The following is a 115,343-nucleotide window of genomic DNA, read 5'->3' on the forward strand; positions in this document are numbered from 1 at the left end:
ACCCAGAACGGGTTCGGCAGGAACCGCGCGTCGGCGATCCCGTCGGCGTCGGTGGGAGCGCCGTACTTGAAACCGAAACTCATCACGGTCACCTGCACTCCCGCGGTGTCGGCGGCCGAGAACCGCTCCTGCACCACGGTGGCGAGCTGGTGGATGTTGAGATCGGAGGTGTCGATCACGATGTCGCTCGACTCGCGGATGGGGCTCAGCCGCGAGCGCTCGGCGCCGATGCCGTCGAGCAGCGTGCCGTTGCCCTGCAGCGGATGGGGGCGCCGCACCTGCTCGAAGCGCCGCACCAGCGCTTGATCGGTGGCCTCGAGGAAGACAACGCGCAACTGGATGCCGCCACGGAGGTCTTTGATGATCTCCTGCAGGTCGGAGAAGAAGTCGCGACCGCGCACATCCACCACGGCGGCGATGCGCGGCAGAGTCGACCCGGCGTGCTCGGCGAGATCGACCAGCGGCCGCAGCATCTGCGGCGGCAGATTGTCGACCACGTACCAGCCGAGGTCTTCGAGGGCGTTGGCGACGGTCGAACGACCCGCACCGGACATGCCCGTGACGATCAGCACTTCCTGTTGCTGGGGTGGTTCCGGGGTCATCGTGCGCTTTCGCTTCGAAATGGGATCGTGTGTCTAGCCTATCGACAGGAGTAGGCCTATCGGCACGGATCGGTCACCGAGACAGGGTCGAACGGATGCTCTCCGCCAGCGTCGGTCCGATTCCCTTGACCTCGGCGATGGCCGCCGAGTCGGCTTTCTTCAACTCCGACACCGAACCGAAGTGCTTCAGCAGCTCGCGCACCCGCGACGGGCCGAGCCCGGGAACCTCGCTCAGCACGCTCGAGATGTCGCGCTTGCGCCTGGCCCGCTGGTGGGTGATGGCGAAGCGGTGCGCTTCGTCTCGGATGCGCTGGATCATGAACAGGGCCTCGCTGCCGCGCGGCAGGATCACCGGGTAATCGGTGTCGGGCAGCCAGACCTCTTCGAGCCGCTTCGCGATGCCGGCCAGGAAGATACCCTGCACCCCGGATTCCTCGAGGGCCCGCGCCGCCGCGTTCACCTGCGGCTGCCCGCCGTCGACGATGAGGAGATTCGGCGGGTAGGCGAACTTCTTCCTCCGCTCCTGCACGACCAGCTCCTCCGCAGTGCTCTCATCGGGGCCTTCGCCCTCGGTGAAGGTCTGGTCGGGAAGCGCCGACGCATCCGTCGCAGCCTCGGCCGGCTGGTCTTTCAGGTAGGCCAGACGCCGCGTGATCACCTGGTAGATCGACTCGGTGTCGTCGGTTGAGTCGGCGATCGAGAAACGGCGGTACTGGTCTTTACGGGCCAGGCCGTCTTCGAACACCACCATCGAGGCGACGATGTTCGTGCCGGCCAGGTGCGAGACGTCGTAGCACTCCATCCGGAGCGGCGCATCCGTCATTCCCAGCGCCTCCTGGATGTCGGTGAGCGCCTGCGACCGCGCCACGAAGTCGGAGGAGCGGCGGGTCTTGTAGAGCATGAGGTTGTTCTTCGCGTTCATCGACGCGGTCTGCATGAGAGCGGCCTTCTCGCCGCGCTGCGCCGTGTGCAGCACGACCTTGCCCTTCGCGCGCCGCTCCCCCAGCCAGGTCTCGAGCTCGGCCGTGTCGTCGGGCAGGGCCGGCACGATGATCTCGCGGGGCGGCACATCGCCCTCGTAGGCCTGCTGCAGGATCGAGTCGACCAGTTCGGCGGTGTCGACGTCGATCTCTTTGTCGACCGTCCACGAACGCTCACCGCGGATGCGCCCACCGCGCACGATGAACTGCTGCACACTGGCGGCCAACTCGTCGTGCTCCACCCCGAAGACGTCGGCGTCGACACCGTCGCGCAGCACGACCGCGCTCTTCGCGAGCACGGCTTCCAGCGCCTGCAACTGGTCGCGGTACTTCGCGGCCGCCTCGTAGTCCTGCCGCTCGGAGGCCTTCTTCATGTTCTTGCGCGCCGCCGTCACGAAGCGGGAGTCGCCGCCCGCCATGAACGCCACGAAGTCGTCGACGATCTCGCGATGCTCCTCGATCGTCACCCGGCCGGAGCACGGGCCGCCGCAGCGACCGATCTGGCCCGGAAAACACGGCCGGCCGGTCTGCATCGCATGCTTGTAGCTCGAATCGGAGCAGGTGCGGATGGGGAACGCCTTGATCATCAAGTCGATGGTGTCTTTCACCGCCCAGATCTTCGGGTAGGGCCCGAAGTAACGGGCGCCCTTGATGCGATGGTTGCGCGTCACCATCACCCGCGGTGCCTCGTCGCCCAGCGTCACCGCCATGAAGGGGTAGGTCTTGTCGTCACGGAATTTGACGTTGAAGGGCGGGTCGAACTCCTTGATCCAGGTGTATTCGAGCTGCAGCGACTCGACATCCGTCGCCACCACCGTCCACTCCACGCCCGCGGCCGTGGTGACCATGCGCCGGGTGCGTTCGTGCAGGCTGCGGAGGGGTGCGAAGTAGTTGCTGAGACGCGCCCGGAGGTTCTTCGCCTTGCCGACGTAGAGCACGCGCCCGGATGCGTCTTTGAAACGATAGACGCCTGGTTGCGTGGGGATCTCCCCCGCTTTCGGGCGGTACGAAACAGTGTTTGCCATGGTTGATCCAATTCTCGCATCCGGCGCCGACATCGAGCGCGTCTACGATCGGTGTGGAGTACGCGATGAGCGGACAGGAAGCAGGTGCGTGATGGGTGTCAAGCGTCGACAACCTCGGCGACCCGTGCGTCGGAGCGCGGCCGGCTCGACGGCGACCGCCACGAAGGCCGTCTTGATCGCCTTCGAGCGCTGGTATGCGCGGCACCTGGTGTCCGTCGGAGACGACCACCTTCCGACCGACCGGACCGTTGCGCTGCTCAGCGATCTCTTCGACCGTAGCCGGGGCGCGCTGCACGCCCCGACCGCCCCGGTGCTTGAGGGCCTGCTCGCCGGCATCGACGACGATCCCGAGCGCGCAGGCGAGCTGCCGGATGTCATCCAGACGCTCGAGCACTACCTCGACTTCGCCGTGGAGACCGGCTCCTGGTCGGGCACCGACGATGAGATCGACGAGAGCGCGGAGCTCCTCGAAGTTGCGTTCGAACTGAGCACGGCGCTGCTCGGGTTCCTCGTGGACTCCCTCGACGAGGTCGAAGACGTTCCGGTGGATCGAGCCCGCGCTGCCCTGGAGACCCTGGCCCCGCCTTTGCGCACGCCTGAAGCGCTGCTCGGGCGTCTGCGGGACGTTCTCGGAGGCGTCGATTCGACCGAACCGGGCGACGTGGCGGTTCAACGCGTCATCGGTCTGCTCTGCGTGGCCGTCGATCCGGGCTTGCTGCCAGAGAGGTCGGAGAAGCGCATCCAGGCGATGCTCGACACCGCAGCCGGTGCCACCGTCGACCAGGCCCGAATGGCCGACGTCGACACGACACGGATGCTGGCCCTCCTCGAGGGGGACGGGCTGATCGAACGGGTCAAGACGTCGGGAATCGACCGCTTCGAGACGCCGGAGGACCTGCGACCGGCACTGGCCGATGCGGTCGTGGAGATCGCCGACGAGTTGGGCCTCCTCGACGACGACGTGATCAATCCGCACCCGGCCGGAACCGCCCTGCAGGTGAAGGTCGCCGTCGTCGGCACGGAGCCGGCCGAATGGCGACGGCTGCTGCTGGCCGCCGAGTCCGATCTCGGAGAGCTGCACCTCGCCGCCCAGCTGAGCCTGGATTGGCCGAACGAGGAGCCCCACGAGTTCACGGTGGCGGGCGAGCCCGACACCGTGTTCACGTCCTTCGGCCGGGTCACGAGCGATGCCTCTGCCGGAGCGGGCGTCGGGGTCGTTGCCGACACGGATGACGCTGAAGACGATCGGATCGACGAGAACGACGTGCAACTCGGCGAGCTGCTCATCGACGTCGGAGACGAGATCGAGTATCGCTACGGTGTCGAACCGCGTCGGCTGGTCATCAGGCTGGAGCGGATCGGAGAACCCGATGGCGGCCCGCTCCCCCGCTGCGTGGGAGCAACGGCCGGCATCGACCTCGTCGAGGCCGACGGACTCCTCGCGTCGCTCCGGCTGCGCTGACCGCGTGCGCTGACCTCGTGCGCTGACCGCGTGAGCAGGCCACTCGCGACGGGTCAGCGTTTGGCCGGCGCCGCCAGAACCTCTTTGAGGAAGCGACCGGTGTGGCTCGCCTCGACCTTCGCGACCTTCTCCGGGGTGCCGGTGGCGATGATGGTTCCGCCGCCCGATCCACCTTCGGGACCGAGGTCGATCAGCCAGTCGGCCGACTTGATCACGTCGAGGTTGTGCTCGATCACGATCACCGTGTTTCCCTTGTCGACCAGACTGTTGAGCACCAGCAAGAGCTTGCGCACGTCTTCGAAGTGCAGACCGGTGGTCGGCTCGTCGAGAACGTAGATGCTACGGCCGTTCGACCGCCGCTGCAGCTCGGTGGCGAGCTTCACGCGTTGCGCCTCGCCGCCGCTCAACGTGGTGGCACTTTGGCCCAGACGCACGTAGCCGAGGCCCACCTCGACCAGGGTGTTCAGGAAGCGGTGGATCGCGGAGATCGGCTCGAAGAACTCGGCCGCCTCGGAGATCGGCATGTCGAGCACCTCGGCGATGTTCTTGCCCTTGTAGTGCACGGCCAGGGTGTCGCGGTTGTAGCGCGCACCACCGCAGACCTCGCACGCCACGTAGACGTCGGGCAGGAAGTTCATCTCGATCTTGATCGTGCCGTCGCCCGAGCAGGCCTCGCAGCGGCCGCCCTTGACGTTGAACGAGAACCGGCCCGGCAGGTAGCCACGGGCTTTGGCCTCCGCGGTCTCGGAGAAGAGGGTGCGGATGCGGTCGAACACGCCCGTGTACGTCGCCGGGTTCGAGCGCGGGGTGCGGCCGATCGGCGCCTGGTCGACGTGCACCACCTTGTCGAGATTGTCGAGCCCAGTGACGCGCTTGTGCTTGCCCGGGAGCTTGCGCGCTCCGTTCAGCTGATTGGCCATCACCCGGTAAAGGATGTCGTTGACGAGACTGGACTTGCCCGATCCGCTCACGCCGGTGACCGCGGTCATCACGCCGAGCGGGAAGTCGGCCGTGACCTTCTTGAGGTTGTTGGCTTCGGCGTCGACGACCGTGATAATCCGCTTCCGGTCGATCGGGCGACGCTTCTTCGGCGTCTCGATCGACTTGCGACCCGAGAGGTAGTCTCCGGTGAGCGAGCGGGTGTTCGCGAGCAATTCGTCGTAGTGACCCGAATGAACGACGGTTCCACCGTTCACACCGGCGCCGGGACCGATGTCGACGATCCAGTCGGCCGTGCGGATGGTGTCTTCGTCGTGCTCCACCACGATCAGCGTGTTGCCGAGGCTCTTCAGTTTCACCAGGGTCTCGATCAGGCGCCGGTTGTCGCGCTGATGCAGACCGATCGACGGTTCGTCGAGCACGTAGAGCACCCCGGTGAGGCCCGAGCCGATCTGAGTGGCAAGACGGATGCGCTGAGCCTCGCCGCCCGAGAGCGACCCGGCCGCGCGCGACAAGCTGAGGTAGTTCAGGCCGACCTCGATCAAGAAGTCGAGACGTGCCTTGATCTCGCGCAGCACCTGGGCGGCGATCATCGCCTCACGGTCGGTCAGGTTCAGCTTGCCCATGAACGACTGGGCTTCGATCAGGCTGAGCTCCGCGACATCCGCGATGCTGTGCGAATCGACGGTGACCGCGAGGACTTCGGGCTTCAGACGCTTGCCGTCGCAGACGGGGCAGGGCACCTCGCGGAGGTATTCGCCCCAGCGCGCACGCTGCGAATCGGAGTCGGCCTGGAGGAACTGGCGCTCGATGTAGGGCATCACTCCCTCGAAGCCCGAGGTGTAGCTCATCTCACGGCCGTAGCGGTTCTTCCACTTGACCTTGACCTCGAAGTTGTCGCCGCGCAGGATCGCCTCCTGCACGTCGGGCTTCAACTTCTTCCACGGCGTGCTCAGCGAGAAGTCGAGATCGCGGGCCAGGCCCTCGAGTAGCTTCTCGTAGTACTGGAAGAGACCCTTGCCCTGCGTGGTCCACGGGATAATCACGCCGTCGTTGATGCTGAGGTCTTCGTCGCCCAGCAGGAGGTCTTGGTCGACCGACATCCGCGTGCCGAGGCCGGAGCATTCCGGGCAGGCGCCGAACGGCGCGTTGAACGAGAAGGTTCGCGGCTCGATCTCGGTGAGCTGAATGGGGTGCTGGTTGGGGCAGGACAGCTTCTCGGAGAAGGTCTGCCATGCCTCGGGGCCGTTCTCGTCGACGTAGTTGATCTGCACCAGCCCGTCGGTGAGCCGCAGAGCGGTCTCGAGGGAGTCGGTGAGCCGCCCGAGGATCTCGGGGCCGGCCACCAGGCGATCGACCACGACCGAGATGTCGTGCTTGATCTGTTTCTTGAGCTTCGGCGGCTCGGTCAGCTGAATGAGGTCACCGTCGACGATCGCCCGGGAGTAGCCGCTCGCGGAGAGCTCTTTGAACAGGTCGACGAACTCGCCCTTCTTCTGCGAGACGACGGGGCTGAGGATCTGGTAGCGGATGCCCGGCTCGAGTTCCATGAGCTGGTCGGCGATCTGCTGCACGGTCTGAGCCGAGATGGTCTCACCGCAGATCGGACAGTGCGGGATGCCGATGCGCGCCCAGAGCAGCCGCATGTAGTCGTAGATCTCGGTGATCGTGCCCACCGTCGACCGCGGGTTGCGGTTCGTGGACTTCTGATCGATCGACACCGCAGGGCTGAGCCCCTCGATGAAGTCGACGTCGGGCCGGTCGACCTGACCGAGGAACTGACGGGCGTAGGCGCTCAGCGACTCGACGTAGCGGCGCTGACCCTCGGCGAAGATGGTGTCGAAGGCGAGGCTCGACTTGCCGGAACCCGACAGCCCGGTGAACACGACGAGGGAGTCGCGTGGGATCTCGATGTCGACGTCGCGCAGGTTGTGCACCCGGGCGCCGTGGACGCTCAGTTTTCCGCTGGAACCATGGCGGAACTCCACCGGCTCGACCGGAACCGGAACGGGACGCGGGGCGATGGAATCAACGGAATCTATGCTCGAAATCGACACCCCGAAAGTCTATGTCGACCCTCCGACACTGGCGTCGGATTACGCTCACGGCAACATCGCCCGCCGCGGATTGGCGGGAATCTCGGCCCCGCGCATCCGGTCGTTTCCCAGCGAAGGGGGTCAGCTGATGTGGCCGGCCTTCTCCATCTGCCGGAGTTCGCGCTTGAGCTCGGAGACCTCGTCGCGCAGTCGCCCGGCCAGCTCGAACTTGAGTTCGGCCGCCGCCTCGAGCATCTGACTGTTCAAGTCGGCGATGATCGACTCGAGATCGTTCGCGCCGGCCGCCGCGATGCCCTCGCGGCGGAGGTTCGGAGTGGGGCTCTTCTTGCCGCGGCCCGAGCGCTCGCGCAGCAGCTCGGCGGTGTCGGCACCCTCGCGGGCCAGCGCCTCCGTGATGTCGGCGATGCGCTTGCGGAGCGGCTGCGGGTCGATGCCGTGCAAGGTGTTGTAGGCCACCTGCTTCTCGCGCCGCCGGTCGGTCTCATCGATCGCCAGCCGCATCGAGTCGGTCATCTTGTCGGCGTAGAGGTGCACCTCGCCGGAGACGTTGCGCGCCGCGCGGCCGATGGTCTGGATGAGGGAGGTCGAGGAGCGCAGGAAGCCCTCCTTGTCGGCGTCGAGGATGGCCACCAGCGACACCTCGGGCAGGTCGAGGCCCTCGCGCAGCAGGTTGATACCGACGAGCACGTCGTACACACCCATCCGCAGTTCGGTGAGCAGCTCGACGCGGCGCAGGGTGTCGACGTCGGAGTGCAGGTAACGCACCCGCACGCCGGCCTCGGTGAGGAAGTCGGTGAGCTCTTCGGCCATCTTCTTGGTGAGGGTGGTGACCAGCACGCGCTCGTCTTTCGCGGCGCGGATGCGGATCTCTTCGAGCAGGTCGTCGATCTGTCCCTTGGAGGGCTTCACGACGAGTGTCGGGTCGATCAGGCCGGTGGGGCGGATGATCTGCTCCACCACCCCGTCGGCGATGCCCATCTCGTACTTGCCGGGCGTGGCCGAAAGGTAGACGGTCTGGCCCACACGGTTCTTGAACTCGTTCCACTTCAGCGGCCGGTTGTCGAGCGCGCTCGGCAGGCGGAAACCGTGGTCGACCAGGGTGCGCTTGCGCGAGGAGTCGCCCTCGTACATTGCGCCGATCTGCGGCACCGTGACGTGGGACTCGTCGATCACCACGAGGAAGTCGTCGGGGAAGTAATCGAGCAGGCAGTGCGGTGCTTCACCAGGCATCCGCCCGTCGATGTGGCGGGAGTAGTTCTCGATGCCCGAGCAGAAGCCGATCTGCTGCATCATCTCGAGATCGAAGGTCGTGCGCATCCGGAGCCGCTGGGCTTCGAGGAGCTTGCCCTCGCGTTCGAGCACGGCCAGGCGGTCGTGCAACTCGGTCTGGATGGTCTCGATGGCGCGATGCATCACGTTGGTGTCGGCAACGTAGTGCGAACCGGGGAACACCGACACGTTGTCGAGTTTGTGCACGATCTCGCCGGTCAGCGGATGCAGGCTGTAGAGACCTTCGATCTCGTCGCCGAACATCTCGATGCGGATGGCGAGCTCTTCGTACATCGGGATGATCTCGATGGTGTCGCCGCGCACCCGGAAGTTGCCGCGCGAGAAGTCGATGTCGTTGCGCTGGTATTGCATCGAGACGAAGCGTCGGATGAGCCAGTCGCGGTCGACCTTCTGGCCGACCTGGAGAGCGATCATCGCGTTGAGGTACTGCTCGGGCGTGCCCAAGCCGTAGATGCAGGAGACGGTCGAGACCACCACGACGTCGCGACGGCTGAGCAGCGAGTTCGTGGTGGAGTGCCGGAGGCGCTCGACTTCGGCGTTGATCGAGGAGTCTTTCTCGATGAAGGTGTCGGTCTGCGGCACGTAGGCCTCTGGCTGGTAGTAGTCGTAGTAGGAGACGAAGTACTCGACCGCGTTGTTCGGCATCAACTCGCGGAACTCATTGGCCAGCTGGGCGGCCAGGGTCTTGTTGTGCGCGAGCACCAGTGTGGGGCGCTGCACCTGTTCGATGAGCCACGCAGTGGTGGCCGACTTGCCCGTTCCCGTGGCGCCGAGGAGCACGACATCCGTCTCACCGGCGTTGATGCGGCCCGCCAACTCGGCGATGGCGGCCGGTTGGTCGCCACTCGGCGTGTAGTCGCTGATGACCTCGAAGGGGTGTACGGAGCGAGTGGGTTCCATGCATTAAGTTTAGGGAGGGCCACCGACATCATGGTCGGTGCTCGCTCTCAGCGTCATGGCGGCGCATCCCCTCACCACCACCTCGAGGCAGACACACATGAGAATCGGCATCCTGACCAGCGGCGGAGACTGTCCTGGACTGAACGCGGTCATCCGTGGAGCAGTGCTCAAAGGCACCGAGATCAACGGGCAGGAGTTCGTCGGCTTCAAAGACGGCTGGCGCGGGGTCGTGAAGGGCGAGATCCTCCCGCTCGAGCGCAGCCACGTGCGCGGCATCGCCAAGCAGGGCGGCACCATTCTCGGAACCTCGCGCACCAACCCGTTCGAAGGCAACGGCGGCCCTGAGCGCATCCAGGAGACCCTCGACCGCCTCGGTATCGACGCCATCATGGCGATCGGGGGCGAAGGCACTCTCGCCGCGGCGAAGCGGCTGACGGATGCCGGACTGAAGATAGTCGGCGTGCCCAAGACCGTCGACAACGACCTCGACGCCACCGACTACACCTTCGGATTCGACACCGCCGTGGAGATCGCGACCGAGGCGATGGACCGCCTGCGCACCACGGGAGACTCGCACAGCCGGTGCATGGTGGCCGAGGTGATGGGGCGCCACGTGGGCTGGATCGCCCTGCACTCCGGCATGGCCGCGGGCGCCCATGCCATTCTGATCCCGGAGCAGAAGACGAGCATGGCGCAGGTGGCCGCATGGGTGCAGAGCGCCAACGACCGGGGTCGCGCGCCGCTGGTGGTCGTGGCGGAGGGGTTCACGCCCGATCACGCCGACGACCCGCACTCCGAGCGCGGCCTCGACGCCTTCGGCCGCCCGCGTCTCGGCGGCATCGGCGAGCGGCTCGCACCCATGATCGAAGAGCTCACCGGAATCGAGACGCGGGCGACCACGCTCGGTCACATCCAGCGCGGCGGTGTGCCGACGGCCTACGACCGGGTGCTCGCCACCCGGCTCGGCATGGCGGCATCCGACATCGTGCAGGATTCGGCCTGGGGGCAGATGGTGGCGCTTCGCGGCACCGATATCGTGACCGTCGGGTTCGAAGAAGCGCTCGGCAAGCTCAAGGTGGTGCCGCAGCACCGCTACGAAGAGGCGGCGATGCTGTTCGGGTGAGCCGCTGCTAGTTTTTACGCAAATAGAGAGGACCGGCGCCCTATATGGGGTCGGTCCTCTCTATTTGCGTAAAAACTAGCAAGCCGCACGAAAACGAAGCACGTCGCCGGGACGCAGCTGGGCCGCGCGGTCCACCGAGGCCGTCGTGAGCACGCCGATCACGGGGTAACCGCCCGTCACGGGGTGGTCGCGCAGGAACACGACCGGCTGCCCGCTCGGCGGAATCTGCACCGCGCCCACGACCATGCCCTCGCTCGGCAGCTCACCGGCGTGATCCGGCGCCCGCTCGACCGCGGCGCCGTCGTCGCCGTCGGCGCCGTCCAGCCGCACACCCACGCGGTTCGAGTCGGTGCCGACCGTCCACCTCGCGTGCAGCAACATCCGCCAGCCCGCCTCGCCGAACCAGTCGTCGCGCGGGCCGCGGGTGATCGAGAGGATGGCCGGCCCGGTTCGCGGAAGCGGTGGCGGAATGAGTGTCGTCTCCGGCCAGTCGCCCGGCGCGCCCCGCTCGTCGCCGGCCAGACCGAGCACGTCACCCTGCTGCAGAGGTGCCGGACCGAGGCTGCTCAAAACGTCGGTGGAGCGGCTGCCGAGCACTCGTTCCCCCGCGAACCCGCCGCGCACCGCGAGGTAGGAGCGGAGACCCTCCTCAGGAGCTCCCAGAGCGATCGTGTCACCGGCGAACACGACGAACGACGTACCGGCCGGGTGCGGGATGCGCGACCTGGCCTCATTCGCGCGGGCGTCGGTCTCTTCGGCGCCGGCAGAGTGACGGCCCTTGCGCGCGAACTCCGTGACGGTGGCCACCGCCGAGGCGCCGGTCAGCGCGACGAGCAGGGTGCGTGATGCGCGCAATTCGAGACCCCCGAACACGGCCTCGATGGCTGCCGCGCCCGGTTCGTTGCCCACGAGGCGATTCGCCGCGGCGTAGGCACTGCGGTCGGCCGCGCCCGAGGTTGTCACGCCGAGGTGCGCGTATCCGGGCCGGCCGGCATCCTGCAGCAGGGCGAGCGGTCCAGTGGCCATCACCTCGAAGGCGGCGGCTGCCCCGCTTGCCTCGGGGGATCCGGCCTCCCACTCCTCAGCGTTCACGAACGAACCTCACCCGCGTGCCCGGCGCGAGCAGCGCAGGATCTGCGCGCTTCACATCCCACAGCACCGCATCCGTGCGCCCGATGAGGTGCCAACCGCCGGGCGACTCCCGCGGATACACCCCGCAATATCCCGCCGCCAACGCCACCGATCCCGCCGGCACCACAGCGCGCGGAGTGTTCCGCCGCGGCACCGTGAGACGGTCGTCTTCACCAGCGAGGTACGCGAACCCGGGGGCGAAACCGATGAACGCCGCCGTCCAGAGCTGGTCGAGGTGCGCCGCGATCACACTGTCGACGGATGCGCCGCTCAGCTCCGCGACGACGGCGAGATCGGGCCCGTCGTATCGCACGGGCAGCTCCACGATCGCGCCAGGGGCGTTCCCGCCCGCGTCGTCCCTTCCGATCCCGCCCGTTGGCGTGCCCGCGACGTCGCTGCGGCCCCTTGCTCCGTCGGCCCCGCGCCCCGCTCCTGCCGGGCGGTCATCGGCAGCGCCGATCGCTGCGGTGGCGGTTGCCGTGCTGGTCGCCCAGGACACGACCGCGCCGCGCGACAGGATTCCCTGGTCAAAGGCGACGAGCACCGTGACCGCCGCCGGCACCAGGTCTGTCACGCCGGCCGGCGTGGTCGCACGCAATCGGAGGTAGAGCTCGACGACGCCCCGCGCATCCGTCGGCTCGATGAGCACGGCCGACGAGCCGAGCGGGAGCACCCGTAGTCCGGCCGCGAACGCAGCAGCATCCGCAGGCCGCGGCGCCGCCCGCCCGGTCATCGCGACGACGACGCGAACGGCGCGATCGACAGACCCGAGGCTTCGAGAGCGTCGCGCACAGCTCGGGCGATGGCGACCGAGCCCGGTGAGTCGCCGTGCACGCAGATGGTCTCGGCCGAGAGGGCGATGTCGGTGCCGTCGATGGCCGTGACGACGCCCTCGGTCGCGAGCCGCAGCATCCGCTCGGCGATCTCGGCGGCATCGTGCAGCACTGCGCCCGCCTCAGTGCGAGACACGAGGGTGCCGTCGGGCCGGTAGGCGCGATCGGCGAACGCCTCGGGCACGAAGCGCAACCCCTCGGCCTCGGCGAGCCGACCCACCTCCGAGTCAGGAAGCCCGACGATCGCGAGCGACGGATCGATCGCGATCACCGCGTCGACCACGGCACCGGCCTGCCGCTCGTCGTGCACGATGCGGTTGTAGAGGGCGCCGTGCGGCTTCACGTAGAGCACGCGGGTTCCGGCGGCGGTCGCGAGACCCTGCAGCGCCCCGATCTGGTAGATGACGTCGGCGGTGAGGTCGGCGGCGGGCAGATCGAGATCGCGTCGCCCGAAGCCACGCAGGTCAGGGTACGACACCTGGGCACCGACCTCGGTGCGGCGAGCGGTGGCGAGCCGCAGCGTGTCCAGGATGCGCGTGGGGTCGCCCGCGTGGAAGCCGCACGCGACGTTCGCGCTCGTCACGAGGTCGAGCATCGCGCGGTCGTCGCCGAGGGTCCAGGCGCCGTACGACTCCCCCAGGTCGGCGTTCAGATCGATCACGGTCATGGCGTCACCCTCTTCTGCACGCTCTCCCACGCGGCGTCGACCTGCTCGAGCGTCTGGTCGAGGGTGCCGCTGGAATCGATGACCGTGTCGGCGATCGCCCGCCGTTCCTCGTCGGTGGCCTGCGACCGGATGCGCCGCTCGGCTTCGTCACGCGACATCCCGCGCAGCTCCACGAGCCGCGAGATCCGCATCTCCGCCGGCGACTCGACCACCACGACGTGCTCGAACAGACCGCCGCGGCGCCCGCCCGACTCCACCATGAGCGGCACGTCGTACACCACGACGGCATCCGGATCGACCGCCCGGGTGGCTTCGAGCCGCTGCTTCAGAAGCCGTGCGACCTCCGGATGCGTGATGCCGTTCAGATCGAGTCGAGCCTGCTCGTCGCCGAACACGACCGCGCCGAGCGCCGGCCGGTCGAGCGTGCCGTCGGCGGCGATCACGGAATCACCGAAGCGGTCACGGATGGCGGCGAGCCCGGGAGTGCCCGGTTCGACGGCCTCGCGCGCCAGCTGATCCGCGTCGAGCACCACGGCGCCGTGCTCCGCGAAGCGGCGCGCCACCGTCGACTTGCCTGCGGCGATACCCCCGGTGAGTCCGATCACGTACACGTGCTCATGCTATCGGGAGGTGCATCCGATCAATCGTCTTTAACGGCCGGATGGCCGCCCCCGAAGGGACGGCCATCCATGCGTGCTGCAGTGTGACTAGTTGTTCGAGCTGAGCTTCTCGCGGAGTGCCGCGAGGGTCTCGTCGTCGGCGAGGGTGCCGGCGCCGGTCGACTCGCTCGAGAACGAGTTCGAGCCCGAGGGGATGTCGCTCGAAGCGGCATCCGCGTTGGACGCGGCGACCTGCTTCTTGTGCGCTTCCCAGCGAGCCTGAGCCTCGGCGTACTCCTGCTCCCACTTCTCGCGCTGAGCGTCGAAGCCCTCTTTCCACTCGTTGGTCTCCGGGTCGAAGCCCTCGGGGTACTTGTAGTTCCCCTGGTCGTCGTACTCGGTGAGCATTCCATAGAGTGCGGGGTCGAACTCGGTGCCCTCGGGGTCGACGCCGTCGTTCGCCTGCTTCAGCGAGAGGCTGATGCGGCGACGCTCGAGGTCGATGTCGATGACCTTGACGAAGACCTCGTCGCCGACCGACACGACCTGCTCGGCGAGCTCGACGTGCTTGCCGGAGAGCTCGGAGATGTGCACCAGACCCTCGATGCCCTCGGCGACGCGGACGAACGCACCGAACGGCACCAGCTTGGTGACCTTTCCGGGCGCGACCTGGCCGATGGCGTGGGTACGGGCGAACACCTGCCACGGGTCTTCCTGAGTGGCCTTGAGCGAGAGCGACACGCGCTCACGGTCGAGGTCGACCTCGAGGATCTCGACGGTGACTTCCTGGCCCACCTCGACGACCTCGGAGGCGTGCTCGATGTGCTTCCAGGAGAGCTCGGAGACGTGAACCAGCCCGTCGACGCCACCCAGATCGACGAACGCACCGAAGTTGACGATCGACGAGACGACGCCCTTGCGGACCTGCCCCTTCTGGAGGTTGTTGAGGAAGGTGGTGCGGCTCTCGGACTGCGTCTGCTCGAGCAGGGCGCGGCGCGACAGAACGACGTTGTTGCGGTTCTTGTCGAGTTCGAGGATCTTCGCCTCGATCTCCTGACCCAGGTACGGGGTCAGGTCGCGCACGCGGCGGAGCTCGATGAGCGAAGCCGGGAGGAAGCCGCGGAGTCCGATGTCGACGATGAGGCCACCCTTGACGACCTCGATGACCGAACCGGTCACCACGCCGTCGGCGTCCTTGATCTTCTCCACGTCGCCCCACGCACGCTCGTACTGAGCACGCTTCTTGGAGAGGATGAGGCGGCCTTCTTTGTCTTCCTTCTGGAGGACGAGGGCCTCGACCAAGTCACCGACCTGAACGACCTCGGTCGGGTCGACATCGTGCTTGATGGAGAGTTCGCGCGAAGGGATGACGCCCTCCGTCTTGTAACCGACGTCGAGGAGAACCTCGTCGCGGTCGATCTTCACGACGGTGCCTTCGATGAGGTCTCCGTCGTTGAAGAATTTCAGAGTCTTTTCGACCGCGGCGAGAAAGTCTTCAGCAGATCCGATGTCATTGATGGCGACCTGCTTGGTTGCCTTTTCGGTCGTTGCGATTGTCATGTAGTAGTTGCTCCGTTATGGACATAGTTCGGGCCGGTTGCGAGATGTTCGATGTGTTGTGCACTCTGGGACGAGCGCAATTCCGCAACTGGCAGGGCGGATGATAGTCACAAGCGTGACGCTTTAGTCTAGCTTCGCGGCGCCGGATGCGGCAAGCCGCGTTCCCAGTGCCGTTTCATACAACACCCGGGAGCCTCCGAGCATTCCGCTCGTTCGATCTGCCGACGATGTCGGCGAGGGCGCCCTCGTGGTCTCGGAAGGCGAACTCGTAGCCGGCCGCCTCGAGTCGTTCGGGAACGACCCAGCGGCTCTTCAGCACCAACTCGGTCTCGGTGCGGATGGCGATCGAGCCGAGTTCGAGCATCCATCGCCAGGTCGGAAGGCCGAACCAGACGCCGACCGCGCGGCGCGCCGATGCCATGAAAGTGCGATTGTCGGTGGGGTTCGGGGCGGCGGCATTGACCGCCCCATCGATCTCGGGATGCGCGTCGAGAAATCGGATGATTCTGACCACGTCGTCGAGATGCACCCAGCTGAACTTCTGCCGCCCCCCGCTCGAGCCTCGCCGGAAGCGGTGATGTGTTCCGGCGGCGCGGCGCCCCGGGGTGGACGGCCAGTGCCCGTCGAACTGCGGCCCTCCGAAACCGGCACGGGCGAGCGCAAGGATCGGGGTGAGCGCACCGCCGTCGCCCAGCACGATCGCCATGCGCAGCGCGACCCGCCGGGTGCCCGGCAGTCCGCCGCGGAGGAACTCCTCTTCCCAACTGGTGGCGACGTTCACTGAGAAGCCCTCGCCGATCTCACCGGTCGACTCGGTCATTGCTCGGTCGTCGGCGTGCCGGTAGATGGTGGCGGTCGACGAGTTGATCCACAGGCGCGGCGGATGCGCGGCCACGGCGATCGCCTCGTGCAGCGCGCGGGTGGTCGCCAGCCGGGAGCGGAAGATCTCGGCGCGGTTCACGGGGCCGTAGCGGCAGTTGACGCTCTTGCCGGCCAGGTTGATCAGGAGGTCGGCGCCGTCGACCAGCGCGGCGATCGCGGCCGGGTCGTTCCACCGTGCATCGGGGCCGGCGCGACCGATCAACGCGACCTCGGCGCCTTCCTCGCGGAACGCATCCGCCAGCCGCGCGCCGATGAAGCCCGAGGCGCCGGCGATGACCACCCGACGGGGATCGGTCATCGGGGGCCCGCGTCGGCGTCTTCGACGTCTTCGGCGTCGTCGACGTCCTCTGCGGCTTCTGCGGTTTCTGCACCCTCCGACGTTTCTGCGGTTTCTACGGCGAAGCCGCTGCCCGCGGCGCCGTCGTCAGCCACCTCGTCGTCGACGCGTGTTTCGACTTCTGCCCGCAACTCGTAGGTGAAGGTGCCCGTGTATTCGTAGATGCGCCCGATCAGTGGGGCGTCGACGGTGACGGAGACGCGCTGGGCGCCCTCTCCCCCGCGAGCCGCATCGTCGAAGCGTTCGACCAGGGTCACGCGCGGGGCGAGCGCGGAGGGCACGGCGTAGTGCTGTCGCCCGATCCGCAGTTCGAGGCTCGTCGAAACGAGGTGGAGCTCACCGCGCACCACGGTGGTGGAGAGCCGCACCCGGAACCGGCGATCGAGGCCGAGATGATCGACCAGACCGTCGGCGCCAGGGTTCTCGGCGGTGATGGCATCGACCATCGTTCGCGCCCCACCCAGGAAGTGGAAGTGGCGCACCGCCACGACTGCGGTTCGCCCGTCGCGGTCGACCAGCGGGCCGTTCACGACGGTGAAGGGAACGTTCTGCTCCCAGACCGGGAAGAGGATTCCCTGTCGCGCCAACAGCGCCAGGGCAGGACGCAGCCAGAGGCGCGGCGTGCCGACGACGTCGAAGACGCCACTGCCGTGGCCACGCATTCCGGCGGGAATCGCACCGAAGTACGTGCGGAGCACCGGATGCAGGTCGTCGAGCGCCGAGCCCGAGGTGAGTTCGTAGGGAGAACGAGGAGACCGCACCACGCCGCAGCTACTTCAGCAGGGCCGAGCGCAGGGTGTCGAGCCCCACGCCGCCGAGGTCGAGAGCCCTGCGGTGGAACTCCTTCGACGAGAAGGCCTCCTTCTCGCGGGCGCGTAGGGTGTCGCGCAACTCTTCCCAGATGCGCTGGCCCACCTTGTACGAAGGAGCCTGGCCGGGCCAACCGAGGTAGCGGTTGACCTCGAAGCGGATGAACGCGTCATTCATGTTCACGTTCTGGCGCATGAACTCGAGGGCATACTCCGCATCCCACACCCCGGAGCCGGTGAGCCGCGGTTTCTGCAAGTGCACGCCGATGTCGAGCACGACGCGGGCGGCGCGCATCCGCTGACCGTCGAGCATGCCAAGGCGGTCGGCCGGGTCGTCGAGGTAGCCCAGCTCTTCCATCAGGCGCTCGGCGTAGAGCGCCCAACCTTCGGCGTGACCACTGGTTCCGGCGAGCTGGCGCCGCCAGGTGTTGAGCTTGGCACGGTTGTAGACGGCCTGGCCGATCTGCAGATGGTGACCGGGAACGCCCTCGTGGTAGACCGTGGTGAGTTCGCGCCAGGTGTCGAACTCGGTGACGCCGTCGGGCACCGACCACCACATGCGGCCGGGGCGCGAGAAGTCGTCGGTGGGGCCGGTGTAGTAGATGCCTCCCTCGTGGGTGGGCGCGATCATGCACTCGAGGGCGCGAATCTCATCAGGGATGTCGAAGTGCGTCTTTCCGAGTTCTTCGACCGCGCGGTCGCTGGTGGCCTGCATCCAGGCCTGCAGCGCATCCGTGCCCTGGAGCTTCCGGCTCGGATCGCTGTCGAGAAAAGCGATGGCCTCGGCGACGGATGCCCCGGGCTTGATCTCCGCGGCGATCGCCTCCTGCTCGCGCACCATGCGGCCGAGCTCCTCGATGCCCCACTCGTAGGTCTCGTCGAGATCGATCGTGGCGCCGAGGAAACGACGCGACTGCAGCGCGTAGAGCTCGCGACCCACCGCATCCTGGGTGCCGGCGACCGGCGCCAGCTCGTTCTCGAGGAACTGGGCGAGCTTCGAATAGGCCGAGGCGGCGGTCTGCGCAGCCCGCTCCAGGTCGGCGCGGAGACTCGCGGGCAGTTCGGTGGGGGCGCCACCCGAACCCGTCTCGGCCTCGATCTCCGTTTCGGCAATCACCCGGGCGCCCTGCGCGAACTCGGTGAAGAAGTTGTCGGGGCCCGAGTTCTTGCGCACCTGTGCGAGCACCTCGACCACCTGGCGGCGAGCCGGGACGGTGTCACGGCGCATGCCCTCGCGGAGAGTCACGATGTAGCCGTCGACCGCCTCCTCGACCGCGGAGAGCCGCTTCGCGACCACCGACCAGTCGTCGACCGTGGCGGTGGGCATGAGGTCGTAGACCTCGCGGAGGTGCTGGCTGGGCGAGTCGATCACATTCAGGTCGCGCAGCTGCAGGCCCGCCTCCGAGCTCGCCACGGCGAGTTCGAGTTCGCTGCGCAGATCGGTCTTGGTGACCTCGTCGACCTCGTCGACCGGCGTTGCAGCGTCGAGTTCGGCGAGCACCGACTTCACGGCGGCGATGTAGCGCTCGTGGCCCGCGGGTGAGAGGTCTCCGTAGCGGTCGTTCACCTCGGACCGGCCGATGTAGGTGCCGAGCACCGGTTCGAGCTCCACCACGGTGTCGACCCAGCGCTCGGCGATCGCATCGATCGCGGTCGGAGGTCGGGTGTCGGCGGGGGTCGGTACTGTCGTGCTGGTCATGTTTCGACCCTAGGGCACGGTGCCGACACCGGGCGATGAGCAGCCGAGGCTGTGGAGAGAATCCGATTCTCCACAGGCCGCATCACCGGATTGACTTATTCGAACATATATTCGAACATGAGGGCATGACGGATGCCGCGCTCACTCTCTCCTCCCCCGCTCCGGCGGGCGAGGAGATCCGTGCGCTCCAGTCGCGCATCCAGCAGATGCAAGCCACCAAGCTCGACACCCGGAGTGTGCGAACGCATCCGGCACTCGAGGCGTTGCTGCCCGGCGGCTCGCTGCGTTCCGGCGCGGCGTACTCGGTCGAGTCCTCCACCGCGCTGGTGATGGCGCTGATGGCCGGGCCCTCGGCCGACGGGGTCTGGTGCGGGGTCGTCGGGCTGCCCGATTTCGGGGTCGAGGCGGCGTCGCGCTTCGGCATCGACCTCGAGCGGCTCGCGCTCGTGCCGCATCCGGGCGAGGAGTGGCTCACCGTCACGGCGGCGATGGCCGACGTCGTGGGGGTGGTGGTGACCCGGGCGCCCAGCCGGGTCACCGATTCGGCCATTGCGCGGCTGCAGGCCCGCATCCGGCAGCGCGGAGTCACGTTGATCGTGCTGGGTGACTGGCCGCAGAGCGAGGCCTCGTTGCGCATAGCGGAGAGCTCATGGGCGGGCATCGGTGTGGGGCACGGGCATCTCGCCGAGCGGCAGGTGCTGGTCACTGCCACGGCACGGGTGGGCTCGGGCCGGCCTCGTCGTGCGCGACTGTGGCTGCCCGACCGGCACGAGTCGTTCCGGCCGGTGCTGGACGCCCGGCCCCGCCTCCTGCAGGGGGTGGGCGGATGATCGGGGTGCGGAGCGGAGCGGCACCAGTGCGCACGATGGTGGTCTGGTGCCCCGACTGGCCGGTGGTGGCGACCATCGGGGCCGAAGGTGTGTCGCCCGAGCGCAGCATCGCGGTGATCGAGAAGGGGCTGGTGCTCGCCTGCTCGGCTGCGGCGCGTGCCGACGGGGTGAAGCGGGGGCTCCGGCTCCGCGAGGCGCAGGCTCGGAGTCCGCAGTTGCTCGACTTCGCCTACGACCCGGTGCGGGTCGACCGCGCCTTCGAGCCGATGATCAGCGCGCTCGAAGAGATGAGTCCGAACGTGCAGATCGTGCGCGCGGGCAGCTGCGCCCTGGCCGTGCGCGGTGCGGCACGGTTCTACGGCGGTGAGCATGCAGCGGCTCTGGCCTTTCTCGAACGCTTCGCCGAGCTGGGGGTGACGGATGCCCGGGTGGGAGTGGCTGACGGGATGTTCGCGGCCGACCAGGCGGCCCGGCTGCCCGGCGTCGATCTGATCAGGATCGTGCCGGAGGGTGGTTCACCCGGGTTTCTGCGCGGTCTCCCCCTGCAGTTGCTCGACGAGCCCGAGTTGACGACGCTGCTGTGGCGGCTCGGCATCCGCTCGCTCGGCGATTTCGCCGAGCTGCCGGCGGCCGACGTGCGTTCCCGCTTCGGTGAGCCCGGTGCACGAGCCCACACCAGGGCGGCGGGACTCGACGGCAGTCAGGTGGTGCCGCGCATCCCACCCGAGGTGCGCGAGAGCCTCAGCGATTTCGAGCCCCCGCTCGACCGTATCGATCAGGTGGCCTTCGGAGTGCGAGCGGCGGCGGAGCGCTTCATCGGAGATCTGGCGGCCGCCCGCTTCGTCTGCACCGCGTTGCGGGTCGAACTCACGAGCGAACGCGGTGAACGACGAGATCGCAGCTGGCTGCACCCGCGGTGGTTCAGCGCCGGTGATGTGGTCGACCGGGTGCGCTGGCAGCTGCAGGGCGGCAGCACCATCGAGAGCGCGCTCTCGTCGCCGATCGCCCGGGTGCGCATCGTCGCCGAGGCCGTCGATCACAGTGCTCGGCACGAGACCGGGCTCTGGGGCAGTGGTTCCGAAGAGCGCATCCACCACGGCCTCTCCCGCGTGCAGAGCATCGTGGGGCACGAGGGAGTGCTGACGGCCTCGATCGGGGGCGGTCGATCGCCCCGTGAACGGCAGATCCTGGTGCCTTGGGGCGACCGCATCGAGCAGAAGTCCACTGCACCCAGCTCTCCGAAAAGCCGTGCCCGCGGTGGAAGAATGCCGAACCGCACGGCGGGTGTTGCGGGTGCCGGCGGTGCGCGGAGCGAAGAGCAGGCGCCCTGGCCGGGGAGCGTCCCGCCGCCGCTGCCCACCACGGTGTTCGAGCGGCCGCGGGCGGTACTGGTGCTGGCCGCTGGGCAGCAGGAGGTGGCGGTCACCGCCCGGGGTGCGCTGACGGCAGAACCCGCCCTCTTCTCCTCTGAAGCCGGTGGCCGTCAGCTGCGGCCGCTCGAAGCCTGGGCGGGTCCGTGGCCGGTGTACGAGCGCTGGTGGGATTCCGCGGCGCGGCGCCGTTTCGACCGCTTCCAGGTGGTCGACGCCGACGGCACCGCCTGGCTCCTCGCCCTCGAACGAGGCTCCTGGTATGCGGAGGCCCGCTATGACTGAGTTGTTGTTGGGTTCGCCGCCGCTGCTACTGCGGCGAACGGTGCGACGAGTTGCTCCCCCGCACCCCTGGCCGCCCTCAGGGCTGAAAAGCGACGTACACGCCGCCGCTTTTCAGCGGATCGCGGGTGGCTGATGGGGTGGCAGAATCCGCCCATCACGTGGTCGGAGCTGGAGCGGAAGATGTCGGGGCGAACGCGGCCCCGGAGCCCGATGGAAGACGAGGAGACACATTCTCGTAAGCGGCCCGCTTATGTGCCACCGCCCCTGGAAGAGGCGGTGCACGACGGAGTCGCCGCCGTCGGCGACAGCGGTGGCGGCGAGGCCGTCGTGCCCTATGCCGAGTTGCACGCGCATTCCAACTTCAGCTTTCTCGACGGCGCTTCCTCGCCCGAAGAACTGGTGCAGGAGGCGGCACGGATGCGGTTGCACGCGCTCGCTCTCACCGACCACGACGGCTTCTACGGTCTCGCCCGCTTCGCCGAAGCAGCCGAGATGCACCAGGTCAGAACCATGTTCGGCGCCGAGCTCTCGCTCGAGCTGAGCGCACCGCAGAACGGGATGGCCGACCCCGAGGGCTCGCACCTGCTCGTTCTCGCCCGCCAGCAAGCCGGCTACCACCGACTCGCCGGCGCCATCACCACGGCACAGCTGGCCCCCGGGGCCGAGAAAGGCAAACCGCTCTATTCGCTCGAGCAGCTCGCCCACGACAGCGGGGGCGACTGGATGGTGCTCTCCGGCTGCCGCAAAGGCCAGGTGCGGCAGGCTCTCGCGAGAGAGGGCATCGAGGGCGCCGAGCGCGAACTCGACCGGCTCGAGGCGCTCTTCGGTCGCGAGAACGTGCTGGTCGAGCTGAGCGATCGGGGCGATCCCCTCGACAGCAGCATCAACGACACCCTGTTCGCCCTGGCGCAGAAGCGGCGGCTCGCCTCCGTCGCCACCGGCAACGTGCACTACGCCACTCCCGACCGGCACCGACTCGCGGAAGCCCTGGCCGCGGTGCGCGCCCGGCGCAGCCTCGACGAACTCGACGGCTGGCTGCCCGCCGCACCCGCGGCACACCTGCGCTCGGGCGCCGAAATGGCGCAGCGTTTCGGTCGCTACCCGGGAGCGGTCGAGCACACGGTCGAGGTCGCCGACGAGCTCTCCTTCGAGCTGCGCCGTGCCAAGCCGAAGCTGCCGCGACAGGAGGTGCCGGAGGGGCACACCCCGATGTCTTACCTCCGGGCGCTGGTCGCCGAGGGCGTCGCCGACCGCTACCCGGGTGCCGGACCCGAGATCTGGGCGCGGCTCGAGAAAGAACTCGCGGTGATCGAGACCAAGGATTTTCCGGGCTACTTCCTCATCGTCTACGACATCGTGCGCGAGGCCAGGCGGCTCGGCATCCTCTGCCAGGGGCGTGGCTCGGCGGCGAACTCAGCCGTCTGCTACGTGCTGAAGATCACCGCCGTCGACCCCATCGCCCGTCTGCTGCCGTTCGAGCGCTTCCTCTCGGCGATGCGCGAGGAAGAGCCCGACATCGACGTCGACTTCGATTCCGACCGGCGCGAAGAGGTGATCCAGTACGTCTACGCGAAGTACGGGCGACGCAACGCGGCGCAGGTGGCCAACGTCATCCAGTACCGACCGAAGTTCGCCGTGCGCGACATGGCAAAGGCGCTCGGTCACAGCCCGGGTCAGCAAGACGCCTGGTCGAAGCAGGTCGAACGCTGGGGCCCCATGGTCGAGAGCGGCGATCACGACATCCCGGCGGAGGTGATCGAGTTGGCCACCGAGGTGCTCGGCTTCCCCCGGCACCTCGGCATCCACTCCGGTGGCATGGTGCTCACCGACCGCCCCGTCGGTGAGGTGTGTCCGATCGAGAACGCGCGCATGGAAGATCGCACCGTGCTGCAGTGGGACAAAGACGACTGCGCCTGGATGGGGCTCGTCAAGTTCGACCTGCTGGGTCTCGGGATGCTGTCGGCGCTGCAGCACACCTTCGATCTCGTGAAGGAGTCGACGGGCCGCGAGTGGGATCTCGACAGCATCCCCAAAGAGGAGGAGGGCGTCTACGACATGCTCTGCCGAGCCGATTCGATCGGCGTCTTCCAGGTGGAGAGCCGGGCGCAGATGGGCACGCTCCCCCGACTGCAGCCGCGCGCGTTCTACGACCTCGTGGTGGAGATCGCGTTGATCCGACCGGGGCCGATCCAGGGCGGGGCGGTGCACCCGTACATCCGCCGCAAGCTCGGCTTCGAACCCGTCACCTACCTGCACCCGAAACTCAAGCCCGTGCTCGAGCGCACCCTCGGGGTGCCGCTCTTCCAGGAACAGCTGATGCAGATGGCGATGGCGGTCGGCGGGTGCGATGCCGACGACGCCGATCTGCTGCGCCGGGCGATGGGTTCCAAGCGCGGGCAGGAGAAGATCTCACGGCTCCGAGCGAAGCTCTACCAGGGGATGGCCGGCAACGGCATCACGGGTGAACTCGCCGACGACATCTATCAGCGCATCGAGGCTTTCGCGAACTTCGGCTTCGCCGAGAGCCACTCCACGAGCTTCGCTCTGCTGGTGTACGCGAGCTCGTGGTTCAAGTTGCACTACCCCGCCGCGTTCCTGGCGGCGCTGCTGCGGGCGCAGCCGATGGGCTTCTACTCACCGCAGACGTTGACGGCGGATGCGCGGCGGCACGGTGTCGAGGTGCGGCGCCCCGACATCCAGCGTTCCGGGGTGCAGGCCGGCCTCGAACCGTTGCTGCTGGCCGAGACCGGGCAGACCGTCGAGACCGGGCTCGCCGAATGCGTGCATCCAGCTGCCCCGGTGCCGAAGGTCTTCAACCGCGAAGCCCCCGATCGCACGCTCGAACACCGTCGCGACGGGGAGCTCGCGGTGCGACTCGGACTGGCCGAGGTCACGTCGATCGGCGAGAAGCTGGCCGAGCGGATCGTGGCCGAACGCGAGCAGAACGGCCCCTACCTCGGCATGCCCGACCTCGCCCGCCGCGTGGGTCTCACCACTGCTCAGCTGGAAGCCCTCGCTACCGCCGGTGCTTTCGAATCTCTTGGCTTGACCAAGCGCGAAGCGCTGTGGGAGGCAGGCAACGCATCCCAGGAACGAGCGGAATATCTCCCCGGCACCTTCGTCTCGGTGCAGCCGCCACTGCTTCCCATGCTGAGCGCCGAGGAGCAGGTTGTCTACGACCTCTGGGCCACCGGCATCTCCCCCGACGACCATCCGCTCGCCCATGCCCGCGACGACCTGCGGCACCGCGGCGTGCTCTCGGTGGCCGAGCTGGCCGCCGCTGAGAACGGCCGCCGGATCGAGGTCGCCGGGGTGGTGACGCACCGCCAGCGACCCGCGACGGCAAGCGGCATCACCTTCATGAACCTCGAAGACGAGACGGGCATCCTCAACATCATCTGCAGCGTCGGGGTCTGGATGCGGCATCGCCGGGTGGCCCGCGACTCCCCTGCGTTGATTGTGCGCGGCATCCTCGAGAGATCGAAAGAGGGCGTCACCAACATCGTGGCGGATCGCTTCGAGCCGTTGCTGCTCAGCGCGAAGACCACCTCACGCGACTTCCGCTAGCCCGGTCCAAAGATTGAACACTTGCCGATATGGGTATATGTTGCTGTCATGGCACGAGCAGCGACCACGTCGGACGTCTTCAACGCGATCGCAGAGCCCCAGCGTCGGCAGATTCTGGCGCTGCTGCGCACCGGTGAGCGACCGGTGACCGAGCTGTCCCAGGAGTTGGGGATGTCCCAGCCGGGTGCGTCGAAGCATCTGCGGGTGCTCCGAGAGGTCGGACTGGTGCGGGACCGCCGGGCGGGAAAGCAGCGCCTGTACGACCTGGACGCGCGGGGACTGAAAGCGGTTCACGAGTGGACCGGCGGGTTCGAGCGATTCTGGAACGAGAGTTTCGACCGCCTGGACGCCTATGTGCAGGAGCTCAAACAAGAAAGGCACGAGGAGTAACGGATGAATACGACTGGACGCGATTCAGAGGTGCGGTCGGCGACGGCCGACCGCGAGATCGCGATCTCCCGACTGATCGACGCCCCACGGGAGCTGGTGTTCGAGGCGTTCACCGAGGTACGGCACCTGTCGAAGTGGTGGGGGCCGGAGGGGTTCACCACCACCACTCGATCCTTCGAGTTCAGGGTCGGAGGCGAATGGGTCTTCGTGATGCACGGGCCCGACGGCACCGACTACAGCGAGTGGATCTCCTGGATCGAGATCGTTCCGCCGGAGCGGATCGAGATGCTCCATGGCGAGTACCGCGGCGACCCGAATGCGTTCGAGTCGGTGCTCACGTTCACACCGGAGGGAAAGACGACCCGGATCGAGATGCTCACGGTGTTTGCCACCAAAGAGCTGCGTGACGAGGCGATCGAGAAGCACGGCGCGATCGAGGGCGGTCAGCAGACCCTGGGCAACCTGGCCGCCTACGTCGCCGAGGTCGTTCGGGACGGAGCGGCGGGCTGATGGCTGCGAAGGTGTTCTTCAGCGTGTCGATGTCGCTCGACGGGTTCATCGCGCCAGAGTCTCCCGACGAATTGATGGGACAGCAGTGGATGGAGCTGCAGCGGTGGGTCTTTCGACAGAGATTCTTCCGAGAGAACCTGAAACTCGGCGAGGGCGGTGAGGAGGGTCGCGACAACGACATCGTGCGCGAGACGTTCGAGCGCACCGGAGCGAGCGTGATGGGCAAGCGCATGTTCGACGCCGGCGAAGGTGCGTGGCCAGAGGATCCGCCGTTCCACACGCCGGTGTTCGTCGTGACCCACGAGGAGCGGGAACCCTGGGAACGACAGGGCGGAACCACCTTCTTCTTCGTGAACGACGGTATCGAGTCAGCGCTCGATCAGGCCCGCGAGGCCGCCGGCGAGAACGACGTCCGCATCGCGGGCGGTGGAGAGACGATCGTGCAGTATCTCAATGCGGCCTTGATCGACGAGTTCCATGTCGCGCTCTCGCCCGTGCTGTTCGGGTCGGGAATCCGCCTGTTCGACGGCGTGCACGCGGGCGAAGTGGCTCTTGATCTGGTGCGCGCAGAGCCGTCGCCGAGCACGACCCATCTCCATTACACCGTGCATCGACGGTGAGGGCGCGCAGGGTCACCACCACCGCTTCTGTCTAGTGCGCCGCGACGTTCCAGTTCTGCCCGCGGCCCACCTGCACCTCGAGCGGCACAGAGAGCGACGCTGCCGACGACATGCGCGCGGTCACGATGTCTGCCAGCGCATCCCACTCCCCCGGCGCCACATCGAACACGAGCTCATCGTGCACCTGCAGAAGCATCTTCGACGACAGTTGCTGAGAGGAGAGATCGGCCGAGATACCGATCATCGCGATCTTGATGATGTCGGCCGCCGTGCCTTGGATCGGCGCGTTGAGCGCCGCCCGCTCGTCGTTCTCGCGGAGCACGCGATTGGCGCTGTTGAGGTTCGCGAAGGGGCGACGCCGGCCGAAGATCGTCTCGGTGAAACCGTCGACCTTGGCCTGCACCACCACGTTTCGCAGATATTCGCGCACGGCCCCGAACCGCTCGAAGTAGTCGGTCATCAGCTGCTTCGCCTCGGCGGTCTCGATGCGCAGCTGCTTCGACAGCCCGAAGGCCGAGAGCCCGTAGGCGAGGCCGTACGACATCGCCTTCACCTTGGTGCGCATGTTCGATGTCACGTCGGCCGGGTCGACCCCGAAGATGCGCGCTCCCACGAAGCGGTGCAGGTCTTCACCGGACTGGAAGGCGTCGATCAGCCCGGCATCGCCCGAGAGGTGCGCCATGATGCGCATCTCGATCTGCGAGTAATCGGCTGTGAGCAGCGTTTCGTAGCCCTCACCCACCTGGAAGGCGGCACGGATGCGTCGGCCTTCCTCGGTGCGAACCGGGATGTTCTGCAGGTTCGGGTCGGTGGAGGAGATGCGCCCGGTCGACGAGCCGGTCTGCACGTACGTGGTGTGCACCCTCTTGTCGGGCGCGATCGCCTTGTCGACCGACTCGATGATCTGCCGCAGCTTGGTGGCGTCGCGGTGCGCCAGCAGCAGCCCGAGGAAGGGATGCGGGTTCGTGGCCTGCAGATCGGCGAGAGCACCGGCATCCGTCGAATAGCCCGTCTTCGTGGCGCGCGTCTTCGGCATGTCGAGTTGATCGAAGAGCACCTCCTGGATCTGTTTCGGCGACCCGAGGTTGATCTCGCGCCCGATGATGCCGAATGCGTCGGAGGCGATCTGCCCGGCAGACTCCCCGAGCTCGGCGGAGAGGGCCGCCAATTCGTCGTGGCTCACGGTCACGCCCGTGAGCTCGACCTGAGCCAGCACGAGAAGGGTCGGCATCTCGATGTCGGTGAGCACGCGGCGCGTGCGGTCGTCGAGCATGGCGGAGAGCGCTTGCGCCACCCGCCAGGCATACCAGGCCTCCTCGGCGGGGCCGACCACCGTGTCGGAGTCGGGCACGAGCTGATTCGGATCGGGAGTCGGCAGCGTCTCGAGCAGGTGCCGGTCGACGAGCTGGGCGAGCGAGCGGTCGGCGCTCGAATCCGGCTTCAGCAACCACGCCGCGATCACCGGGTCGAAGAGCAGACCATCGAAGGCCAGACCGGCCGAGCGGAGCGACTTGATCTGCTTCTTCGCATCGAACAGGATCTTCGGGCTCGGCCCGGCGAGCCACGCTTCGAACGACGCGAAGTCAGCACTGTCTCGAACCCACGGCAGGTACACCGTCTCGTGTGGGGTGGCGAGACCGATCGCGATGGGGAAACCGTCGAGCGTCTCGACCTGCACCGAAACGGCGCCCGAGAGGTCGGCCGGATCGGCGGGCGAAGAGGCGGTGTCTGGGGCTGGACCCGATGCGGTTGCCGAGACCGACGCGGCACCGGAATGCCGACCCAACCAAGCCGCGAGCTCTTCGTCGAGGAGAGTCACCGGCACCGGTGCCTTCTCGGCCTTCGCGGCTGCTGCCGCCGCGGCAGCCTGCCCCACCTCGGAGTCTCCCCCGATGCCCTCGAGCTTCAGGATGCGGTCGAGCAAGGTGCGGAACTCCAGCCGCGCGAAGACGTCGCGCATCTGCTGCTCGTCGACCGGCTGGCGCGCGAGGTCGGCGGGCCCGACCGGGAGCTCGACGTCGGTCAGCAGCCGGTTGAGCCGGCGATTGCGGATCGCGTTCTCGGCGAATTCGCGCAGGTTGTTGCCCACCACGCCGGGGATCTCGTCGCGGTGCTCGAGGATCGCATCCAGCGACCCGAACTGATTCAGCCATTTCACCGCGGTCTTCTCGCCGACCTTCGGGATGCCGGGCAGATTGTCGCTCGTCTCGCCCACCAGCGCCGCGATCTCGGGATACTGCTCGGGGAGGATGCCGTAGCGGTCCTGCACCTTCGCCACGTCGTAGCGGGTGAGGTCGGACACGCCCTGGCGTGAGGGGTAGAGCAGCGTGACTTTGTCGTTCACGAGCTGGATCGCATCCCGGTCGCCGGAGACGACGAGCACACGGTAGCCCTGCTCGGTGCCCTGCAGAGCGAGGGTGGCGAGGATGTCGTCGGCCTCGTAGTCGGGCTTCTCGATCGTGGTGATGCCGAGGGCGTGCAGCGCCTCCTGCAACAGCGGTACCTGCCCGACGAACTCCGGCGGTGTCTCGCCCCGGGTGCCTTTGTAGTCGGGGTACTCGCGGGTTCGGAACGACGAACGCGACACGTCGAACGCCACCGCGAGGTGCGTGGGATTCTCGGCCTTGAGCAGATTGATCATCATCGCGATGAACCCGTGGATGGCGTTCGTGTGTTGCCCGTCGCGAGTGGAGAAACTGTCGACCGGAAGGGCGTAGAACGCCCGGAATGCGAGCGAATGTCCGTCGATGATGAGAAGGGTAGGCTGTTCTTTGTCCGGCACACGGCCAGCCTACACAGCCCCTCCGACACGCCAGAGAGTTCAGGATCCCCGACGATGACGATGCCCGAATCCGCCTCCCAGCACCCGCAAGAACCTCTTGCGATGGACGTGATGGAGGTCTTCGGCTACCGGGGTATCGGGGCTCTTGCCGAACGGATGGGCATCCAGTTCCTCGAGCTCTCGCCCGAGCGGTCAGTGGCCCGGATGCCCGTAGAGGGCAATACGCAGCCGCTCGGTCTCGTGCACGGCGGCGCTTACGTCGTGCTGGCCGAGAGCCTCGGTTCGACGGCGGCGAATCTGTTCGCCGGGCCCACCAAGATCGCCGTCGGCATCGAGATCAACGCCAGCCACTCCCGCTCGGCCACCGAAGGCTGGGTCACCGGGGTCTGCACGGCGATCACCCTCGGCCGCACGCTCGTGACCCACGAGATCGCCATCAGCGACGAACAGGGCCGCCGTCTCTCGACGGTGCGAATGACGAACTTCATCAAGGACCGGCCCGAAGGCCAGGTCTTCGAGACGAAGTAGAGAGCGCTACTTCTTCGGGCTGAGCTGCTCGATGATCGCCTGCGCGACGTCGTGCATGGTGAGTCGGCGGTCCATCGACGCCTTCTGGATCCAGCGGAACGCCTCGGGCTCGGTGAGACCCATCTTCTCGTTCAGCAGGCCCTTGGCCCGGTCGACGAGCTTGCGGGTCTCGAAGCGCTCGACGAGGTCGGCGACCTCGGACTCGAGCGTGATGATCTGGGCGTAGCGCGAGAGAGCGATCTCGATCGCGGGCAGCAGGTCGTTCGGGGTGAACGGCTTCACGACGTAGGCCAGTGCGCCGGCCTCGGTGGCCCGCTCCACGAGCTCCTTCTGGCTGAACGCGGTGAGCAGCACGACGGGGGCGATGTGGTCTTTCGACAGCCGCTCGGCCGCCGAGATTCCGTCGAGTTGGGGCATCTTGACATCCATGATGACCAGGTCGGGGCGGAGCTCCGTGGCGAGGGCGACAGCCGTCTCGCCGTCTCCGGCCTCGCCGACGACATCGAACCCGTTGTCACGCAGGATCTCGACGATGTCGAGGCGGATCAGGGATTCGTCTTCAGCCACCACTACACGGCGGGGCACTGCTGTCGTTGGTTCTTGGTCAGTCACGGTTCAACCCTACGGTATTCTGGACCTCGCTCGTAGCAAGCCGGTGTGGCGGAATGGCAGACGCGACGCACTCAAAATGCGTTGTCCGTGAGGGCGTGTGGGTTCGAGTCCCACCACCGGTACGCAGCACGAGCAGTCTCACCCCTCGGGGATGGGGGTGGGCGCCACGTCGGAGCGGGCGTCGCCGACGCGAGCGGCGAGAATCGCCACCGGATGCACGGAGCCCATATCCGTGCCGACCGACTCGAACTGCACGGAGCCGTCGGACGCGTCTGCGCGGGTCGACGTGGCCGTGTGCATGGGCGGTGTGGGCTGGATGCCGAACAGCGCAGAAACCACTCCTGACGCAAAACGGCCAGGAGTCGATCAAAGGCTGATCGAATCCTGGCCGAATGGTGAGGCACGATTGACCTCCGTGAAGCAGTCCCGCTAGTTGTCGAAGGTGTCCGGCTTCAGCGGGTTGTGCGCCGAACCGATGATGTGCACGCGCATGTCGTTCGTGGTGCCCGATACTCCGGGAGGGGAGCCGGAGATCACGATGACCTTGTCGCCGATCTGCGCGCGGCCGAGGCCGAGCAGCACGTCGTCGACCTGAACCATGAGCTCGTCGGTGTGGGTCACGCGCGGCGCCAGATAGGACTGTACGCCCCAGCTGAGCGCCATGCGGTTGCGGATGCCGGGCAGCGGCGTGAAGCCGAGGATCGGGATGGTCGAGCGCAAGCGCGTCATCCGTCGCACCGAATCGCCCGACTCGGTGAACACGCAGAGGAACTTGGCGCCCACGAAGTCGCCCACCTCGGCTGCGGCGAGGGTGACCGCGCCGCCCTGGGTGCGCGGCTTGGTGCCGAGCGCCGGGATGCGCTCCAGACCGTGGTCTTCGGTCGACTCGATGATGCGTGCCATGGTCTGCACGGTGATGACCGGGTATTCGCCGACGCTGGTCTCGCCGGAGAGCATGACCGCGTCGGCACCGTCGAGCACCGCGTTGGCGCAGTCGGATGCTTCGGCGCGGGTCGGGCGCGGCGACGAGATCATCGACTCCAGCACCTGGGTGGCGACGATGACCGGCTTCGCCATGCGGCGGGACAGCTCGATGGCCCGCTTCTGCACGATCGGCACGGCTTCAAGGGGCAGCTCGACGCCGAGGTCACCGCGGGCGACCATGATGCCGTCGAAGGCGTCGATGATCTCTTCGAGGTTGTCGACCGCCTGCGGCTTCTCGATCTTGGCGATGACCGGAACCTTGCGGCCCTCCTCGGCCATGATCTCCTGCACGAGGTCGACATCGGCGGCATCGCGCACGAACGACAACGCGATGAGGTCGGCGCCGAGGCGGAGTCCCCAGCGCAGGTCGGCGATGTCCTTCTCCGACATGGCCGGAACATTCACCGCGACACCGGGCAGGTTGATGCCCTTGTTGTTGGAGACCGCACCAGGCACCTCGACGCGCGTGGTGACGACCGTTCCGTCGGTCTCGAGCACGCGCAGCGTGACTTTGCCGTCGTCGATCAGCAACGGGTCGCCGGCCTTGACGTCGTTGGGCAGGCCTTTGAACGTGGTGGAGGAGATCTCCTTGTTGCCGATGATGTCTTCGATGGTGATCTTGAAGATGTCACCCTCGGCGAGGTCGTAAGGGCCGTTCTCGAACTTTCCGAGACGGATCTTCGGGCCCTGGAGGTCGACGAGTACCGCGACGGCGCGACCGGAGTCGTCGGCCGCCTGACGGACGTTGCGGTAGACCTCCTCGTGCACGTCGTAGCTGCCGTGGCTGAGGTTCATCCGCGCGACGTCGACGCCGGCATCGATGATCGCTCTGATGGTCTCGTAGGTCGACGTTGCCGGACCCAGTGTTGCGACGATTTTCGCGCGTCTCATCAGTGTGTATTGCTCCGAGTTCTGCGCCGGGGCGCATGGGGTGGTGGAGGTGGTGGTGGGTTGGAGTCTGCGGGGCGAGAGTATCAGATCGAGATTGCGCGGTCGGTGGGCTTCACCGGGAACGGCAGGTCGGTCTCTCCCTCGAGGTAGCGGTCGACAGCGGATGCCGCGGCGCGGCCCTCCGCGATCGCCCAGACGATGAGCGACTGGCCGCGACCGGCGTCGCCGGCCACGAAGACGCCGGGCGTGGTGCTCTGGTAGTCGCCGTCGCGCTCCACGTTTCCGCGCGGGTCGAAACGGGTGCCGAGCTGGGTGGTGATGTCGTCGGACTCGGCACCGGTGAATCCGAGGGCCAGAAGCACCAGGTCGGCCTGGATCTCGCGCTCGGTGCCGGCCTTCGGCACGCGACGGCCGCCCAGGAACTCGGTCTCCGCGACGCGGATCGCGCGCACCTCGCCGGACTCGTTCGCAAGGAACTCGACCGTCGAGGCGAGGTAGCTGCGCTCACCGCCCTCTTCGTGGGCGCTCGAGACCTCGAACAGGGTCGGGAACATCGGCCAGGGCTGGTTCTCGGGGCGCTCGGCCGGCGGCTGCTTGCCGATGGCGAGGTTGGTCACCGAGAGCGCGCCCTGACGGTGCGCGGTGCCGATGCAGTCCGCTCCGGTGTCGCCACCGCCCAGCACGACCACGTGCTTGCCCTCCGCCGTGATCTGGCCGAGGATGTCGTCGCCGGCGCCCACCTTGTTCTGCTGAACCAGGTACTCCATGGCGTGGTGCACGCCGTCGAGGTCGCGGCCCGGGATCGGGAGGTCGCGCGGCACGGTCGCGCCGGTGCAGACGATCACCGCGTCGTAGCGGGCACGCAGGTCGTCCCAGGAGATGTCGACGCCGATCTCGATGCCGGCGCGGAAGCGCGTGCCCTCCGCCATCATCTGGGTGAGCCGGCCCTCGAGGTGCTTCTTCTCCATCTTGAAGTCCGGGATGCCGTAGCGCAGCAGGCCGCCGATGCGGTCGTCGCGCTCGTACACGGCCACCGTGTGGCCGGCCCGGGTGAGCTGCTGGGCGGCGGCGAGGCCGGCGGGGCCGGAACCGACCACCGCGATGGTCTTCCCGGTGAGGCGCTCGGGCGGATGCGGGGTGACCCATCCGTTCGCGAAGGCCTGGTCGATGATCGACACCTCGACCTGCTTGATCGTCACCGGCGGCTGGTTGATGCCGAGAACGCACGACGCCTCGCACGGCGCCGGGCAGAGCCGGCCCGTGAACTCCGGGAAGTTGTTCGTGGCATGCAGCCGCTCGATGGCCTGGCGGCCCTCGTCGCGCCGGGTGAGGTCGTTCCACTCCGGGATCAGGTTGCCGAGCGGGCAGCCGTGGTGGCAGAACGGGATGCCGCAGTCCATGCAGCGGCCGGCTTGGCGCCGGGTGGTCGCCGCGTCGCCCTGCTCGTAGACCTCTTTCCAGTCCATGAGCCGCACGGAAACCGGCCGGCGGGCCGGGAGCTCGCGCTCCTGCGTCTTCAGGAAGCCCTTGGGATCAGCCACCTGTCACCTCCAAAATACGTCCCCAGACGACGTCGCCGTCGGGGTCGAGTCCTTCTTCGACCGCCGTCTGCCGGGTGGCGAGAACGGCGGCGTAGTCACGGGGCAGCACCTTCACGAAGGAGGCGATGGTCGTGTCGAAATCGGCGAGCATCCGTGCCGCCAGTGGCGACCCGGTCTCGGCCTCGTGCCGTTGCAGCAGATCGCGCACGATCTCCACGTCGGCACCGCCGAGCGGCAGCAGCTGCAACTCGCCGGAAGCCAGCGAGTCGGCGTTCACGCGCTCCTCGTGCAGGTCGTAGATGTAGGCGGTTCCGCCCGACATCCCGGCGCCGAGGTTGCGGCCGGTCGAACCGAGGATGAGGGCGAGCCCGCCGGTCATGTACTCCAGCGCGTGGTCGCCCACGCCCTCGACGACCGCGGTCGCCCCGGAGTTGCGCACCAGGAACCGCTCCCCCACGATGCCGCGGAGGAACATGCTGCCACGCGTCGCGCCGTAGCCGATGACGTTGCCGGCGATGACGTTGCGCTCGGCAGGGAAGACCGACTGGCGATCGGGGCGCAGGATGATCTGCCCGCCCGACAACCCCTTGCCGACGTAGTCGTTCGAGTCCCCCTCGAGTCGCAGCGTGATGCCGGAGGGCAGGAAGGCTCCGAGCGACTGGCCGGCCGAGCCGAGCAGCGTGATCTGGATCGTTCCGTCGGGCAGACCCTGCTCGCCGTGCCGCTTCGTGACCTCGTGACCGAGCATCGTGCCCACCGCGCGCTCCGTGTTGCGGATCGGCAGCGTGATGGCAACCGGCTCGGCGTGGTCGAGCGCCGCGACGGCCTCGTGGATGAGGCGCTTGTCGAAGTGCTTCTCCAGTTCGTGCTCCTGCTGGCGGCGGTTCGAGCGCGGCTCGTCGGGCTCGAAGTGGGGGCCGACCAGCACGGGGCTGAGGTCGAGTCCGTCGGTCTTGAAGTGCTCGATCGCCGCGTTCACGTCGAGCAGCTCGTTGTGGCCGATGGCCTCCTCGAGGCTACGGAACCCGAGCTCGGCGAGGTACTCCCGCACCTCCTGGGCGAGGAACTCGAAGAAGTTCACCACGAACTCGGGCTTGCCGCTGAACCGGGCACGGAGCTCCGGGTTCTGGGTGGCGACGCCGACCGGGCAGGTGTCGAGGTGGCAGACGCGCATCAGGATGCAGCCCTCCACCACGAGCGGCGCGGTGGCGAATCCGTATTCCTCGGCACCCAGCAGCGCGCCGATCACGACATCGCGGCCGGTCTTCATCTGGCCGTCGACCTGCACCACGACGCGGTCGCGCATCCCGTTCAGCATCAGGGTCTGCTGGGTCTCGGCGAGGCCGATCTCCCAGGGCGTTCCCGCGTGCTTGAGCGAGTTGAGCGGGCTCGCGCCGGTTCCGCCGTCGTGGCCGGAGACCAGCACCACGTCGGCCAGCGCCTTCGTGACACCCGCAGCGACCGCCCCGATGCCGTTCTGGCTCACCAGCTTCACGTGCACCCGAGCCTCCGGGTTGGCGCGCTTGAGGTCGAAGATGAGCTGTTTGAGGTCTTCGATCGAATAGATGTCGTGGTGCGGCGGCGGGGAGATGAGGCCGACGCCGGCGGTCGCGTGGCGGGTGCGCGCGACCCAGGGGTAGACCTTCGTGGGCGGCAGCTGGCCGCCCTCGCCGGGCTTCGCACCCTGCGCCATCTTGATCTGGATGTCGGTGGCATGCGTGAGGTACATGCTGGTGACTCCGAAGCGGCCGGAGGCGACCTGCTTGATCGCCGAGCGCCGCTCCGGGTCGAGCAGGCGGTCGACATCCTCGCCGCCCTCGCCGGTGTTCGACTTCGCACCGAGCCGGTTCATGGCGATGGCGAGTGTCTCGTGTGCTTCGCGTGAGATCGATCCGTAGCTCATGGCGCCGGTGGAGAACCGCTTCACGATCGACTCCACCGACTCGACCTCGTCGAGAGGAACGGCGGGCCGGATGCCGGTGCGCAGCTTGAAGAGACCGCGCATCGTCATCAGGTTCTCGGCCTGGTCGTCGACCAGCTTCGTGTACTCGCGGAAGATGTCGTAGCGGCGCGCGCGGGTGGCGTGCTGCAGCCGGAACACGGTGTCGGGGTTGAAGAGGTGCGGCGGTCCTTCGCGACGCCACTGGTACTCGCCGCCCGTCGCGAGGGGCTCGTGCACGGTGGTGGCGCCGTCTTCGGGGTAGGCGGCCGCGTGCCGCGCCGCGCTCTCCCCCGCGATGACGTCGATGCCGATGCCGCCGAGCTTCGAGGAGGTGCCGGTGAAGTACTCCTCCACGAACTCCGGCGCGAGGCCGACCGCTTCGAAGGTCTGGGCGCCCGCGTACGACGACACGGTGGAGATGCCCATCTTCGACATGATCTTGAGCACACCCTTGCCGAGCGCCTTGATCACGTTCTTGACGGCCTTCTCCGGCGTGACGCCCGAGATGTCGCCGGAGCGCACGAGGTTCTCGCAGGTCTCCATGGCGAGGTAGGGGTTCACGGCGGAGGCGCCGTAGCCGATCAGCAGCGCGACGTGGTGCACTTCGCGCACGTCTCCGGCCTCGACGATCAGACCCACCTTCATGCGGGTCTGCTTGCGGATGAGGTGGTGGTGCACGCCGGCCAGCATCAAGAGCGACGGAACCGGCGCGAACTCGCGGGTGGAGTCGCGATCGGAGAGCACGATGAACTGTGCGCCGTGCTCGATCGCGTCATCGGCCTCGGCGCACATCGCGGCGATGCGGTTCTGCATGGCCTTCGGGCCCTCGTCGACGCGGTAGAGACCCTTGATCGTCGTGGTCAGGCGGCTGCCCGACGACGGGTCGATGTGCTGGATCTTCGCCAGCTCGTCGTTGTCGATCACCGGGAAGTCGAGGATGACCTGCCGGGTGTGCTCGGGCGTGGCGTCGAGCAGGTTGCGCTCCGGGCCGAGCCCGAGACGCAGGCTCGTCACCACCTCTTCGCGGATGGAGTCGAGCGGCGGGTTCGTGACCTGGGCGAACTGCTGCGTGAAGTAGTCGAAGAGCAGCCGTGGGCGGTCGCTCAGCACGGCGATGGGGGTGTCCGATCCCATGGCGCCGAGCGGCTCCGCGGCGTTCTTCGCCATGGGGGTGAGCAGGATGCGCACTTCTTCCTCGGTGTAACCGAAGGTGCGCTGACGCCGGGTGACGGATGCGGGCGTGTGCACGATGTGCTCGCGCTCCGGCAGGTCGCGCAGATTGATGCGCCCTTCGTCGAGCCACTGACCGTACGGCTCCGCGGCGGCGAGCTCTGCCTTGATCTCGTCGTCTTCGATCAGGCGACCGGCCGCCGTATCGACGAGGAACATCTTGCCGGGGCGCAGGCGCCCCTTGCGCACCACGCGGGAGGGCTCGACGTCGATGACGCCGATCTCGCTCGCGAGCACGACCAGGCCGTCGTCGGTGATCAGGTAACGGCCCGGGCGCAGCCCGTTGCGGTCGAGCGTGGCGCCCGCGAGGGTGCCGTCGGTGAAGATGAGGGCGGCGGGGCCGTCCCACGGCTCCATGAGCATCGAGTGGTACTCGTAGAAGGCCCGGCGGGCGTCTTCGAAGTCGGCTTGGTTCTCCCATGCCTCCGGCACCATCATCATGATGGCGTGCGGCAGCGAGCGGCCGGCGAGGGTCAGCAGCTCCACGACCTCGTCGAAGGAGCCGGAGTCGCTGAGCCCGGGCGTGACGATCGGGTACAGGGGCGACAGGTCGCCGAGCAGCTCCGACTCGAGCTGCGACTGACGGGCGCGCATCCAGTTGCGGTTGCCCTGCACCGTGTTGATCTCGCCGTTGTGCGCCATCATCCGCAACGGCTGCGCGAGCGGCCACGACGGGAAGGTGTTGGTGGAGTAGCGGGAGTGCACGAGTGCCAGCTTCGAGGCGAACCGCTCGTCGGAGAGGTCGGGGTAGAACGGCTCGAGCTGCAGCGTGGTCACCATGCCCTTGTAGGTGATGGTGCGGCACGAGAGCGACATGAAGTAGACCTGGTGCTCGAGCTCTGCGCGCTTGCGCAGGCGGAAGGCCTGGCGGTCGAGCGCGAGGTCGGAGAGCGTGGCGCCCGACTCGGTGGTGCGGGTCGACTGCACGAAGAGCTGCCAGATGGCCGGCATCGCATCGCGCGCCAGGCGGCCGAGTTCGGCGGGGCGCACGGGCACCTCACGCCACCCCAGGATGTGCAGGTCCTCCTGCTCGGCGAGGTCGCGGATGCTGTCCATCACCCGCTGCCGCTCTCCCGCATCCAACGGCAGGAAGGCGTTTCCGACGGCATAACGACCGACCGACGGAAGCTCGACCGGTGCGACCGCGCGGAGGAAGGCATCCGGGATCTGAGTCAGGATGCCGGCGCCGTCACCCGTTCCCGCGTCGGAGCCGATGGCCCCGCGGTGCTCGAGGTTGCGCAGCGCGCCGAGCGCGGTGTCGATGATGTCGTGCCCGGCGGTGCCGCGCAAGGTGGCGACCATCGCCAGGCCGCAGGCATCCTTCTCGGCTGCCGGGTCGTACAGACCCTGAGCGGCCGGAAGCGTGCTGAACGAGAAGCCGGGCGTGGAGCGCAGTGCAGGCTGATCGGCCATAGAGAACCGTCCTCTACGTGTTTCTTAGGGAACTGGGACGCCAATGGCCCAAGGATGTCAGTGTGTGTCCACCGGGATGCTGTCTCCCTGTGGGGGTCCGATGTGTCTGTGCCGGGTGCTGTATCTGCGCAGACTAGGGCTTCGCTCCGACTTCACTTTTGGCGCTCGGTTCGACTGCCTCGTTCTCGGTAGCCTCGGGAGCTTCCTCGCCCTCCAGCTCGTCGTCCGAATACGTGTCGGTCGATTCTACCTCAGCGGAAGGCGGAACCCATTCCGCCCCGGGCCGGTAGGGGCTCGGCTCGACGCCGGGGTGCCGCCGTGACTGCACCAGGATGAGGATGATGCCGGCCAGGATCGCCGCCCAGGCGCCCCACACGTTGGTGCGCACGCCGAGGAAGATCTCACTCGGATCGACCCGGATCGTCTCGAACCATGACCGCCCGATGCCGTACCAGATGAGGTAGAAGCCGAACACCTTGCCCCATTGCAGACGGAAGCGCCGTTCGAGCCAGAGCAGCACGGCGACGCCTGCGAGGTTCCAGATGATCTCGTACAGGAAGGTCGGCTGGAACAGTGTGCCGTCGGCGAGCCCGGTAGGGAAGGCCGGGTTGTCGGAGGGCACTTCGAGACCCCAGGGAAGCGTGGTGGGCTGGCCGAAGAGCTCCGTGTTGAAGTAGTTGCCGAGCCGCCCGACGGCTTGGGCCACCAGCATCGCGGGTGCGAGCGCATCCGCGAAGGTCCAGAAGCGGATGCCGCTCAGTCGGCAGCCGATGAAAGCTCCGACTGCGCCGCCGATGAGCGAGCCGAACACGGCGATGCCGCCGTTCCAGATCGCGAACACCTCCCAGAGGTTCGCGCCGTCGTAGAAGTAGTCGCCCGGATGCGTCAGCACGTGGAACACGCGCGCCCCCACGAAACCGAGCGGCACGGCCCAGATGATGATGTCGAGCACCACCCCGGGCTCCGCGCCCCGCCTGGTGAGCCGACGGGAGGTGATCCAGGTGGCCAGGATGATGCCGGCGATCAGGCAGAGCGCGTAGAACCGGATGGGCAGGTTCCACTGACCGAAGAAGGTCAACCCGATGCTCGAGAGCCACTGGGTGAGGTCGAAGGAACTCACATCGGGGCTGGGGATGCTGAGGGGCACGAACATCCCGCTACCCTACCGGTGCGTGCCCTCGGCCAGTTCTGCGGCGAGGCGCCCGACGGCCGCGACTCCCCCGTCGGCCAGCGCCTTCACCAGCGCCGATCCGACGATGGCTCCGTCGGCGTAGCTCAAAATCTCGGCGATCTGATCGGGCGTCGAGATGCCGATGCCGACCGCGAGGCTCTCGCCGCCCTGCTCGCGCAGCCGAGCCACCAGGGTGCGGGCCGCCGCGTCGAGGTCGGCTCGGGCGCCCGTGATGCCCATGGTGGAGACGGTGTAGACGAAGCCTCGACTGTTCTCGATGGCGAGACGCAGACGCGCGTCGGTGGAGGTGGGTGCGGCGAGGAACACTCGGTCAAGACCCGTGCGGTCGCTCGTGGCGAGCCAGTCGGCGCCGGAGTCGACCGTGAGGTCGGGCGTGATGAGCCCCGCCCCACCGGCTGACACGAGGTCGTCGGCGAAGCGGTCGACGCCGTACTGCAGCACCGGGTTCCAATAGGTCATCAGCAAGACGGGTGCGTCGACGCGGGAGCGGATGCGCTCCACCGCGGTGAAGGCATCCGTGAGGTGGAAGCCGCCCTGCAGCGACGCGAGGGTCGCGGCCTGGATGACCGGGCCGTCCATCACCGGATCGGAGTAGGGCAAGCCGAGTTCGAGCACGTCGACGCCGTTCTCCACCAAGGCGACTGCGGCGTCGACACTCGCGTCGAGTGACGGGAAACCCACCGGCAGGTAGCCCACCAAGGCGCCGGCGCGCTCGGCGTTGGCGGCCGCGATGGTACGGGCGACGGGCGATTCGCGGGTCGCGGGGGCGGCCGCCTCGTGCATCGTGTCGCTCATACCTTCGCGTTCCCCTGCTCGTCGAGCACATCGAAGTACCGGCCCGCGGTCTCCACGTCTTTGTCGCCGCGGCCGCTCAACGACACCAGGATCGTGGCGTCGGGGCCGAGCTCACGACCGAGATCGATCGTGCCGGCCAGGGCGTGCGCCGATTCGATGGCCGGGATGATGCCTTCCGTGCTGCACATCAGGCGGAAGGCCTGCATCGCCGCCTCGTCGGTGATCGGGCGGTAGTTCGCGCGGCCGATCGAGGCGAGCCAGGCGTGCTCGGGGCCGACGCCCGGGTAGTCGAGGCCCGCGGAGATCGAGTGCGAGTCGAGGGTCTGGCCGTCGGCATCCTGCAGCATATAGCTGCGCGAGCCGTGCAGCACGCCGGGGCGGCCCTTCGTGATGGTGGCCGCGTGCTTGTCGGTGTCGGCACCGAGACCGGCGGCCTCGTAGCCGTAGAGCCCCACCGAGGTGTCGTCGAGGAAGGCGTGGAAGATTCCGATCGCGTTCGAGCCGCCGCCCACGCACGCGGTCACCGCATCCGGAAGCGCGCCGGTGAGGTCGAGCATCTGTTGGCGCGCCTCCTCGCCGATGACCTTGACGAAGTCGCGCACCATCACGGGGAACGGGTGCGGGCCGGCCACCGTGCCGAGCAGGTAGTGGGTGTTCTCCACGTTCGCCACCCAGTCGCGGAATGCCTCGTTCAGGGCGTCTTTGAGGGTGCGCGTGCCGCTCGTGACGGGGATGACCTCGGCGCCGAGCAGACGCATCCGGGCCACGTTCAATGCCTGGCGCTCCGTGTCGACCTCGCCCATGTAGACGACGCACTCCATGCCGAACAAGGCGGCGGCGGTCGCGGTGGCGACGCCGTGCTGCCCGGCACCGGTCTCGGCGATCAGGCGCGACTTACCGATGCGGCGCGCGATGAGGGCCTGACCGAGCACGTTGTTGATCTTGTGCGAGCCGGTGTGGTTGAGGTCTTCGCGCTTCAGGATGACGCGGGCGCCGCCGGCATGGCGGGCGAACCGCGGCACCTCGGTGAGGATCGACGGACGACCGGTGTAGGTGCGGCCGAGAGCGGCGAGCTCCTCGTGGAAGGCCGGATCGAGCTTCGCGAGCTGGTAGGCGTCGGCGAGCTCGTCGAGCGCGGCGATCAGCGACTCCGGCATGAACCGGCCGCCGAACTCGCCGAAGAACGGGCCCGCCTCGGCGCGGAGGGAGGGGGTGAGATCGGTCATACGGAGAGGAACTCCTTCAATGTCGCCACCGGGTCGTCGCCCGTGACGAGGGCTTCGCCGACCAGCACCACGTCGGCACCCGACGAACGGTAGTGGGCAACATCGGCGACGGTCGAGACGGCGGATTCGGCCACCTTGATCGTGCCGGCGGGGATGCGGTCGACCAGGCGACCGAACAGATCGGTGTCGAGCTCGAAGGTGCTGAGATTGCGGGCGTTGACGCCCACGAGGCGGGCACCGAGATCGACGGCACGTGACACCTCGACGGCGTCGTGGGTCTCCACCAACGGCGTCATGCCCAGCGAGACCGCGAACTCATGCAGGTGCGTGAGCGTGGGCTGGTCGAGCGCCGCGACGATCAGGAGCACCAGGTCGGCGCCCGCGGCCCGCGCTTCGAGCACCTGGTACTCGGTGGCGATGAAGTCTTTGCGGAGCACCGGGATGTCGACGGCAGCGCGCACCGCCTCCAGGTCGGCGAGAGAGCCTTTGAACTTGCGCTGTTCGGTCAGCACGCTGATGGCGCCGGCCCCTCCGGCCGCGTAACGCGCGGCCAGTTCGGCCGGGTCGGCGATGGTGGCGAGGGCGCCGCGCGAGGGACTCGCGCGCTTCACCTCGGCGATGATCTTCACCCGCTCGGCGGGCGCGAGGAAGGTGAGGGCATCGAGAGCGGGCGGAGCCGCGGCTGCCGCAGCCTCGACCACGTCGAAGCCGCGCGTGGCCTGCCGATCCGCCGCATCCTCGAGCGCTCCGGCTACGAGATCGGCGAGCACGGAGTCAGTGCTCCTTGTGCTGAGTGCGCGACCCGTTGACGCCGTAACCCGCGCGGGCGAGCGCCCAGCCCAGGATGAAGCCGACGAGCGTGAGCCCGGCGGCGGCCCAGACGAGCCACTGCACGTCGAGAACGAAGGCGACGGTGCCGATCGCGATTCCCACGAGTGCCACGATGACGGCCGTCCATGCGGCGGGAGAGTGGCCTTCGCCTAGTTCTTCAACGTCAGAGCTCATCGATCGCTTCCTGTCTCACGGGTGGAGGTACGAGGAAAGTCTACCGGGGTCTTGCCCCCGTGTCGGGTTCAGCGGGTCGGGTCGGTGCCGTGCGTCAGGTTGTCCCAATCGTCGACCGCCGCATCCCGGGCCGTCGTCGCGGGAGGCCTCGTCGAGGTGGGCGGAGCAGACGGCGCATCCGCCCTCGTCTCCGTGGAGTCGACCGGCTCGTCGTCGAAGAAGTCGGCCGGATCGGCGCTGCGCTGCCCGTCGGCGCCCTCGAAGGCGACGGCCTGGTATTTGCGGCTCGCCTGCGGCCATCGCCGCACGGTGACGATCACGAACACGCCCGCGACGATCATCAGGGCGCCGAGCGCCACGGTCACCGCCGCCCAGGGGGTGGTGGTGCTCACGGTCACGAGATCGCGCACCGACTGCGTGCCCGCCACGCCGGTGCTGGTCGTGACGACCGAGGCGCCGGCGGCGACCGGATCGGTCACTGCGCCGACAGCCGAGGCGAGCACGCTCGCGCCGAGCAGCACCTCGAGCGCTCCGAGCACGATCCGGATGATCGGGCCCGCGATCGCGAGGGCACCGGCCAAGGCGATCCCGGCGAGGGCGAGAGCCGAGAGCGCAGGCGCAGCCACGGAGCCCGGAACGTCGAGCGTCGCCGCACTGGTGGTGCCGGCCACGATGGTGAGGGTGCCCCAGGATTGCGACCAGGCCAGGAAGGTGAGGGCGCTCAGACCGAGCACGGCCAGAATGGCGAGGGCCTTGAGACGCCGCCCGGAGCGGACGGTGTCGGCGCGAGCCGGGTCGGTGCCGCCCGAGGCGCCTGCAGCACCGGTGTCGCCTGAGGTCGCGCCCGGCGCATCCGTGCTCATCAGCGCACTCTCGTCATCGCGTTCGCCACCGCCACCGCTCGCAGGGGCGCCGCGGCCTTGTTCTGCGACTCCTGGAACTCGCTCGCCGGGTCGGAGTCGGCCACCAGACCGCCGCCCGCCTGCACGTGCGCCACGCCGTCACGGATGGTCGCCGTGCGGATCGCGATGGCGAGGTCGGCGTCGCCGCCGAAGCCGAAGTAGCCCACGACTCCCCCGTAGAGACCGCGTTGGGCGGGCTCCAGGGCGTCGATGATCTCGAGGGCACGCGGCTTCGGCGCGCCCGACAGCGTGCCGGCAGGGAAGGTCGCCCGAAAGACGTCGATCGCGTCGATTCCGTCGCGCATCTGCCCCTCGACCGACGACACGATGTGCATGATGTGGCTGAACCGCTCCACCCGCATGAACTCGGTGACCTCGACCGAATCGGCCTCGCACACCTTCAGCAGGTCGTTGCGCGCGAGATCGACGAGCATCAGGTGCTCCGCCTTCTCTTTCTGGTCGCCGAGCAGCTCGTGCTCCAGATCGAGATCCTCTTGCGGGGTGGCGCCACGCGGCTTCGAACCGGCGATCGGATGCGTGTGCGCCCGCCCGCGCTCCACCTTCACGAGAGCCTCGGGGCTCGATCCGACGATCTCGTACGGCGTTCCGTCGGTGTCGACGAGGCTCAGCAGGTACATGTACGGGCTCGGGTTGAGCGTGCGCAGCGCCCGGTAGACGTCGAGCGGATGCGCCACCACGTCGAGCTCGAAGCGTTGCGAGACCACGACCTGGAAGATGTCGCCCTCACGGATGTGCTCCTTCGCCACCTCGACGGCGGCGAGGAAGTCATCGCGCTCGGTGCGGTGGCGAGGATCGGCGGTGCTGGCGAAATCGACCGTCGCGAGCCACGCCTCGGCCGGCTGGGCGAGCGCATTCTGCAGCTCGTCGAGGCGCGCCTGAGCGGCTGTCCAGAGCGTGTCGGCATCCGTGCCGTCGTCGGTCAGCACGTTCACCAGCAGTTGCAGCGTGCCGTTGCTGTGGTCGACGACGACGATCTCGGAGACGAACGAGAGACCCTGGCTCGGCATCCGGTAGTCGGCCGGTGGCCGGTTCGGCAGACGCTCGATCTGGCGCACCGACTCCCAGCCGATGAAGCCCACGAGTCCGCCGGTGAGGGGCGGATGCGTCGCCACGGCCGGCGTCTTCCACAGCTCGTAGAGCGCACTGAGCGCCTCCAACGGGCCGGCGGGGAGGCCGGCCGGGAAGGCGCGCTCCTCGGGCAGGCCGAGATCGAGCCAGACCGCGTGGTCGTCGTTCTCGGTGAGCACGCCGAAGCTCGAGACGCCGATGAACGAGAACCTCGACCAGATGCCGCCCTGCTCCGCGGATTCGAGCAGGAAGGTGCCCGGGCGGCCGTCGGCGAGTTTGCGGTAGATGCCTACCGGTGTCTCCCCGTCGGCGAACAATTCGCGGATCACCGGGATGACCCGGTGACTCGCATGCAGCTGCCCGAACTCGGCACGCGTGGTCGAGTTCTGTGAGGTGGAAGTCATGGTCTTACGAGTATTTCAGGTCGTGGGCGAACCCACGACCGGCTGCCCCACGACCGGCTCCAACGGGTCGACATCGAAGCAACGGCGGGCCCCCGTGTGGCAGGCAGCGCCGATCTGGTCGACCTGCACGAGGAGTGTGTCGTCGTCGCAGTCGAAGGCGGCGCTCTTCACGTACTGCACGTTGCCGGAGGTGTCGCCCTTGCGCCAGAACTCCTGGCGGGAGCGCGACCAGAATGTCACCCGCCCCTCGGTGAGCGTGCGGCGGAGGGCTTCGGCGTTCATGTATCCGAGCATGAGCACCTCCTTGGTGTCCCATTGCTGGATGATCGCCGGCAGCAGCCCGGCGGAATCGAACGTCGCCCGCTCGAGCACGGCATCCACGTCGTTCATCGCACGACCACCCCTTCTTTTCTCAGTTCGTCTTTCACGTCGCCCACTGTCATCTCGCGCAGGTGGAACACGGATGCCGCGAGCACCGCGTCGGCGCCGGCCGCCACAGCCTGGCCGAAGTGCTCCACCTTACCTGCGCCGCCCGAGGCGATCACCGGCACCGAGCTCAGTTCGCGCATGAGGCTCATGAGTTCGAGGTCGAAGCCGTCTTTCGTGCCGTCGGCGTCGATCGAGTTGACCAGCAGTTCGCCGGTGCCGCGTTCGATGGCCTGGCGCGCCCAGGCGAGCGCATCCAACTCGGTCTCGCGACGGCCGCCGTGCGTCGTGACCACGAAGCCCGAAGGCACGAAGTCGCTGGGCTCGGTGCGCTTCACGTCGAGCGAGAGCACGAGCACCTGGGCGCCGAAGCGGTCGGCGATCTCGTCGAGCAGGTGAGGGCGTGCGATGGCGGCGCTGTTCACGCCCACCTTGTCGGCGCCGTGGGCGAGGAGTCGGGCCACGTCGTCGGTGGAACGCACTCCCCCGCCGACCGTGAGTGGGATGAACACCTGTTCGGCGGTCTGGCGCACCACGTCATACATCGTCTCGCGGGCATCGACCGTGGCGGTCACGTCGAGGAAGGTGAGTTCGTCGGCGCCCTGCGCGGAGTAGAGGGCGGCGAGCTCCACCGGATCGCCCGCGTCGCGCAGGTTCTCGAAGTTCACACCCTTCACCACGCGGCCGCCCGCCACGTCGAGACACGGGATGACGCGTACCGCGAGCGACATCAGATTCTCGCGGCGTGGATCGGGCTGACGAGGATGGCCCGCGCGCCGACGGCGTAGAGCTCGTCCATCACGTGGTTGGTGTCGAAACGCGGCACCATCGAGCGCACCGCGACCCACTCGGGGTCGTGCAGGGGCGAAATGGTGGGCGACTCGATGCCCGGGGTCAGCGCGACGGCTTCGTCGAGGTTGACGACGGGCACGTCGTAATCCATCAGCACGTACTGGCGGGCCACCAGCACGCCCTGCAGGCGGCGCAGCAGGGTGGCGGCGCCAGGGTGCTCGGTTCCCGAGCTGATCAGCACGGCGGTGGACTCCAGGATGACCGGGCCGAAGATCTCGAGACCGGCGGTGCGCAAGGTGGAACCGGTGGAGACGACGTCGGCGACCGCATCCGCGACCCCGAGGCGCACGGCGGATTCGACCGCGCCGTCGAGTCGGATGAGGGTTGCGGTGATGCCGTGTCCGGCGAGGAACGCGCCGACCAGGCCGGGGTAGCTGGTGGCGACACGGGCGCCGTGCAGATCGGCCAGTTCGATCGCGGTGCCGACGGGGCGAGCGAAGCGGAAGGTCGACTCGCCGAAGTTCAGCGCAGCCGTCTCGGTGGCCGTCGACTCGGAGTCGAGCAGCAGGTCGCGGCCGGTGATGCCGACGTCGAGTGCGCCGGAGCCGACGTAGGTGGCGATGTCGCGCGGGCGCAGGTAGAAGAACTCGACGTCGTTGCGGGGGTCGAGCACGACCAGTTCCCGCGGGTCGCGCCGACCCACGTAGCCGGCCTCGGCGAGCATCTGGGCGGCGGTTTCGGACAGGGAACCCTTGTTGGGCACCGCGATCTTGAGCATGGAAGGTCTTTCAGAGAGAAGAGAAGGTATCGGGATCGTCTACTGCTCGGTTCACAGATGTCGGTAGATGTCGGCCGGGGTCAGACCCTTCGCCAGCATCATCACCTGCAGGTGGTAGAGCAGCTGCGAGATCTCCTCGGCCGCGTTCTCCGCCGACTCGTACTCGGCAGCCATCCACACCTCGGCGGCCTCTTCGACGATCTTCTTGCCGATCGTGTGCACGCCACCGTCGAGTTCACGAACGGTGCGTGAGCCCTCGGGGCGCTCGACCGCCTTGGCGGAGAGTTCGAGGAACAGCTCGTCGAAAGTCTTCACCTGTCAAGGGTACCGGTGTCAGTGGGTGTGCCGGGCCGCGAGCGAACGCAGGTGATCGACCTGGGCGGCTGCGCTCTCGGCGCCGAAGACGCTCGAGCCGGCCACGAAGGTGTTGGCGCCCGCGTCGGCCGCGACCGCGATCGTGTCGTCGTTGATGCCGCCGTCGACCTCGATCCAGATGTCGAGCCCGGAGGTCTTCACCGCCTCGGCGAGACGGCCGAGCTTGGGCATGGTGCCCGCCATGAACGACTGCCCGCCGAACCCGGGCTCCACGGTCATGATGAGCACCAGGTCGAACTCGGGCAGCAGTTCGAGGTAGGGCTCGACCTCGGTGCCGGGCTTGATGGCGATGCCTGCACGGGCTCCTCGTTCACGGAGGCTACGGGCGACGGCGACCGGATCGGTCGTGGCTTCGGCGTGGAAGGTGACGGAGTAGGCGCCCGTCTCCGCGTAGAGCGGTGCCCAGCGACCCGGATCGTCGATCATCAGGTGCAGGTCGAGCGGGATCGGGGACACCTGCTGCAGCCGCTCCACCACCGGGAGGCCGATGGTGAGGTTCGGCACGAAGTGGTTGTCCATCACGTCGACGTGCGCCAGGTCGGCGTTGGAGATGCGGCCGAGCTCGGTTTCGAGGTTCGCGAAGTCGGCGGCCAGGATGCTGGGGTTGATGCGCACTACCACGATCCGACCCTACCGCCCGCTCGCCCGCGGGGTCTGACCGTCGACACCGTTGCCGACAGCCAGCCGCTCGACCGGCTGCCCGGTCACGTCGGCGATCAGCTCGAAGTCCTTGTCGACGTGCAGCACGGTGAGCCGACAGATCTCCGCGGTAGCCGCGGTGAGAACGTCGACCACAGACGCCGCGCGATGATGTCCGCGCTCGGCCAGCAACCTCTGGATCTCCACAGCTCGCACCTCAATCGCCGGCGTCGACAGCTCGAGTACGAGACCCGTCACCGGGAATGTCGACGTGATTCGCTCCCAGTCCGATGCCGACCGGGCAGTGAAACCCATCTCGAGGCGGGACACGGTGCAGACGCCCACCAGTCCACGTTTGATTCGATCGACCCATGTCCGGTCGTCGAGGCTGCTGGAGAGTCGGCTGAGCGCTGAAGTGTCGATCAGCCAGTGGACACCCATCAGGGACTCGCTTGGTGAGCATCGCCAAGCATCCAGGCCAACCGCGCGAATGCCTCGCGTGCTTCTTCGTATTCCGCCTCGGTGAGTAGCGGTTTGCGGGCTTCGCGCCACAGCACGGCGGTGATGAAGTCTTCTCGCGTCATCGCCACGCGCTCGGCTATGGCATCGAGCGCCGCGATCACGTCGTCGGGCAGGTCGGAGATGATGATGTCGGTGGTGATGGCTCCCTTCGCCGAAACCGACGATATCACGCTCATGACGATTCCTCAGGCAGAAGTCGCACCCCGTCGGAGAAGCTGAGGAGGCGCGCCCGCACCGGCACACCGCCGACGGCGATCGCCCCCGAGACCGCCGAGAGCAGGCTGCGTTCGGCGTCGTCGAGTTCAGACCCTCCCGGCCGCTCCCAGGTGAGCAGGATGCTCGCCGCGCCCGTCGTGCGCGCCATGCCGCAGGCCAGCGCGCCGTACTTCGCGATCTCGTCGTCGGGTGGATCGAGGTCGAAATCCGCATACGGCACGATCAGAGGCAGCGGACGATGCTCCTCGTCGAGAAACATCAGCCAGCACTGACGGCGGATGGCTTCGCCCACGAGGGAACTCACCAACTCCACGATGTCGAAGTCGGAGCGGTGGGGCATCTGGGCGGCGATCTGGGCCGGAATGATCTTGGTGGTCATGTCTCCACGATCTCGGGAAGACGCGTCGAAGAACGCGACCAGCCGCGATCTGTGGAGGGCGCTTCGGGCCGCCCGTATTGTGGTGGAGAAGTCAGAGCTTGCGGAACAACGCCACGAACATCGCATCGGTGTTGTTGCGATGCGGCCAGAGCTGCACCGCCGCATCCGGAGCGCCCAGCACGACCGCACCCTCCGTCACCGATCGCAGCACCTCTTGGGCGTCGACCTGCTCGAGAACCCCGTTCCAACGGCGCAGGGCACCCTGCACCTGGCCTCGGGTCTCGCCGACATGCGGCGAGCAGGTGACGTAGGCCAGCAGGCCGCCGGGCTTGAGCGCTCGGACGGCGGAGTCGATCAGATCCTGCTGCAGGATGACCAGCGCAGCGACGTCGCCGGGGGTCTTGCGCCACCGTGCCTCGGGCCGGCGGCGTAGAGCGCCGAGACCGGTGCACGGCGCATCGACGAGGATGCGATCGAATGACTCGGGGTCGTCGGTGCCGATGGTGGTGCCGTCGCGCTCCCAGACCTCCGGCGCATCCGGAATCGCCGCGACCGCGCGACGCACCAGGCCGGCTCGAGCCGCGATCGGCTCGTTCGCGATCACCGTCGCACCACCGAGCCGCGCTTCCGCCGCGAGAACCGCGGTCTTGCCGCCCGGGCCGGCGCAGAGGTCGAGCCACCGCTCCCCCGCAGCGATCGGTCGGGAGCGGGTGAGCGCGAGGGCCGCCAGTTGCGATCCCTCATCTTGCACCCGGGCCGTGCCCTCGTGCACGGCGGGGATGGCGGCGGGATCTCCCGTCGGCGCGAGCAGGCCGATCGGCGACAGCGGCGACGGCTCCGTGCCGTGCCCGACCGCTTCCCGTTCGAGAAGACCGGGCAGAGCCGTGAGGCTGAGGCGGGCGGGCGTGTTGTCGGCCTCGAGCAACTCGTCGAGCTGGAAGGGCAGCTCGGCCGCGGGAACACCGTCGGCTGTCAGGGCACGACGGAACGCCCGGATGACCCAGGCCGGATGCGAGGCGGCCACGGCGAGCCGGTCGTCGTCGGTCGCCGCATCCATCGCCCGTTCGAGCCATTCACTGGCGGGGGTGCGGGTGATGCCCCGCAGCACGCCGTTCACGAAGCCGGTCGCCGAGCGGGATGCGACCTGCCGGGCGAGTTCGACGGATTCGTTCACGGCGGCGTGCTGCGCGACGCGCATCGAGAGGATCTGGTGGCAGCCGAGTTCGAGCACGTCGCGCACTGCACCGTCGATCTCGTCGATCGGGCGGCCGGAGGCGAGCTCGATCACCCGGTCGTAGTAGCCGCGGAGCCGGAGGGTGCCGTAGGTGAGTTCGGTCGCGAGGCCGGCGTCGGCCGTGTCGAGACGGGCCGCGGCGATCTTCGAGGGCAGCAGCAGGTTGGCGTAGGCGTCGTCAGCACGAACCGCCGTGATCACCTCCAGCGCGATGCGGCGCGCCGGCTGCACGGGGCCCGGCTTCGGCGAGGGGGTGGCGGGCTTGCGTCGCTGCGGCCCCCCGGCCCCCGGTCCGCTCCGGCCCGAGCCGCGGCCGGAACCTCGCCCGGAGTCGCGCCCGGTGCCGCTCATCGCGCCACCATCCGCTCCGCACCGGAGCCCCGCCACCAGTCGGCGGCCGCCATCGGCTTCTTGCCGGCGGGATGCACGGTCAGGAGTTCGAGCGGGCTCCCCGCGGTTCCGACGTAGACGTGCCGCCCCTCGGCGACCACGACCCCCGGGTCGAGGCGCGGGCGATCACGAGCGGGCGAGGCATCCAGCACTTTCACGCGCACACCGTCGATCTCGGTGAACGCGCCGGGCTCGGGCGTGACGCCGCGCAGCCGGGCGTAGACCTCGTCGAGCCCCGCCGTGAAATCGAGCCGTGCATCGTCGATGGTGAGTTTCGGCGCCAAGGTCACCGTCCCCTCCTGTTCGTGAGCGGAAAGACGCCCGGAGGCGATCCCGTCGACGGTGTCGACGAGCTGCTCCGCGCCCGAGGTCGAGAGTCGCGACAGCAGGTTCCCCGACGTCTCATGCGGGCCGACCGGGGTCGACGCGAGAGACCAGATCGGACCGTCGTCGAGGCCCGGCCGCAGCTGGAACACGGTGGCGCCGGATTCGGCGTCACCCGAGATCACGGTCCACTGCACCGGCGCCGCGCCCCGCCAGCGCGGAAGGAGCGAGAAGTGCAGGTTGATCCAGCCGAGACGCGGTGTGCTCAGCAGCGGCTCGCGCACGAGACCGCCGTAGGCCACGATCACGCCGAGCTCCGCGTCGAGCGCTGCGATCTGCGCCGTCACGTCGTCGTCGAGCCGGTTCGCCTTGATCACCGGGATGCCCGCCTCCGCGGCCGCCACAGCCACCGGAGAGGGCGTGAGCACGCGTTTGCGCCCGATCGGGGCGTCGAGCCGGGTGACCACCCCCACGACCTCGTGACGGGCCACCAGCGTCTGCAGGCTGGGCACCGCGACGGCGGGGGTTCCCGCGAACACGACTCTCATTCCATGATCTCCGAATCGTCGAACCGCACGCGCAGCGTGGGTGGGGGCCGGTAGCCGGGGCCACGCCCGGCCTTCGCCCGTCTGCTCGTCGCGTTCTTCACGACGAGGGCACGCAGGTGCCGGGCGACGGCACCCCCGACCGAATAGTCGAAGCGCACGATCGCGCGCACACTCCCGTCATCGGCGGGCACCGGACCCAGTGTGTCCATCTTCGCCCATTCTTCGTCGCTGATGAGCGCCCGGAGGTCTGCCAGCGCGGTGGCGACCGTGTCGGCCGCCCCCGTGATGGTCGCGATCCGCACCGCAGGGGGAAAGCGGAGTCGCCGACGGTCGGCGAGCTCCGACCCGGCCACCGACTCCTGCTGCCAGGTCACGAGCGCCTTCGCGAGCTCCCCGCCCACGCCGACGAGAACGGTCGTCGCACGGGGAGCCGACAGCGCGATCGCATTCGACCACCAGCGCAGGCAGTCTTCCGCCACCCGCAGCGACTCGCGGGCGAGCATCCGCGGACCGTCGAGCAGCAGCACCGCTCGATAGCCACCGGATGCGATGGGCTCGGCCCCGCGGGTCGCCACGACGAGAGCGGGGCGGGCGTCGACCGTGAGCACGGTGCGCTCGCCGTCGGAGACGATCACCCGCACACCCGGGAAGGCACGGCCCAGTTCGTCGGCCGTGCGCCCGGCCCCGATCGAGGCGAAGCGGTAGGTGGTGCCCTGGCAGTGCGAGCAGGTCCAGTTGGCCGCGATCGCCCCGCAGAGGGTGCACGACGGTCGTTGCCCGGCGCGCCCGACGTGCAGCGGCCCGCCGCACACCGTGCAGGCCGCCGGGGCGTTGCAGGTCTGGCAGGCCAGCACCGGCGCGTACCCGGGCCGCGCCACCTGCACGAGAACGGGACCCGACTCCAGGCCCTTGCGCGCCACCTGCCACGCGGCGGAGGGGATGCGCGCGGCGTTCTGCGGGGCATCCGCGTCGTCCTGCTCCGCCGTCGGAACGACGCGCGGAAGGTAACGGGGCGCCGGGAAGACCTGGTGCAGGAAGCCGAGCTCGACCAGACGCTCCACCTCGGTGCTGCGCGAATGCGCGACGAAGACGAGTCGGCAGCCGGACTGCTCCTGGCGCACGAGGGCCGCGTCGCGCACGTGTACATAGGGTGCGTGGGGCTCGCTCTGCAGCGAATCCCCCTCGTCCCAGATCACGACGAGGCCGAGCCGCGACACCGGTGCGTAGATGCTCGAGCGGTTGCCCACCACGATGTGCGGTGCGCCATCCAGCGCGGTGAGGAAGTGCGCGTAGCGGTCGTTGCGGGCCTGGCGGGCGTCGAGCGGTACCACCGCGTTGCCCACGCCGAGGTGCGACAACGCCTGCTCGAGCGAGATCTGGTCGCGGTAGTCGGGCACCGCCACGATCACCGACTCCCCGCCGCGGAAGACAGCGGCGGCGAGTTCCGCCACGGTCAGCGCCCAGTGCCCGACCGTGTGGTCGATGCCGTCGGCGGTCTGCACCGGCACCACCGTGGCCAGGGCGTCGATCGCGGCTCGAGCGCCCGGCGCGGCAAGATGGGCGGCGTCCGACGCCGAGTACCCCGTGAGGTCGAAACCGACCAGAGAGCCGGGAACGACGGATGCGACGGGGTCGACGGATGCCGCACCACCGGCTGAGTCCGCACCCCCGGCCGAGTCCGCACCACCGGCCACACCCGCCGCCGCCGACACTCCGCCCTGCCGCGCGATGAACGCCTTCTCCACCCGCACGAAGCGCGGGGGGATCGCCAGCCGCACGATGTCGCAGGCGCTCCCGGCAGCGCGATCGGCGAGCCTTCGCGCGAGGGCCCACACCTCGGGGGCGAGCACGGGCAACGGCGAGACGATCTCGTCGATCTCGCTCAGCGACCCGCCGTAGTCACCCCGCGCAGCGAGATCGGAGAGCTCGACGATGTATCCGCGTGCGGTGCGCCCGGCCGAACGCAACGGCACCTTGACCCGCACGCCGGGGCGCGCGTCGGTCGCCAGCGGGGCGGGCACGAGGTAGTCGAACAACCGGTCGAGCTGAGGCAAAGGCGACTCGAGCATGACCCGCGCCACCCGAGCCGTGCCGTCCGGGACCTGTTCGCCCGGCGCGCCCTCGCCGGCCACGGTTACAGGCCTGCGGCGGCGCGGATCTCCTCGACCCGATCGAGGCGCTCCCAGGTGAACTCCGGCAGCTCGCGACCGAAGTGGCCGTAGGTCGCGGTGCGGGCGTAGATCGGTCGCAGAAGGTCGAGGTCCTCGATGATCGCGGCCGGCCGCAGGTCGAAGACACTGCGCAACGCGTCGGTGATCACCTCGTCGGAGACGACGCCGGTGCCGAAGCTCTCGACGTAGAACCCGACCGGTGCCGCCTTGCCGATGGCGTAGGCGATCTGCACTTCGAGCCGCGAGGCGAGCCCGGCGGCCACGGCGTTCTTCGCCACCCAGCGCATCGCGTAGGCGGCCGAGCGGTCGACCTTCGACGGGTCTTTGCCGCTGAATGCGCCGCCGCCGTGGCGCGAGGCCCCGCCGTAGGTGTCGACGATGATCTTGCGCCCGGTGAGTCCGGCATCGCCCTGCGGCCCGCCGATCTCGAAGATGCCCGTCGGGTTGATCAGCACCCGCACGTCGGAGGAGTCGAGCTTCAGCCCGCCTTCTTCGGCCGCGTCGAGCACGGGACGGATGACGGTGGCCTCGACGTCGTGCCGCAACTGGTCGAGCCCCACCTTCGGCGAATGCTGCGTGGAGAGCACGACGGTGTCGACCGACTTCGGCACGACGCCGTCGTAGCCGATGGTCACCTGCGTCTTGCCGTCGGGCCGGAGGTAGTCGAGAACCCCCTCCTTGCGCACGGCGGCGAGCCGTTCGGAGAGCCGGTGCGCCAGCCAGATCGGCAGCGGCATGAGCTGCGGGGTCTCGGTGGTGGCATAGCCGAACATGATGCCCTGATCGCCCGCGCCCTGCCGGTCGACCTCGTCGACGGAGGAGCCCTCACGGGTCTCGAACGCGTTGTCGACGCCCTGCGCGATGTCGGGCGACTGCCCGCCGATCGACACCGAGACGCCGCAGGAGCGGCCGTCGAACCAGACGTCGGAGGAGGTGTAGCCGATCGACGTGATCTTCTCCCGCACGATCGCGGGGATCTCGACGTACCCCTTCGTCGTCACCTCGCCGGCCACGTGCACGAGGCCCGTGGTGACGAGCGTCTCCACGGCGACCCGGGAATGCGGATCGACCGTGAGGAGGGCGTCGAGGATGCTGTCGGAGATCTGGTCGCAGATCTTGTCGGGGTGACCCTCGGTGACGGATTCGGATGTGAAAAGGCGAAGAGAGGTCATTCTGCTCCTGTTAGGACGGTGGCGAACACTCCGAGGATGTCATCGGCCACCGACGTTTTGCTGCCCGATGCCTCGAAAACTATAGCGCCGGATGCGTCGAGCACCGTGACGGTGTTGTCGTCCTGCGCGAAACCGGTGGTCCAGCCGACCCCGTTGACCACGAGGAAGTCGCAGCCCTTGCGGGCGATCTTCTCGCGGCCGAGCCGGATCAGGTCGTCGCGGTCGGTCGCGGTCTCCGCGGCGAACCCCACGATGAGCCGGCCGTTCCGTTCGGCGTGCGAGAGAGTGGCCAGGATGTCGGGATTCTGCACGAGTTCGAGCGTGAGGTGCTCTCCCGTCGAGGCCTTCTTGATCTTGTCGTCGGAGACGGTGACGGGCCGGTAGTCGGCCACGGCGGCCGCCATGATCACGAGGTCGTGCGAGGGTGCCGCCGTGGTGGCCGCCTCGAGCAGCTCGGCAGTGGTCTCCACGCGCACGACGTCGATGCCCGTGGGCAGGTCGACCTCCACGTGCGCGGCGATCAGGGTCACCCGCGCACCGCGGGCCCGGGCGGCCCGGGCGATGGCGATGCCCTGGCGACCGCTGGAGCGGTTGCCGATGTACCGCACCGGGTCGAGCGGCTCCCGGGTTCCACCGGCCGTGACGAGCACCGAACGGCCTTCGAGGTCACGCGCGGGAGAAGGAACACCGGATGCGGACTCCGCGACGGTCAGCGCCCCGCGCACGATGTCGTCGGGCTCGGCCATCCGCCCAGGCCCCGCGTCTTTTCCGGTGAGCTGCCCGCTCACCGGTCCGATGAGATGCACCCCACGCGAGCGGAGGGTGCTGATGTTCGCCACCGTCGCCGGGTTCTGCCACATCTCGGTGTGCATCGCGGGGGCGATGACGAGCGGGGCCTTCGAGGCCAGGACCGTGTTGCCGAGGAGGTCGTCGGCGAGACCGGCCGCGAGCTTGGCGATGGTGTTCGCCGTCGCCGGGGCGATCACGATGAGATCGGCCGCCTGCCCGATGGCGACGTGCCGCACCTCGGCCACCGCCTCGTAGAGATCGGTGTTCACGGTGTTGCGGGAGATGGCCTCGAGTGTCGGCCGGCCGACGAAGCGCAATGCGGCGTCGGTCGCCACCACGTGCACGTCGTGACCGGCCAGAACGAGACCACGGATGACATTGACGGCCTTGTAGGCCGCGATGCCACCCGTGATTCCGACGACGATGTTCAATTGACTGCGTGTGCGGTGCTGATCGGCCCGGAGGCTCTACTCGATCGGCGCTGCAGGCTTGACGACGAGCTTGTCCTCGTTGATCTCGTGCATGGCGACCGAGAGCGGCTTGTCGTCGATGGTGGAGTCGACGAGCGGTCCGACGTTGTCGAACAGGCTGCCTTCGTGCAGGTCGGCGTAGTAGTCGTTGATCTGGCGGGCCCGCTTGGATGCGAAGATCACGAGGGCGTACTTCGAGTCGACCTTCGAGAGAAGTTCGTCGATGGGCGGGTCGATGATGCCGAGCTTGTTGGTGGCCATTGTGTGGTTACTCCTTGCCGTGAAGGTCGATCGCCTTCTGAATCTGCATCAATTCTACGACCTCCGCCGCCGCTGCCCGCACATCCCGGTTCACGACGCGGTGATCGAACTCGTCCTGAGCCGCCAATTCGACCCGTGCGGTGGTGAGCCGGCGCTCCTGCTCCTCGAGCGATTCGGTGCCACGGCCGATCAGCCGGCGCACCAATTCCTCCCAGGTGGGCGGCAGCAAGAACACCAGCATCGCCTCGGGCATCGCGGTCTTCACCTGACGGGCGCCCTGGATGTCGATCTCGAGCAGCACGCTGCGCCCGGCGCCGAGCGCCTCGTCGATCGGCGTGCGCGGCGTGCCGTAGCGCGACTTGTTGTGCACCACGGCCCACTCGAGGAATTCGCCGGCGGCGATCATCCGATCGAACTCGTCGTCGTCGATGAAGTAGTAGCTCACGCCGTCGATCTCACCTGGCCGCGGAGCGCGGGTGGTGGCCGAGACCGAGAGCAGCACCTCGGGGTAGTTCTCCCGGATGTAGGTGGAGACGGTGCCTTTGCCCACGGCGGTCGGGCCGGCGAGCACGACGAGGCGGCTCTGCTCGGGTTGCTCCACCCGTGGCGCCCGCTTCAGCAGGAACTCCCGCAGCCGCTGCTGCTGGTGCACCCCGAGGCCCGAGAGCCGTTTCGAGGCGGCGATCTCGAGCCGCTCCATCACGCGGTCGACCCGCACCGGTCCGAGGCCGGGGATGCTCAGCAGAAGGTCGCGCACCCGCATCGTCGCCTCGACGCTCTCGGTGGAGGACAGCGCGGTGTCGAGCACGGCGACGGCGCTCAGCCGCCGCTCGTTCACGGCACGCTTCACCGAGGCGCGGGCCCGCCGCGCCGCGACCGCGGCACGAGAGGCGGCGACCCGGTCGACCTCGGGCGGCTTCATCGAGCCACCCCAGCCAGGTGCGCCACGTCGATGTCGATGGCGTCGGCGAGACCGGATGCGCCGTGCTGCAGGATCGAGCGCGACACCGCCACGAGCACGTTCGGCGCGAGCGGGCCGAACACGCTGGTCAGCTGCGAGAACTCGGCGCCCTGGAAACCGAAGCCCGGTGCGAGCACCGGCGTGGTGGAGAGCGCACGCACGGCGTCGTTCGTGAAGCCGTAGTCGTCGAGACGCTTCGTGGCGCCGAGCACCACACCGAAGTCGCCGAGACGGGTGCGGTCGGTGTTGCGGGCGGCCACCTCATCGGCGACGAGCCGCGAGACGGTGGCGCCGGCATCCGTTCGCGCCGTCTGCAGCACGCGCGACTCGGGATTCGAGGTCGCACTCAGCACGAACACGCCCTTGCCGTTCGCCTCGGCCCGGTCGAACAGGCCGCCGAGCGCGCCGACGCCGGTGAAGGCGGTCACGGTGAGGGCGTCGACCTCGAGCGGTGAGCCGGGCTCGAGCCAGGCATTCGCGTAGCCGTCGTTGGTGGAGCCGATGTCGCCGCGCTTCGCGTCGCCGATCACGAGGAGTCCGGCCGCGCGGGCGGCAGCCAGCACCTCCTCGAGGGCGGCGAACCCGGCCGACCCGTAGGCCTCGAAGAACGCGACCTGAGGCTTCACGACGCCGACTCGGCCGGCAGCGGCATCGATGACGGCGAGTCCGAAGCGGCGCGCTCCGTCAGCGCTCGACGGCAGCCCCCAGGAATCGAGGAGGTACGGATGCGGGTCGATGCCCACACAGAGCCGCCCGTTCGCCACGATGGACGCGTCGAGTCGTGCGCCGAATGTCGAACTCTTCTGCGCTCCGGTCATCCCCGGGCGCTCCGGGCGATCGCGTACTCCTGCAGCGACGTCACATCGAAGCCCTCGGACAAGGCGTCGAAGGACGCCACGGCTGCACCGAGCTGTGCGATCGTCGTGAACAACGGCTTGTCCGCCGCCACCGCGGCGGCGCGGATCTCGTAACCGTCGGCCCGCGCCGACCGACCCGAAGGCGTGTTGATCACGATGTCCACCTTGCCGGCGTTGATCAGGTCGACGACGGTCTCCCCGTCGCCGTCCTTGCCCTCGGAGTACTTCGTGACCAGGCGGGCGTGGATGCCGTTGCGGTTCAGCACTTCGGCGGTTCCGCTCGTGGCGAGGATCTCGAAGCCGAGCTGCTGCAGGCGCAGCACCGGCAGCACGATGGCCCGCTTGTCGCGGTCGGAGACCGAGACGAACACGGTTCCACTCGTCGGCATGCCGCCGTATGCGGCCTCCTGGCTCTTCGCGAAAGCGCGCGGGAAGTCGCGGTCGATGCCCATGACCTCACCGGTCGAGCGCATCTCAGGCCCAAGCACCGAATCGACGATCAGGCCCTCCTTGGTGCGGAAGCGCTTGAACGGCAGCACGGCCTCCTTCACGGCGACCGGCGAGTCGAGCGGCACGATCGAGCCGTCCTGCACCGGGAGCATGCCCTCGGTCTTCAGCTCGTCGATGGTCGAGCCCACCATGATGCGCGAGGCGGCCTTGGCGAGCGGGATGCCGAGCGCCTTCGACACGAACGGCACGGTGCGTGAAGCCCGCGGGTTCGCCTCGAGCACGTAGAGGATGCCCGCACCGATCGCGAACTGCACGTTCAGCAGGCCCCGCACACCGATCCCCTGGGCGATCGCGAGCGTCGCGTCGCGCACGTGGTTGATCTGGTCGCGGCCGAGGGTCACGGGCGGCAGCGTGCAGCTGGAGTCGCCCGAGTGGATGCCGGCCTCCTCGAGGTGCTCCATGATGCCGCCGATGTAGAGCTGGTGGCCGTCATAGAGCGCGTCGACGTCGATCTCGATCGCGTCGTCGAGGAAGCGGTCGACCAGCAGCGGGTTGGCGGTGCCCACCATGCCCTGGCCGGCGATCCGCTCGAAGTAGTCGGCGAGGGACGGGGTGTCGTAGACGATCTCCATCCCGCGCCCGCCCAGCACGTAGGAGGGGCGCACGAGCACCGGGAAGCCGATCTCCTCGGCCACCACGACGGCGGTCTCGTAGTCGGTGGCGGTGCCGTTCTTCGGCGCCAGGATGCCGGCGGCGTCGAGGATGCCGGAGAACAGTCCGCGCTCCTCGGCCAGGTCGATCGCATCCGGAGTGGTTCCGAGGATCGGCACACCGGCCTCCTCGAGCCCCTTCGCGAGTCCCAGAGCGGTCTGCCCGCCGAGCTGCACGACGACGCCCACGAGCTCGCCCGACTGCTGCTCGGCGTGGATGACCTCCAGCACGTCTTCGAGCGTGAGCGGCTCGAAGTAGAGGCGGTCGGAGGTGTCGTAGTCGGTGGAGACCGTCTCCGGGTTGCAGTTGATCATGATGGTCTCGAAGCCGGCATCCGACAGCGCGAACGAGGCATGTACGCAGGAGTAGTCGAACTCCACTCCCTGGCCGATGCGGTTCGGGCCCGAGCCCAGGATGACGACCTTGCGGCGATCCGAGGGCTCCACCTCGGTCTCGAGGTCGTAGCTGGAGTAGTGGTAGGGCGTGAGCGCCGGGAACTCCCCCGCGCAGGTGTCGACAGTCTTGTAGACGGGACGGATGCCGAGGATGTGCCGCACCTCGCGCACCTCCTTCTCGCCGAAGCCGCGCAGCGACGCGATCTGGGCATCCGAGAAGCCGTGCTCCTTGGCCAGCGTGAACATGGCCGTGTCGGCGTTCTCCGAGGCGTGGATGGCCTCGGCCACCTCGTTGATCAGCACGATCTGGTCGAGGAACCAGGGATCGATCTTGGTGGCCTCGAAGACCTCCTCGATCGTGGCACCGGCGCGGAGGGCCTGCTGCACGGTCACGATGCGGCCGTCGGTCGGCACCGCGGCGATGGCGAGCAGCTCGTCTTTCGAGGTGCTGAGCGGCTCCCAGTGGAACGACGAGCCGCGCTTCTCGAGCGAGCGCAGTGCCTTCTGCAGCGCCTGTGAGAAGTTGCGGCCGATCGCCATCGCCTCGCCCACCGACTTCATGGTGGTGGTGAGGGTGGGGTCGGCGGCCGGGAACTTCTCGAAGGCGAAGCGGGGCACCTTCACCACGACGTAGTCGAGGGTGGGCTCGAAGGATGCCGGGGTCACCTTCGTGATGTCGTTCGGGATCTCGTCCAGCCGGTAGCCGATGGCCAGCTTCGCGGCGATCTTGGCGATCGGGAACCCGGTGGCCTTCGAGGCGAGGGCGCTCGACCGGGAGACGCGCGGGTTCATCTCGATCACGATGATGCGGCCGTTGGCCGGGTCGACCGCGAACTGGATGTTGCAGCCGCCGGTGTCGACGCCGACGGCACGGATGATGTCGATGCCGATGTCGCGCATCCGCTGGTATTCGCGATCGGTCAGTGTCAAGGCCGGGGCCACGGTGATCGAGTCGCCGGTGTGCACGCCGACCGGGTCGACGTTCTCGATCGAGCACACCACGACCGTGTTGTCGGCCGTGTCGCGCATGAGTTCGAGCTCGTATTCCTTCCAGCCGAGGATCGACTCCTCGAGCAGCACCTCGGTGGTGGGGCTCTGGTGCAGGCCGTCGCCGACGATGCGGCGCAGCTCCTCGACGGTGTAGGCGAAGCCCGAACCGAGACCGCCCATGGTGAAGGAGGGGCGCACGACGAGCGGGTAGCCGAGGTCTTCGGCGAACCCGACGGCCTCCTCGACCGTGTGCGCGATGTGCGACCGGGCCACTTCGGCGCCGGCGTCGATCACGAGCTGCTTGAAGATCTGGCGGTCTTCGCCCTTGTTGATCGCCTCGAAGTTGGCGCCGATGAGTTCCACGCCGTACTTCTCGAGGATGCCGTGCTCGTGCAGCTGGATGGCCGCGTTGAGCGCCGTCTGGCCGCCCAGGGTCGGCAGGATCGCATCCGGCTTCTCCTTGGCGATGATCGACTCGATGACCTGCCAGGTGATGGGCTCCACGTAGGTGGCGTCGGCGAAGTCGGGGTCGGTCATGATGGTGGCCGGGTTGGAGTTCACCAGGATGACGCGCACGCCCTCCTCGCGCAGCACGCGACAGGCTTGGGTACCCGAGTAGTCGAACTCGCAGGCCTGGCCGATGACGATCGGGCCGGAGCCGATGACGAGAACACTCTGGATGTCTTCTCTGCGTGGCATTACTCGTGGTCTCCTTCAGAGGGCGCCTCGACGAAGTTCGTGTCGGCCCCGAGGGCCGCGCTCTTCTTCGCCAGGATCATGTCGCGGAAGCGGTCGAACAAGTACATGGAGTCGTGCGGACCGGCCGCCGCCTCCGGGTGGTACTGCACCGAGAAGGCGTCGATGTCGAGGCAGCGGATGCCCTCCACCACGTCGTCGTTGAGGCTCACGTGGCTCACTTCGACCCGGCCGAAACCGGCCGGCGAGTCGACGACACCCTCGCGCGGGGCGTCGACGGCGAATCCGTGGTTCTGGCTGGTGATCTCCACCCGGCCGGTGGTGCGGTCGAGCACCGGCTGGTTGATGCCGCGGTGGCCGAAGGGCAGCTTGTAGGTTCCGAAGCCGAGCGCACGGCCGAGCAGCTGGTTGCCGAAGCAGATGCCGAAGTAGGGAGTGCCACCGCGGAGGACATCCTGCAGCAACTCGACGTGGCTTTCGGATGCCTCGGGGTCGCCGGGGCCGTTGGAGTAGAAGAGCGCGTCGGGCGCGAGCGCACGCACCTCGTCGGCCGTGACCGACTCCGGCAGCACCTCCACGTCGAAACCCCGCTCGGCCAGGTAGTTGAGCGTGGAGGTCTTCACCCCGAGGTCGAGCACGGCCACGGAGCCGATCCGCTCCCCCACCGCCGGAACCTGGTAGCGCTCATGGGTCGACACGATCGACGAGAGCTTCTGCCCCGCCATCTCGGCGCCCGAGCGCACCGCACCGAGTTGTTCGGTCTGACTCAGCTCGTAGTCGGCACCCGAGAAGATGCCGGCGCGCATCGCGCCGAAGGAACGGATGTGCCGGGTCACCGCACGGGTGTCGATGCCCGAGATGCCCACGACGCCGTCGCTGACGAGGTCGTCGTCGAGGCTCCGCTGCGCACGGAAGTTCGACACCACCCGGGAGGGGTCGCGCACCACGTAGCCGGCCACCCAGATCTTCGACGACTCCTTGTCGGTGTCGTTCACTCCGGTGTTGCCGATGTGCGGGGCGGTCTGCATCACGATCTGGCCGGCGTAGCTCGGATCGGTCAGGGTCTCCTGGTAGCCGGTCATCCCGGTGGCGAAGACGGCTTCGCCGAGGGTGCGGCCGCGGGCTCCGTAGGCGCGGCCTTCGTAGCGTCGACCGTCTTCCAGCACGAGCACGGCGGGTTCGGTTGAGATCACGACGAGGGTCCTTCCTGTTGCGGGTGGAGCGGGTTATCGGAAATCGGGATGATCGAATCCGTAGCGTCGATGAGACGGGCGGCGTCGCCCAGCTCGATCGCGCGCACGTAGCTCTCGACGTCGACGGGGCTGCTCTCGGCCGGGTACGTCCAGTCGAAGCGCACCAGGCCGCCGGTCTCGACCACGCGGTCGATGGCCCAGGTCGAGGTGCCCACCGAGCGGAGGCGCTCGCGCGGGATGAAGGTCTCCGGCTCGCCGGGAATGGTGAGCGACACGCCCTGCTCGAACACCGTGACCACGCCGCGACCGCGGAAGGCGAGCCCGGGGATGGTGAGCCGGTCGAGCGGTTCGCCGGCGGTGGTGGTGGCCACGTAGAGCACGGAGGCGCTGCCGAGTTCGGCACCACGTTCATCCGCCGCCGGGGCGTCGAGGGGGTTCTGGAACGCGGATTGACGCTTCTTGCGGGCCCGCCAGGCCCAGAACATGGCGACGAGCAGCAGCAGGAGGAAGGCCGTGACGAGCACAGCGGGCAGAATTCTAGCCACGGGCCGGCACCCCCTCTCGGGCGAGGCCGAAGGCGAGATCGCGCGCATGCTCCGCCGCCTCCTCGACCGGGGCCAGCTCGCCGTCGCGGAGCGTCGGGAAGCCGTGGTGGAAGGTCCAGCGCACGCGGCCGGAGAGCGTCACGCCATCGAACGGCGTGTTCTGGCTCTTGCCCGCCAGGCGGTCGAGCGTGAAGCTGCTGCGATCGGCCGGGTCGACGAGGGTGATGTTCGCGGGCGCGCCCTCCTCGAAGGAGTGGCTGTGGCCGTTCAGGCGGCCGATCCGGGCGGGGGTGGTGGACAGCACACGGGCCACGTCGTTCCAGCCGAGAAGACCGGTGTCGACGAGGGCGGTCTGCACCACGGGAAGGGCGGACTCGAGGCCCACCATGCCGAATGACGCGGCATCCCACTCGCTCTCCTTCGACTCCCGTGGGTGCGGTGCGTGGTCGGTGGCGACGATGTCGATGGTGCCGTCGGCGACCCCTTCGCGCAACGCCTGCACGTCTTCGTCGCGGCGCAACGGCGGGTTCACCTTGTAGCGCGCGTCGTAGCTGCGGATGAGGTCTTCGGTGAGCAGGAGGTGGTGCGGGGTCGCTTCGGCGGTGACCTGGATGCCGCGTGCCTTCGCCCAGCGGATGACGTCGACCGACCCGGCCGTCGACAGGTGGCAGACGTGCAGGCGCGCGCCGACGTGCTCGGCCAGCAGCACGTCGCGGGCGATGATCGACTCCTCGGCCACGGCGGGCCAGCCCTTCAGGCCGAGCTCGGAGGAGAGTGCGCCCTCGTTCATCTGGGCGTTCTCGGTGAGCCGCGGATCTTGCGCGTGCTGCGCGATGACGCCGTCGAAGGTCTTCACGTATTCGAGCGCGCGGCGCATGAGCAGCGAGTCGTGCACGCACTTGCCGTCGTCGGAGAACACCCGCACCGCGGCGCGGGACTGCGCCATGGCGCCGATCTCGCTCAGGCGTTCGCCCGCGAGGCCGATCGTGACGGCGCCGATCGGCCGCACCGTGGCGTAGCCGGCCGCGTCGCCGAGCGACTGCACCTGCTCCACCACGCCGGCGGTGTCGGAGACGGGCATCGTGTTGGCCATCGCGAACACGCTCGTGAAGCCACCGGCCGCGGCGGCGCGGGTGCCGGTGAGCACCGTCTCGCTCTGCTCGAAGCCGGGTTCGCGGAGGTGGGTGTGCAGGTCGACGAGGCCCGGGAGGGCCACCAGTCCGGCGGCGTCGACGACGACTGCACCCGCCGCATCCGTTCCCCGGGTGGTGGAGACGATGCGGCCGTCGGCGATCAGGATGTCGGCCCCGGAGCCGTCGGGGAGGGTTGCGCCCTTCAGCAGATACGTGGTGCTCATGCCTGGGCCTCTCGTTCGCCGGAGAGCAGCAGGTAGAGGACCGCCATCCGGATGGACACCCCGTTCGCGACCTGTTCGAGAACTGTCGACTGCGCGGAGTCGGCCGCACCGGCCGAGATCTCCAGACCGCGATTCATCGGTCCGGGGTGCATGACAATGCTATCCGGGCGGAGCCGCGCCAAGCGCTCGTCGTCGAGGCCCCACTGCCGGGCGTACTCGCGCGCGCTCGGGAAGTAGGCGGCGTTCATCCGCTCGCTCTGGATGCGCAGCATCATCACCACGTCGGGTTGCGTGAGCGCGAGGGTGGCGTCGAGGTCGAAGCTGACATCGGCCGGCCAGGTGTCGATGCCTACGGGCACGAGAGTCGCCGGGGCCACGAAGGTGACGGTGGCCCCCAGGGTTCGGAGGAGCCAGAGGTTCGAGCGGGCGACACGGGAGTGCAGGATGTCGCCCACGATCACGACGCTCACCCCGTCGAGAGCCTTGCCGCGGGCGGCGTCGCCGTGCAGGCGCCGGCGCATCGTGAAGGCGTCGAGCAGGGCCTGGGTGGGGTGCTCGTGCGTGCCGTCGCCGGCGTTCACCACGCCCGCGTCGATCCAGTCGCTCTGCGCCAGCACCTGCGGGGCGCCCGAGGCGGAGTGGCGGATGACCACGCCGTCGGCGCCCATGGCAGCGAGGGTCTGCGCGGTGTCTTTCAGGCTCTCGCCCTTCGAGACGCTGGAGCCCTTCGCCGAGAAGTTGATGACGTCGGCCGAGAGCCGTTTGGCGGCGGCTTCGAAGGAGATGCGGGTGCGGGTGGAGTCTTCGAAGAAGAGATTCACCACCGTCTTGCCTCGGAGGGTCGGGAGCTTCTTGACCTCGCGGTTCTGCACATCCGCCATGTCCTCGGCGATGTCGAGAATCTGGATCGCCTCGTCGCGGCTGAGGTCTTTGGTGCTGAGGAGGTGTCTCATCGCTCGCCCGCCGCCTCTTCGATGCTGACTTCCTCGGTGCCGTCGATCTCGGCCAGCCGCACGTTGATGCGCTCCTCCCGCGAGGTGGGCAGGTTCTTGCCCACGAAGTCGGCACGGATCGGCAGATCCCGGTGACCGCGGTCGACGAGGGTCGCGAGCCGCACGACGCGGGGGCGGCCGAGGTCGTTCAGGGCGTCGAGGGCGGCCCGGATGGTGCGGCCCGAGTAGAGCACGTCGTCGACGAGCACCACCGTCTTGCCGTCGATCCCCTGCCGCGGCACCTGCGTGGGGCTCGGGGTGCGGGTGGGATGCTTCGCGAGGTCGTCGCGGTACATCGTGATGTCGAGGGAGCCCACGATCGCACCGGGGTCGGTTCCCGGTTCGATGTCGGCGATGATGCGGCCGATCCGATCGGCGAGGATCACCCCGCGGGTCGGGATGCCGAGGATCACCAGATCGTTCGCCCCCCGGTTGGACTCCAGGATCTCGTGCGAGATCCGAGTCAACGCCCGGGCTATGTCAGCCTGCTGCAGCACTGTGCGCGCCATGCGACCGACCTCCTTCCCCGCCTCTCGGACGGACTTAAAGGATGTCTGTTGTTACCGTCGTCCACCCTACCAGCGGCAGCGCCTTACACCAGCCATCACGGGCTGCCGCGCGCTGCGCGCTTGCCGATCCATCTGTTCGTCCCGGCCACGGTCCATTTCGGGCAAGCGCGCAGCGCGCGGCAGCAGATCGGCGTGGCAGGTCGAGTGTCAGTGGCTCATGCTTGAATTATTCTCATGAAGAGTTTGTTCGTGGCCCGCACCGAGGAGCTCGACGCCCGCCTCGATGCCGTCATCGACGAGCTCCGCGAGGTCGACCTCCTGACGGCCGGGTTGGATGCGCGGCGGGCCCGGGGCCTGGCCGCGGCGGCGGTGATCGCTGACGAGCGGGCCGGGTTGGTGTCGCCGGTCGGCCGGGATTTCTCGGCCGCGCGGGACGGTGAACGCACACTCGTGGCGGTCGAGATCGCCACTGCGACATTGCGGTCGGAGCGCACCGTGGCGCGGCTGATGAACGAGGCCGAGCAGCTCGTGCGCGACTACCCGACCACCCTCGCCGCCCTCGAAAACGGCCGCGTGTCGGCGCTACACACCCGGCACCTCGTCGCCCACGCCTGCACCCTGCCCGCGGACGCCCGACCGGAGTTCGAAGCCCGGCTGCTCGTCGAGGCGGCCGTGTCGCCGGCGCACCGTTTCGCCGAGAAGGCCCGCCGGATGCGCGAAACCGCCCACCCCGAATCCATCGTCGTGCGCAATAGGCAGGCGCGGGAGGAGCGGAGCGTGTGGCTCTCGCCCGAGTGCGACGGAATGGCGACCCTCACCCACCACCTGCCCGCGGTCGACGCGGTCGCGATCGACGACCTGCTCGACAAGATCGCCCGCGCCGAACGCTCCGACACCGACCCACGCACCCACCCGCAACGCCGCGCCGACGCCCTCACCCGACTGATCCTCACCCCCGACAACCCGGCCCGACCCGCGTCCATCACCGCGGCCGTTCTCGTGACCGTGCCGGCGGCAACCGTCGCGGGAGCCTCCGACGAACCGGGCGAATTGCACGGTTACGGCCCGATCGACGCCGACACCGCCCGACAGATCGCGGCCACCGCCCCCACCTTCCTCCGGGTCCTGACCCACCCGGTCACGGGGGAACCGACAATGGTCACCCGACACTGGGGCCGCGCCACCGCCGACCACCTGCCCACGCGCGACGCAGCCACCCACCCCACCACCGACGCCACCCGCCCCAGCAGCGCCGCCCGCCCCACCGGCGGCGGCGGTGCCGCCCTCCCCACGACCGGCGCCGACGGACACGATGAGGCCGGGCGCGACCGGTACAGCGCTTCACCCGAGCTGCGGTTGGTGCTCGCTGCGATCGACCAGACCTGCCGATTCCCCGGCTGCGGACGCCGCGCCAACCGCTGCGAACTCGACCACACCCACGACTGGGCCCACGGAGGCGCCACCACCGCTGAGAACCTCACCTACCTCTGCTCCCGCCACCACCACCTCAAACACGACACCGGCTGGACCGTCAAGCCCGACCCCGACCGGCCACGCCACCTCAACTGGCGCAGCCCCCACGGCCGCCACCACCACACCGCACCCCCACGCGCCCCCAGCGGCTGAACCGAAGTATGACGCCGGCACACCGCCTCGAGACGCCTCGCGACCGGCCGCTCCACAACGAGCGCGCGGCCATCGCGGCACGCGCTGTTCGACCCCGCCACCGCGCTGGGCAGTACGAGTGCACGCGCACGGTAATGCGAGCATCCGCATCCGCATCCGCGCCCGCGGTCTTCCTCTGTTACGCATGGTGCGCTGGGCGCCTCGCTGACCTGGGCGCCCGTGCCTCGACGCCACGCGCGCTCGACGCCAGCCGCGCACGGTGAGCCGCATGCCACGACGATGTCGGCGATCACGGCACGCACAGCCAGGAACGTCGTCGACGACCAGCCGATCACAGTCGGCGACGCCACCGGATCAACGGCGTTTCACTCCACTCGAGCGAACCCCGCACGCGCGGTCGGCCACCGGAAGGATCAGAAAGATCCAGGCTCCGATGACGGCGCGTGTCAGGCCGACTCGGCGACCTTGCCCAAGACACCGTTCACGAAGCTCGAGGAGTCCTCCGTAGAGAGGGTCTTCGCCGCCTCGACCGCCTCAGAGATCGCGACCGAAGCCGGCACCTCGTCGTTGTAGAGGATCTCCCAGATCGCGATGCGCAGAAGCGCCCGGTCGATCGTGGGCATGCGTGCGATGGTCCAGCCCTGCGAGTAGCTCTGGATGGTCTCGTCGATCTCGGAGAAGTGCTCCACCACTCCGTCGACGATCTCGCGCGCATAGAGCCACGAGTTCTGCCGGTCGGGCTCCGAGGCGGCTCGCGTCGCCTCCGATGCCAGCGATTCGGTGATCGGGATCTGCCGCACGTCGGCGGCGTACAAGATGTCGAGGGCGCGCTTGCGTGCCTTCGTGCGTGCGCTCAACGCCCGCGCCTAGTTGACGCGGCCGAGGTAGTCGCCCGTGCGGGTGTCGACCTTGACCTTGGTGCCGATCTCGAGGAACAGCGGAACCTGGATCTGGTATCCGGTCTCGACCGTCGCCGGCTTGGTGCCGCCGGTTGAACGGTCGCCCTGGAGGCCCGGCTCGGTGTAGGTGATCTCGAGGGTCACGGATGCGGGCAGCTCGACGTAGAGCGGCTCGCCCTCGCTGAGGGCGATCGTGGCGGTCTGCTGCTCGAGCAGGAAGTTCGCCGCTTCGCCCACGATGGCGGCCGGCAGCGTGATCTGGTCGTAGTCGCTCGTGTCCATGAACACGAAGGAGTCACCGTCTTTGTAGAGGTACTGGTAGTCGCGACGGTCGACGTTGGCCGTGTCGATCTTGGCGCCCGCGTTGAACGTGCGGTCGACGACCTTGCCGGTCATCACGTTCTTGATCTTGGTGCGCACGAACGCGCCGCCTTTGCCCGGCTTGACGTGCTGGAACTCGATGACGTTCCAGAGCTGACCGTCGATGCTCAGCACGGTGCCGTTCTTGATGTCGTTCGTTGAAGCCATGAAAGAGGTGATCCGTTCGAAGTCTTGAGGTGCGACCGGCGTTTCGGTCCTGAAAGAGTGTAGCTCAGGCGTCGAGGATGCCCCGAAGAGCGAGCCGGTACGACCCGAACCCGAATCCGGCGATCACTCCCGAAGCCACTCCCGAGATCACGCTGGTGTGCCGGAAGGTCTCCCGGGCGTGCGGGTTCGAGATGTGCACCTCGATCAGCGGAACGCCCGCCTTGGTGACCAGCGCGGCGGCATCCCGCAGCGCATAGGAGTAGTGCGTGAACGCGGCGGGGTTCAGGATGACCGGGGTTCCGGTATCGACGGCTTCGTAGAGCCAGGCGATCAACTCCGCCTCGTCGTTGGTCTGCCGCAGATCGATCTCGACCCGCCCGTCGGCCTCGGCGACGAGGAGCTTCTCGAGTGACGCGAGATCTTGCGAGCCGTAGACGTCCGGTTCGCGGCTGCCGAGGCGGCCGAGATTCGGGCCGTTCAGAACGAGGACGGATGCCATGCGATGCTCCTCAGGACGCGATCTCTTGGTAGGCGGCGAACAGCAACGCCGTCTCGGGGCCTTGCAGCACGCTGGGCCGCGCGATGTCGTCGAGCACGATGAACCGCAGCATACCGCCGCGCGACTTCTTGTCGCGCTGCATCGTGGCCAGGAGGGTCTGCCACCGGCCTGCCGGGTAGCTGGTCGGCAGCGTGAGCGAGGTGAGGATGTCGCGATGCCGATCGACCACGGCGTCCGGCAGCGACCCGGTGAGCCGCGACAGTTCCGCCGCGTAGACCATGCCCACCGAAACCGCCGCCCCGTGCCGCCACTGGTACCGCTCGGCGTGTTCGATCGCGTGACCGAGGGTGTGACCGTAGTTCAGGATCTCGCGGAGGCCGGCTTCTTTGAAATCGGTGCTCACCACGCGCGCCTTGACCCCGATCGAGAGCTCGATCAGGCGTCGGAACTCGTCGCTGGTGGGGTCGGTGGCGCGATCGACGTCGGCTTCGATGATGTCGAGGATCTCGGGCTCCGAGATGAACCCGGCTTTCACGACCTCGGCGAACCCGGCCAGGATCTCGTTACGCGGCAGGCTGGTGAGCAGGTCCAAGTCGGCGACCACGATGCTCGGCGGGTAGAAGGCGCCGACGAGATTCTTGCCCTCGTTGGTGTTGATGCCGGTCTTGCCGCCCACCGCGGCGTCGACCATGCCGAGGAGCGTGGTCGGCACCTGCACGAGGGTCACGCCGCGCAGCCAGGTGGCGGCCACGAACCCGGCGAGGTCGGTGACGGCGCCGCCACCGAAGCCGATCACAGCGTCGGTGCGCGTGAAGTCGGCCTGGCCCATGACCTGCCAGCAGAACGCGGCGACCTCCACCCGCTTGCCGGCCTCCGCATCCGGGATCTCGGCGAGCAGCACCTCGTAGCGGTCGAGCAGCTGTTCCCGCAGTTCGGCCGCGAGCACGGCGAGGGTCGGCGGATGCACGACCAACACCTTCTTGACGCCCGGACCCAGTCCGTCGCCCACACGATCGAGAACGCCGCGGCCCACCACGATGTCGTAGGCGGTGTCGCCGGTGACCGGGATGGCGGTGCTGTCGTCGGTCATCGGATGGTCTCCTCGGTTGGGCGGGTGGTGCGAGTGGGCCTCGGGGTGCGGTGCTCCGCGCGAGCCCAGTCGGCGATCTCGGCCGCGATCACGTCGGTGGGCCGGTCGGTGGTGTCGACGGTGTGATCGGCCAGTCGCTCGTAGAGGTCTCGGCGGCTTTCGTAGAGTGCGATCCACGAGTCGATGTCGGGCACCAACGGGCGCTTGCCGTTGCCGAGCCGAGCGATCACGGCATGCGGCTGCACGGTGAGCAGCACCACGCTGTGGCCCGCCAGATCACGTTGCGTGTCGGCGTCGAGCACGGCTCCCCCACCGAACGACACCACGGCGTCGGTGCTGAGGGCCCGCGCCACTTCGGCCCGCTCGAGCGAGCGGAAATGCGGCTCGCCGTGGGTCTCGAAGATGTCGGGGATCGGTCCGTGCGCCTCGACGACGAGCTTGTCGGTGTCGACGAACGGCACACCGAGGATGCGGGCGACGCGCTTGCCGATGCGCGATTTTCCGGAGGCGGGCGGGCCGATCAGAACGAGGGTCACGGGCGGGCGATGTCCGTCCTGAGGGCCTCGGGGATGGCCGCGAGGTAGGACTCGAGGTTGCGCCGGGTCTCACCGACCGAGTCGCCGCCGAACTTCTCGAGCACGGCGTTCGCGAGCACGAGCGCGGTCATCGCCTCGGCGACCACGCCGGCCGCGGGCACGGCGCAGACGTCGGAACGCTGGTGGTGCGCCGCCGCATCCTCCCCCGTCGCCACGTCGATGGTGTGCAGGGCATGAGGAACGGTGGCGATCGGCTTCATCCCGGCCCGCACGCGCAGCACGGTGCCGGTCGACATGCCTCCCTCGGTGCCGCCGGCGCGATCGCTCGACCGGGTGATCTCGTCGCCCTCGCGGTAGAGCTCGTCGTGCGCGGCCGAGCCGCGGCGCCGCGTGGTCTCGAACCCGTCGCCGACCTCGACGCCCTTGATGGCCTGGATGCCCATCAGGGCGGCGGCCAGCTGCGAGTCGAGCCGGCGGTCCCAGTGCACGTGCGATCCGAGTCCCGGCGGCAGACCGTAGGCCAGCACCTCGACCACGCCGCCGAGGGTGTCGCCCTCCTTGTGCGCGTCATCGATCTCGGCCACCATGAGCGCGCTGGTCGCGGCATCCCAGCACCGCACCGGATCGGCGTCGAGGGCGTCGACGTCGCGTGGGCGCGGGAGGGGGGCGCCGTCGGGCACGCGCACCGGCCCGATGGCGAGCGTGTGGCTCACGAGCTCGATGCCGAGCTGCTCGAGGAAGGCCTTCGCGATGGCGCCGAGAGCGACGCGGGCCGCGGTCTCGCGGGCGCTCGCGCGTTCGAGGATGGGACGAGCTTCGGCGAAGTCGTACTTCTGCATGCCTACGAGATCGGCGTGGCCTGGGCGAGGACGGGTGAGCGGGGCGCTGCGGCCTGTGCCGGACAGCTCTTCCTCGAGCGGATCGACACCCATCACCTCGGTCCACTTCGGCCACTCGGTGTTGCCGATGCGCACGGCGACCGGGCTGCCGAGGGTGCGGCCGTGCACGACGCCGCCGGTCATCGCCAGCTCGTCCTGCTCGAACTTCATCCGCGCCCCCCGGCCGTAGCCGAGCTTGCGGCGCGCGAGATCCGCGCGAAGTCGATCGAGGGTAACCGGGATACCGGACGGGAGTCCTTCGACGATCGCGATGAGTTCTTGACCGTGGGACTCGCCGGCTGTGAGCCAACGGAGCATGATTACGATCTTCCCACAGACGGCACCCGCGTTCGGCCGGGCCCGAGCAGCAGCAGTGCTACGGGAGGAGCTGCCCCGTGGCGTCGAGGCCGGCCGCGTCGAGCATGGCTGCCGTGATCCGCTCTTCGTCGTCGAGCTTCACCAGCGGATCGCCGCGGAGGAAGACCCGGATCTGGGCCACGGCCTGATGCACCAGCATCGCGAGACCGGGAACCGCCAGTCGGCCCTGCGACTCCCAGAGACCGGCGAGTTCGCTCGGCCACGGGTGATAGGCGACGTCGAGCAGGGTCGACGACGATGGGATGGCGGTGCCGGCGAAGTTCACCGAGACGCCGACGCCGCCGGGCAGCGTGCTGATGGTGAGGTCGGGCACGAGCGCGCCCACCGCGGGATCGTGCAGGGCGGTGACGGTCGAGCTGACTCCGGCCGCGCGCGCCGCAGCCACGACATCGGCGGCCTTCGCGGGGCTCCGCAGCACGATGTCGACGTGCTCGCTGCCCAACTGACCCGCGGCGACGACGGCCGAACGGGCCGTCGCTCCCCCACCGATCACGAGGGTGCGCACGGTGCGTTCGACACCGGCGCGCACGAGGGCCTCGCGAATGCCGTACACGTCGGTGTTGAATCCGTCGAGGCGGCGTCGGCCGTCGTGCCGGCTGACGAGCACGGTGTTCACCGCTCCGGTGGCCGCGCCGATCGTATCGACCGAGTCGAGCTCGGCGAGCACCGTCTCCTTCAGCGGCATGGTGAGCGAGAGGCCGCGCCACTCCGGCGTGAGGCCCGCGATGAAGCCGGGGAGGGCATCCGTCGTCACCTCGTAGGCGTCGTAGCTCCAGGGCAGACCGAGAGCGGCGTAGGCGGTGCGATGCAACAGCGGCGACTGCGAGTGCGCGATCGGAAAGCCGAGCACGCCGAGCATCAGCCCGTCTCGCAGGAGGTCGGGCTCGTCGTCGGGAACTGCGACGCTATTGGACATCAGGATGATCCGCCCACCACTGCTGCAACTGCTCGACGGCCGCGGCGTGCTCGTCGGCGGTCGACGAGAACACCGTCTCGCCGGTGTCGAGGTTGATGGTCACGAAGTACAACCACGGGCCGTCGGCCGGGTGCAGCGCCGCGTTGATCGCGTCGTCGCCCGGGTTGGAGATCGGCCCGATCGGCAGTCCGGGGTTCGCGTAGGTGTTGTAGAGGTTGGAGGCGTCTTCACGCTCGGCCGAGGTGGTCTCCACCCGGCTGTGGCCCGCCCCGTAGGCGACGGTCGCGTCGGACTCGAGGTTCATGCCCTGGTCGAGCCGGTTCGTGAACACGCGGGAGACCTTGAACATGTCCTCGACGCTGCCGGCCTCCTTCTGGATGAGTGCGGCGAGGGTGACCACCCGGAAGCGGTCGTCGGGAGCCACTCCTGCGGCATCCAGCGACTGGAAGGTGCGCTGCACCATGGTGGTGATCATGTCGGCCGGCGTCTGGCCGGGCTCGAAGGTGTAGGTCGCCGGAAAAAGGAAGCCCTCGATGCTCGGCGCCTGCGCCGGAACCCCGAGCGCGATATAGTTCGCGCCCGCCGCCTCGAAGTCGGCCAGCGGCTGCCCGGTCACGTCGGCGAGCTCCTGGTAGATGCCCTTCGCGCTCGACCCCTCGGGGATGGTGACCGTGTAGTCGACCTTGTTGTCGGGGTTCTGCAGGGCGTCGAGCGCCGCCTGCGCGCTCATCTTCTCAGCCAGCTTGAACGTGCCGGCCTGGAAGACGGGCGCTGGATCCTGCTTCACCAGCAGGTCGTAGAAGGCGGCCGAGCTCTTCACCACGCCCTGCGCGGCGAGATTGTCGCCGATGGTCTCGCCGATGTCGCCGTCGTTCACGACGAACATCACCTCGCCCGTTCCGGCGCCCTCGTAGTCGTCGACCTGCTGGCCGGCGAACATCGTGGCGATCTGCGCTCCGAAGGTGTTGTAGAGAAAGGCGCCGGCAGCGGTGAGCAGGCCCACGATCACCACGGTCACGATCAGACGTTTCAGCCAGCGCCGCGGTTTGCGCTCGTGACCCCGGTCGTCGTAGCCGCCGCGGCCCCCGCCGCCTCCGCCCGAACTCGAGGCCCGGTGGTGAGCCGGCTGCTCCGCGACCCGGCGCGCGTCGCGCCTCGTCGCGGGCTGTCCGCTCCGCGTGCTGGCGCGTCCGTCTTTCGTCTCCACGGGCGTCTCTGCGCGGAAGAACTCGGCGAACGGATGGTTCTCTGGTGGCTGGCGGTCAGTCACTACCTTTTCCTTGGCTCGGGTCGATGAGGATGCCGGGGGGCTTTCCCGAGGAACGCTCACTGTCGAGGGCGTGCTGCACGAGTATAACCGCGGCGACCTGATCGATCACGGGGCGGGAACTGCGAGTATTGCGGCCGTTGGCGTGCAGAGCCGTCTGTGCCGAGACCGTGGTGAGGCGTTCGTCGATCATCCGCACGGGCGGATTCCGGGCCGTGGCGAGGCGTTCGGCGAAGTCCCGGGCATCCTGAGTGGAGGCGGTCTCGCCCCCGCTCATCGACAGCGGCAGGCCCACCACGATCTCCATCGCGTCGAGCTCGGCGACGATGTCGCGGATGCGCCGGATGTCGGCATCGCCCTCTCCGTCTTTCGAGCGCGGAACGGTCTCCACCGGAGTCGCAAGCATGCCGTGGGGGTCGGTGCGCGCCACTCCGATGCGCGCCTTCCCGACGTCGATGCCGATCCTGACTCCTGGGCGCATCCGCTACCCGGCCACGGACTGGGTGATCGCGGTGAGCGCCGCGCCGATCGCGGTGACGTCGGTGCCGCCGCCCTGGGCGAGGTCGTCTTTGCCGCCTCCGCCGCCGCCGAGCACACCGGCTGCGAGTTTGGCGAGGGCCCCGGCCTTCGCGCCGGTGGCGCGCGCGCCCTCCGTCGTCGCGACGATGACCACGGGCTTCCCGGCTGCGACCGCGGCAAGCGCCACGACGGCCGAGGTGGTTCCGGATGCGGTGAGCGCGTCGCGCACGCCGGTGACCAGGTGACGCACGTCGTCGGGCGAGCGCAGCTCCCCGAGGTCTTCGGCCACGAGCGTCACGGCGCCGACCGGATGCGCGGAGGCGGCCAGCGCAGGAATCCGCGTCGACAATTGTCCGGCCTCGAACGCCGCGATCTTCTTCTCGGCCGCCTTGAGGTTCGCGGTGAGGTCGGCGATGCGTGCGGTCAGTTCGTCGCGCGGGGTCTTCAGCGATGAGGTGAGCTGCGACACCAGGGCGCGCTCGGTCGCGAACTCGCGGAACGCCTCGATGCCCACCAGCGCTTCGACGCGACGGTTGGTCGAGCCGATCGACGACTCGCCCTGCAGGTTGATCATGCCGATCTGCGCGCTCGAGGCGACGTGGGTGCCCGCGCAGAGCTCGCGCGACCACGGTCCGCCGATGTCGACCATCCGCACGACCTCGCCGTACTTCTCGCCGAACAGGGCCATCGCACCCATGGAACGCGCCTCGTCGAGCGGCAGCTCGCGGGTCACCACCTCGAGGTCGTCGCGGATGGCGAGGTTCGCGATCTCCTCGATCTCCGTGCGCGTCTCGAACGAGAGCGGCTGGTTCCAGGAGAAGTCGAGCCGCATGTACCCGGCCTTGTTGTACGAACCGGCCTGGTGGGCCTGCTCGCCGAGAGTCTCCCGCAGCGCCGCGTGGATGAGGTGGGTCGCCGAGTGCGCCTGGGTGGCACCGCGACGCCACTGCGAGTCGACGACGCTCCGCGCGAGGTCACCCACGGCCACCTGGCCGCTCGTGACCTCGGCGCGGTGACTGATCAGGCCCTTCACCGGCTTCTGCACGTCGAGCACGGTGAGTTCGAAGCCGTCGCCCACGATGGTGCCGGAGTCGGCCTCCTGCCCGCCCGACTCGGCGTAGAGGCTGGTCTCGGCGAGGATGATCTCGACCTGCTCCCCCGCCACCGCGGAGTTCACGGAGACCCCGTCGACGATGAGACCCAGTACCGGCGCCTCGCTCTCCAGCGCGTCGTACCCGTGGAACACGGTCTCGCCCAGGGCACGGAACTGGCTGTACACCGTGAGATCGGTGATGCCGAGCTTCTTGGCCTTCGCGTCGGCCTTGGCGCGCTGCTTCTGCTCCGCCATCAGCGATTCGAATGCGACCCGGTCGACGGCGAGTCCGGACTCCTCCGCGATCTCGAGGGTGAGATCGATCGGGAACCCGTAGGTGTCGTGCAGCAGGAAGGCGGTGGGGCCCTCCAGAACGGATGCGCCGCCCGCCTTGGTCGCCGCCACCGCGGTGTCGAGGATGGTCGTGCCGCCCGTCAGCGTGCGGAGGAACGACTCCTCTTCGGCGTAGGCGCCACGCGAGATGCGGTCGAAGTCGGCCGAGACCTCGGGGTAGGCGGCCTTCATGGCGTCGCGCGAGGCAGTGAGCAACTCGGGCATGGTGGCGGTGTCGACGCCGAGCAGTCGCATCGAACGCACGGTGCGCCGCAGCAGACGGCGCAGGATGTAGCCGCGCCCTTCGTTCGACGGGGTGACACCGTCGCTCATCAGCATCAGGGCGCTGCGCACGTGGTCGGCGACCACGCGCATCCGCACGTCGTCGTCGTGCACGGCGCCGTACCGGCGGCCCGAGATCTCGGCGGCACGGTCGAGCACCGGGCGCACTTGGTCGATCTCATAGAGGTTCTCGACTCCCTGCTTGAGGAACGCCACGCGCTCGAGGCCCATGCCGGTGTCGATGTTCTTGCGAGGCAGTTCGCCCAGGATCTGGAACTCGGTCTTGGAGGTGCCCTCACCGCGGAGGTACTGCATGAACACGAGGTTCCAGATTTCGATGTAGCGGTTCTCGTCGGCCACCGGGCCGCCCTCGCTGCCGTAGGCCGGTCCGCGGTCGAAGTAGATCTCCGAGCAGGGGCCGGCGGGGCCGGGCTGGCCGGTCGACCAGTAGTTGTCTTCTTTGCCACGACGCTGGATGCGCGCATCCGGCAGCCCGGCGACCCGCTTCCAGATATCGATCGCCTCGTCGTCGTCTTCGTAGACGGTGACCCACAGGTCGCGCTCGGGGAAACCGAGGCCGCCCTCGCTCTCGGGCGAGGTGAGCAGCTCCCAGGCGTAGCCGATGGCGCCCTCTTTGAAGTAGTCGCCGAACGAGAAGTTGCCGTTCATCTGGAAGAAGGTGCCATGCCGGGTGGTCTTGCCCACCTCTTCGATGTCGAGGGTGCGGATGCACTTCTGCACGCTCGTGGCTCGCGGGTACGGCGCGGGCACCAGCCCCGAGAGATAGGGGATGAACGGAACCATCCCGGCCACCGTGAACAGCAGCGACGGGTCTTCGCTGACCAGGGAGGCGGACGGAACGACCGTGTGCCCCCGGTCGCCGAAGAATTCGAGCCAGCGGGAGCGGATGTCAGCGGTGAGCATGTATTCGGGATGTCCTAGTTCGGGGAATCGTGCCGCAGCGACCGGCTCGGATGCGGCCGGCCGCGGCGCCAGGGGTCGTTACTTGCCGGCGATGGCAGCGCGGAGTTCGGCCTCGCGCTCCCGGTAACCGTCGATCAGCGAGTCGCTGAATTCTTTGGTCTTCTTGTCGAACTCATTGAAGAACTGCTTGCCCTTCGCCGTCTGGTTGAACTGGTGGGCGACCAGGAAGCCGATGCCCACACCGGCGATCAGCCACAGAAACTTCTTCATCGTCGTTCTCCTCGTTCGTGTCGGAAGCGGCAAAAGCCTCCGGCCAGTTTAGTGCGTGGTCTTCTTGGGCTTCTTGGGTCGGCGTGCGGTGCCGTCGGCATCCTCGCCTTTCGCCGCACGGAAGCTCAGCATCGCGGCCCGCACGGCGGCGCTGAAGCTGGCGAGCTTGATCAGCGGCCCGCCGACGGAGGCGGCGAAGAGCGACACCAGCGACGAGACGTTGCCGGTCACCTCTTCCACGTTGCGCGTGATCACGTCGACCCGGGCGAGCTGCTTGTTCGCCTCCTGCACGGTGACCGTCGATTCCGTGAGGATAGGCGTGATGCCGTCGCTGACGTCTTTGATGGAGTCGCGGGTCTGGTCGAACACTCCCCCGAGTTTCACCAACGGGATGGCGATGATGGCCACCAGAACAGCGAACACGCCGGCGGCGATCAGTCCTGCGATGTCTCCACCCGACATGGTTCAACCCCTCTTCGGATACACAGAAAGCGGGCCACCAGGGGTGACCCGCTCTCTAGTATGTCGTGACTGCCCACGACTCGGTGAAACGCTTAGCGCGCTGCGTAGTACTCGACGACGAGCTGCACTTCACAGGTCACAGGAACCTCGGCGCGCTTCGGGCGGCGCACGAGGCGGGCCTGCAGCTTGTCGAGCTCGACCTCGAGGTAACCCGGGGTCTTGGGGAGCAGGTCGATGTGACCGCCGGCTGCCGCGACCTGGAAGGGCTCGGTGCCCTCGGACTTGGCCTTGACGTGGATGAGCTGACCCGGCTTCACGCGGAACGACGGGCGGTCGACGAGCTGGCCGTCGACCAGGATGTGACGGTGCACGACCATCTGACGGGCCTGAGCGGTGGTGCGGGCGAAGCCCGAACGCAGGATCAGGGCGTCGAGGCGCATCTCGAGGAGCTCGACGAGGTTCTCACCGGTCAGGCCCTTCGCCTTGCGGGCCTCTTCGAAGGCGATCTTCAGCTGCTTCTCGCGGATGCCGTACTGGGCGCGCAGACGCTGCTTCTCGCGCAGACGAACGGCGTAGTCGCTGTCCTGCTTGCGCTTGGTGCGGCCGTGCTCACCGGGAGCGTAGGGGCGCTTCTCGAGGTACTTGGCCGCCTTCGGGGTGAGCGGGATGCCGAGCGCCCGGGAAAGGCGGGTCTTGCTGCGCGTACGCGACTTGGTAGCCACTTACGTCCTTTCGTTGGAATTCTTACAAGATGGATTTGCGCACAGCAGTGCGCGTGACTCCACAGGAGTCCAAGTAAGAGGGGTGTCTGCCGGGCGGTTCGGCTAAAGAACGCGATCCCGTCACCAGTGTCGATCGGCAGCCGCTCCGAAATGACGCTGATTAGGCATCGACAAGACTAGCACAGCGGATGTCGCCGATCCGCCTATTTCTGCGGTCCCCGGGTGATGTCCCGCAGCTTCGCGAGCCGGGCCGAGATCTCCCGTTCGTGCCCGTGATCGGTGGGCTCGTAGTAGGTCTTGCCGGCGAGTTCGTCGGGGAGGTACTGCTGCCGCACCACGCCGAGGTCGTCGTCATGCGGGTATTTGTAGCCCTTGCCGTGCCCCAGCCGCTTGGCGCCGGCGTAGTGGGCGTCACGCAGGTGTTTGGGCACCCGCCCGAAGTTGCCGGCCTTCACATCGGCGATGGCGGCGTTGATGCCCATGTACGCGGCGTTCGATTTCGGGGCGGTGGCGAGGTACACCACGGCCTCGGCGAGCGGGATGCGGCCCTCCGGCATCCCGATCATCTGCACGGCCTCCGCGGCCGCGACCGCGATCGGCAGTGCTTGGGGGTCGGCGATGCCGATGTCTTCCGACGCCAGGATGATGACCCGTCGCGCGATGAACCGCGGGTCTTCGCCCGCTTCGAACATGCGCGCGAGGTAGTGCAGCGAGGCGTCGACGTCGGACCCGCGCACCGACTTGATGAACGCGCTGATCACGTCGTAGTGCTCGTCGCCGTTGCGGTCGTAGCGCAGCAGCGCGCGGTCGACGGACTGCTCGAGCACCGCGCCGGTGATGAGGGGCACCTCGTCGTCGTCGGCCTCGTCGTCGTCTTCGTCGCCGTGCTCGCCGGCGGTGGCGGCCAGCACCGTGCCGGCTGAGGCCTCGAGAGCGGTGAGGGCACGACGGGCGTCGCCCGACGACATCCGGATGATCGCGGCGCGTGCTTCGTCGTCGAGCGCGACCTTGCCGGCCAGACCCCGCGGGTCGCTGACGGCCCGGTCGATCAGCACCCCCAGATCGTCGTCGGTCAACTGCTCGAGGGTCAGGAGGAGCGAACGCGAGAGCAACGGCGAGATGACCGAAAAGGAGGGGTTCTCGGTGGTGGCCGCCACGAGGATGACCCAGCCGTTCTCGACACCCGGCAACAGCGCATCCTGCTGCGCCTTGGTGAAGCGGTGGATCTCGTCGAGGAAGAGCACGGTGGAGAGGCCGTAGAGGTCGCGGTTGCGGAACGCGTCGTCCATCACCTGCCGCACGTCTTTCACCCCCGCGGTGACGGCCGAGAGCTCGACGAACTTGCGGCCCGAGCTGTGGGCGATGGCCTGCGCCAGCGTGGTCTTGCCCGTGCCGGGCGGGCCCCACAGGATGACGGACACCGAGCCGGTCGTGCCCCCGGTGTCGGAGGCCAGGTTCACGAGCGGCGAACCGGGCCGCAGGAGGTGCTTCTGACCCGCCACTTCGTCGAGACTGCGGGGCCGCATGCGGACAGCGAGCGGGACTGCTCCGGAGTGGAGTCCCGGTTGCTGATAGGCCATACGTCTAGGGTACTGTGATGGGCCGACAGAGCCCGGCGATCGAAGACCGATGGAGGACCCGTGGCACCCAGCAATCAGGAGCGCGCCGCTCGAGAAGCTCGCACCCGCTTGCGCGATTACCAGGCCCGGCAGACAGCACACACCGAGCGCTCCAAGCGCCGGGTGCGCGACAACGTCATCGCTGCGGTCGTCGTCGTCGTCGTGATCGCCGGAGTCACCGGCGCCCAGCTGTTCTACTTCAATGGCGGACCGGGATCGTCGGTCGCCACGCCGAGCGCATCCGCGACGCCGCCGGCCGACGACAGCGACGCCGCCCCCGAAGGCCAGAACACCGGCGACGTGCCGTCTTCCACCCTCGCCGAGGGCCGGGACTGGACGGGCACGCTCACCATCAACGACCTCCCCCTCGGCATCACGCTCGACGGTGCGGCTGCTCCGCAGGCCGTCTCCGCCTTCCTCTCACAGGCCAAGGAGGGCTTCTTCACCGGCACCTCCTGCCACCGCCTCACCACCAGCGGCATCTTCGTGCTGCAGTGCGGCGACCCGGAAGGCACCGGCACCGGCGGGCCCGGATACAGCTACGGACCGGTCGAGAACGCCCCGGCCGACGACGTCTACCCCGCCGGCACGCTCGCCATGGCCCGCCAGAGCGGAAACGGCTACAGCATGGGCAGCCAGTTCTTCATCGTCTACGACGACAGCACGATCCCCTCGGATGCCGCGGGCGGCTACACGGTGCTCGGCCAGGTCACGAGCGGTCTCGACGCTCTGAAGTCGAGCGTGGTCGCGGCGGGCACGGAAGACGGCTCGGGCGACGGCAAGCCGGCCTCTCCGGCGGTCATCACCAATGTCACAGTTCAATAACCCAGCGCGCCCGGTGCAATAGGCTTGTGGCCGTACTCCAGACATCGTCGACAGGATGGTTCCGTGACCGCTAGTGATCAACACCCGTGGGGGCGTGTGGACGACGATGGATCCGTCTACGTGCTCGAAGCCGATGGTGAGCGACTGGTCGGCCAGTATCCCGATGGCACGAAAGAAGAGGCGATCGCCTACTTCGAGCGCAAGTACACCGATCTCGCCGGGCAGGTGACCCTGCTCGAGCAGCGCGCGAAGCGCGGCGCTCCGGCCAACGACATCGCGAAGGCCGTCGGTGCACTCACGTCGTCGGTGCAGACGGCGAACGCCGTCGGCGACCTGGAGTCGCTGCACACGCGCCTCGAGGCCCTGGCCTCGACCGTGAGCGAGATCACCGAGAAGCAGTCGGCCGAGGCGCAGGCCGAGGTGGCGCAGGCCGTTCTCGACCGCACCGAGATCGTCGTCGAGATCGAAGCCCTCGCGGCCCAAGACCCGGCCAAGGCGCAGTGGAAGACGGTCACCGCGAAGATCGACGAGCTGTTCGCCCGCTGGCAGAAGCACCAGCAGGAGGGCCCGCGTCTTCCCCGCAGCGAGGCTCAGGAATTGTGGAAGCGCTTCCGCGAGGCCCGCACGTCGCTCGAGACGCAGCGCAAGTCGTTCTTCGCCGAGCTCGATCAGGTGCACCGGGATGCGCGGAACCGCAAGCAGGAACTGGTCGACCAGGCCGAAGCTCTCGCTCCGCGCGGGTCCGACGGCATCCCCGCCTACCGCGATCTGCTCGCCGATTGGAAGGCCACCGGCCGCGCCGGCAAGAAGTACGACGACGCGTTGTGGGACAAGTTCAAGGCCGCCGGCGACGTGCTCTACTCGGCCCGCAGCGAGGTCGTGGCCCGCGACGAGCAGGAGTTCGGCGAGAATCTCACGCAGAAGCTGGCCCTGCTAGACGAAGCGGAGCCGCTGCTCAAGGAGACCGATCGCACTCGTGCTCGGGAGGCCCTGATCTCCATCCAGCAGCGCTGGGACGCCATCGGCAAGGTTCCGCGCGAGCAGGTCAAGACCGTCGAAGAGCGGCTGCGCAAGGTCGAGACGGCCGTGCGCAAGCTCGACGAAGACTACTGGAGCCGCAACAACCCCGAGAAGAAGGCCCGTTCAGAGGGGCTCGCCTCGCAGCTCACCGGCGCGATCGATAAGCTGCAGCGCGAGATCGACGACGCCAAGACCGCCGGCGACAGCAAGAAGGTCGCTGAGCTGCAAGAAGCCCTCGATGCCCGCAAGGTGTGGTTGGACGCCCTGGGTTGAGTCGTCAGCGCCTGTGGCGGTATTCCACAGGCGCTGAGTGCTTTGCACGTTGTCCACAGATTGTTCGGTGCCGCCCTGTGCTGGGCGTGCACCGGGCATCATCGAGGCATGGCACCCGCGCTTCCCCTCGTTCTCGACAGCACCCATCTCCCCCTTGCTGAGCTCAGCGCCGCCCGGCTCGACGGCGATCTGCGAGCTCTGGCGGGCGCCTACTGCTCGGTCGACGTGCATCCCTCCGCGGCACTACGCGGTGCGGCGCTCGCTCCACTGGTGCCCGATGGGCTGATCGTCGAACGGATGTCGGCGGCCTGGCTGCACGGCGCGACACCGCGGTTTCCCCGACCGGTGCAGCTGTGCATCCGATCGTCGCACCGCATCCGTGATGTGCCCTCGATCGACAGGCAGGTGCGACAGGTGGTGCTCGGCGATCACGAGATCATGGAGGCCGGGCCGGTGCGGGTCACCGATCCGTTCCGCACCGCCGTCGATCTGGTGCGCTGCGACCCGGTGTTCGACCGCGGTGTCGTGCTGTGCGTGACGACACTGTTGCTGACCGCCCGAGCGTCGACCGTACGGTGCCGGGCCGAATTGCGCCGGGTGCCGCACCTGCCCCACAAACAGCGGGCGCTCCGAAGGCTCGAGGAGATCGACGAGGTGCTCCGCGGTCCGCCGCGCTGATCAGCCGCCGGAGACCCGATAGACGTCGTAGACCGCATCGATCCGCCGCACCGCATTGAGCACGCGGTCGAGGTGCGTCGTGTCGCCCATCTCGAAGACGAAACGGCTGATCGCCAGTCGGTCGCTCGAGGTGTTCACCGAGGCGGAGAGGATGTTGACGTGGTGTTCCGAGAGCACGCGCGTGACATCCGAGAGCAGGCCCGAGCGGTCGAGGGCTTCGACCTGGATCTGCACCAGGAAGACGCTCTTCGACGACGGCGCCCACTCCACTTCGATCATCCGCTCCGGCTCGTTGAGCAGGGCAGCGACGTTGTGGCAGTCGGCCTGGTGCACCGAGACGCCAGAGCCACGGGTCACGAAGCCGACGATGTCGTCGCCCGGCACCGGGGTGCAGCACTTCGCGAGCTTCACCAGGATGTCGGGTGCACCGCGCACGAGCACACCGGAGTCACTGTGGGTGACCCGGGGGCGGTTACCCACGAAGACATCGAGATCGGAGTCATCGCTCTCGACCTCGGTCTGCAGCGACGCGATGACCTTCTCGATCACCGACTGTGTGGAGATGTGCCCCTCGCCGATGGCTGCGTAGAGCCCCGACACGTTGTCGTAGTGCAGCTGGGATGCGACATCCGCGATGGAGTCCTGGCTCATCAGCTTCTGCAGCGGGAGGTTCTGCTTGCGCATGGCGCGCGCGATGGCGTCGCGACCCTGCTCGATGGCCTCGTCGCGGCGCTCCTTGGTGAACCACTGGCGAATCTTGTTGCGCGCGCGAGGGCTCTGCACGAAGCTGAGCCAGTCCTGTGAGGGCCCGGAGTCGGGGTTCTTCGAGGTGAAGACCTCCACCACGTCGCCCGAGCCGAGCGTCGAATCCAGCGGCACCAGCCGCCCGTTCACCTTCGCGCCCATAGTGCGGTGCCCCACCTCGGTGTGCACCGCGTAGGCGAAGTCGACCGGAGTGGCGCCGGCCGGAAGACCGACCACCTTGCCCTTGGGTGTGAAGACGTAGACCTCTTTGGCACCGATCTCGAAGCGCAGCGAGTCGAGGAACTCCCCCGGGTCGACGGTCTCGGCCTGCCAGTCGGAGATGCGCGCCAGCCACGCCATGTCGGTGTCGCTCGACGAGGCGTTCGATGCCGCAGCCTTGCCCCCGTTCACCCGCTCCTTGTACTTCCAGTGCGCTGCGACGCCGTACTCGGCGCGCTGGTGCATCTCGTGGGTACGGATCTGGATCTCGACCGGCCGGCCGCCCGGGCCGATCACCGTCGTGTGCAGCGACTGGTAGAGATTGAACTTGGGGGTGGCGATGTAGTCCTTGAAGCGACCGGGAATCGGATTCCAGCGTGCGTGGATCGATCCGAGCACGGCATAGCAGTCGCGCACGGTGTTCACGAGCACCCGGATGCCGACCAGATCGTAGATCTCGTCGAACTCGCGGCCGCGCACGATCATCTTCTGATAGATCGAGTAGTACTGCTTCGGCCGCCCGGCGACCTTGCCACGGATCTTGCCGGCCTTGAGGTCTTCGCCCACCGCATCGATGACCTGCTGCACGTACTCCTCGCGCTGCGGGGTGCGCTGACGCACCAGGTTCTCGATCTCGACGTAGAGCTTCGGGTAGAGCACCGCGAAGGACAGGTCTTCGAGCTCCCACTTGATCGACTGGATGCCCAGCCGATGCGCGAGCGGCGTGTAGATCTCCAGGGTCTCCTTGGCCTTGCGCTGCGCCGACTCGGTGGGCACGAAGCCCCAGGTGCGGGCATTGTGCAGGCGGTCGCAGAGCTTGATGATGAGCACCCGGATGTCGCGCGACATCGCCACGATCATCTTGCGAACGGTCTCGGCCTGCGCGCTGTCGCCGTACTTCACCTTGTCGAGCTTGGTGACGCCGTCGACCAGCATCGCCACTTCGTCTCCGAAGTCATGGCGCACCATGTCGAGCGAGTACTCGGTGTCTTCGACCGTGTCGTGCAGCAGGGCTGCGGCCACGGCCTTCGACCCGAGGCCGAGTTCGGCCAGGATCTGCGCGACGGCGACCGGATGCGTGATGTAGGGCTCGCCGCTCCGGCGCTTCTGCCCGTCGTGAGCGCGCTCCGCCGCGGTGTAGGCGCGCTCGACGATGGTCAGGTCGGCCTTCGGATGGTTGGCCCGCACCGTGCGGATCAGGGTGTCGACCGCGCCGGCCGGCTGGGCCCGCGAGAACAACCGGGGCACCAGACGGCGCAGCGTAGCTGTCGACGTCGCGTTGGTCTCCGTCATGTCAGGCCTCCACCACGATTATCCCCCGCCGACGCGGGCGCTGATGCCCGTTCGCTTCAGGCGTTGACCTCGGACTTCTCCCGAACCGCCAGTACGCGTGAGTCGTGCTTCACGAACCGGGGTTCGTGTCGGCGCAGATCGACGTACAACGGTGCGGCGATGAAGATCGTCGAATACGTTCCCACGATGATGCCGACGAGCAACGCGAGCGAGATGTCCCGCAAGGTGTCGGCGCCCAGGATGAATGCACCGATGAACAGGATCGACGCGACCGGCAACGCGGCGACGACCGCCGTGTTGATCGACCGCACGAGAGTCTGGTTCACGGCGAGGTTCACCGATTCGGCGAAGGTGTAGCGCGAACCGTCGGTGAGCTTCGCTGTGTTCTCACGGATCTTGTCGAACACCACGACCGTGTCGTAGAGCGAGTAGCCGAGGATCGTCAGGAACCCGATGACCGCCGCGGGGGTGATCTCGAAGCCGGTGGCCGCGTAGACGCCCGCCGTGATCACGAGGTCGTGCAGCAGCGCGAGCATGGCGGCGGCCGACATCTTCCACGTTCGGAAGTAGAGCGCCATCACGATCGCAGCGAGCACGAGGAACACCACGAGGCCCTTGATGGCCTGCGACGTGACATCCGCTCCCCACGATGCACCGATGAACGACGCCGTGATCTCCTCGACCGGAACGCCGTAGGTGTCGGCCAGTGCCTGGCGCACCTCGTCGCTCTGCTCGTCGGTCAGCTGATCGGTCTGAACCCGGATGCCGTCCTGCCCCAGCGCCGAGACGCGGGGAACCGCATTCGGCTCGACGCTGTCGACCGCCGCCTGGGCCTTGCCCTGGTCGACCTCGGTGACTCCGGTGATCACGAACTGCGATCCGCCCCGGAACTCGATGCCGAAGTTGAACCCGCCTCGGATGACCGGGATGAGGATGGAGGCGATGATCATCGCGATGGCGATCGCGTACCAGATCTTGCGCTGCTTGATGAAGTCGAACGACCGCTCACCGGTGTAGAGGTCGTTGCCGAACTTGGCGAAACTGGGCATCAGTCGTCCTTCCGATCATCGGACGTATCGCCGGGTCGTTCCATCGTCAATTGGGCAGCTTTCCGCTCCGCGATCGTCTGCCGGCGCACCGCTTCCCGGTTGCTGCCGGTGCGCTTCGCCGCGGACACGTCGACGGGCTTGCGGAATTCCGCCCGCCCTCGGTAGATCGCTCCGAGCGCCGTGGGATCGAGGCCGGTGATCGGGCGGCCGCTCTGGAAGAAGCGGGTCGCCGCGAGCAGACGCAGCACTGGGTGCGTGAACATGATGACCACGATCACATCGATGATGGTCGTCACACCCAGGGTGAGGGCGAAGCCCTTCACGTTTCCGACGGCCAGCACGTAGAGCACGATGGCCGACAGGAGGTTCACGGCCTTGGCCGCGTAGATCGTGCGTTTCGCACGCTTCCAGCCCGCCTCGACGGCGCCCCCGAGGGTTCTGCCGTCGCGCAACTCGTCACGTATTCGCTCGAAGTAGACGATGAACGAGTCGGCGGTGAAGCCGATCGCGACGATCAGACCCGCCACACCGGCCAGGGACAGGCGGAAGTCGATGCGCCACGACATCAAGGCGATCACGAGATATGTCATCGCCCCCGCGATGATCAGCGAGGCGACGGTCACGAGACCCAGAGCCCGGTATTGGATGAGCGAGTACACGACCACCAGGAGCAGACCGATGATGCCGGCGATGAGGCCGCTCATCAACTGGGTCGAGCCGAGCGTCGCCGAGATGGTGTCGGAGCTCTGCACCGTGAAGCCGATCGGCAACGCACCGAACTTCAGCTGGTCGGCGAGCGTCTTCGCCGACTCCTGCGTGAACGAGCCCGAGATCTGCGCGCGGCCGTCGGTGAAGGCGCCGCCCGTGGTGGGGGCGGTGATCACTCGGCCGTCGAGCACGATGGCGAACTGGTTCTGCACGCCGGTGAGACCGAAGAGCCGCGTCGTGACCGCGGCGAACTCCTTGGTTCCCTGATCGTTGAACGTCAGGTCGACGACCCACTGGCCGGTCGACGAACCGTTCTGCGTGGTGGCGACGCCACTGGACGCATCCGCGATGTCGGCGCCTTCGATCTCGACCGGGCCGAGGACATACTTCACCCCGTTGTCGTCACAGGTGACGAGAGGCTGGTCGGCCGGAGCGGGCTCAGAGCTCGTGGGCGCCGCACTGCAGTCGAAGTTGTCGAACTCGCCCTGCAGCGCCGGCGTCACGTACGCCAGGTCGCTGGCGTTGGTGGGGCTCGCCGTCGGCGTGGTCGACAGGTTCGGGTCGACGGTCGGCGTGGCTCCCGGGCTCGACGTCGACGTCGTCGCGGTGGAGACGTCGGCCAGCAGCACCGGCCGGAACTCCAGCTTCGCCGACGACTCGATCCGGTTCAGCGTCTCCTCATCGGGAGTGCCTGGAATCGAGACGACGATGTTGTTCGCACCCTGCGTGCTGATCTCCGCCTCGGTCGTGCCGCTGGCATCGACACGCTGGCGGATGATCGAGACAGCCTGGTCGAGCTGCTCCGAGGTGACCTCCTGGCCGCTCTCGAGCTGCGGGGCCAGGATGATCTGGGTTCCGCCCTCGAGATCGAGCCCGAGCTTCGGGGTCCAGGATGCGCCTCCCCAGAGGACGCCGCCCGCGAGTGTCGCCGTCAGCACTCCGAAGATGACGAGAAGCCAAATGAGGGTGCGAACCGCCATCTTGACCGGGGTAGATTGTGCCACCAGTTACTCAGCTTTCTGTGCCGCCCATGCGCCATCGCGGAGAGCGTAGATCAGGAAAGGAAACGAGAAGTTACTCGTCGTCCTTCTTCTCGGTCTTCGAGACGGTGGGTTCGCCGGCGGTCGGGGCATCCGCCGTGGTCTCGTCGATCCGCTCTCCGTAGGCAGGCGCACCGTCGACGTCGTGGTCGAGCGACTCCTCGAGGGGAGCGAGCGGCGACGGGGTGACGACGCGGGTCACCGTCTGGCGGTGAACACGGAGCACGGTGCCGGGAGTGGTCTCCACCAGAACCTGGTTCTCTTCGTCGTCCATTTCGAGGATCGTTCCGTAGAGACCGAAGTTCGTCATGACCTCGGCGCCCACCGCCACCTTGCTCTGCAGCTCCTCAGCCTGTGCTTTGCGCTTGCGGCTGTTGCGGAACATGAAGAACACCAGCACGGCCAGAACGACCAGCATGATGATTGTTAACGGATCGATGGCCATGAAAAAGGCGCCTTCCAAGTGGGTGAGGGTGTCAGCAAGGCCTCATCATATAGACGAGTGCTGAAGACCAGCTTGAATTATAGGTCATCTCCGAAGAGGGAGTCCGCATTGCGAGGGATTCCGAAGTGAGCCCAGCCCGCCTTGGTGGCGATACGGCCCCGCGGGGTGCGGGAAAGCAGCCCGATCCGCACCAGGAAGGGCTCCACCACGGCCTCGATCGTCTCGGACTCCTCGCCCACCGACACCGCGAGTGTGTTGAGCCCCACCGGCCCGCCGTCGAAGCGTTCCAGGATGATCGACATCACCGCCCGGTCGAGGCGGTCCAGCCCCAATTCGTCGACGTCGTAGAGCTCGAGCGCGGCCTGTACGGCCTCGAGCGAGGCGCCTCCCCCGGCGACCAGGGCGTAGTCGCGCACGCGGCGCAGCAGGCGGTTGGCGATGCGAGGCGTTCCCCTCGAGCGGGAGGCGATCTCGCGCAGCGACTCGTCGTCGATCTCGACCGAAAGCAGGGCCGCGGCCCGGCGGATCACCTGAACGAGTTCCTCTGTCTCGTAGAACTCCAGGTGCGCGGTGAACCCGAACCGGTCGCGCAGCGGGTTCGGCAGGAGCCCTGAGCGGGTCGTGGCGCCCACCAGGGTGAAGGGCGCGAGGTCGAGCGGGATGCTCGTCGCCCCGGCGCCCTTGCCCACCATGATGTCGATGCGGAAGTCCTCCATCGCGAGGTAGAGCATCTCTTCGGCCGAGCGCGCCATCCGGTGGATCTCGTCGATGAAGAGCACCTCGCCGGGCACCAGTGAGGAGAGCACGGCGGCGAGATCGCCGGCGTGTTGGATGGCCGGACCGCTCGTGAGCCGCAGCGGCCGGTTGCTCTCGTGCGCCACGATCATCGCCAGCGTGGTCTTGCCGAGCCCGGGCGGGCCCGCGAGCAGGATGTGGTCGGGGGTGCGGGACTGGATCGCGGCCGCGTCGAGCAACAGCTGCAGTTGCCCTCGCACCTTCCGCTGGCCCACGAACTCGGCGAGCGACTTCGGCCGCAGTGCCCCTTCGAAGGCGACCTCGGCCTCCGATTCCACCTCGGGGTTCACCAGGTCTTCACCGTCGAACGCGGTCATCGCGAGCCCCCGGTGTTCTGCGCCGGGCCGAGCACCGCGAGAGCGAGACGCAGCAGCGACTGCACGTTCGCGGCGTCGGCGGGGGTGGCCGACTCGAGGGCGTCGTCGACGGCCGCTGCGGCATTGCGCTCTGGCCAGCCGAGACCCACGAGCGCGCGTTCGACGTTGTCGCGCACGAGGCGCGACGGGCTCGCCTTGCCGGCGGAGGCATCCGGCGCGTCGAACGGCCGGGCAGCGATCTTTCCGGCCATCGACACCACGATCAACTTCGCCGTCTTCGGTCCGATGCCGGTCACCTTGCGGAAGGCCGCGTCGTCTTCCCGCGCCACGGCGAGAGCCACTTCGCCGGGGGTCATTTCGGCCAGCACGCCGAGGGCGGACTTCGGCCCCACCCCGGTCACCCCGACCAGCAGCGAGAAGATCTCGAGCGAGTCCTGATCCGGAAACCCGAAGAGGGAGAGGCTGTCTTCGCGCACGATGAGCGTGGTCAGCACCGTCGTCTCGGCGCCGACCCGCATCGTGAGCGCGTGCCGGGGCGTGACCGCCACCGAGAAGCCCACTCCGCCCACGTCGATCACGGCGGTCCCGCCGGCGACGGAGAGGACGGAGCCGCGCAACGCAGAGATCATCGGGCCAGCCTATGCGCCGTCGGGCGGCGCGTGGTGCCTTGCTCGGCGGCGCGCCACGCGAGCTGAGCAGGGGTGAGTGAGGACGCCGGGTCGACGGATGCGCGGGGCCGCGTCGATCCGCTGGTCGCGCCGGTCACCGCACTGCCGAGCGGCTCCCGCCAGGCATGACAGATCGCCAGCGCGAGGGCGTCGGCGGCGTCAGCCGGTCGCGGCACGCTCTCGAGTCGCAGCACCTTGGCCACCATCGCGCCGACCTGCTTCTTGTCGGCCTGACCGTAGCCGGTGATCGCCGCCTTGACCTCGGTGGGAGTGTGCAGACCGACCGCGAGCGACCGGCGCGCGGCGGCGAGCAAGGCGATGCCACTCACCTGGGCCGTGCCCATGACCGTGCGCACGTTGTGCTGCGCGAACACCCGCTCCACGGCCACGCTGTCGGGCCGGTGCTCGTCGAGCAGCGCCTCGATTCCGGCGGCGATGATCAACAGCCGCTCCTCGAGGGGCAGATCGGCGCCCGTCGTGATGACGGAGACGTGCACGAGCGTGGGCGTCCGTGTCGCCGCGACATCCACGATTCCCACACCGCAACGGGTGAGGCCGGGGTCGATGCCCAGAACCCGGAGCGGCCTCACGCGGTCAGTCTTCTTCGAGCTCGGCCTGGACGTCAGGCGTGATGTCGATGTTCGTGTACACGTTCTGCACGTCGTCGGAATCTTCGAGCGCGTCGATCAGGCGAAAGACCTTGCGTGCGGTCTCGGCGTCGGCCTCGACCTGCAGGCTCGCGACGAACTCGACGTCGGCGGAGTCGTAGTCGATCCCGGCCTCCTGCAGCGCGCTGCGCGTGGCGACCATGTGCGACGGGTCGGTGAGCACCTCGAACGACTCGGCCCGGTCGGTGACCTCTTCGGCGCCGGCGTCGAGCACGGCGAGCAGGATGTCGTCTTCGGTCACGCCGTCGGCGTGGGCGACGGTGATGACGCCCTTGCGGCTGAAGTTGTAGGCCACGCTGCCCGGGTCGGCCATGGTGCCGCCGTTGCGGGTCATCGCGGTGCGCACGTCGGCGGCGGCGCGGTTCTTGTTGTCGGTGAGGCACTCCACCAGCAGCGCGATGCCGTTCGGCCCGTAGCCCTCGTAGATGATGGTCTGGTAGTCGATCGACTCACCGGTGAGACCCGCGCCGCGCTTGATGGCGCGATCGATGTTGTCGTTGGGCACCGAAGTCTTCTTCGCCTTCTGCACCGCGTCGACCAGGGTCGGGTTGCCGGCCATGTCGGCGCCGCCGATCTTGGCGGCGACCTCGATGTTCTTGATCAGCTTGGCGAACGACTTGGCACGGCGCGAGTCGATGATCGCCTTCTTGTGCTTGGTCGTGGCCCATTTAGAGTGTCCGGACACGAAAATCTCCTTCAGGAATCGATGACAAGTCTACGCGAGCGGTGCGTCAGCGGCGGGAGGAGCGCGCGGCGACCTTGTCGAGGAAGTACTGGTGGAAGCGGTAGTCGGCGGTCATCTCGGGGTGGAACGAGGTGCCGATCAGATTGCCCTGCTCGACCGCCACGACCGTGCCGTCCTCCAGCGTCGCGAGGGCTGTCGCCTGGTCGCCGAGTTCGGCGACCACGGGCGCGCGGATGAAGACCGCGTGCATCGGCGGCTCCCCCAGCACCGGCACGTCGAGGTCGGCCTCGAACGACTCGGTCTGCGCCCCGAAGGCGTTGCGGCGCACCGCGACATCCAGTCCACCGAGGCTCTCCTGACCCCGGATGCCGTCGATGATGCGATCGGCGAGCATGATCAAGCCGGCGCAGGTGCCGTAGACCGGCAGGCCGTCGGCGATCTGCTTCTTGAGCGCGTCTGCCACACCGAAGGTGCGGGAGAGCTTGTCCATCACGCTGGATTCGCCGCCCGGAATGACGAGGCCGGAGATCGCGGCGACCTCCTCGGGGCGGCGCACCGTGATGACGTCGGCCCCGAGACCCCGCAGAACCGCGACGTGCTCACGGAAGTCGCCCTGCAGGGCGAGCACACCGACGGGTCGGGAAGCGCTGTCCGTCGTGGCGCCTGCGCCCGTCTCGTTACCAGCCACGCTCGGCGAGGCGGTGCGGCGCGGGCACGTCGGAGACGTTGATGCCCACCATCGCTTCACCGAGACCCCGGGAGACCTCGGCGATGACGCTCGGGTCGTCGTAGAAGGTGGTGGCCTTCACGACCGCCGCAGCGCGCTTCTCCGGGTTGCCCGACTTGAAGATGCCGGAGCCCACGAACACGCCGTCGGCGCCGAGCTGCATCATCATCGCGGCATCCGCCGGAGTGGCCACGCCGCCCGCGGTGAAGAGCACCACCGGCAGCTTGCCGGTCTCGGCCACCTCGACCACGAGGTCGTAGGGAGCCTGCAGCTCTTTGGCCGCCACGTAGAGTTCGTCTTTCGACATCGACGACAGCGCCGCGATCTCCGACTTGATCTTGCGGATGTGCTTCGTGGCCTCGGAGACGTCGCCCGTGCCGGCTTCGCCCTTGGAGCGGATCATCGCCGCACCCTCGTTGATGCGGCGGAGCGCCTCACCCAGGTTCGTGGCGCCGCAGACGAAGGGAACGGTGAAGTCCCACTTGTCGATGTGGTTCACGTAGTCGGCCGGGCTCAGAACCTCGGACTCGTCGATGTAGTCGACGTTCAGCGCCTGCAGCACCTGCGCCTCGACGAAGTGGCCGATGCGAGCCTTCGCCATCACCGGGATGGAGACCTCGGCGATGATGGCCTCGATCAGGTCGGGGTCGCTCATCCGGGCCACGCCGCCCTGAGAACGGATGTCGGCCGGAACCCGCTCCAGGGCCATGACGGCGACCGCGCCCGCATCTTCGGCGATGCGTGCCTGCTCGGCCGTCACGACGTCCATGATGACGCCGCCCTTCAGCATCTCGGCCAGGCCCCGCTTGACGCGGTTGGATCCGAACTCGTGTGTGGTGCTCTCGCTCATCATGTCCTCTCAGAAACAGGAAGATTCTACCGTGCGGGGCTCGGAGCCTCGGCCGCCAATACGGTTTTCGTGGCCTTGAACGGCCAAGCGGCGTCGGTCGGGCTCAGCCGACGGGCCAGGCGGCCTGGATCTCGGCGCGCACGTCGCCGAGCAGCTGCGGCACGGCCTTCGTGCCGGCGATGATCGGGAAGAAGTTGGAGTCGAGGGCCCACCGCGGCACGATGTGCTGGTGCAGGTGCCCGGCCACTCCGGCGCCCGCGATCCGGCCCTGGTTCATCCCGATGTTGAAGCCGTCGCAGTGGGAGACCTCCGTCAGCACGCGCATCGCGGTCTGCGTGAGGCTGCCGATCTCGGCCACCTCCTCGGGCGTCGCCAAGTCATAGGTGGCCACGTGGCGGTAGGGGCAGACCAGCAAATGGCCCGAGTTGTAGGGAAAGAGGTTCAGCAGCACATACGCGTGCTCGCCGCGGGCGACGATCAGACCCTCTTCGTCGCTCAATGTGGGCGCCCGATCGAAGGGGCACTCGTCGATGTGCGGTTGCTCGCCGCCCTGGATGTAGACCATCCGGTGCGGGGTCCAGAGACGTTGGAAGGCATCCGGAACCGCCGCGAAATCGCTCGAGGACTCCACCGTGAAATCGTCGAACTCGTTCGGACCGTAGTTCGCGCCGGGCGCGTTCCGACCTTCGTCGCGAGCGTCGTGGTCGTCGTGGTCGTCGTGGTCGGAGCTCATCAGAGCTGACCCGCGGTCGTCACCTGCAGGTGCTGCTCCACGCTCGCCACGATCCGCTCGATCGCGTCGTCGACGGGCACGCCGTTCTCCTGCGATCCGTCGCGGAAGCGGAAACTCACCGAGCCGGCAGCGGAATCGTCGGCGCCCGCGATGAGTAGGATCGGCACCTTGTCTTTCGTGTGCGTGCGGATCTTCTTCTGCATCCGGTCGGCCGAATCGTCGAGCTGAGCACGGATGCCGCGCTTCTTCAGCCGCCGCACCACCTCGGCGAGGTAGTCGGCGTGCTCGTCGGAGATCGGGATGCCCACCACCTGCACCGGGGCGAGCCACACCGGGAAGGCGCCCGCGTAGTGCTCGAGCAGGATGGCGAAGAAACGCTCGATGGAGCCGAGAAGGGCGCGGTGGATCATCACCGGCTGCTGGCGCGAGCCGTCGGGCGCGGTGTACTCGAGCTCGAACAACTCGGGCTGGTTGAAGTCGAGCTGCACTGTGGACAGCTGCCAGGTGCGGCCGATCGCGTCGCGCGCCTGCACCGAGATCTTCGGGCCGTAGAAGGCCGCTCCCCCGGGGTCGGGCACGAGCTCGAGACCGGAGTCGACGGCCACCTGGCGCAGGGTCTCGGTCGCGTCATCCCACAGCTCGTCGTCGCCGACGGATTTCTCGGGATCTTTCGTGGAGAGCTCGAGGTAGAAGTCGTCGAGCCCGTAGCCGCGCAGCGTCTCGAGCACGAAATCGAGCTGACGGGACAGCTCGTCCTTCACCTGGTCGGGGGTGACGTAGATGTGCGCGTCGTCCTGCGTCAGGCCGCGCACGCGGGTGAGGCCGGAGAGGGTGCCGCTCTTCTCGTAGCGGTAGACCGTGCCGAACTCGGCCAAGCGCAGGGGAAGCTCCCGGTAGCTGCGGCCGCGGGCGCGGAAGATGAGGTTGTGCATCGGGCAGTTCATGGGCTTCAGGTAGTAGTCCTGGCCCTGTCGGGTGATGTTGCCCTCAGCATCGGTCTCCTCGTCGAGGTGCATGGGCGGGAACATCCCGTCCTTGTACCAGGTGAGGTGCTGGCTGGTCTCGAAGAGGTGCTTCTTCGTGATGTGCGGGGTGTTCACCAGTTCGTAATCGTGCGCGATCAGTTGGCTGCGCAGGTAATTCTCGATCTCGGCCCGGATGATGCCGCCGCGCGGGTGGAAGACCGCGAGGCCCGAACCGATCTCGTCGGGGAACGAGAACAGGTCGAGCTCGTTGCCGAGTTTGCGGTGGTCGCGCTTCGCGGCCTCTTCGATGCGGGTCTGGTAGGCGCGCAGCTCGTCTTTGGTGGGCCAGGCGGTGCCGTAGAGGCGCTGCAGCTGCTTGTTCTTCTCCGAACCGCGCCAGTACGCGGCGGCCAGGCGGGTGAGCGCGAAACCGTTGCCGATCATCCGGGTGCTCGGCAGGTGCGGGCCCCGGCAGAGGTCTTTCCAGAGCGTCTCGCCGGTCTTCGGGTCGACGTTGTCGTAAATGGTGAGTTCGGCGCCGCCAACCTCCACCGACTCGTCGTCGGCGCTCAGCTCGTCGTCGCCGGCCCCCTTCAGGCCGATCAGCTCGAGCTTGTAGGGCTCGTTCGCCAGCTCGGCACGCGCTTCTTCTTCGGTCACGACCCGACGCACGAAGCGCTGGCCCTGCCGGATGATGCGCTCCATGCCCTTCTCGATGGCCTTCAGGTCGTCGGGGGTGAAAGGCTCGGCCACGTCGAAGTCGTAGTAGAAGCCGTCGGTGATCGGCGGCCCGATGCCGAGCTTGGCCTCGGGGTTGATCTGCTGCACGGCCTGGGCGGCGACGTGCGCGGCCGAGTGGCGGAGGATCGCGAGTCCGTCGGGACTGTCGATCGTCACCGGCTCAGTGGTGTCGGCATCCGTCACCGTGGTGGCCAGGTCTTTCAGTTCACCGTTGACGCGCATGGCCACGACGGCCCGGTCAGTGAAGAGATCAAATCCTGTTGCCACGGGTGAGGTGCTCCTGTTTCCGTCGAATCGAACCCACCAATCCTATCGACGTGGCGGTCGCGCTCAGACCGGTGGGCGCTCTCCCTGCACAGCGAGGCGATGAGTCGCATCCATCGACGCGATATCGACGAAGCCAGGCGTGCCCACGACCGTGCTCGGCGGTGCGTCGACGCGGGCAAATCCGCTGCTCGATGTGGTGGCCGAGAACACCTGGCCGGTCTCGAGAACGGTCCAGGTGACCTGAACGCCGGCCACGGGCGAGTTCGTGGCGCGCGTGCGGATGTAGGCCTCGAGCACGAAGGCCTGGTAATCGGCACTGACAGACCAACCGGCGTAGGACTGGTAGACGATGTAGGTGCTGGTCTCGTTACTCGCGGCGGCAGCCGGGGCCGCGATCGTCAGTGCGACCACCGGAACGCTCCAGGCGGCCATCGTGAGCGCGGTGCGGCGCGACGGAAGTTCGGTCGTTTCGTTGATCCCCATGTATCGAACCCTACTGGGACGCGCGCCCGTTCGGGGGCGCTGTTTGAAACTCAGCTGTGCGGATCTGCGGCGCGCTTGGCGGCTTTCCGTTCAGCCGCCTTCGCTTTGGCGACCGCGTAGGTCTTCTTGGCGGCGGCGTTCGCCTTGGTGCTGACCTTCTTGGCCGATTCGAATTCGGTGCCGAGCAGGGCGAGTCCGCCGATGGCGATGAGGGCGCCGGGCCCGGGCAATGGAATCAGCACGACCCCGAGCGCCACCGTCCCGCCGCCCACGACGCCCACTCCGGTTCGGTAGACGCGGTTCGCAGTGGGATTGCGGCCGATCATCGCTCGCGTACGCGCGGCGACGCCGGGCTTGGCCGTCGGAGAGGAATCCATGCTTCGACCGTACGACGCTCTCCCCTTCCGGCACCCGATTCAGATGACTTTCGCGGCGACGCCGGGCCCCGCAAGTGGTGGGCGATACGGCGATCGAACCACCACGAATCGGTAGGGAGCGAAGCATCGCTCCGCTCGCGATTCGTGGGTCCTGGTTCTCCAAGACGAAAGGCCCCGGAACGTATCCGGAGCCTTTGAGTGGTGGGCGATACTGGGATCGAACCAGCACGAATCGCTGGAGGCGGAAGCATCGCTTTCGCCGCGATTCGTGGGTCCTGGTTCTCCAAAGGAAAAGGGCCCAGAAGATATCCGGGCCCCCCAAGTGGTGGGCGATACGGGGATCGAACCAGCACGAATCGCTAGGGAGCGAAGCATCGCTTCGCTCGCGATTCGTGGGTCCTGGTTCTCCAAAAGAAAAGGGCCCAGAAGATATCCGGGCCCCCCAAGTGGTGGGCGATACTGGGATCGAACCAGCACGAATCGCTAGGGAGCGAAGCATCGCTTCGCTCGCGATTCGTGGGTCCTGGTTCTCCAAGACGAAAGGCCCCGGAACGTATCCGGAGCCTTTGAGTGGTGGGCGATACTGGGATCGAACCAGCACGAATCGCTGGAGGCGGAAGCATCGCTTTCGCCGCGATTCGTGGGTCCTGGTTCTCCAAGAGAAAAGGGCCCAGAAGATATCCGGGCCCCGCAAGTGGTGGGCGATACTGGGATCGAACCAGTGACCTCTTCCGTGTCAGGGAAGCGCGCTACCGCTGCGCCAATCGCCCATTGGAGTGTTATCCCCTGCGGTGGTGTTCGAGTGGAGGTGGCGACGGGATTTGAACCCGTGTGGACGGCTTTGCAGGCCGCTGCCTCGCCTCTCGGCCACGCCACCCAGTTCGTGCTTTCGTGTAAACCGCGTGGGTTGCCACAAACGAGTAACTTCACTCGAGCGGATGACGAGATTCGAACTCGCGACCCTAACCTTGGCAAGGTTATGCGCTACCACTGCGCCACATCCGCATTTCGCTCGCATTTCTGCGTGCGGATGAGACTCTATCCGACTCGCTCGACGATTGCCAAACCAGGACACGCCGGGAGCGTGAATATGCCGATAACGCGGCGTGTCACACCCAGAAGAACAGGTTGTAGAAGAACGAGCTCGCATCGCCCAGCACGGCGGTGGCGATGGCGGCTGCCAGCAGCCGCACCACGAAGAGCACCAGGTCGACGTAGGCGAGCACGAGCGCCCCGACCGCCATCCCGCGACCGACCCGGGCGCTTTTTCCGGTTGAACTGACGGCCAGATGTCCGAGCACGATCGCCGGCACGATGAGGAGCAGGCTGAGGAACGACGCGGCACCGAGGGTGGAGAGCACACCGTCGGGCGTGTCGGTGACCGCCGCGGCGCCGAGCTTCGCCACGAGGGTGCCGCCGAACACGATCACCCCGAGCACGAGCGAGAGCACGGCCGTGATGGGGCGCTTGTCGCCGGGGCGCACGGGCCCCGGGTACGGCGCGGGAACCGGGTTCGCGGAGGCGGGTGCGGGCTGACCGGGGTGCGGAGGCGGGGTGCTCATTTCTGAACTCTAAGACCTCGTCGAGCGCCCGTGCACACAAGAGCTTCCCGCGTCCACTAGTATCGATAACTGTCCCCGGGCGATTGGCGCAGTTGGTAGCGCGCTTCCTTCACACGGAAGAGGTCATCGGTTCGAGTCCGGTATCGCCCACGAGCATATAGAAGGGTCCCCGTTCACGGGGACCCTTCGTCGTTGGTGGCTCGGGTGCGGGCGGGTCGCGCCGGGTACGCTCTGGAGATGATTCGAGAGTTCTTCAGCGGCATCGGGGTGCTCGGGCGGGGGCTCGGGCTCTGGGCCACTCGCCCGAAGCTCATGCTCATGGGAGCACTGCCCGCGCTCATCGTGGCCGTCGTCTACCTCGCCGGCATCGTCGTGCTCGCCGTCTTCTCCCCCGACCTCGCGACCTGGGTGACGCCGTTCGCCGAGGGCTGGGTCGAACCGTGGCGCACCATCACCCGCGTCTCGGCGGCCGTCGCTCTGGTGGGTGTGGGCATCCTGCTCGTCGTCTTCACCTTCACCGCCATCACCCTCGCGGTCGGAGACCCGTTCTACGAGCGCATCTGGCGCGACACCGAACTGACTCTCGGAGATGCTCCCGCAGAGCCCTCAGGCCGCTTCTGGCGGCTCCTGGCCCGCGGAATCGGCGCGGGCCTGCGCATCCTGGCCCTCACGATCGTGATCGGCCTGGTGCTCTTCGTCGTCGGCCTCGTGCCGGTGGCCGGCCAGATCGCGGTACCCGTGCTCGCGGCGCTCTTCGGCGGCTGGGTGCTCGCCCTCGAGCTCACCGGGTTCGCCTTCGACGCCCGGGAGCTCCGTCTACGCGACCGCAGACGGATGCTCGGCGCCCGTCGCGCTCGCACTCTCGGCTTCGGCGTGGCCACCTATCTGCTCTTCCTCATCCCGCTCGGCGCGGTGTTCGCCATGCCTGCGGCGGTCGCGGGGGCCACCGTACTGGCCCGCGACGCGATCGGGAACCGCGAAGCAACCCTCACGCGCACGGAAGCGGGGCGCCACCCCGAAGGATGACGCCCCGCTTGTGGTCGTGCAGTGATCAGACGGTTTCGAGCACGTAGCCCTCTTCGCCGTGCACCGTGGTGTCAACGCCCGCGACCTCGTCTTCGTTCTTGATGCGGAAGCCCATCGTCTTCTGGATGATCGTGCCGATGATCCAGGCCATGCCGAACGAGTAGACCATGATGACTACGGCTGCGACGAACTGCTTCAGCAGCTGCTCGCCCGAACCGGTGTCGATGAGGCCGATGCCGGCGCCGAAGATGCCGATGTAGAGCGTTCCGATGAGACCGCCGACGAGGTGGATGCCCACGACGTCGAGCGAGTCGTCGAAGCCGAGCTTGAACTTGAGCTCGACAGCCAGCGCGCAGACGGCTCCGGCGAGCACGCCGAGCACGATCGCCCAACCCGGGGTCAGGATGTTACAGGCCGGGGTGATGGCGACCAGGCCGGCCACGGCGCCCGATGCTGCACCGATTGAGGTGGGCTTGCCGTCCTTGATCTTCTCGACGATCAGCCAACCGATGATGGCAGCGGCCGGAGCGGCGAGGGTGTTGATCCAGGCGATCGCGGCGACGCCGTCGACTGCGGCTTCCGAACCGGCGTTGAAGCCGAACCAGCCGAACCACAGCAACGCGGCGCCGAGCAGGGTGAGCGGAACGTTGTGCGGCTTCTGGATTCCCTTCTGGAAGCCGACGCGCTTGCCGAGCACCAGGGCGAGAGCGAGAGCGGCGGCACCGGCGTTGATGTGCACCGCGGTTCCACCGGCGAAGTCGTTGACGCCCCAGACCGGAGCCCAGCCTTCCGCGAGGTTGAAGACCATGAACGCGACCGGGAAGTACACGACGGTCACCCAGATGCCGGCGAAGACCATCCACGCACCGAACTTCGCACGGTCGGCGATGGCGCCCGAGATGAGGGCGACGGTGATGATGGCGAACGTGGCCTGGAATCCGGCGAACGCGAGTCCGGCGAGATCCGGGTCCATCGCTCCGCCCTCACCGATGCCGAGGAGGCTGCCGAGTCCGATCGAGCCGTCGAAGGGGTTGCCGACGATGCCGGGGATGAGTGGGGTGCCGAATGCGAGACCGTACCCGTACAGCACCCAGAGGACGCCGACGAGGCCCATCGCTCCGAAGCTCATCATCATCATGCTGATGACGCTCTTCGCTTTGACCATGCCGCCGTAGAAGAAGGCGACGCCGGGGGTCATGAGGAGAACGAGGGCGGCTGCAACGAGCAACCACAACGAGTTCAGGTTGCTGGTTACTTCTTCCATATCAGGGTTACCTCTCTAGAACGTGCTGGCGGGTAAGTCTGAATTGCTGTGTTCGTCACGGCTAGCACGGGGCCGTCGGCGCAATTGCAGGCAAGGGGCAGTCTGCCCAAGAGAGGTTTCGCGGGAAGACGTAGTTTGTGTACGTCGTGTTACACGGTGAGGGCGTTTGTAAACATCGTGTTTCGGCCGACGGAGAATCCGTCGAGAGCCGAAACCCCCCATGGGAGGGGGGTCGATGGAGTCTCGGAGGGGGCTCGGAGGGTCCTCAGTGCGTGGCGGAGGCGATCAGGCGCGACGCGGCGCGCAGGTATTTCTTGCGATAACCGCCGTTCAGCATGTCGCCGGCGAACACCTGGTCGAGCGGGATGCCGGAGGCGAGGATGCGGATCTGTGCGTCGTACACCCGGTCGATGAACGCCACGAACCGCAGCGCATCCGTCTGGTCGGTCAGCGGTGTCACGTCACTGAGGGCGATGGTGTCGACCCCGTCGATCATCTTGATGTAGCGGGAAGGATGAATGGTGCCGAGATGGTGCACGAGCTCGCTGAACGAGTCGACCGTGAGGTGCTCCCCCGCGGCGAGACGGATGTCGACAGCGGATTCGAGTTCGTCCACCGTCTCGAAGGTGGCGGCGTGACCCTCGATGTCGCGACGGCGGTAGTCGAGGCCGTCGATGCGGATGATGTCGAAGCGGTCGGCGAGGGCCTGGATCTCGCGCAGGAAGTCGGCCGCGGCGAAGCGCCCCTCGCCGAGCGCGTTCGGCGGGGTGTTCGAGGTGGCCGCCAGCCGCGTGCCCTTCGCGGCGAGTTCGCCGAGCAGCCGGGTCATCAGCATGGTGTCGCCCGGGTCGTCGAGCTCGAACTCGTCGATGGCGATGAACTTCGCGCCGGTGAACAGCTTCACGGCGTTCGCGTAACCGAGGGCGCCCACCAGGGCGGTGTACTCGATGAACGTGCCGAAGTACTTCGGGCCCGGCGCGGTGTGCCAGAGGGCTGCGAGCAGGTGGGTCTTGCCGACGCCGAAGCCGCCGTCGAGATACACGCCGGGTTTGGCATCCGGTGCCTTCTTCGAGCGGCCGAAGAAGCCGCCGCCCTTCGCGGGCTTCCAGCCCTCCGAGAAGGCGCGGAGACGCGCGAGGGCGTCGGCCTGCGAGGAGTAGTCGGGGTCGGGTCGGTAGTTCTCGAACGAGGCCTGGTCGAACTGCCGCGGCGGCACGAGGGTGCCGGCCAGTTCGGCGCCGGAGATCGAAGGGGAGCGCTCCGTCAAGCGCGGGGCGACGGCCTGCCGCTCACCTGTCATCTGTTGGTCCTGTATGTCGAGATGTGACCCGCGATGTGCAGCGGGGAGTCGGGAAGACATAGATTCTTGTGGGGGTTGTACCTACCCTAACTGGAGGTTGTGAAATGACTGTCGAGACCGATCCTTCCGAGAAGTTCGTCGGATACGCCCACCCCGAACGCCTGGTGTCGGGCGCCTGGCTCGAAGCGCACCTCGGCGAACCCGGGCTCGTGGTGGTGGAGTCCGACGAAGACGTTCTGCTCTACGAGACCGGGCACATCCCAGGCTCCGTGAAGATCGACTGGCACACCGACCTCAACGACCCGGTCGAGCGCGACTACATCGACGGCGCCGCATTCGCCGCACTGCTCGGCGGCAAGGGCATCTCGCGCGACTCGACGGTCGTCATCTACGGCGACAAGAACAACTGGTGGGCCGCCTACGCGCTCTGGGTGTTCACCCTGTTCGGCCACGACGACGTGCGCCTGCTCGACGGCGGACGCGACAAATGGATCGCCGAGGGCCGCCCGATCACGACCGATCGGCCGACTCCGGATGCCGTGGACTACCCGGTCGTCGAGCGCGACGACTCCGACATCCGGGCCTTCAAAGACGACGTTCTCGCGCACCTGGGCCACCCCCTGATCGACGTGCGCTCCCCCGAGGAGTACAGCGGAGAACGCACCACCGCGCCCGCATACCCCGAAGAGGGCGCCCTGCGCGCCGGCCACATCCCGAGCGCGGCGAACGTGCCCTGGGGCCGGGCGGCCGCCGACGACGGCACGTTCAAGACGGTCGCCGAGTTGGATGCCATCTACCGCGACGAGGCCGGGTTGGTCGACGGCGAGCCGGTGATCGCCTACTGCCGCATCGGTGAGCGGTCGAGCCACACCTGGTTCGTGCTCACGCACCTCCTGGGCTTCGACGACGTGCGCAACTACGACGGGTCCTGGACCGAGTGGGGCAGCACGGTGCGCGTGCCGATCGTGCGCGGCGCCGAGCGCGGCGAGGTGCCGGCGGCTCGCTGACGCCCTCGACGGCGCGAACGGGAGGGATACTGGAAGGGATGACCGACACCATGCTCCCCCAGTCGCTGGCCCAGATCCGGGATGACTTCCTCGCGCTCGAACAGCGCGACCGCCTCGAGATGCTCCTCGAGTTCTCGAACGAGCTGCCGGAGCTCCCCCCGCGCTACCAGGAGCATCCGGATCTGTTCGAACGCGTGGTGGAGTGCCAATCGCCGGTGTTCATCTTCGTGGAGGTGACCGACGGCGTGGTGCACCTGTTCGCCACGGCGCCGAAGGAGTCGCCGACCACGCGCGGTTTCGCGTCGATCCTCGTGCAGGGCATCGACGGCCTCTCGGTCGACGAGGTGCTCGGCATCCCCGACGACTTCCCGAACACGATCGGGCTCACCGAGGCGGTGTCGCCGCTGCGCATCCGGGGCATGACGGCGCTGCTCGGCCGCACGAAGCGGCAGATCCGCGAGCGTCTCGCTGCGTGACCGCCGGACTTCTCCAAACGAGGAGCCGACCTAACCCCTATGGGCCACTGGTTCGCATTTTGGTTGGAGAAGTCCAGGCTGCTCAGAGGGCGTTGGCGGTGAGCCAGTCGTCGATCGCGGTGGTCCACTTGGCGCGGTCGTAATTCCAGAGCTTGGTGTGGCGTGCCACCGAGAAGGGCACGAAGGTCACCAGGTCGGGGCGCGCTTCGGCGAGTTTGCGTGACCCGGTCGACGGCACGTATCCGTCGTCGTCGGAATGCAGGATGAGCAGCGGAACGTCGACCTCGTCGGAGCGCTTCACGAAGTCGAGGCGGTCGAGGTCGAGCGGCTGGTGCTGACCGGTGACCACCCCGCCCCACGGATGCGTGATGGTGGCGAAGGCCGCATCGCCCACGAGCTCGGGCGCGTGCCGAGCGCGGCCGTGGTAGCGCAGCACATCGCGCCAGTCGACCGCGGGCGACTCGAGCGCGATGGCCCGGATGCGGTCGCGATGCACCGCGCGCCCCATCGCCTGCAATGCGATCGCACCGCCCATCGACCAGCCCATCAGCACGATGTCGGTCGCGCCGTGGTCGACCGCGTAAGTGATTGCCGCGTCGAGGTCTTGCCACTCCGTGTCGCCGAGCGCGTAGCGGCCGTCGGAGGAGCGCGGTGCCTCGCCGTCGTTGCGGTAGGAGATGCTCAACGTGGTGTAGCCGCGTTGCCGGAAGACCGGGATGGCACGGATCGTCTCGCCTCGGCGCACGCCGCGGCCGTGAACCTGGATGACCCATTTCTGCGAGGAGCCGTCGATGCTCGGCACGAACCAGGCCGGTGCCGGCCCGACCTGCGTGAACACCTCGACATCCTCGACCGGCACGTCGAGCTCACGCGGATGGATGTAGAACCACCCGCTGATGCGCCCGTTGCGGGCCGCGGCGAGGTCGCCGTAATCGACCTGGATGACCGAGCGCACCACGATGCCGTCCGAGACGCTCAGCACCTCCCCGAGGCGCGCGTGGCCGCTGTCGCCGGAGAAACGCAGGCTGTAAAGACCGGGCAGGATCGAGTCGGGGTTGACCGAGAGCGCCACGGTGCCGTTCTCTTCGTCATAGCCCAAGATGCGCACATCGTCGACGGGCACGGAGGGCACGACGATGGCCCGCGACATCAGGGCAGTCATCACGGCGCCCGCAGCGGCGGCGAGAGTCGCCACGGTGCCGGCGGCCAGCGCCACGACGGCCCAGCCGGGAACCCGGGCCGGTTCGGATGCCTTCGAGCCCACGATTCGCCGTCCCTCCACGATTCCATCCGGCGTGCCTGCGCCCGCCGGAACGTAAAGAACTCTAGTCTGCAGACGTGGCCGATTCCCCCTTCACGCCGGACGTCCCGGCGGCATTCGGCGCAGCACTCGACTCGCTGCGACGGGCAGACACGCGCGCGGAGCTCGTGGTGCACGAGATCCCCGCCCCCGCGAACCTCGCCCCGCACGCCGTCGCCCTCGCGGCCGACGTCACGCCGGCGCGGCACGGAGCCGACTCCGAACTCGGAACGGGGCGCTTCATCCTGCTCTACGACGCGGAGCGGCCCGAGGCCTGGGGTGGGGAGTTCCGGGTGGTCTGCTTCGCGCAGGCGCCGCTGGAGACCGAGATCGGTCTCGACCCCTTCCTCGCCGACGTCGCCTGGTCGTGGCTCGTCGACGCACTGGATGCCCGTGGCGCCAACTACACGAGCGCATCCGGCACCGCAACGAAAATCATCTCGACCGGTTTCGGCGAGTTGTCGAGCCAGGGTGATGGCGCTCAGATCGAGTTGCGGGCATCCTGGACCCCTACAGACCACAATCTCCAGGCCCATGTCGAGGGCTGGAGCGAACTCCTCTGCATGCTGGCCGGTCTGCCACCCGTCGTCGATGGCGTGACGATGCTGCAGACCAGGCGAGCCAAACGTGAGTGAACCAGAACTGATCGAAGTACCTGAACGCACCGTCATCGCAACGGTCGACGAATTCCACGACGCGGTCGAAGCGCTCGCGCTCGGCACCGGCCCGGTGGCCGTCGATGCCGAGCGCGCCAGTGGCTTCCGCTACTCCCAGCGTGCCTACCTCATCCAGCTCTACCGGCGCGGCGCCGGCACCTTCCTCATCGATCCCCCGGCGATCGCGGAGTTCGCTCCGCTGCAGTCGGTGATCGGCGACGTGGAGTGGGTGCTGCACGCGGCCAGCCAAGACCTGCCGTGCCTGCGCGAAGTGGGCCTCGACCCGACGACTGTGTTCGACACCGAACTCGCCGCCCGCCTGCTCGGAATCCCCCGCGTCGGACTCGGAACCGTGGTGGAGGAGCTGCTCGGCGTGCACCTCGCCAAGGAGCACTCCGCAGCCGACTGGTCGACTCGCCCGTTGCCCGCCTCGTGGCTCGAGTACGCCGCGCTCGACGTCGAACTGCTGATCGACCTGCGCGACTCCATGGCCGTGCTCCTGAAAGAGCAGGGCAAGCTCGAGATCGCCGCGCAGGAGTTCGCCGCCGTGGTGGCGAAGGAGGAGAAGGCGCCGCTCGCCGAGCCCTGGCGCCGGCTCAGTGGCATCCACGCCCTGCGCGCCGACCGCCACCTCGCCGCCGCCCGCGAACTCTGGCTGGCCCGCGACGAACTGGCTCGCGAGACCGACACCGCGCCCGGCCGACTGGTTCCGGATGCGTCGCTGCTGGTGGCCGCGCGAGCCCTCCCCACCTCGCGTCGCGACCTCGCCGCCCTCAAGCAGTTCTCGGGTCGCGCCAGCCGCTCAGAACTCGACCGCTGGTGGGCGGCCATCGAGCGCGCGCTCACCACCGACGACATCCCGGTGCAGCGGCGGGCCACCGACACCCTGCCTCCGCCGCGCAGCTGGTCGGACAAGAATCCCGAGGCGGATGCCCGGCTGAAAGCTGCTCGTGTCGCTCTAGCCGAGGTCTCAGCCGAGCACGACATCCCGGTCGAGAACCTGCTCACCCCCGATTTCCTGCGGCGGATCTCGTGGAACGCGCCCGATCCGCTGACGCTCGAGACCGTCTCCGACGGCCTCCGCGAGCTCGGTGCGCGGCCGTGGCAGATTGAACTGACTGCACAGCCGATCCTGCAGGCCTTTGTAGATCCTCACCAAGTGCCGGAGAACCCCGCGGAAGACGATTCGTAGGAACAGTCAATCGATTCCGGCCGCGGAATGGGCGGTTCTAGACTCGAACCCGATCCAATCCCAGGAGGCATAGTGGCCGAAAGATCTGAAGTCGTTTTCGTCGACGGTGTACGCACCCCGTTCGGGCGTGCGGGCGAAAAGGGCATGTACTGGCAGACCCGAGCCGACGACTTGGTCGTCAAGGCGATCATCGGATTGCTCGAACGCAACCCGAAGGTGCCGAAAGAGCTCATCGACGACGTGGCGATCGCGGCGACGACGCAGCAGGGCGATCAGGGTCTGACCCTCGGCCGCACGGCAGCGCTCCTCTCGGGCCTGCCGCTCTCGGTGCCGGGCTACGCGATCGACCGGATGTGCGCGGGCGCGATGACGAGCGTCACCACCACTGCGGGGGCCATCGCCTTCGGAGCCTACGATCTCGCGATCGCGGGCGGCGTGGAGCACATGGGGCGGCATCCGATGGGCTTCAACGCCGACCCGAACCCGCGCTTCCTGGCCGAGAAGCTGGTGAGCGCCGAGGCACTCAACATGGGCAACACGGCCGAGCGCATCCACGACCGCTTCCCGCAGCTCACCAAGGAGCGCTCCGACCGCTACGCCATGCGCAGCCAGCAAAAGGTCGCCGCGGCCTATGAGGCGGGCAAGATCCAGCTCGACCTCATCCCGGTGGCCACCAAGAGCGCCGAGGGCTGGGGACTCGCCACCCGCGACGAGGCGCCGCGCCCGGAGACCACGATGGAGGGCCTCGCCGCCCTCCGCACGCCGTTCCGGCCGCACGGCCGCGTGACCGCGGGCAACTCCTCGGGCCTGAACGACGGTGCCACGGCATCGCTCATCGCGAGCGAGTCGATGGCCAAGGAGCTGGGCCTCTCGGTCAAGATGCGGCTCGTGTCGTTCGCGTTCGCGGGCGTGGAGCCCGAGATCATGGGCATCGGTCCGGTGCCCTCCACCGAGAAGGCGCTGCGCAAAGCGGGCCTCTCGATCGACGACATCGGTCTGTTCGAACTCAACGAGGCCTTCGCGGTGCAGGTGCTGTCGTTCCTCGACCACTTCGGCATCGACGACGACGACCCGCGCATCAACGAATACGGCGGAGCGATCGCCATCGGCCACCCGCTCGCCTCCTCGGGCGTGCGACTCATGATCCAGCTCGCCCGGCAGTTCGAGGAGCACCCCGAGGTGCGCTACGGCGTCACCGCGATGTGCGTCGGCCTCGGCCAAGGCGGCACGGTCATCTGGGAGAACCCGAACTGGAACAAGAAGGCAAGCAAGAGGGCAGGGCGATGACCGACTACTCCACCATCGATTTCAGTGGTCTGGAGGCGTTGTCGGCCGATGAGGTGGTGACGCACTCCTACGTGCGCGACATCCGTCTGCCGAGCGGCAAAACGCTCGCCCTCATCACGCTCGACAACGGGCGCGACCACACCCGGCCGAACACCCTCGGTCCGGTCACCCTCATGGAATACGGGAAGACTCTGGATGCGCTGACCGAGCGGGCCGCGGCCGGCGAGATCGACGCGGTGGCCGTCACCGGCAAGCCGTACATCCTGGCCGCGGGTGCCGACCTCAGCAAGGTGGGCGAGATCCCGAGCCAGGCCGTCGCCAAGAAGATGGCGCAGCTCGGCCACTTCGTCTTCGGCAAGATGAAGAACGTCGGAGTGCCCTCCTTCGCCTTCGTCAACGGCCTCGCCCTCGGCGGCGGCGTTGAGGTCGCTCTGGCGGCCGACTACCGCACCATCGACTCCTCGACTCCGGCGCTCGCGCTGCCCGAGGTCTTCCTCGGCATCATCCCTGGCTGGGGCGGCGCCTACCTGCTGCCGAACCTCATCGGCATCGAGAACGCGCTGAAGGTCATCGTCGAGAATCCTCTGAAGAACAACCGCACCCTGAAGGGTCAGGATGCCTTCGACCTCGGCATCGCCGACGCCATCTTCGGGCCGGCGAACTACCTCGAAGACTCCCTGACCTGGGCCGACGGCGTGCTCACCGGCGCCGTGAAGGTCAAGCGACCGAACGAGCCGGGCAAGATCGAGCGGATGGTGAAGTGGGATGTCGCCATCGGCATCGCCCGCAAGATGCTCGAGTCGCGCATCGGCACCGTCGCGAAATCGCCCTACGCCGCGCTCGACCTGCTGAAGGCCGCCAAATCGGGCACACCCGAAGAAGGGTTCGCGCGCGAAGACGACGCGCTGGCCGAGCTCATCGCGGGCGACCAGTTCCGGGCTTCGATCTACGCGTTCGACCTCGTGCAGAAGCGCGCGAAGCGGCCGGCCGGCGCGCCCGACAAGGCGCTCGCCAAGCCCGTCACGAAGGTGGGCATCATCGGCGCCGGCCTCATGGCCTCGCAGTTCGCGCTGCTGTTCGTGCGCCGCCTGCAGGTGCCCGTGGTCATCACCGACCTCGACCAGGCCCGTGTCGACAAGGGGCTCGACTACATCCGCGGCGAGATCGCCACCCTCCTGTCGAAGGGTCGCATCTCCCCCGATGAGTCGAACCGCCTGAACGCGCTCATCCACGGCACCACCGACAAGGCGGAGTTCAACGACGCCGACTGGGTGATCGAGGCCGTGTTCGAGGAGCTCGGGGTGAAGCAGGACGTCTTCGCCGAGATCGAGAAGCACGTCTCCGAGACCGCCGTGCTGGCCACCAACACCTCCTCGCTCTCGGTGGAGCAGATCGGTGCCAAGCTCGCGCATCCGGAGCGCCTGGTGGGCTTCCACTTCTTCAACCCGGTGGCGGTCATGCCGCTGGTCGAAGTCGTGAACGCGCCGGCGACGGATGAGGCGACGCTGTCGACCGCGATGGTCACGGCTGCGAAGCTGAAGAAGAACGCCGTGATCACGCGCGACACCCCCGGGTTCGTGGTGAACCGCATCCTGGCCAAGGTGCTGGGCGAGGCGATGCACGCCGTCGACACCGGCACCTCGTTCGAGGTGATGAACCGGGCGCTCGATCCCTTCGGCCTGCCGATGACCCCGTTCGAACTGCTCGAGCTGGTGGGTCTCAAGGTGGGGGCGCACGTGCTCGACACGCACCACGCCGCCTTCCCCGACCGATTCTTCGAGAGCGAGAACCTGCACGGGCTGGCCGAACACGGGAAGATCTTCGACCGCGACGGCAAAGGCAAGATCACGGGCTTCGACAAGAAGGCCGTCGCGATCGTGACCCCGCCGAAGGGCGAGGCGAACCCGATGACCGAGGCCGAGATCCTGCGCCGCGTCGAAGACGGCCTCGCCGACGAGGTGCACCGGATGCTCGACGACGACGTCGTACACGCGGCGGAGGACATCGACCTCTGCCTCATCCTCGGCGCCGGCTACCCGTTCCAAATGGGCGGCCTCACGCCCTACCTCGACCGTGTGGGGGCCTCGGAGCGCGTCTTCGGCGACACCTTCCACCACCCCGTCATCCGCGGCGTGGAGTAGTTTCGCGCGGACTAATCCAAACGAGGCGCGAACCGCCGGTCTCTAGGGCTACGGTTCGCGCCTCGTTTGGAGTTCTCCGGCGGATGTCGGTGGGCGCGGGTAGCGTCAGCGCATGACCAAGACGCAGTACTACGTGGCCGCCAGCATCGACGGGTTCATCGCCGACCGCGACAACGGGCTCGACTGGCTGATGCAGTTCGGGTTCGACGAGTTCACCGCCGACTACCAGGCCTTCCTGGCCGACGTCGGTGTCGTGGTGATGGGGTCGCGCACCTACGAGTTCGTGCTGGGCGAGGGCGCCGAGAAGTGGGCCTACCCCGAGCAGACCACGTGGGTGCTCACGAGCCGCGAGTTGCCCACGGTGGCCGGCGGCGACATCCGGATGTCGCAGGGCGACGTCGCGACGCTGCACGAAGACTGGGTGGCGGCGGCCGGTGGCAAGAACATCTGGATCGTCGGGGGCGGAGTCGTCGCGGCTCAGGTGGCCGACGCCGGTCTGCTCGACGAGATCCTGCTCACCACCATGCCCGTCGTGCTCGGAGCAGGCGCACCGCTCTTGCCCGTCTCGGGCATCAGCGACACGTTCGAGCTGGTGAGCACCCAGCTCTTCCCGTCGGGAGCGATCGGAGCGGTCTATCGCACCAGGCGGTGAAGCGTGTCGGTGTCGCTCGGGGTGGCGCTGATGGGCCGGGCGATCGGGATCTTGTTGCCGCGTACCTGAGCGATCAGGTCTTCGGCAATCTGCTCGGGGGTGAGCCCCACCCGCTGCAGGATCTCGGAGCGGGTCGCGTGCTCGAGGAACTCGTCGGGCAGCCCCAGCTCGGTCACCGCCGTGTCGACGCCGGCCTCACGCAGGTCTTGACGGATGCGCGTGCCGATGCCGCCCACCCGCACGCCGTCTTCGATGGTCACGACGATGCGATGCGCATCCGACAGCTCGATGATGCTCCACGGCACGGGCACCACCCAGCGCGGGTCGACGACGGTGCTGCCGATGCCCTGCGCCTCGAGCAGCTCGGCGACCTTCAGTGAGAGGTCGGCCATCGCGCCGACGGCGACGATGAGCACGTCTTTCTGCGCGTCTTCCCGCAAGACGTCGACACCGTCGACCGTGCGCCGGAGAGCCGGGATGTCAGGACCGACGTTGCCCTTGGGGAAACGGATCACGGTGGGAGCGTCGGTCACCCGCACGGCTTCGGCGAGCTCCTCGCGCAAGCGCTCGGCGTCGCGTGGCGCACTCAGGCGGATGCGCGGCACGACCTGCAGGATCGCCAGATCCCACATGCCGTGATGACTCGCGCCGTCGGGCCCGGTCACACCGGCGCGGTCGAGAACGAAGGTGACGCCGGCCTGGTGGAGCCCGACATCCATCAGCACCTGGTCGAAGGCGCGGTTGACGAAGGTGGCGTAGAGCGCCACCACGGGGTGCAGACCGCCGAAGGCGAGCCCGGCCGCCGAGGTCACGGCGTGCTGCTCGGCGATACCGACGTCGAACACCCGCGACGGAAAGCGCTCGGCGAACTTGTGGAGCCCCGTGGGGCGGAGCATGGCGGCCGTGATGCCCACGATCGTGTCATCCTGCTCGGCCTGACGCACCATCTCGTCGGCGAAGACACCGGTCCACGAGGGGGCGCCCGAGGGCGCCGACAGCGGCTCCCCCGTCTCCGGGTCGATCTGGCCGACGGCGTGGAACTGGTCGGCCACATCCGTGAGAGCCGGCTCGTAGCCGCGGCCCTTCTCGGTGATGGCGTGCACGATGACCGGAGCGCCGTACTGCTTGGCTTGCTGCAAGGCCTCGGTCATGGCCTCGAGGTCGTGACCGTCGATCGGGCCGAGGTACTTGATGTCGAGGTTCGCATAGAGCGAGGAGTTGTTGGTCATCCGGCTGAGAAAACCATGCAGGCCACCCCGGGCCCCGCGGTAGAGCGCCCGCGCCGGGGCACCCAGGCGGTCGGCCATCTTGCGACTGGACTGGTGCAGGTCGTGGTAGCCCTTCTTCGTGCGCACCGTGTTGAGGTAGCGCGCCATGCCGCCGATGGTCGGGGCGTAGGAACGGCCGTTGTCGTTGACGACGATCACGAGGTTGCGCGAGTTGTCGTCGCTGATGTTGTTGAGCGCCTCCCAGGTCATGCCGCCGGTGAGCGCGCCGTCTCCCACCACGGCCACGACGTGACGGTCGGTCTGCCCGGTCATCTCGAAGGCGCGGGAGATGCCGTCGGCCCAGGAGAGCGAGCTCGAGGCGTGGGAGGACTCCACGACGTCGTGCGGGCTCTCCGAGCGCTGCGGATAACCGGCGAGGCCGCCCTTCTGCCGGAGCCTCGAGAAGTCCTGGCGCCCCGTCAGGAGCTTGTGCACATAGGACTGGTGACCCGTGTCGAACACGATCGCGTCGCGCGGGGAGTCGAAAACGCGGTGGATGGCGATGGTGGTCTCGACCACACCGAGGTTCGGGCCGAGGTGACCGCCGGTCTTCGAGACCTCCGCGATGAGGAACGCGCGGATCTCGGCTGCGAGAGTCTCGAGCTCCTCGGCCGACAAGGAGTCGAGGTCACGGGGTTCGTTGATTCCTTCGAGCAGGCTCATGTGTTCCACCTTCCCACCACACGCTGAAACCGCAGTCTACGCCGAACGAAATGAACGAACGGTGAGGGCGCGTGGGTGCCCTCACCGTTCGTTCGAGACCGGTCCGAGAACTCAGACGAGGCTGCGCAGCACGTACTGCAGGATGCCGCCGTTGCGGTAGTAGTCGGCCTCACCGGGCGTGTCGATGCGCACCACGGCGTCGAACTCGATCGTCTCCTTGCCGGCGGGCGAGTGCTCGCTGGGCTCGGCGACGACGCGCACCGTCTTCGGGGTGACGCCCGCATTCAACTCTTCGATGCCCGAGATCGAAACGACCTCGGTGCCGTCGAGACCGAGCGACGCCCAGCTCTCACCGGCCGGGAACTGCAGCGGAACCACGCCCATGCCGATGAGGTTGGAGCGGTGGATGCGCTCGAAGCTCTCCACGATGACGGCCTTCACGCCGAGGAGCGACGTGCCCTTCGCGGCCCAGTCGCGCGAGGAACCCGATCCGTATTCCTTGCCGCCGAAGATCACCAGCGGCGTTTCTGCCGCCTGGTAGTTCTGCGAGGCGTCGTAGATGAACGACTGCGGGCCCTCGGCCTGGGTGAAGTCGCGGGTGTAACCGCCCTCCACGCCGTCGAGCAGCTGGTTCTTCAGACGGATGTTCGCGAAGGTGCCCCGGATCATCACCTCGTGGTTGCCGCGGCGCGATCCGTAGGAGTTGTAGTCCTTGCGGTCGACGCCGTGCTCGTCGAGGTAGTGCCCGGCCGGGCTGTCGGCCTTGATGTTGCCGGCCGGCGAGATGTGGTCGGTGGTGACCGAGTCGCCGAGTTTCGCGAGCACGCGGGCGCCGGCGATGTCGGAGACCGGGGTGGTCTCGAGGGTCATGCCGTCGAAGTACGGGGGCTTCCGCACGTAGGTCGACTCCGAGTCCCACTCGAAGACCGGGCCGGTGGGCGTCGGCAGCGAACGCCAGCGCTCGTCGCCCTCGAAGACGCTCGAGTACTCGTGGGTGAACATCTCGGTGTTGATCGAGGTGTCGATGGTCTGCTGCACTTCGGCCGCGTCGGGCCAGATGTCGCGCAGGAACACGTCGTTGCCGTCTTTGTCCTGCCCCAGCGCGTCGACCTCGAAGTCGAAGTTCATCGAGCCGGCGAGGGCGTAGGCGATGACCAGTGGCGGGGAGGCGAGGTAGTTCATCTTCACGTCGGGCGAGATGCGGCCCTCGAAGTTGCGGTTGCCCGAGAGCACCGCGGTGACGGCGAGGTCGTTGTCGTTGATCGCGGAGCTGACCTCGTCGATCAGCGGGCCGGTGTTGCCGATGCACACCGTGCATCCGTAACCCACCGTGTAGAAGCCGAGCGCCTCGAGGTCGCCCGTCAGGCCGGCCTTCGCGTAGTAGTCGGTGACGACCTTCGAGCCGGGGGCCAGCGTGGTCTTCACCCACGGCTTCGCCTTGAGGCCCAGCTTGTTCGCGTTGCGGGCCAGGAGGCCGGCGGCGAGCATGACGCTGGGGTTCGAGGTGTTGGTGCACGAGGTGATCGCCGCGACCGCGACGGCTCCGTGGTCGAGCGTGTACTTGTCGCCGCTCGCGGTCGTGACCGCCGTGGGCCGCGAGAGCACTCCCGGGGCGTGGCTGACGTGGGTGTGCGAGTACTCGTGAGCGGAATCCTCGTCTTGCGCCGTGAAGCCGAGCGGGTCGGAGGCGGGGAAGGTGCCCTCGACGGCGGCGTCGACGAAGGAGAGATCCTGGTCGGTGTTGGCGTAGTTCTCGAGGTCGCGGATGAAGGTCGACTTGGCGACGCTCAGCTCCACGCGGTCTTGCGGGCGCTTCGGGCCCGAGATGGAGGGCACGACGGTGGCGAGGTCGAGTTCGAGGTATTCGCTGAACACCGGCTCCTGCTCGGGGTCGTGCCACAGCTTCTGCAGCTTCGAGTAGGCCTCGACCAGGGCGACCTGCTCGTCGCTGCGGCCGGTGAGGCGCAGGTAGTCGAGGGTCACGTCGTCGATC

General features: G+C 68.0%; 101 protein-coding genes, 5 tRNA genes and 1 pseudogene (2 of these 107 running past the window's edge). 23 read left to right on the top strand and 84 right to left on the bottom strand.

Annotation, left to right across the window (positions count from 1 at the left end; translation table 11 throughout):
* On the bottom strand, positions 1-602 hold the 5' portion of the coding sequence (gene rapZ, locus N1027_RS15035) for an RNase adapter RapZ (protein WP_259508942.1). It extends 277 nt beyond the left edge of the window; the window shows 602 of its 879 coding nt (coding positions 1-602); it begins with the start codon at positions 600-602; its stop codon lies off the left edge, out of view.
* A gap of 73 nt (positions 603-675) precedes the next feature.
* Entirely contained in the window at positions 676-2,607 is a 1,932-nt protein-coding gene (uvrC, locus tag N1027_RS15040; protein ID WP_259508943.1) for an excinuclease ABC subunit UvrC, read from the bottom strand.
* A gap of 91 nt (positions 2,608-2,698) precedes the next feature.
* Between uvrC and N1027_RS15045 the strand changes: the two genes are divergently transcribed.
* Positions 2,699-4,069 carry an IS1096 element passenger TnpR family protein gene (locus tag N1027_RS15045; protein WP_259508944.1) on the top strand — a complete coding sequence of 457 codons (1,371 nt, stop codon included), beginning with the start codon at positions 2,699-2,701 and terminating at the stop codon, positions 4,067-4,069.
* 53 nt (positions 4,070-4,122) lie between these two features.
* On the opposite strand, the gene uvrA is transcribed toward N1027_RS15045, so the two are convergent.
* Both uvrA and uvrB read right to left on the bottom strand, forming a co-directional pair.
* Positions 4,123-6,996, bottom strand: coding sequence for an excinuclease ABC subunit UvrA (uvrA, locus tag N1027_RS15050; RefSeq protein ID WP_259510422.1), 2,874 nt, complete (start codon positions 6,994-6,996; stop codon positions 4,123-4,125).
* Between the two features lie 189 nt (positions 6,997-7,185).
* A complete protein-coding gene (gene uvrB / locus N1027_RS15055; RefSeq protein WP_259508945.1) occupies positions 7,186-9,255 on the bottom strand; it encodes an excinuclease ABC subunit UvrB in 2,070 nt (689 codons plus the stop codon).
* Between the two features lie 97 nt (positions 9,256-9,352).
* Here uvrB and N1027_RS15060 point away from each other — a divergent pair, with 97 nt between their 5' ends.
* Positions 9,353-10,378 (top strand): ATP-dependent 6-phosphofructokinase, encoded by a 1,026-nt coding sequence (locus N1027_RS15060; RefSeq protein ID WP_259508946.1) that lies wholly within the window; start codon positions 9,353-9,355, stop codon positions 10,376-10,378.
* A 75-nt stretch (positions 10,379-10,453) separates the two neighbouring features.
* Here N1027_RS15060 and N1027_RS15065 read toward each other — a convergent pair whose 3' ends face one another.
* The 8 genes from N1027_RS15065 to N1027_RS15100 form a co-directional block, all read right to left on the bottom strand.
* Complete coding sequence (locus tag N1027_RS15065; RefSeq protein ID WP_259508947.1) at positions 10,454-11,470, bottom strand: 5-oxoprolinase subunit C family protein; 1,017 nt, start codon at positions 11,468-11,470, stop codon at positions 10,454-10,456.
* The gene (locus N1027_RS15070; protein ID WP_259508948.1) at positions 11,460-12,242 is read right to left on the bottom strand and encodes a 5-oxoprolinase subunit B family protein; all 783 of its coding nucleotides are present in this window, start codon (positions 12,240-12,242) and stop codon (positions 11,460-11,462) included. Before N1027_RS15070 ends, N1027_RS15065 begins: the two co-directional genes overlap by 11 nt.
* A complete protein-coding gene (locus N1027_RS15075; protein WP_259508949.1) occupies positions 12,239-13,009 on the bottom strand; it encodes a LamB/YcsF family protein in 771 nt (256 codons plus the stop codon). The genes N1027_RS15070 and N1027_RS15075 overlap by 4 nt, the downstream gene beginning before the upstream one ends.
* Entirely contained in the window at positions 13,006-13,620 is a 615-nt protein-coding gene (gene coaE, locus N1027_RS15080) for a dephospho-CoA kinase (protein ID WP_259508950.1), read from the bottom strand. The genes N1027_RS15075 and coaE overlap by 4 nt, the downstream gene beginning before the upstream one ends.
* 96 nt (positions 13,621-13,716) lie before the next feature.
* Positions 13,717-15,168 carry a 30S ribosomal protein S1 gene (gene rpsA / locus N1027_RS15085; protein ID WP_259508951.1) on the bottom strand — a complete coding sequence of 484 codons (1,452 nt, stop codon included), beginning with the start codon at positions 15,166-15,168 and terminating at the stop codon, positions 13,717-13,719.
* Positions 15,169-15,343: 175 nt separating this feature from the next.
* Positions 15,344-16,348, bottom strand: coding sequence for an epimerase (locus N1027_RS15090; RefSeq protein WP_259508952.1), 1,005 nt, complete (start codon positions 16,346-16,348; stop codon positions 15,344-15,346).
* On the bottom strand, positions 16,345-17,151 hold the full coding sequence (locus N1027_RS15095; protein WP_259508953.1) for a DUF4166 domain-containing protein: 807 nt from the start codon (positions 17,149-17,151) through the stop codon (positions 16,345-16,347). The genes N1027_RS15090 and N1027_RS15095 overlap by 4 nt, the downstream gene beginning before the upstream one ends.
* Positions 17,152-17,158: 7 nt before the next feature.
* A complete protein-coding gene (locus N1027_RS15100) occupies positions 17,159-18,895 on the bottom strand; it encodes a DUF885 domain-containing protein (RefSeq protein ID WP_259508954.1) in 1,737 nt (578 codons plus the stop codon).
* A gap of 125 nt (positions 18,896-19,020) precedes the next feature.
* Between N1027_RS15100 and imuA' the strand changes: the two genes are divergently transcribed.
* From imuA' to N1027_RS15130, 6 genes are all read left to right on the top strand, one after another.
* Positions 19,021-19,725, top strand: a complete 705-nt coding sequence (gene imuA', locus N1027_RS15105; RefSeq protein ID WP_259508955.1) for a DnaE2-dependent mutagenesis accessory factor ImuA' — start codon at positions 19,021-19,023, stop codon at positions 19,723-19,725.
* Positions 19,722-21,380, top strand: coding sequence for a DNA polymerase Y family protein (locus N1027_RS15110; RefSeq protein ID WP_259508956.1), 1,659 nt, complete (start codon positions 19,722-19,724; stop codon positions 21,378-21,380). The genes imuA' and N1027_RS15110 overlap by 4 nt, the downstream gene beginning before the upstream one ends.
* Positions 21,381-21,512: 132 nt before the next feature.
* The gene (locus N1027_RS15115) at positions 21,513-24,947 is read left to right on the top strand and encodes an error-prone DNA polymerase (RefSeq protein WP_259508957.1); all 3,435 of its coding nucleotides are present in this window, start codon (positions 21,513-21,515) and stop codon (positions 24,945-24,947) included.
* A 48-nt stretch (positions 24,948-24,995) separates the two neighbouring features.
* Positions 24,996-25,337, top strand: coding sequence for an ArsR/SmtB family transcription factor (locus N1027_RS15120; protein WP_259508958.1), 342 nt, complete (start codon positions 24,996-24,998; stop codon positions 25,335-25,337).
* Positions 25,338-25,340: 3 nt separating this feature from the next.
* The gene (locus N1027_RS15125; RefSeq protein WP_259508959.1) at positions 25,341-25,847 is read left to right on the top strand and encodes an SRPBCC family protein; all 507 of its coding nucleotides are present in this window, start codon (positions 25,341-25,343) and stop codon (positions 25,845-25,847) included.
* Positions 25,847-26,467, top strand: a complete 621-nt coding sequence (locus N1027_RS15130) for a dihydrofolate reductase family protein (protein ID WP_259508960.1) — start codon at positions 25,847-25,849, stop codon at positions 26,465-26,467. The genes N1027_RS15125 and N1027_RS15130 overlap by 1 nt, the downstream gene beginning before the upstream one ends.
* A gap of 31 nt (positions 26,468-26,498) precedes the next feature.
* Here N1027_RS15130 and polA read toward each other — a convergent pair whose 3' ends face one another.
* A complete protein-coding gene (polA, locus tag N1027_RS15135) occupies positions 26,499-29,249 on the bottom strand; it encodes a DNA polymerase I (protein ID WP_259508962.1) in 2,751 nt (916 codons plus the stop codon).
* 102 nt (positions 29,250-29,351) lie between these two features.
* On the opposite strand from polA, the gene N1027_RS15140 reads away from it, so the two are divergent.
* Positions 29,352-29,777 (top strand): PaaI family thioesterase, encoded by a 426-nt coding sequence (locus tag N1027_RS15140; protein ID WP_259510424.1) that lies wholly within the window; start codon positions 29,352-29,354, stop codon positions 29,775-29,777.
* 6 nt (positions 29,778-29,783) lie between these two features.
* Here the strand turns inward: N1027_RS15140 and N1027_RS15145 are convergent, their stop codons facing one another.
* Positions 29,784-30,389, bottom strand: a complete 606-nt coding sequence (locus N1027_RS15145) for an ANTAR domain-containing response regulator (RefSeq protein WP_092552903.1) — start codon at positions 30,387-30,389, stop codon at positions 29,784-29,786.
* 39 nt (positions 30,390-30,428) lie between these two features.
* Between N1027_RS15145 and N1027_RS15150 the strand changes: the two genes are divergently transcribed.
* Positions 30,429-30,511, top strand: a tRNA-Leu gene (locus N1027_RS15150).
* A gap of 16 nt (positions 30,512-30,527) precedes the next feature.
* Here the strand turns inward: N1027_RS15150 and N1027_RS15155 are convergent.
* The 33 genes and pseudogenes from N1027_RS15155 to pyrR all read right to left on the bottom strand — a co-directional run bounded on the left by N1027_RS15155 (position 30,528) and on the right by pyrR (position 66,145).
* Positions 30,528-30,728, bottom strand: coding sequence for a hypothetical protein (locus tag N1027_RS15155; RefSeq protein WP_259508963.1), 201 nt, complete (start codon positions 30,726-30,728; stop codon positions 30,528-30,530).
* A gap of 90 nt (positions 30,729-30,818) precedes the next feature.
* On the bottom strand, positions 30,819-32,264 hold the full coding sequence (gene pyk / locus N1027_RS15160; protein WP_259508964.1) for a pyruvate kinase: 1,446 nt from the start codon (positions 32,262-32,264) through the stop codon (positions 30,819-30,821).
* An 83-nt stretch (positions 32,265-32,347) separates the two neighbouring features.
* Positions 32,348-33,805, bottom strand: coding sequence for a glutamate synthase subunit beta (locus N1027_RS15165; protein WP_259508966.1), 1,458 nt, complete (start codon positions 33,803-33,805; stop codon positions 32,348-32,350).
* Positions 33,798-38,390, bottom strand: a complete 4,593-nt coding sequence (gene gltB, locus N1027_RS15170; RefSeq protein WP_259508967.1) for a glutamate synthase large subunit — start codon at positions 38,388-38,390, stop codon at positions 33,798-33,800. The genes N1027_RS15165 and gltB overlap by 8 nt, the downstream gene beginning before the upstream one ends.
* Before the next feature lie 133 nt (positions 38,391-38,523).
* A complete protein-coding gene (gene lgt / locus N1027_RS15175) occupies positions 38,524-39,543 on the bottom strand; it encodes a prolipoprotein diacylglyceryl transferase (RefSeq protein ID WP_259508968.1) in 1,020 nt (339 codons plus the stop codon).
* 9 nt (positions 39,544-39,552) lie between these two features.
* A complete protein-coding gene (gene trpA / locus N1027_RS15180) occupies positions 39,553-40,377 on the bottom strand; it encodes a tryptophan synthase subunit alpha (protein ID WP_259508969.1) in 825 nt (274 codons plus the stop codon).
* The gene (trpB, locus tag N1027_RS15185) at positions 40,374-41,603 is read right to left on the bottom strand and encodes a tryptophan synthase subunit beta (RefSeq protein WP_259508971.1); all 1,230 of its coding nucleotides are present in this window, start codon (positions 41,601-41,603) and stop codon (positions 40,374-40,376) included. Before trpB ends, trpA begins: the two co-directional genes overlap by 4 nt.
* Positions 41,600-42,373 carry an indole-3-glycerol phosphate synthase TrpC gene (gene trpC / locus N1027_RS15190; RefSeq protein ID WP_259508972.1) on the bottom strand — a complete coding sequence of 258 codons (774 nt, stop codon included), beginning with the start codon at positions 42,371-42,373 and terminating at the stop codon, positions 41,600-41,602. Before trpC ends, trpB begins: the two co-directional genes overlap by 4 nt.
* A gap of 4 nt (positions 42,374-42,377) precedes the next feature.
* Positions 42,378-42,608 (bottom strand): HGxxPAAW family protein, encoded by a 231-nt coding sequence (locus N1027_RS15195; protein ID WP_259508973.1) that lies wholly within the window; start codon positions 42,606-42,608, stop codon positions 42,378-42,380.
* Positions 42,609-42,676: 68 nt separating this feature from the next.
* Positions 42,677-43,471 carry a Trp biosynthesis-associated membrane protein gene (locus tag N1027_RS15200; protein ID WP_259508974.1) on the bottom strand — a complete coding sequence of 265 codons (795 nt, stop codon included), beginning with the start codon at positions 43,469-43,471 and terminating at the stop codon, positions 42,677-42,679.
* Positions 43,471-45,003, bottom strand: coding sequence for an anthranilate synthase component I (locus N1027_RS15205; RefSeq protein WP_259508975.1), 1,533 nt, complete (start codon positions 45,001-45,003; stop codon positions 43,471-43,473). Before N1027_RS15205 ends, N1027_RS15200 begins: the two co-directional genes overlap by 1 nt.
* Before the next feature lie 15 nt (positions 45,004-45,018).
* Positions 45,019-45,393 (bottom strand): phosphoribosyl-AMP cyclohydrolase, encoded by a 375-nt coding sequence (hisI, locus tag N1027_RS15210; protein ID WP_259508976.1) that lies wholly within the window; start codon positions 45,391-45,393, stop codon positions 45,019-45,021.
* The gene (gene hisF, locus N1027_RS15215) at positions 45,390-46,160 is read right to left on the bottom strand and encodes an imidazole glycerol phosphate synthase subunit HisF (protein ID WP_259508977.1); all 771 of its coding nucleotides are present in this window, start codon (positions 46,158-46,160) and stop codon (positions 45,390-45,392) included. The genes hisI and hisF overlap by 4 nt, the downstream gene beginning before the upstream one ends.
* Positions 46,160-46,999 (bottom strand): ATP phosphoribosyltransferase, encoded by an 840-nt coding sequence (gene hisG / locus N1027_RS15220; RefSeq protein WP_259508978.1) that lies wholly within the window; start codon positions 46,997-46,999, stop codon positions 46,160-46,162. Before hisG ends, hisF begins: the two co-directional genes overlap by 1 nt.
* A 51-nt stretch (positions 47,000-47,050) precedes the next feature.
* A complete protein-coding gene (locus tag N1027_RS15225) occupies positions 47,051-47,314 on the bottom strand; it encodes a phosphoribosyl-ATP diphosphatase (protein ID WP_259508979.1) in 264 nt (87 codons plus the stop codon).
* A gap of 18 nt (positions 47,315-47,332) precedes the next feature.
* Positions 47,333-47,995, bottom strand: a complete 663-nt coding sequence (gene rpe / locus N1027_RS15230) for a ribulose-phosphate 3-epimerase (protein WP_372499747.1) — start codon at positions 47,993-47,995, stop codon at positions 47,333-47,335.
* 9 nt (positions 47,996-48,004) lie between these two features.
* Complete coding sequence (locus N1027_RS15235; protein ID WP_259508980.1) at positions 48,005-48,271, bottom strand: PIN domain-containing protein; 267 nt, start codon at positions 48,269-48,271, stop codon at positions 48,005-48,007.
* Between the two features lie 182 nt (positions 48,272-48,453).
* Positions 48,454-48,711, bottom strand: coding sequence for a hypothetical protein (locus tag N1027_RS15240; RefSeq protein WP_259508981.1), 258 nt, complete (start codon positions 48,709-48,711; stop codon positions 48,454-48,456).
* Positions 48,708-49,130, bottom strand: coding sequence for a hypothetical protein (locus N1027_RS15245; RefSeq protein WP_259508982.1), 423 nt, complete (start codon positions 49,128-49,130; stop codon positions 48,708-48,710). The genes N1027_RS15240 and N1027_RS15245 overlap by 4 nt, the downstream gene beginning before the upstream one ends.
* Positions 49,131-49,221: 91 nt before the next feature.
* On the bottom strand, positions 49,222-50,715 hold the full coding sequence (locus tag N1027_RS15250) for an RsmB/NOP family class I SAM-dependent RNA methyltransferase (protein ID WP_259508983.1): 1,494 nt from the start codon (positions 50,713-50,715) through the stop codon (positions 49,222-49,224).
* Positions 50,712-51,626: a methionyl-tRNA formyltransferase gene (gene fmt, locus N1027_RS15255; RefSeq protein ID WP_259508984.1), complete on the bottom strand. Its 915-nt coding sequence runs from the start codon at positions 51,624-51,626 to the stop codon at positions 50,712-50,714. Before fmt ends, N1027_RS15250 begins: the two co-directional genes overlap by 4 nt.
* Positions 51,623-53,695, bottom strand: coding sequence for a primosomal protein N' family DNA-binding protein (locus tag N1027_RS15260; protein ID WP_259508985.1), 2,073 nt, complete (start codon positions 53,693-53,695; stop codon positions 51,623-51,625). Before N1027_RS15260 ends, fmt begins: the two co-directional genes overlap by 4 nt.
* 65 nt (positions 53,696-53,760) lie before the next feature.
* On the bottom strand, positions 53,761-54,969 hold the full coding sequence (gene metK, locus N1027_RS15265; protein ID WP_259508986.1) for a methionine adenosyltransferase: 1,209 nt from the start codon (positions 54,967-54,969) through the stop codon (positions 53,761-53,763).
* Positions 54,966-56,198, bottom strand: a pseudogene (coaBC, locus tag N1027_RS15270) (bifunctional phosphopantothenoylcysteine decarboxylase/phosphopantothenate--cysteine ligase CoaBC); the annotation flags it as partial. The pseudogene coaBC and the gene metK, both read right to left, overlap by 4 nt.
* A 27-nt stretch (positions 56,199-56,225) precedes the next feature.
* Positions 56,226-56,489, bottom strand: coding sequence for a DNA-directed RNA polymerase subunit omega (rpoZ, locus tag N1027_RS15275; protein ID WP_259508988.1), 264 nt, complete (start codon positions 56,487-56,489; stop codon positions 56,226-56,228).
* Between the two features lie 7 nt (positions 56,490-56,496).
* Positions 56,497-57,411 carry a guanylate kinase gene (gene gmk, locus N1027_RS15280; protein ID WP_259508989.1) on the bottom strand — a complete coding sequence of 305 codons (915 nt, stop codon included), beginning with the start codon at positions 57,409-57,411 and terminating at the stop codon, positions 56,497-56,499.
* Positions 57,408-58,268, bottom strand: coding sequence for an orotidine-5'-phosphate decarboxylase (gene pyrF, locus N1027_RS15285; protein WP_259508990.1), 861 nt, complete (start codon positions 58,266-58,268; stop codon positions 57,408-57,410). Before pyrF ends, gmk begins: the two co-directional genes overlap by 4 nt.
* The gene (carB, locus tag N1027_RS15290) at positions 58,265-61,552 is read right to left on the bottom strand and encodes a carbamoyl-phosphate synthase large subunit (RefSeq protein WP_259508991.1); all 3,288 of its coding nucleotides are present in this window, start codon (positions 61,550-61,552) and stop codon (positions 58,265-58,267) included. Before carB ends, pyrF begins: the two co-directional genes overlap by 4 nt.
* Positions 61,552-62,742, bottom strand: coding sequence for a glutamine-hydrolyzing carbamoyl-phosphate synthase small subunit (carA, locus tag N1027_RS15295; RefSeq protein ID WP_259508992.1), 1,191 nt, complete (start codon positions 62,740-62,742; stop codon positions 61,552-61,554). Before carA ends, carB begins: the two co-directional genes overlap by 1 nt.
* Positions 62,739-63,287: a PH-like domain-containing protein gene (locus tag N1027_RS15300; RefSeq protein ID WP_259508993.1), complete on the bottom strand. Its 549-nt coding sequence runs from the start codon at positions 63,285-63,287 to the stop codon at positions 62,739-62,741. Before N1027_RS15300 ends, carA begins: the two co-directional genes overlap by 4 nt.
* Entirely contained in the window at positions 63,280-64,644 is a 1,365-nt protein-coding gene (locus N1027_RS15305; protein WP_259508994.1) for a dihydroorotase, read from the bottom strand. The genes N1027_RS15300 and N1027_RS15305 overlap by 8 nt, the downstream gene beginning before the upstream one ends.
* Positions 64,641-65,597, bottom strand: coding sequence for an aspartate carbamoyltransferase catalytic subunit (locus N1027_RS15310; RefSeq protein ID WP_259508995.1), 957 nt, complete (start codon positions 65,595-65,597; stop codon positions 64,641-64,643). The genes N1027_RS15305 and N1027_RS15310 overlap by 4 nt, the downstream gene beginning before the upstream one ends.
* Positions 65,594-66,145, bottom strand: coding sequence for a bifunctional pyr operon transcriptional regulator/uracil phosphoribosyltransferase PyrR (gene pyrR / locus N1027_RS15315; protein WP_259508997.1), 552 nt, complete (start codon positions 66,143-66,145; stop codon positions 65,594-65,596). Before pyrR ends, N1027_RS15310 begins: the two co-directional genes overlap by 4 nt.
* A 234-nt stretch (positions 66,146-66,379) precedes the next feature.
* On the opposite strand from pyrR, the gene N1027_RS15320 reads away from it, so the two are divergent.
* Entirely contained in the window at positions 66,380-67,771 is a 1,392-nt protein-coding gene (locus N1027_RS15320; protein ID WP_259508998.1) for an HNH endonuclease signature motif containing protein, read from the top strand.
* Positions 67,772-68,217: 446 nt separating this feature from the next.
* On the opposite strand, the gene nusB is transcribed toward N1027_RS15320, so the two are convergent.
* The 14 genes from nusB to N1027_RS15390 all read right to left on the bottom strand — a co-directional run bounded on the left by nusB (position 68,218) and on the right by N1027_RS15390 (position 80,947).
* Positions 68,218-68,628, bottom strand: a complete 411-nt coding sequence (gene nusB, locus N1027_RS15325; protein ID WP_259508999.1) for a transcription antitermination factor NusB — start codon at positions 68,626-68,628, stop codon at positions 68,218-68,220.
* A gap of 9 nt (positions 68,629-68,637) precedes the next feature.
* Positions 68,638-69,198 (bottom strand): elongation factor P, encoded by a 561-nt coding sequence (efp, locus tag N1027_RS15330; RefSeq protein ID WP_259509000.1) that lies wholly within the window; start codon positions 69,196-69,198, stop codon positions 68,638-68,640.
* A gap of 64 nt (positions 69,199-69,262) precedes the next feature.
* Positions 69,263-69,697 carry a type II 3-dehydroquinate dehydratase gene (locus N1027_RS15335; protein WP_259509001.1) on the bottom strand — a complete coding sequence of 145 codons (435 nt, stop codon included), beginning with the start codon at positions 69,695-69,697 and terminating at the stop codon, positions 69,263-69,265.
* 10 nt (positions 69,698-69,707) lie between these two features.
* Positions 69,708-70,787 carry a 3-dehydroquinate synthase gene (aroB, locus tag N1027_RS15340; protein WP_259509002.1) on the bottom strand — a complete coding sequence of 360 codons (1,080 nt, stop codon included), beginning with the start codon at positions 70,785-70,787 and terminating at the stop codon, positions 69,708-69,710.
* A complete protein-coding gene (locus N1027_RS15345) occupies positions 70,784-71,323 on the bottom strand; it encodes a shikimate kinase (RefSeq protein ID WP_259509003.1) in 540 nt (179 codons plus the stop codon). The genes aroB and N1027_RS15345 overlap by 4 nt, the downstream gene beginning before the upstream one ends.
* Positions 71,320-72,519 (bottom strand): chorismate synthase, encoded by a 1,200-nt coding sequence (gene aroC / locus N1027_RS15350; RefSeq protein WP_259509004.1) that lies wholly within the window; start codon positions 72,517-72,519, stop codon positions 71,320-71,322. Before aroC ends, N1027_RS15345 begins: the two co-directional genes overlap by 4 nt.
* Positions 72,520-72,577: 58 nt before the next feature.
* Complete coding sequence (locus N1027_RS15355) at positions 72,578-73,495, bottom strand: shikimate dehydrogenase family protein (RefSeq protein ID WP_259509006.1); 918 nt, start codon at positions 73,493-73,495, stop codon at positions 72,578-72,580.
* Positions 73,485-74,765 (bottom strand): endolytic transglycosylase MltG, encoded by a 1,281-nt coding sequence (gene mltG, locus N1027_RS15360; RefSeq protein WP_259509007.1) that lies wholly within the window; start codon positions 74,763-74,765, stop codon positions 73,485-73,487. Before mltG ends, N1027_RS15355 begins: the two co-directional genes overlap by 11 nt.
* On the bottom strand, positions 74,758-75,243 hold the full coding sequence (gene ruvX / locus N1027_RS15365) for a Holliday junction resolvase RuvX (RefSeq protein ID WP_259509008.1): 486 nt from the start codon (positions 75,241-75,243) through the stop codon (positions 74,758-74,760). Before ruvX ends, mltG begins: the two co-directional genes overlap by 8 nt.
* A gap of 3 nt (positions 75,244-75,246) precedes the next feature.
* Positions 75,247-77,913, bottom strand: coding sequence for an alanine--tRNA ligase (alaS, locus tag N1027_RS15370; protein ID WP_259509009.1), 2,667 nt, complete (start codon positions 77,911-77,913; stop codon positions 75,247-75,249).
* Between the two features lie 78 nt (positions 77,914-77,991).
* A complete protein-coding gene (locus N1027_RS15375; protein WP_259509010.1) occupies positions 77,992-78,183 on the bottom strand; it encodes a hypothetical protein in 192 nt (63 codons plus the stop codon).
* A 48-nt stretch (positions 78,184-78,231) separates the two neighbouring features.
* Positions 78,232-78,645: a DUF948 domain-containing protein gene (locus N1027_RS15380; RefSeq protein WP_259509011.1), complete on the bottom strand. Its 414-nt coding sequence runs from the start codon at positions 78,643-78,645 to the stop codon at positions 78,232-78,234.
* A 92-nt stretch (positions 78,646-78,737) separates the two neighbouring features.
* On the bottom strand, positions 78,738-79,367 hold the full coding sequence (gene rpsD / locus N1027_RS15385) for a 30S ribosomal protein S4 (RefSeq protein ID WP_259509012.1): 630 nt from the start codon (positions 79,365-79,367) through the stop codon (positions 78,738-78,740).
* A gap of 203 nt (positions 79,368-79,570) precedes the next feature.
* Complete coding sequence (locus N1027_RS15390; RefSeq protein WP_259509013.1) at positions 79,571-80,947, bottom strand: replication-associated recombination protein A; 1,377 nt, start codon at positions 80,945-80,947, stop codon at positions 79,571-79,573.
* A 60-nt stretch (positions 80,948-81,007) separates the two neighbouring features.
* On the opposite strand from N1027_RS15390, the gene N1027_RS15395 reads away from it, so the two are divergent.
* From N1027_RS15395 to N1027_RS15405, 3 genes are all read left to right on the top strand, one after another.
* Positions 81,008-81,811, top strand: coding sequence for a peptidylprolyl isomerase (locus N1027_RS15395; RefSeq protein ID WP_259509015.1), 804 nt, complete (start codon positions 81,008-81,010; stop codon positions 81,809-81,811).
* A 63-nt stretch (positions 81,812-81,874) separates the two neighbouring features.
* Positions 81,875-83,104 (top strand): DUF349 domain-containing protein, encoded by a 1,230-nt coding sequence (locus N1027_RS15400; protein ID WP_259509016.1) that lies wholly within the window; start codon positions 81,875-81,877, stop codon positions 83,102-83,104.
* Positions 83,105-83,212: 108 nt separating this feature from the next.
* Positions 83,213-83,782 carry a hypothetical protein gene (locus tag N1027_RS15405; protein ID WP_259509017.1) on the top strand — a complete coding sequence of 190 codons (570 nt, stop codon included), beginning with the start codon at positions 83,213-83,215 and terminating at the stop codon, positions 83,780-83,782.
* On the opposite strand, the gene N1027_RS15410 is transcribed toward N1027_RS15405, so the two are convergent.
* From N1027_RS15410 to N1027_RS15495, 18 genes are all read right to left on the bottom strand, one after another.
* Positions 83,783-86,038 carry a RelA/SpoT family protein gene (locus N1027_RS15410; RefSeq protein ID WP_259509018.1) on the bottom strand — a complete coding sequence of 752 codons (2,256 nt, stop codon included), beginning with the start codon at positions 86,036-86,038 and terminating at the stop codon, positions 83,783-83,785.
* Positions 86,039-86,094: 56 nt separating this feature from the next.
* On the bottom strand, positions 86,095-87,087 hold the full coding sequence (gene secF, locus N1027_RS15415; RefSeq protein WP_259509019.1) for a protein translocase subunit SecF: 993 nt from the start codon (positions 87,085-87,087) through the stop codon (positions 86,095-86,097).
* Positions 87,087-88,799: a protein translocase subunit SecD gene (secD, locus tag N1027_RS15420; protein WP_259509020.1), complete on the bottom strand. Its 1,713-nt coding sequence runs from the start codon at positions 88,797-88,799 to the stop codon at positions 87,087-87,089. The genes secF and secD overlap by 1 nt, the downstream gene beginning before the upstream one ends.
* A gap of 70 nt (positions 88,800-88,869) precedes the next feature.
* On the bottom strand, positions 88,870-89,280 hold the full coding sequence (gene yajC / locus N1027_RS15425) for a preprotein translocase subunit YajC (protein WP_259509021.1): 411 nt from the start codon (positions 89,278-89,280) through the stop codon (positions 88,870-88,872).
* A gap of 77 nt (positions 89,281-89,357) precedes the next feature.
* Positions 89,358-90,392, bottom strand: coding sequence for a Holliday junction branch migration DNA helicase RuvB (gene ruvB, locus N1027_RS15430; protein ID WP_259509023.1), 1,035 nt, complete (start codon positions 90,390-90,392; stop codon positions 89,358-89,360).
* Positions 90,389-91,021: a Holliday junction branch migration protein RuvA gene (gene ruvA, locus N1027_RS15435; RefSeq protein ID WP_259509024.1), complete on the bottom strand. Its 633-nt coding sequence runs from the start codon at positions 91,019-91,021 to the stop codon at positions 90,389-90,391. Before ruvA ends, ruvB begins: the two co-directional genes overlap by 4 nt.
* Positions 91,018-91,650, bottom strand: a complete 633-nt coding sequence (ruvC, locus tag N1027_RS15440) for a crossover junction endodeoxyribonuclease RuvC (protein ID WP_259509025.1) — start codon at positions 91,648-91,650, stop codon at positions 91,018-91,020. Before ruvC ends, ruvA begins: the two co-directional genes overlap by 4 nt.
* A gap of 4 nt (positions 91,651-91,654) precedes the next feature.
* Entirely contained in the window at positions 91,655-92,413 is a 759-nt protein-coding gene (locus tag N1027_RS15445) for a YebC/PmpR family DNA-binding transcriptional regulator (protein WP_259509026.1), read from the bottom strand.
* A gap of 46 nt (positions 92,414-92,459) precedes the next feature.
* Positions 92,460-93,101 carry a pyridoxal 5'-phosphate synthase glutaminase subunit PdxT gene (gene pdxT, locus N1027_RS15450; protein WP_259509027.1) on the bottom strand — a complete coding sequence of 214 codons (642 nt, stop codon included), beginning with the start codon at positions 93,099-93,101 and terminating at the stop codon, positions 92,460-92,462.
* On the bottom strand, positions 93,091-93,990 hold the full coding sequence (gene pdxS, locus N1027_RS15455; RefSeq protein WP_259509028.1) for a pyridoxal 5'-phosphate synthase lyase subunit PdxS: 900 nt from the start codon (positions 93,988-93,990) through the stop codon (positions 93,091-93,093). The genes pdxT and pdxS overlap by 11 nt, the downstream gene beginning before the upstream one ends.
* 103 nt (positions 93,991-94,093) lie before the next feature.
* Positions 94,094-94,723, bottom strand: coding sequence for an HIT family protein (locus tag N1027_RS15460; protein ID WP_259509029.1), 630 nt, complete (start codon positions 94,721-94,723; stop codon positions 94,094-94,096).
* The gene (gene thrS, locus N1027_RS15465; RefSeq protein WP_259510428.1) at positions 94,723-96,651 is read right to left on the bottom strand and encodes a threonine--tRNA ligase; all 1,929 of its coding nucleotides are present in this window, start codon (positions 96,649-96,651) and stop codon (positions 94,723-94,725) included. Before thrS ends, N1027_RS15460 begins: the two co-directional genes overlap by 1 nt.
* A gap of 108 nt (positions 96,652-96,759) precedes the next feature.
* Positions 96,760-97,179 carry a hypothetical protein gene (locus tag N1027_RS15470; protein ID WP_259509030.1) on the bottom strand — a complete coding sequence of 140 codons (420 nt, stop codon included), beginning with the start codon at positions 97,177-97,179 and terminating at the stop codon, positions 96,760-96,762.
* Positions 97,180-97,229: 50 nt separating this feature from the next.
* Complete coding sequence (locus N1027_RS15475) at positions 97,230-97,556, bottom strand: PGPGW domain-containing protein (RefSeq protein WP_259509031.1); 327 nt, start codon at positions 97,554-97,556, stop codon at positions 97,230-97,232.
* A gap of 695 nt (positions 97,557-98,251) precedes the next feature.
* A tRNA-Val gene (locus N1027_RS15480) sits at positions 98,252-98,326 on the bottom strand.
* A 33-nt stretch (positions 98,327-98,359) separates the two neighbouring features.
* Positions 98,360-98,433, bottom strand: a tRNA-Cys gene (locus tag N1027_RS15485).
* Positions 98,434-98,489: 56 nt separating this feature from the next.
* Positions 98,490-98,561, bottom strand: a tRNA-Gly gene (locus N1027_RS15490).
* Between the two features lie 104 nt (positions 98,562-98,665).
* Positions 98,666-99,118 carry a hypothetical protein gene (locus tag N1027_RS15495; RefSeq protein WP_259509032.1) on the bottom strand — a complete coding sequence of 151 codons (453 nt, stop codon included), beginning with the start codon at positions 99,116-99,118 and terminating at the stop codon, positions 98,666-98,668.
* 77 nt (positions 99,119-99,195) lie between these two features.
* Here N1027_RS15495 and N1027_RS15500 point away from each other — a divergent pair.
* Together N1027_RS15500 and N1027_RS15505 are read left to right on the top strand one after the other, a co-directional pair.
* A tRNA-Val gene (locus N1027_RS15500) sits at positions 99,196-99,268 on the top strand.
* Positions 99,269-99,355: 87 nt separating this feature from the next.
* Complete coding sequence (locus N1027_RS15505) at positions 99,356-100,144, top strand: EI24 domain-containing protein (protein ID WP_259509033.1); 789 nt, start codon at positions 99,356-99,358, stop codon at positions 100,142-100,144.
* A gap of 25 nt (positions 100,145-100,169) precedes the next feature.
* On the opposite strand, the gene N1027_RS15510 is transcribed toward N1027_RS15505, so the two are convergent.
* Positions 100,170-101,408, bottom strand: coding sequence for an ammonium transporter (locus N1027_RS15510; protein WP_259509034.1), 1,239 nt, complete (start codon positions 101,406-101,408; stop codon positions 100,170-100,172).
* 265 nt (positions 101,409-101,673) lie between these two features.
* Positions 101,674-102,708, bottom strand: a complete 1,035-nt coding sequence (gene zapE / locus N1027_RS15515) for a cell division protein ZapE (protein ID WP_259509035.1) — start codon at positions 102,706-102,708, stop codon at positions 101,674-101,676.
* Positions 102,709-102,812: 104 nt separating this feature from the next.
* On the opposite strand from zapE, the gene N1027_RS15520 reads away from it, so the two are divergent.
* Together N1027_RS15520 and N1027_RS15525 are read left to right on the top strand one after the other, a co-directional pair.
* A complete protein-coding gene (locus tag N1027_RS15520; RefSeq protein ID WP_259509036.1) occupies positions 102,813-103,715 on the top strand; it encodes a sulfurtransferase in 903 nt (300 codons plus the stop codon).
* A gap of 38 nt (positions 103,716-103,753) precedes the next feature.
* A complete protein-coding gene (locus tag N1027_RS15525; protein WP_259509037.1) occupies positions 103,754-104,191 on the top strand; it encodes a SufE family protein in 438 nt (145 codons plus the stop codon).
* Between the two features lie 82 nt (positions 104,192-104,273).
* Here N1027_RS15525 and N1027_RS15530 read toward each other — a convergent pair whose 3' ends face one another.
* Positions 104,274-105,473, bottom strand: coding sequence for an alpha/beta hydrolase family protein (locus tag N1027_RS15530; RefSeq protein ID WP_259509038.1), 1,200 nt, complete (start codon positions 105,471-105,473; stop codon positions 104,274-104,276).
* Between the two features lie 56 nt (positions 105,474-105,529).
* Between N1027_RS15530 and N1027_RS15535 the strand changes: the two genes are divergently transcribed.
* The 5 genes from N1027_RS15535 (at position 105,530) to N1027_RS15555 (ending at position 111,419) form a co-directional block, all read left to right on the top strand.
* Positions 105,530-106,126 carry a DUF3000 domain-containing protein gene (locus N1027_RS15535; RefSeq protein WP_259509039.1) on the top strand — a complete coding sequence of 199 codons (597 nt, stop codon included), beginning with the start codon at positions 105,530-105,532 and terminating at the stop codon, positions 106,124-106,126.
* Entirely contained in the window at positions 106,119-107,339 is a 1,221-nt protein-coding gene (locus N1027_RS15540; RefSeq protein ID WP_259509040.1) for a ribonuclease D, read from the top strand. Before N1027_RS15535 ends, N1027_RS15540 begins: the two co-directional genes overlap by 8 nt.
* Before the next feature lie 72 nt (positions 107,340-107,411).
* On the top strand, positions 107,412-108,626 hold the full coding sequence (locus tag N1027_RS15545) for a thiolase family protein (RefSeq protein WP_259509041.1): 1,215 nt from the start codon (positions 107,412-107,414) through the stop codon (positions 108,624-108,626).
* The gene (locus N1027_RS15550; protein ID WP_259509042.1) at positions 108,623-110,767 is read left to right on the top strand and encodes a 3-hydroxyacyl-CoA dehydrogenase NAD-binding domain-containing protein; all 2,145 of its coding nucleotides are present in this window, start codon (positions 108,623-108,625) and stop codon (positions 110,765-110,767) included. Before N1027_RS15545 ends, N1027_RS15550 begins: the two co-directional genes overlap by 4 nt.
* Before the next feature lie 112 nt (positions 110,768-110,879).
* Positions 110,880-111,419 (top strand): dihydrofolate reductase family protein, encoded by a 540-nt coding sequence (locus N1027_RS15555; RefSeq protein ID WP_259509043.1) that lies wholly within the window; start codon positions 110,880-110,882, stop codon positions 111,417-111,419.
* On the opposite strand, the gene dxs is transcribed toward N1027_RS15555, so the two are convergent.
* A complete protein-coding gene (gene dxs / locus N1027_RS15560) occupies positions 111,401-113,350 on the bottom strand; it encodes a 1-deoxy-D-xylulose-5-phosphate synthase (RefSeq protein WP_259509044.1) in 1,950 nt (649 codons plus the stop codon). The genes N1027_RS15555 and dxs overlap by 19 nt on opposite strands.
* Positions 113,351-113,461: 111 nt before the next feature.
* On the bottom strand, positions 113,462-115,343 hold the 3' portion of the coding sequence (gene acnA / locus N1027_RS15565) for an aconitate hydratase AcnA (RefSeq protein ID WP_308199802.1). Its footprint extends 956 nt past the window's final position; only the last 1,882 of its 2,838 coding nucleotides appear in the window; its start codon lies beyond the right edge, outside the window; its stop codon occupies positions 113,462-113,464.

It is taken from the genome of Herbiconiux aconitum (assembly GCF_024979235.1).
In the GTDB taxonomy this organism is placed as follows: Bacteria; Actinomycetota; Actinomycetes; order Actinomycetales; family Microbacteriaceae; genus Herbiconiux; species Herbiconiux aconitum.

Bases quoted from the DNA above. Each gene is read 5' to 3' on its own strand.
- uvrC (WP_259508943.1), bottom strand. From the start codon at position 2,607: ATGGCAAACACTGTTTCGTACCGCCCGAAAGCGGGGGAGATCCCCACG.
- N1027_RS15045 (WP_259508944.1), top strand. From the start codon at position 2,699: ATGGGTGTCAAGCGTCGACAACCTCGGCGACCCGTGCGTCGGAGCGCG.
- uvrB (WP_259508945.1), bottom strand. From the start codon at position 9,255: ATGGAACCCACTCGCTCCGTACACCCCTTCGAGGTCATCAGCGACTAC.
- N1027_RS15060 (WP_259508946.1), top strand. From the start codon at position 9,353: ATGAGAATCGGCATCCTGACCAGCGGCGGAGACTGTCCTGGACTGAAC.
- N1027_RS15070 (WP_259508948.1), bottom strand. From the start codon at position 12,242: ATGACCGGGCGGGCGGCGCCGCGGCCTGCGGATGCTGCTGCGTTCGCG.
- N1027_RS15075 (WP_259508949.1), bottom strand. From the start codon at position 13,009: ATGACCGTGATCGATCTGAACGCCGACCTGGGGGAGTCGTACGGCGCC.
- rpsA (WP_259508951.1), bottom strand. From the start codon at position 15,168: ATGACAATCGCAACGACCGAAAAGGCAACCAAGCAGGTCGCCATCAAT.
- N1027_RS15090 (WP_259508952.1), bottom strand. From the start codon at position 16,348: ATGACCGATCCCCGTCGGGTGGTCATCGCCGGCGCCTCGGGCTTCATC.
- N1027_RS15100 (WP_259508954.1), bottom strand. From the start codon at position 18,895: ATGACCAGCACGACAGTACCGACCCCCGCCGACACCCGACCTCCGACC.
- imuA' (WP_259508955.1), top strand. From the start codon at position 19,021: ATGACGGATGCCGCGCTCACTCTCTCCTCCCCCGCTCCGGCGGGCGAG.
- N1027_RS15110 (WP_259508956.1), top strand. From the start codon at position 19,722: ATGATCGGGGTGCGGAGCGGAGCGGCACCAGTGCGCACGATGGTGGTC.
- N1027_RS15115 (WP_259508957.1), top strand. From the start codon at position 21,513: ATGGGGTGGCAGAATCCGCCCATCACGTGGTCGGAGCTGGAGCGGAAG.
- N1027_RS15120 (WP_259508958.1), top strand. From the start codon at position 24,996: ATGGCACGAGCAGCGACCACGTCGGACGTCTTCAACGCGATCGCAGAG.
- N1027_RS15125 (WP_259508959.1), top strand. From the start codon at position 25,341: ATGAATACGACTGGACGCGATTCAGAGGTGCGGTCGGCGACGGCCGAC.
- N1027_RS15130 (WP_259508960.1), top strand. From the start codon at position 25,847: ATGGCTGCGAAGGTGTTCTTCAGCGTGTCGATGTCGCTCGACGGGTTC.
- N1027_RS15140 (WP_259510424.1), top strand. From the start codon at position 29,352: ATGGACGTGATGGAGGTCTTCGGCTACCGGGGTATCGGGGCTCTTGCC.
- pyk (WP_259508964.1), bottom strand. From the start codon at position 32,264: ATGAGACGCGCGAAAATCGTCGCAACACTGGGTCCGGCAACGTCGACC.
- gltB (WP_259508967.1), bottom strand. From the start codon at position 38,390: ATGGCCGATCAGCCTGCACTGCGCTCCACGCCCGGCTTCTCGTTCAGC.
- lgt (WP_259508968.1), bottom strand. From the start codon at position 39,543: ATGTTCGTGCCCCTCAGCATCCCCAGCCCCGATGTGAGTTCCTTCGAC.
- trpA (WP_259508969.1), bottom strand. From the start codon at position 40,377: ATGAGCGACACGATGCACGAGGCGGCCGCCCCCGCGACCCGCGAATCG.
- trpB (WP_259508971.1), bottom strand. From the start codon at position 41,603: ATGACCGATCTCACCCCCTCCCTCCGCGCCGAGGCGGGCCCGTTCTTC.
- N1027_RS15195 (WP_259508973.1), bottom strand. From the start codon at position 42,608: ATGAGCTCTGACGTTGAAGAACTAGGCGAAGGCCACTCTCCCGCCGCA.
- N1027_RS15200 (WP_259508974.1), bottom strand. From the start codon at position 43,471: ATGAGCACGGATGCGCCGGGCGCGACCTCAGGCGACACCGGTGCTGCA.
- N1027_RS15205 (WP_259508975.1), bottom strand. From the start codon at position 45,003: ATGACTTCCACCTCACAGAACTCGACCACGCGTGCCGAGTTCGGGCAG.
- hisI (WP_259508976.1), bottom strand. From the start codon at position 45,393: ATGAACGACGTGGATGCCGTGCTCGAGCGGGCGACGTTCGATTCCGCC.
- hisF (WP_259508977.1), bottom strand. From the start codon at position 46,160: ATGTCGCTCGCGGTACGCGTCATCCCGTGTCTCGACGTGGCGGGCGGC.
- hisG (WP_259508978.1), bottom strand. From the start codon at position 46,999: ATGCTCAAGATCGCGGTGCCCAACAAGGGTTCCCTGTCCGAAACCGCC.
- N1027_RS15240 (WP_259508981.1), bottom strand. From the start codon at position 48,711: ATGAGCGTGATATCGTCGGTTTCGGCGAAGGGAGCCATCACCACCGAC.
- N1027_RS15245 (WP_259508982.1), bottom strand. From the start codon at position 49,130: ATGACCACCAAGATCATTCCGGCCCAGATCGCCGCCCAGATGCCCCAC.
- N1027_RS15250 (WP_259508983.1), bottom strand. From the start codon at position 50,715: ATGAGCGGCACCGGGCGCGACTCCGGGCGAGGTTCCGGCCGCGGCTCG.
- fmt (WP_259508984.1), bottom strand. From the start codon at position 51,626: ATGAGAGTCGTGTTCGCGGGAACCCCCGCCGTCGCGGTGCCCAGCCTG.
- N1027_RS15260 (WP_259508985.1), bottom strand. From the start codon at position 53,695: ATGCTCGAGTCGCCTTTGCCTCAGCTCGACCGGTTGTTCGACTACCTC.
- metK (WP_259508986.1), bottom strand. From the start codon at position 54,969: ATGACCTCTCTTCGCCTTTTCACATCCGAATCCGTCACCGAGGGTCAC.
- rpoZ (WP_259508988.1), bottom strand. From the start codon at position 56,489: ATGGCCACCAACAAGCTCGGCATCATCGACCCGCCCATCGACGAACTT.
- gmk (WP_259508989.1), bottom strand. From the start codon at position 57,411: ATGAAGCCGCCCGAGGTCGACCGGGTCGCCGCCTCTCGTGCCGCGGTC.
- pyrF (WP_259508990.1), bottom strand. From the start codon at position 58,268: ATGACCGGAGCGCAGAAGAGTTCGACATTCGGCGCACGACTCGACGCG.
- carB (WP_259508991.1), bottom strand. From the start codon at position 61,552: ATGCCACGCAGAGAAGACATCCAGAGTGTTCTCGTCATCGGCTCCGGC.
- N1027_RS15305 (WP_259508994.1), bottom strand. From the start codon at position 64,644: ATGAGCACCACGTATCTGCTGAAGGGCGCAACCCTCCCCGACGGCTCC.
- N1027_RS15310 (WP_259508995.1), bottom strand. From the start codon at position 65,597: ATGAGACACCTCCTCAGCACCAAAGACCTCAGCCGCGACGAGGCGATC.
- pyrR (WP_259508997.1), bottom strand. From the start codon at position 66,145: ATGGCGCGCACAGTGCTGCAGCAGGCTGACATAGCCCGGGCGTTGACT.
- N1027_RS15320 (WP_259508998.1), top strand. From the start codon at position 66,380: ATGAAGAGTTTGTTCGTGGCCCGCACCGAGGAGCTCGACGCCCGCCTC.
- efp (WP_259509000.1), bottom strand. From the start codon at position 69,198: ATGGCTTCAACGAACGACATCAAGAACGGCACCGTGCTGAGCATCGAC.
- N1027_RS15335 (WP_259509001.1), bottom strand. From the start codon at position 69,697: ATGGCATCCGTCCTCGTTCTGAACGGCCCGAATCTCGGCCGCCTCGGC.
- aroB (WP_259509002.1), bottom strand. From the start codon at position 70,787: ATGACCGACGACAGCACCGCCATCCCGGTCACCGGCGACACCGCCTAC.
- aroC (WP_259509004.1), bottom strand. From the start codon at position 72,519: ATGCTCCGTTGGCTCACAGCCGGCGAGTCCCACGGTCAAGAACTCATC.
- N1027_RS15355 (WP_259509006.1), bottom strand. From the start codon at position 73,495: ATGTCCAATAGCGTCGCAGTTCCCGACGACGAGCCCGACCTCCTGCGA.
- ruvX (WP_259509008.1), bottom strand. From the start codon at position 75,243: ATGCGCCCAGGAGTCAGGATCGGCATCGACGTCGGGAAGGCGCGCATC.
- alaS (WP_259509009.1), bottom strand. From the start codon at position 77,913: ATGCTCACCGCTGACATCCGCTCCCGCTGGCTCGAATTCTTCGGCGAC.
- N1027_RS15375 (WP_259509010.1), bottom strand. From the start codon at position 78,183: ATGAAGAAGTTTCTGTGGCTGATCGCCGGTGTGGGCATCGGCTTCCTG.
- N1027_RS15380 (WP_259509011.1), bottom strand. From the start codon at position 78,645: ATGTCGGGTGGAGACATCGCAGGACTGATCGCCGCCGGCGTGTTCGCT.
- N1027_RS15390 (WP_259509013.1), bottom strand. From the start codon at position 80,947: ATGGCCTATCAGCAACCGGGACTCCACTCCGGAGCAGTCCCGCTCGCT.
- N1027_RS15405 (WP_259509017.1), top strand. From the start codon at position 83,213: ATGGCACCCGCGCTTCCCCTCGTTCTCGACAGCACCCATCTCCCCCTT.
- N1027_RS15410 (WP_259509018.1), bottom strand. From the start codon at position 86,038: ATGACGGAGACCAACGCGACGTCGACAGCTACGCTGCGCCGTCTGGTG.
- secF (WP_259509019.1), bottom strand. From the start codon at position 87,087: ATGCCCAGTTTCGCCAAGTTCGGCAACGACCTCTACACCGGTGAGCGG.
- yajC (WP_259509021.1), bottom strand. From the start codon at position 89,280: ATGGCCATCGATCCGTTAACAATCATCATGCTGGTCGTTCTGGCCGTG.
- ruvB (WP_259509023.1), bottom strand. From the start codon at position 90,392: ATGACCGCGTTCGACGGTGAAGACCTGGTGAACCCCGAGGTGGAATCG.
- ruvA (WP_259509024.1), bottom strand. From the start codon at position 91,021: ATGATCTCTGCGTTGCGCGGCTCCGTCCTCTCCGTCGCCGGCGGGACC.
- pdxS (WP_259509028.1), bottom strand. From the start codon at position 93,990: ATGAGCGAGAGCACCACACACGAGTTCGGATCCAACCGCGTCAAGCGG.
- N1027_RS15460 (WP_259509029.1), bottom strand. From the start codon at position 94,723: ATGAGCTCCGACCACGACGACCACGACGACCACGACGCTCGCGACGAA.
- thrS (WP_259510428.1), bottom strand. From the start codon at position 96,651: ATGCGCGTCAACGGTGAACTGAAAGACCTGGCCACCACGGTGACGGAT.
- N1027_RS15470 (WP_259509030.1), bottom strand. From the start codon at position 97,179: ATGGGGATCAACGAAACGACCGAACTTCCGTCGCGCCGCACCGCGCTC.
- N1027_RS15475 (WP_259509031.1), bottom strand. From the start codon at position 97,556: ATGGATTCCTCTCCGACGGCCAAGCCCGGCGTCGCCGCGCGTACGCGA.
- N1027_RS15495 (WP_259509032.1), bottom strand. From the start codon at position 99,118: ATGAGCACCCCGCCTCCGCACCCCGGTCAGCCCGCACCCGCCTCCGCG.
- N1027_RS15505 (WP_259509033.1), top strand. From the start codon at position 99,356: ATGATTCGAGAGTTCTTCAGCGGCATCGGGGTGCTCGGGCGGGGGCTC.
- N1027_RS15510 (WP_259509034.1), bottom strand. From the start codon at position 101,408: ATGGAAGAAGTAACCAGCAACCTGAACTCGTTGTGGTTGCTCGTTGCA.
- zapE (WP_259509035.1), bottom strand. From the start codon at position 102,708: ATGACAGGTGAGCGGCAGGCCGTCGCCCCGCGCTTGACGGAGCGCTCC.
- N1027_RS15520 (WP_259509036.1), top strand. From the start codon at position 102,813: ATGACTGTCGAGACCGATCCTTCCGAGAAGTTCGTCGGATACGCCCAC.
- N1027_RS15525 (WP_259509037.1), top strand. From the start codon at position 103,754: ATGACCGACACCATGCTCCCCCAGTCGCTGGCCCAGATCCGGGATGAC.
- N1027_RS15550 (WP_259509042.1), top strand. From the start codon at position 108,623: ATGACCGACTACTCCACCATCGATTTCAGTGGTCTGGAGGCGTTGTCG.
- N1027_RS15555 (WP_259509043.1), top strand. From the start codon at position 110,880: ATGACCAAGACGCAGTACTACGTGGCCGCCAGCATCGACGGGTTCATC.
- dxs (WP_259509044.1), bottom strand. From the start codon at position 113,350: ATGAGCCTGCTCGAAGGAATCAACGAACCCCGTGACCTCGACTCCTTG.